Annotated in this window: 107 protein-coding genes and 4 pseudogenes (2 of these 111 only partly in view); 51 read left to right on the top strand and 60 right to left on the bottom strand. The window is 64.8% G+C overall.

Translation table 11 applies throughout. The features are described 5' to 3' along the window. Positions 1 to 211: the 3' portion of a GreA/GreB family elongation factor gene (locus tag OKW30_RS22170; protein ID WP_260336724.1), read on the top strand. 236 nt of this gene lie to the left of the window's left edge; only the last 211 of its 447 coding nucleotides appear in the window; its start codon lies off the left edge, out of view; it ends in the stop codon at positions 209 to 211. A gap of 260 nt (positions 212 to 471) precedes the next feature. After that, entirely contained in the window at positions 472 to 837 is a 366-nt protein-coding gene (locus tag OKW30_RS22165) for a hypothetical protein (protein ID WP_429347568.1), read from the top strand. Here OKW30_RS22165 and sodB read toward each other — a convergent pair. Both sodB and xseA read right to left on the bottom strand, forming a co-directional pair. Beyond that, positions 803 to 1381 (bottom strand): superoxide dismutase [Fe], encoded by a 579-nt coding sequence (sodB, locus tag OKW30_RS22160; RefSeq protein WP_184074462.1) that lies wholly within the window; start codon positions 1379 to 1381, stop codon positions 803 to 805. The two genes, OKW30_RS22165 and sodB, sit on opposite strands and share 35 nt — an antisense overlap. A gap of 215 nt (positions 1382 to 1596) precedes the next feature. Then, positions 1597 to 2976, bottom strand: a complete 1380-nt coding sequence (xseA, locus tag OKW30_RS22155) for an exodeoxyribonuclease VII large subunit (RefSeq protein WP_090801614.1) — start codon at positions 2974 to 2976, stop codon at positions 1597 to 1599. A 549-nt stretch (positions 2977 to 3525) separates the two neighbouring features. Here xseA and lpxK point away from each other — a divergent pair. The 5 genes from lpxK to OKW30_RS22130 all read left to right on the top strand — a co-directional run bounded on the left by lpxK (position 3526) and on the right by OKW30_RS22130 (position 7621). Further along, a complete protein-coding gene (gene lpxK, locus OKW30_RS22150) occupies positions 3526 to 4542 on the top strand; it encodes a tetraacyldisaccharide 4'-kinase (protein WP_429347567.1) in 1017 nt (338 codons plus the stop codon). Then, entirely contained in the window at positions 4523 to 4726 is a 204-nt protein-coding gene (locus OKW30_RS22145; RefSeq protein WP_007180583.1) for a Trm112 family protein, read from the top strand. Before lpxK ends, OKW30_RS22145 begins: the two co-directional genes overlap by 20 nt. A gap of 203 nt (positions 4727 to 4929) precedes the next feature. Continuing rightward, on the top strand, positions 4930 to 5724 hold the full coding sequence (kdsB, locus tag OKW30_RS22140) for a 3-deoxy-manno-octulosonate cytidylyltransferase (RefSeq protein WP_429347566.1): 795 nt from the start codon (positions 4930 to 4932) through the stop codon (positions 5722 to 5724). A 211-nt stretch (positions 5725 to 5935) separates the two neighbouring features. Further along, positions 5936 to 6601 carry an adenylate kinase gene (gene adk, locus OKW30_RS22135; protein ID WP_013090349.1) on the top strand — a complete coding sequence of 222 codons (666 nt, stop codon included), beginning with the start codon at positions 5936 to 5938 and terminating at the stop codon, positions 6599 to 6601. 261 nt (positions 6602 to 6862) lie between these two features. Further along, positions 6863 to 7621 (top strand): 3-hydroxyacyl-CoA dehydrogenase, encoded by a 759-nt coding sequence (locus OKW30_RS22130; protein WP_184074466.1) that lies wholly within the window; start codon positions 6863 to 6865, stop codon positions 7619 to 7621. 127 nt (positions 7622 to 7748) lie between these two features. Here the strand turns inward: OKW30_RS22130 and OKW30_RS22125 are convergent, their stop codons facing one another. Continuing rightward, a complete protein-coding gene (locus OKW30_RS22125; RefSeq protein ID WP_429347776.1) occupies positions 7749 to 8591 on the bottom strand; it encodes a SirB1 family protein in 843 nt (280 codons plus the stop codon). 5 nt (positions 8592 to 8596) lie between these two features. Continuing rightward, positions 8597 to 10147: a murein biosynthesis integral membrane protein MurJ gene (gene murJ, locus OKW30_RS22120; RefSeq protein WP_184074468.1), complete on the bottom strand. Its 1551-nt coding sequence runs from the start codon at positions 10145 to 10147 to the stop codon at positions 8597 to 8599. Between the two features lie 508 nt (positions 10148 to 10655). On the opposite strand from murJ, the gene rpsT reads away from it, so the two are divergent. After that, the gene (gene rpsT, locus OKW30_RS22115) at positions 10656 to 10934 is read left to right on the top strand and encodes a 30S ribosomal protein S20 (protein ID WP_027198671.1); all 279 of its coding nucleotides are present in this window, start codon (positions 10656 to 10658) and stop codon (positions 10932 to 10934) included. 145 nt (positions 10935 to 11079) lie between these two features. After that, positions 11080 to 12105, top strand: a complete 1026-nt coding sequence (locus tag OKW30_RS22110) for an IS110 family transposase (protein ID WP_184074570.1) — start codon at positions 11080 to 11082, stop codon at positions 12103 to 12105. A 354-nt stretch (positions 12106 to 12459) separates the two neighbouring features. On the opposite strand, the gene OKW30_RS22105 is transcribed toward OKW30_RS22110, so the two are convergent. Continuing rightward, the gene (locus OKW30_RS22105; RefSeq protein ID WP_008923011.1) at positions 12460 to 12807 is read right to left on the bottom strand and encodes a DUF3579 domain-containing protein; all 348 of its coding nucleotides are present in this window, start codon (positions 12805 to 12807) and stop codon (positions 12460 to 12462) included. Positions 12808 to 13312: 505 nt separating this feature from the next. Between OKW30_RS22105 and argF the strand changes: the two genes are divergently transcribed. From argF to tnpC, 4 genes are all read left to right on the top strand, one after another. Continuing rightward, positions 13313 to 14242 (top strand): ornithine carbamoyltransferase, encoded by a 930-nt coding sequence (argF, locus tag OKW30_RS22100; protein ID WP_018421631.1) that lies wholly within the window; start codon positions 13313 to 13315, stop codon positions 14240 to 14242. Between the two features lie 182 nt (positions 14243 to 14424). Next, complete coding sequence (gene tnpA, locus OKW30_RS22095; RefSeq protein ID WP_429346559.1) at positions 14425 to 14886, top strand: IS66-like element accessory protein TnpA; 462 nt, start codon at positions 14425 to 14427, stop codon at positions 14884 to 14886. Further along, complete coding sequence (gene tnpB / locus OKW30_RS22090) at positions 14867 to 15217, top strand: IS66 family insertion sequence element accessory protein TnpB (protein ID WP_429346560.1); 351 nt, start codon at positions 14867 to 14869, stop codon at positions 15215 to 15217. Before tnpA ends, tnpB begins: the two co-directional genes overlap by 20 nt. A 100-nt stretch (positions 15218 to 15317) precedes the next feature. Next, positions 15318 to 16931: an IS66 family transposase gene (gene tnpC, locus OKW30_RS22085; protein WP_429347739.1), complete on the top strand. Its 1614-nt coding sequence runs from the start codon at positions 15318 to 15320 to the stop codon at positions 16929 to 16931. Positions 16932 to 17031: 100 nt separating this feature from the next. On the opposite strand, the gene murB is transcribed toward tnpC, so the two are convergent. Further along, positions 17032 to 18114 carry a UDP-N-acetylmuramate dehydrogenase gene (gene murB / locus OKW30_RS22080; RefSeq protein ID WP_429347565.1) on the bottom strand — a complete coding sequence of 361 codons (1083 nt, stop codon included), beginning with the start codon at positions 18112 to 18114 and terminating at the stop codon, positions 17032 to 17034. A 241-nt stretch (positions 18115 to 18355) separates the two neighbouring features. Here murB and OKW30_RS22075 point away from each other — a divergent pair, with 241 nt between their 5' ends. Continuing rightward, positions 18356 to 18841, top strand: a complete 486-nt coding sequence (locus OKW30_RS22075; RefSeq protein WP_018421633.1) for a YajQ family cyclic di-GMP-binding protein — start codon at positions 18356 to 18358, stop codon at positions 18839 to 18841. A gap of 93 nt (positions 18842 to 18934) precedes the next feature. Here the strand turns inward: OKW30_RS22075 and plsY are convergent, their stop codons facing one another. Beyond that, entirely contained in the window at positions 18935 to 19570 is a 636-nt protein-coding gene (gene plsY, locus OKW30_RS22070) for a glycerol-3-phosphate 1-O-acyltransferase PlsY (protein WP_429347564.1), read from the bottom strand. A gap of 142 nt (positions 19571 to 19712) precedes the next feature. Beyond that, entirely contained in the window at positions 19713 to 20204 is a 492-nt protein-coding gene (gene ybaK / locus OKW30_RS22065; RefSeq protein WP_429347563.1) for a Cys-tRNA(Pro) deacylase, read from the bottom strand. 151 nt (positions 20205 to 20355) lie between these two features. On the opposite strand from ybaK, the gene OKW30_RS22060 reads away from it, so the two are divergent. Further along, complete coding sequence (locus tag OKW30_RS22060) at positions 20356 to 21918, top strand: class I adenylate-forming enzyme family protein (protein ID WP_429347562.1); 1563 nt, start codon at positions 20356 to 20358, stop codon at positions 21916 to 21918. A gap of 33 nt (positions 21919 to 21951) precedes the next feature. On the opposite strand, the gene xerD is transcribed toward OKW30_RS22060, so the two are convergent. The 3 genes from xerD to queG form a co-directional block, all read right to left on the bottom strand. After that, on the bottom strand, positions 21952 to 22908 hold the full coding sequence (gene xerD / locus OKW30_RS22055) for a site-specific tyrosine recombinase XerD (RefSeq protein WP_429347561.1): 957 nt from the start codon (positions 22906 to 22908) through the stop codon (positions 21952 to 21954). Continuing rightward, entirely contained in the window at positions 22905 to 23375 is a 471-nt protein-coding gene (locus OKW30_RS22050; RefSeq protein WP_429347560.1) for a methylated-DNA--[protein]-cysteine S-methyltransferase, read from the bottom strand. The genes xerD and OKW30_RS22050 overlap by 4 nt, the downstream gene beginning before the upstream one ends. A 242-nt stretch (positions 23376 to 23617) precedes the next feature. Then, entirely contained in the window at positions 23618 to 24928 is a 1311-nt protein-coding gene (gene queG / locus OKW30_RS22045) for a tRNA epoxyqueuosine(34) reductase QueG (protein WP_429347559.1), read from the bottom strand. 17 nt (positions 24929 to 24945) lie between these two features. On the opposite strand from queG, the gene tsaE reads away from it, so the two are divergent. After that, positions 24946 to 25542, top strand: coding sequence for a tRNA (adenosine(37)-N6)-threonylcarbamoyltransferase complex ATPase subunit type 1 TsaE (tsaE, locus tag OKW30_RS22040; protein ID WP_429347558.1), 597 nt, complete (start codon positions 24946 to 24948; stop codon positions 25540 to 25542). Further along, positions 25524 to 27131 (top strand): N-acetylmuramoyl-L-alanine amidase, encoded by a 1608-nt coding sequence (locus OKW30_RS22035; protein WP_429347557.1) that lies wholly within the window; start codon positions 25524 to 25526, stop codon positions 27129 to 27131. The genes tsaE and OKW30_RS22035 overlap by 19 nt, the downstream gene beginning before the upstream one ends. 88 nt (positions 27132 to 27219) lie before the next feature. Here the strand turns inward: OKW30_RS22035 and OKW30_RS22030 are convergent, their stop codons facing one another. Further along, entirely contained in the window at positions 27220 to 28101 is an 882-nt protein-coding gene (locus OKW30_RS22030; RefSeq protein ID WP_187616365.1) for an EamA family transporter, read from the bottom strand. A gap of 165 nt (positions 28102 to 28266) precedes the next feature. On the opposite strand from OKW30_RS22030, the pseudogene OKW30_RS22025 reads away from it, so the two are divergent. Then, positions 28267 to 29143, top strand: a pseudogene (locus OKW30_RS22025) (pirin family protein). 95 nt (positions 29144 to 29238) lie between these two features. Then, complete coding sequence (gene trxA / locus OKW30_RS22020) at positions 29239 to 30087, top strand: thioredoxin (RefSeq protein ID WP_184051515.1); 849 nt, start codon at positions 29239 to 29241, stop codon at positions 30085 to 30087. Positions 30088 to 30155: 68 nt separating this feature from the next. On the opposite strand, the gene tcdA is transcribed toward trxA, so the two are convergent. Next, complete coding sequence (gene tcdA, locus OKW30_RS22015) at positions 30156 to 31013, bottom strand: tRNA cyclic N6-threonylcarbamoyladenosine(37) synthase TcdA (RefSeq protein ID WP_184066406.1); 858 nt, start codon at positions 31011 to 31013, stop codon at positions 30156 to 30158. A 265-nt stretch (positions 31014 to 31278) separates the two neighbouring features. Here tcdA and pdxH point away from each other — a divergent pair, with 265 nt between their 5' ends. The 3 genes from pdxH to OKW30_RS22000 all read left to right on the top strand — a co-directional run bounded on the left by pdxH (position 31279) and on the right by OKW30_RS22000 (position 34718). Beyond that, positions 31279 to 31920 (top strand): pyridoxamine 5'-phosphate oxidase, encoded by a 642-nt coding sequence (pdxH, locus tag OKW30_RS22010; protein WP_090801646.1) that lies wholly within the window; start codon positions 31279 to 31281, stop codon positions 31918 to 31920. 149 nt (positions 31921 to 32069) lie between these two features. Next, positions 32070 to 33284: an SAM-dependent methyltransferase gene (locus tag OKW30_RS22005; RefSeq protein ID WP_184066409.1), complete on the top strand. Its 1215-nt coding sequence runs from the start codon at positions 32070 to 32072 to the stop codon at positions 33282 to 33284. Positions 33285 to 33380: 96 nt separating this feature from the next. After that, complete coding sequence (locus tag OKW30_RS22000; RefSeq protein WP_429347556.1) at positions 33381 to 34718, top strand: DUF72 domain-containing protein; 1338 nt, start codon at positions 33381 to 33383, stop codon at positions 34716 to 34718. 63 nt (positions 34719 to 34781) lie between these two features. Here OKW30_RS22000 and msrA read toward each other — a convergent pair whose 3' ends face one another. Further along, complete coding sequence (msrA, locus tag OKW30_RS21995; RefSeq protein WP_429347555.1) at positions 34782 to 35321, bottom strand: peptide-methionine (S)-S-oxide reductase MsrA; 540 nt, start codon at positions 35319 to 35321, stop codon at positions 34782 to 34784. Between the two features lie 199 nt (positions 35322 to 35520). On the opposite strand from msrA, the gene OKW30_RS21990 reads away from it, so the two are divergent. Both OKW30_RS21990 and OKW30_RS21985 read left to right on the top strand, forming a co-directional pair. Next, positions 35521 to 35769, top strand: coding sequence for a hypothetical protein (locus OKW30_RS21990; RefSeq protein ID WP_429347554.1), 249 nt, complete (start codon positions 35521 to 35523; stop codon positions 35767 to 35769). A gap of 51 nt (positions 35770 to 35820) precedes the next feature. Further along, positions 35821 to 36330, top strand: coding sequence for a flavin reductase family protein (locus tag OKW30_RS21985; protein WP_429347553.1), 510 nt, complete (start codon positions 35821 to 35823; stop codon positions 36328 to 36330). A gap of 79 nt (positions 36331 to 36409) precedes the next feature. Here the strand turns inward: OKW30_RS21985 and OKW30_RS21980 are convergent, their stop codons facing one another. Next, positions 36410 to 36925, bottom strand: coding sequence for an Lrp/AsnC family transcriptional regulator (locus OKW30_RS21980; RefSeq protein ID WP_013090375.1), 516 nt, complete (start codon positions 36923 to 36925; stop codon positions 36410 to 36412). Positions 36926 to 37055: 130 nt separating this feature from the next. Here OKW30_RS21980 and kynB point away from each other — a divergent pair, with 130 nt between their 5' ends. From kynB to OKW30_RS21960, 4 genes are all read left to right on the top strand, one after another. After that, complete coding sequence (gene kynB, locus OKW30_RS21975; protein WP_429347552.1) at positions 37056 to 37760, top strand: arylformamidase; 705 nt, start codon at positions 37056 to 37058, stop codon at positions 37758 to 37760. Beyond that, positions 37747 to 38997 carry a kynureninase gene (kynU, locus tag OKW30_RS21970; RefSeq protein ID WP_429347551.1) on the top strand — a complete coding sequence of 417 codons (1251 nt, stop codon included), beginning with the start codon at positions 37747 to 37749 and terminating at the stop codon, positions 38995 to 38997. The genes kynB and kynU overlap by 14 nt, the downstream gene beginning before the upstream one ends. 10 nt (positions 38998 to 39007) lie before the next feature. Next, positions 39008 to 39934, top strand: coding sequence for a tryptophan 2,3-dioxygenase (gene kynA, locus OKW30_RS21965; RefSeq protein ID WP_184066424.1), 927 nt, complete (start codon positions 39008 to 39010; stop codon positions 39932 to 39934). Between the two features lie 72 nt (positions 39935 to 40006). Then, entirely contained in the window at positions 40007 to 40465 is a 459-nt protein-coding gene (locus tag OKW30_RS21960) for a contact-dependent growth inhibition system immunity protein (protein WP_429347550.1), read from the top strand. Between the two features lie 91 nt (positions 40466 to 40556). On the opposite strand, the gene OKW30_RS21955 is transcribed toward OKW30_RS21960, so the two are convergent. The 7 genes from OKW30_RS21955 to OKW30_RS21925 all read right to left on the bottom strand — a co-directional run bounded on the left by OKW30_RS21955 (position 40557) and on the right by OKW30_RS21925 (position 48614). Beyond that, a complete protein-coding gene (locus OKW30_RS21955; RefSeq protein ID WP_429347549.1) occupies positions 40557 to 41294 on the bottom strand; it encodes an SDR family oxidoreductase in 738 nt (245 codons plus the stop codon). Continuing rightward, a complete protein-coding gene (locus OKW30_RS21950; protein ID WP_429347548.1) occupies positions 41291 to 42835 on the bottom strand; it encodes an FGGY-family carbohydrate kinase in 1545 nt (514 codons plus the stop codon). The genes OKW30_RS21955 and OKW30_RS21950 overlap by 4 nt, the downstream gene beginning before the upstream one ends. Before the next feature lie 31 nt (positions 42836 to 42866). Then, on the bottom strand, positions 42867 to 43955 hold the full coding sequence (locus tag OKW30_RS21945; protein ID WP_429347547.1) for an alcohol dehydrogenase catalytic domain-containing protein: 1089 nt from the start codon (positions 43953 to 43955) through the stop codon (positions 42867 to 42869). Positions 43956 to 43994: 39 nt separating this feature from the next. Continuing rightward, positions 43995 to 45002 (bottom strand): ABC transporter permease, encoded by a 1008-nt coding sequence (locus OKW30_RS21940; RefSeq protein ID WP_429347546.1) that lies wholly within the window; start codon positions 45000 to 45002, stop codon positions 43995 to 43997. Further along, positions 44989 to 46509, bottom strand: a complete 1521-nt coding sequence (locus OKW30_RS21935) for a sugar ABC transporter ATP-binding protein (protein WP_429347545.1) — start codon at positions 46507 to 46509, stop codon at positions 44989 to 44991. Before OKW30_RS21935 ends, OKW30_RS21940 begins: the two co-directional genes overlap by 14 nt. A 62-nt stretch (positions 46510 to 46571) precedes the next feature. Then, a complete protein-coding gene (locus OKW30_RS21930; protein ID WP_184023041.1) occupies positions 46572 to 47525 on the bottom strand; it encodes a substrate-binding domain-containing protein in 954 nt (317 codons plus the stop codon). Between the two features lie 111 nt (positions 47526 to 47636). Beyond that, positions 47637 to 48614, bottom strand: a complete 978-nt coding sequence (locus OKW30_RS21925) for an AraC family transcriptional regulator (RefSeq protein WP_429293861.1) — start codon at positions 48612 to 48614, stop codon at positions 47637 to 47639. Positions 48615 to 48991: 377 nt separating this feature from the next. Between OKW30_RS21925 and dalD the strand changes: the two genes are divergently transcribed. From dalD to OKW30_RS21910, 3 genes are all read left to right on the top strand, one after another. Further along, a complete protein-coding gene (dalD, locus tag OKW30_RS21920; protein WP_429347544.1) occupies positions 48992 to 50413 on the top strand; it encodes a D-arabinitol 4-dehydrogenase in 1422 nt (473 codons plus the stop codon). Between the two features lie 67 nt (positions 50414 to 50480). Next, the gene (gene xylB, locus OKW30_RS21915) at positions 50481 to 51962 is read left to right on the top strand and encodes a xylulokinase (RefSeq protein WP_429347543.1); all 1482 of its coding nucleotides are present in this window, start codon (positions 50481 to 50483) and stop codon (positions 51960 to 51962) included. A gap of 77 nt (positions 51963 to 52039) precedes the next feature. Next, complete coding sequence (locus tag OKW30_RS21910) at positions 52040 to 52987, top strand: sugar-binding transcriptional regulator (RefSeq protein WP_184066452.1); 948 nt, start codon at positions 52040 to 52042, stop codon at positions 52985 to 52987. Positions 52988 to 53109: 122 nt separating this feature from the next. Here OKW30_RS21910 and OKW30_RS21905 read toward each other — a convergent pair whose 3' ends face one another. From OKW30_RS21905 to OKW30_RS21895, 3 genes and pseudogenes are all read right to left on the bottom strand, one after another. Beyond that, entirely contained in the window at positions 53110 to 53346 is a 237-nt protein-coding gene (locus OKW30_RS21905; protein ID WP_184023036.1) for a contact-dependent growth inhibition system immunity protein, read from the bottom strand. Positions 53347 to 53367: 21 nt separating this feature from the next. Continuing rightward, on the bottom strand, positions 53368 to 53778 hold the full coding sequence (locus OKW30_RS21900) for a hypothetical protein (RefSeq protein ID WP_429347542.1): 411 nt from the start codon (positions 53776 to 53778) through the stop codon (positions 53368 to 53370). A 64-nt stretch (positions 53779 to 53842) separates the two neighbouring features. Further along, a pseudogene (locus tag OKW30_RS21895) lies at positions 53843 to 54474 on the bottom strand (RNase A-like domain-containing protein); the annotation flags it as partial. A 295-nt stretch (positions 54475 to 54769) separates the two neighbouring features. Between OKW30_RS21895 and OKW30_RS21890 the strand changes: the two are divergent. Together OKW30_RS21890 and OKW30_RS21885 are read left to right on the top strand one after the other, a co-directional pair. Further along, positions 54770 to 55603 (top strand): RNase A-like domain-containing protein, encoded by an 834-nt coding sequence (locus OKW30_RS21890; RefSeq protein ID WP_429347541.1) that lies wholly within the window; start codon positions 54770 to 54772, stop codon positions 55601 to 55603. Between the two features lie 17 nt (positions 55604 to 55620). Further along, complete coding sequence (locus OKW30_RS21885) at positions 55621 to 55905, top strand: contact-dependent growth inhibition system immunity protein (RefSeq protein ID WP_184066461.1); 285 nt, start codon at positions 55621 to 55623, stop codon at positions 55903 to 55905. Positions 55906 to 56144: 239 nt separating this feature from the next. Here the strand turns inward: OKW30_RS21885 and OKW30_RS21880 are convergent, their stop codons facing one another. The 6 genes from OKW30_RS21880 to OKW30_RS21855 form a co-directional block, all read right to left on the bottom strand. Further along, positions 56145 to 57254 carry an ABC transporter ATP-binding protein gene (locus OKW30_RS21880; RefSeq protein WP_184023032.1) on the bottom strand — a complete coding sequence of 370 codons (1110 nt, stop codon included), beginning with the start codon at positions 57252 to 57254 and terminating at the stop codon, positions 56145 to 56147. Positions 57255 to 57341: 87 nt separating this feature from the next. Further along, positions 57342 to 58043 carry an HAD family hydrolase gene (locus OKW30_RS21875; protein WP_187609898.1) on the bottom strand — a complete coding sequence of 234 codons (702 nt, stop codon included), beginning with the start codon at positions 58041 to 58043 and terminating at the stop codon, positions 57342 to 57344. Next, positions 58040 to 58915: a carbohydrate ABC transporter permease gene (locus OKW30_RS21870; protein ID WP_184006437.1), complete on the bottom strand. Its 876-nt coding sequence runs from the start codon at positions 58913 to 58915 to the stop codon at positions 58040 to 58042. Before OKW30_RS21870 ends, OKW30_RS21875 begins: the two co-directional genes overlap by 4 nt. Next, the gene (locus OKW30_RS21865) at positions 58912 to 59847 is read right to left on the bottom strand and encodes a carbohydrate ABC transporter permease (protein ID WP_090801682.1); all 936 of its coding nucleotides are present in this window, start codon (positions 59845 to 59847) and stop codon (positions 58912 to 58914) included. Before OKW30_RS21865 ends, OKW30_RS21870 begins: the two co-directional genes overlap by 4 nt. Before the next feature lie 167 nt (positions 59848 to 60014). Next, positions 60015 to 61337 (bottom strand): ABC transporter substrate-binding protein, encoded by a 1323-nt coding sequence (locus OKW30_RS21860; RefSeq protein WP_429347540.1) that lies wholly within the window; start codon positions 61335 to 61337, stop codon positions 60015 to 60017. A gap of 97 nt (positions 61338 to 61434) precedes the next feature. Then, positions 61435 to 62214 (bottom strand): L-iditol 2-dehydrogenase, encoded by a 780-nt coding sequence (locus tag OKW30_RS21855; RefSeq protein WP_184006440.1) that lies wholly within the window; start codon positions 62212 to 62214, stop codon positions 61435 to 61437. Between the two features lie 298 nt (positions 62215 to 62512). Between OKW30_RS21855 and OKW30_RS21850 the strand changes: the two genes are divergently transcribed. From OKW30_RS21850 to OKW30_RS21835, 4 genes are all read left to right on the top strand, one after another. After that, positions 62513 to 63010, top strand: coding sequence for a Fur family transcriptional regulator (locus tag OKW30_RS21850; protein ID WP_184023028.1), 498 nt, complete (start codon positions 62513 to 62515; stop codon positions 63008 to 63010). Between the two features lie 91 nt (positions 63011 to 63101). Continuing rightward, complete coding sequence (locus tag OKW30_RS21845) at positions 63102 to 64091, top strand: metal ABC transporter solute-binding protein (protein WP_429347539.1); 990 nt, start codon at positions 63102 to 63104, stop codon at positions 64089 to 64091. Beyond that, positions 64088 to 65032 carry an ABC transporter ATP-binding protein gene (locus tag OKW30_RS21840; RefSeq protein WP_429347538.1) on the top strand — a complete coding sequence of 315 codons (945 nt, stop codon included), beginning with the start codon at positions 64088 to 64090 and terminating at the stop codon, positions 65030 to 65032. Before OKW30_RS21845 ends, OKW30_RS21840 begins: the two co-directional genes overlap by 4 nt. Further along, a complete protein-coding gene (locus OKW30_RS21835; protein ID WP_090801692.1) occupies positions 65025 to 65807 on the top strand; it encodes a metal ABC transporter permease in 783 nt (260 codons plus the stop codon). Before OKW30_RS21840 ends, OKW30_RS21835 begins: the two co-directional genes overlap by 8 nt. A gap of 84 nt (positions 65808 to 65891) precedes the next feature. Here the strand turns inward: OKW30_RS21835 and fghA are convergent, their stop codons facing one another. The 3 genes from fghA to OKW30_RS21820 form a co-directional block, all read right to left on the bottom strand. Continuing rightward, positions 65892 to 66743 carry an S-formylglutathione hydrolase gene (gene fghA, locus OKW30_RS21830; protein WP_429347537.1) on the bottom strand — a complete coding sequence of 284 codons (852 nt, stop codon included), beginning with the start codon at positions 66741 to 66743 and terminating at the stop codon, positions 65892 to 65894. A 15-nt stretch (positions 66744 to 66758) separates the two neighbouring features. After that, entirely contained in the window at positions 66759 to 67865 is a 1107-nt protein-coding gene (locus OKW30_RS21825) for an S-(hydroxymethyl)glutathione dehydrogenase/class III alcohol dehydrogenase (protein ID WP_429347536.1), read from the bottom strand. A 155-nt stretch (positions 67866 to 68020) separates the two neighbouring features. Continuing rightward, entirely contained in the window at positions 68021 to 69487 is a 1467-nt protein-coding gene (locus OKW30_RS21820; protein WP_429347535.1) for a xylulokinase, read from the bottom strand. A 466-nt stretch (positions 69488 to 69953) separates the two neighbouring features. Here OKW30_RS21820 and OKW30_RS21815 point away from each other — a divergent pair, with 466 nt between their 5' ends. Further along, positions 69954 to 71363, top strand: coding sequence for a nucleobase:cation symporter-2 family protein (locus OKW30_RS21815; RefSeq protein WP_429347534.1), 1410 nt, complete (start codon positions 69954 to 69956; stop codon positions 71361 to 71363). Positions 71364 to 71478: 115 nt separating this feature from the next. On the opposite strand, the gene OKW30_RS21810 is transcribed toward OKW30_RS21815, so the two are convergent. Genes OKW30_RS21810 through OKW30_RS21800 form a run of 3 tightly spaced genes read right to left on the bottom strand, consistent with a single transcriptional unit; the run spans position 71479 to position 77473 of the window. Beyond that, positions 71479 to 72999 (bottom strand): efflux transporter outer membrane subunit, encoded by a 1521-nt coding sequence (locus tag OKW30_RS21810; RefSeq protein WP_429347533.1) that lies wholly within the window; start codon positions 72997 to 72999, stop codon positions 71479 to 71481. Position 73000: 1 nt separating this feature from the next. Continuing rightward, positions 73001 to 76231, bottom strand: coding sequence for an efflux RND transporter permease subunit (locus tag OKW30_RS21805; RefSeq protein WP_429347532.1), 3231 nt, complete (start codon positions 76229 to 76231; stop codon positions 73001 to 73003). Positions 76232 to 76249: 18 nt separating this feature from the next. Then, positions 76250 to 77473 (bottom strand): efflux RND transporter periplasmic adaptor subunit, encoded by a 1224-nt coding sequence (locus tag OKW30_RS21800; protein ID WP_429347531.1) that lies wholly within the window; start codon positions 77471 to 77473, stop codon positions 76250 to 76252. Positions 77474 to 77903: 430 nt separating this feature from the next. On the opposite strand from OKW30_RS21800, the gene OKW30_RS21795 reads away from it, so the two are divergent. Beyond that, complete coding sequence (locus tag OKW30_RS21795; RefSeq protein WP_184023018.1) at positions 77904 to 78545, top strand: TetR family transcriptional regulator; 642 nt, start codon at positions 77904 to 77906, stop codon at positions 78543 to 78545. A gap of 92 nt (positions 78546 to 78637) precedes the next feature. On the opposite strand, the gene OKW30_RS21790 is transcribed toward OKW30_RS21795, so the two are convergent. The 3 genes from OKW30_RS21790 to OKW30_RS21780 all read right to left on the bottom strand — a co-directional run bounded on the left by OKW30_RS21790 (position 78638) and on the right by OKW30_RS21780 (position 81712). Further along, complete coding sequence (locus tag OKW30_RS21790) at positions 78638 to 79276, bottom strand: cysteine hydrolase family protein (protein ID WP_184066501.1); 639 nt, start codon at positions 79274 to 79276, stop codon at positions 78638 to 78640. Positions 79277 to 79643: 367 nt separating this feature from the next. After that, positions 79644 to 80813 (bottom strand): IS91 family transposase, encoded by a 1170-nt coding sequence (locus OKW30_RS21785; RefSeq protein WP_429345668.1) that lies wholly within the window; start codon positions 80811 to 80813, stop codon positions 79644 to 79646. 23 nt (positions 80814 to 80836) lie between these two features. Next, a complete protein-coding gene (locus OKW30_RS21780) occupies positions 80837 to 81712 on the bottom strand; it encodes a tyrosine-type recombinase/integrase (protein WP_184062687.1) in 876 nt (291 codons plus the stop codon). 283 nt (positions 81713 to 81995) lie between these two features. Between OKW30_RS21780 and OKW30_RS21775 the strand changes: the two genes are divergently transcribed. After that, positions 81996 to 82991, top strand: a complete 996-nt coding sequence (locus tag OKW30_RS21775) for a helix-turn-helix domain-containing protein (protein WP_429347530.1) — start codon at positions 81996 to 81998, stop codon at positions 82989 to 82991. 107 nt (positions 82992 to 83098) lie between these two features. Here the strand turns inward: OKW30_RS21775 and OKW30_RS21770 are convergent, their stop codons facing one another. From OKW30_RS21770 to OKW30_RS21745, 6 genes and pseudogenes are all read right to left on the bottom strand, one after another. Continuing rightward, on the bottom strand, positions 83099 to 83821 hold the full coding sequence (locus tag OKW30_RS21770) for a CoxG family protein (RefSeq protein WP_184066506.1): 723 nt from the start codon (positions 83819 to 83821) through the stop codon (positions 83099 to 83101). A 34-nt stretch (positions 83822 to 83855) separates the two neighbouring features. Continuing rightward, a complete protein-coding gene (locus tag OKW30_RS21765; RefSeq protein ID WP_184023015.1) occupies positions 83856 to 84236 on the bottom strand; it encodes a DUF427 domain-containing protein in 381 nt (126 codons plus the stop codon). A 147-nt stretch (positions 84237 to 84383) separates the two neighbouring features. After that, a complete protein-coding gene (locus OKW30_RS21760; RefSeq protein ID WP_429347529.1) occupies positions 84384 to 84878 on the bottom strand; it encodes a carboxypeptidase regulatory-like domain-containing protein in 495 nt (164 codons plus the stop codon). A gap of 278 nt (positions 84879 to 85156) precedes the next feature. Further along, positions 85157 to 86674 carry a DegQ family serine endoprotease gene (locus OKW30_RS21755; RefSeq protein ID WP_184066512.1) on the bottom strand — a complete coding sequence of 506 codons (1518 nt, stop codon included), beginning with the start codon at positions 86672 to 86674 and terminating at the stop codon, positions 85157 to 85159. Positions 86675 to 86842: 168 nt separating this feature from the next. Further along, positions 86843 to 88141 (bottom strand): ATP-binding protein, encoded by a 1299-nt coding sequence (locus OKW30_RS21750; RefSeq protein ID WP_184066515.1) that lies wholly within the window; start codon positions 88139 to 88141, stop codon positions 86843 to 86845. Positions 88142 to 88145: 4 nt separating this feature from the next. Then, positions 88146 to 88809, bottom strand: a pseudogene (locus OKW30_RS21745) (response regulator). A gap of 243 nt (positions 88810 to 89052) precedes the next feature. Here OKW30_RS21745 and dacB point away from each other — a divergent pair. The 3 genes from dacB to OKW30_RS21730 all read left to right on the top strand — a co-directional run bounded on the left by dacB (position 89053) and on the right by OKW30_RS21730 (position 93118). Beyond that, a complete protein-coding gene (gene dacB / locus OKW30_RS21740; protein ID WP_429347775.1) occupies positions 89053 to 90693 on the top strand; it encodes a D-alanyl-D-alanine carboxypeptidase/D-alanyl-D-alanine endopeptidase in 1641 nt (546 codons plus the stop codon). Between the two features lie 188 nt (positions 90694 to 90881). Next, the gene (locus OKW30_RS21735; RefSeq protein ID WP_187629028.1) at positions 90882 to 91799 is read left to right on the top strand and encodes a sterol desaturase family protein; all 918 of its coding nucleotides are present in this window, start codon (positions 90882 to 90884) and stop codon (positions 91797 to 91799) included. Positions 91800 to 91894: 95 nt separating this feature from the next. Continuing rightward, complete coding sequence (locus OKW30_RS21730) at positions 91895 to 93118, top strand: SGNH/GDSL hydrolase family protein (RefSeq protein ID WP_187629029.1); 1224 nt, start codon at positions 91895 to 91897, stop codon at positions 93116 to 93118. Between the two features lie 151 nt (positions 93119 to 93269). Here the strand turns inward: OKW30_RS21730 and OKW30_RS21725 are convergent, their stop codons facing one another. The 9 genes from OKW30_RS21725 to OKW30_RS21685 form a co-directional block, all read right to left on the bottom strand. Next, a complete protein-coding gene (locus tag OKW30_RS21725) occupies positions 93270 to 94319 on the bottom strand; it encodes an L-threonylcarbamoyladenylate synthase (protein ID WP_184066525.1) in 1050 nt (349 codons plus the stop codon). 10 nt (positions 94320 to 94329) lie between these two features. Continuing rightward, positions 94330 to 95526, bottom strand: coding sequence for a 5-(carboxyamino)imidazole ribonucleotide synthase (locus tag OKW30_RS21720; RefSeq protein WP_184066527.1), 1197 nt, complete (start codon positions 95524 to 95526; stop codon positions 94330 to 94332). Positions 95527 to 95630: 104 nt separating this feature from the next. Then, complete coding sequence (gene purE / locus OKW30_RS21715; protein WP_018421699.1) at positions 95631 to 96149, bottom strand: 5-(carboxyamino)imidazole ribonucleotide mutase; 519 nt, start codon at positions 96147 to 96149, stop codon at positions 95631 to 95633. Positions 96150 to 96205: 56 nt separating this feature from the next. Then, positions 96206 to 97096 (bottom strand): phosphoribosylaminoimidazolesuccinocarboxamide synthase, encoded by an 891-nt coding sequence (locus OKW30_RS21710; RefSeq protein WP_184006461.1) that lies wholly within the window; start codon positions 97094 to 97096, stop codon positions 96206 to 96208. A 133-nt stretch (positions 97097 to 97229) separates the two neighbouring features. After that, the gene (gene fba, locus OKW30_RS21705; protein WP_184023005.1) at positions 97230 to 98294 is read right to left on the bottom strand and encodes a class II fructose-bisphosphate aldolase; all 1065 of its coding nucleotides are present in this window, start codon (positions 98292 to 98294) and stop codon (positions 97230 to 97232) included. A gap of 187 nt (positions 98295 to 98481) precedes the next feature. Next, on the bottom strand, positions 98482 to 99918 hold the full coding sequence (gene pyk, locus OKW30_RS21700) for a pyruvate kinase (protein WP_429347528.1): 1437 nt from the start codon (positions 99916 to 99918) through the stop codon (positions 98482 to 98484). Between the two features lie 451 nt (positions 99919 to 100369). Continuing rightward, a complete protein-coding gene (locus OKW30_RS21695; RefSeq protein WP_187629031.1) occupies positions 100370 to 101563 on the bottom strand; it encodes a phosphoglycerate kinase in 1194 nt (397 codons plus the stop codon). A gap of 278 nt (positions 101564 to 101841) precedes the next feature. Then, entirely contained in the window at positions 101842 to 102165 is a 324-nt protein-coding gene (locus OKW30_RS21690; RefSeq protein WP_429347527.1) for an AzlD domain-containing protein, read from the bottom strand. Next, positions 102162 to 102917 carry an AzlC family ABC transporter permease gene (locus OKW30_RS21685; RefSeq protein ID WP_184066531.1) on the bottom strand — a complete coding sequence of 252 codons (756 nt, stop codon included), beginning with the start codon at positions 102915 to 102917 and terminating at the stop codon, positions 102162 to 102164. Before OKW30_RS21685 ends, OKW30_RS21690 begins: the two co-directional genes overlap by 4 nt. Before the next feature lie 226 nt (positions 102918 to 103143). Here OKW30_RS21685 and OKW30_RS21680 point away from each other — a divergent pair, with 226 nt between their 5' ends. From OKW30_RS21680 to OKW30_RS21655, 6 genes are all read left to right on the top strand, one after another. Beyond that, positions 103144 to 104067 carry a branched-chain amino acid transaminase gene (locus OKW30_RS21680; protein WP_184066533.1) on the top strand — a complete coding sequence of 308 codons (924 nt, stop codon included), beginning with the start codon at positions 103144 to 103146 and terminating at the stop codon, positions 104065 to 104067. A 74-nt stretch (positions 104068 to 104141) separates the two neighbouring features. Further along, positions 104142 to 104336 carry a zinc-finger domain-containing protein gene (locus tag OKW30_RS21675; protein ID WP_008920434.1) on the top strand — a complete coding sequence of 65 codons (195 nt, stop codon included), beginning with the start codon at positions 104142 to 104144 and terminating at the stop codon, positions 104334 to 104336. 209 nt (positions 104337 to 104545) lie between these two features. Further along, positions 104546 to 105571, top strand: a complete 1026-nt coding sequence (gene waaF / locus OKW30_RS21670; RefSeq protein WP_018421708.1) for a lipopolysaccharide heptosyltransferase II — start codon at positions 104546 to 104548, stop codon at positions 105569 to 105571. Between the two features lie 165 nt (positions 105572 to 105736). Continuing rightward, positions 105737 to 106183 carry a nuclear transport factor 2 family protein gene (locus OKW30_RS21665; RefSeq protein ID WP_184066535.1) on the top strand — a complete coding sequence of 149 codons (447 nt, stop codon included), beginning with the start codon at positions 105737 to 105739 and terminating at the stop codon, positions 106181 to 106183. A gap of 52 nt (positions 106184 to 106235) precedes the next feature. Beyond that, positions 106236 to 107288 (top strand): hydrolase, encoded by a 1053-nt coding sequence (locus tag OKW30_RS21660; RefSeq protein ID WP_429347526.1) that lies wholly within the window; start codon positions 106236 to 106238, stop codon positions 107286 to 107288. Beyond that, complete coding sequence (locus OKW30_RS21655) at positions 107281 to 107856, top strand: DUF2946 family protein (protein WP_184066540.1); 576 nt, start codon at positions 107281 to 107283, stop codon at positions 107854 to 107856. Before OKW30_RS21660 ends, OKW30_RS21655 begins: the two co-directional genes overlap by 8 nt. A 31-nt stretch (positions 107857 to 107887) precedes the next feature. Here OKW30_RS21655 and OKW30_RS21650 read toward each other — a convergent pair. Continuing rightward, positions 107888 to 108316 (bottom strand): annotated as a pseudogene (locus OKW30_RS21650) (M48 family peptidase); the annotation flags it as partial. Between the two features lie 235 nt (positions 108317 to 108551). Here OKW30_RS21650 and moaC point away from each other — a divergent pair. Beyond that, positions 108552 to 109031 (top strand): cyclic pyranopterin monophosphate synthase MoaC, encoded by a 480-nt coding sequence (gene moaC, locus OKW30_RS21645; RefSeq protein ID WP_018421713.1) that lies wholly within the window; start codon positions 108552 to 108554, stop codon positions 109029 to 109031. A gap of 31 nt (positions 109032 to 109062) precedes the next feature. Then, on the top strand, positions 109063 to 109413 hold the full coding sequence (locus tag OKW30_RS21640) for a nucleotide pyrophosphohydrolase (RefSeq protein ID WP_090805453.1): 351 nt from the start codon (positions 109063 to 109065) through the stop codon (positions 109411 to 109413). Between the two features lie 53 nt (positions 109414 to 109466). On the opposite strand, the gene OKW30_RS21635 is transcribed toward OKW30_RS21640, so the two are convergent. The 4 genes from OKW30_RS21635 to sucD all read right to left on the bottom strand — a co-directional run. Beyond that, on the bottom strand, positions 109467 to 111251 hold the full coding sequence (locus OKW30_RS21635; RefSeq protein WP_429347525.1) for a PglL family O-oligosaccharyltransferase: 1785 nt from the start codon (positions 111249 to 111251) through the stop codon (positions 109467 to 109469). Positions 111252 to 111413: 162 nt separating this feature from the next. After that, positions 111414 to 112037, bottom strand: coding sequence for a pilin (locus tag OKW30_RS21630; protein WP_090801738.1), 624 nt, complete (start codon positions 112035 to 112037; stop codon positions 111414 to 111416). Between the two features lie 157 nt (positions 112038 to 112194). After that, the gene (locus OKW30_RS21625; RefSeq protein WP_184006616.1) at positions 112195 to 112899 is read right to left on the bottom strand and encodes a TerC family protein; all 705 of its coding nucleotides are present in this window, start codon (positions 112897 to 112899) and stop codon (positions 112195 to 112197) included. Between the two features lie 165 nt (positions 112900 to 113064). Further along, positions 113065 to 113119, bottom strand: the 3' end of a protein-coding gene (sucD, locus tag OKW30_RS21620; protein WP_013090441.1) for a succinate--CoA ligase subunit alpha. It continues 827 nt past the right edge of the window; 55 of the gene's 882 nt are visible here — the last part of the coding sequence; the start codon falls outside the window, past its right edge; it ends in the stop codon at positions 113065 to 113067.

Here is a 113119-nt window from a genome sequence, read left to right as displayed (position 1 = left end):
CGGCACTGATACGCATGAATGGACGCTGGTTTACCCGCGCGAGGCCGACTATCAGCGTGGGCGACTGTCCGTTCTCTCGCCGACGGGCATCGCACTGTTGGGTGCGCGTTGCGGACAAGTCATCATGTGCCTTCCGCCGAGCGGCGTGCCGGTTCATTACGTCATCAGGAAGATCCTCCTGCAACCGGAGAGTCGTCGCTTATCAGGCTGATGATATCGGGAGGAGGCACCGAAGAAACTGCATAGCCTCGCTAGCGAGCGCCCCTCAGTTGGCCCCGCGTCGCCCGTTCACTTCCGTTTGATTCGGTTGGTCAAGGGTCAAGGGGGCGCTAGCATGACTGTCCTCGAGCTGCTGTCATTTTTCTCGCTGACGTTAGCGGTGATGTGGATGCTGGGTGGTGGCATCACCGTCTTTACGGCGGTCAATCACAAGATTGTCTACTCAAAACGCCGAGATGCACCGAAGAATGAGTGTCCGGCATCACTCCTGTTGCCATCACGGCCCTGTGGCCGAAAGGATTCACTTATCCGCAGTTCCGCGTCGCTTTCATACGCCAAGGCGAACCGCCGCAGGAGGCCACGGGGAAGGCCGAGATGCTCGCGTTGAGCATCGCGGACCAGCCGTTCGAGTGTGCGCTATATGGTGCGGGCGAGCGGCAGAAGCTGGCCGAACTCTGCCCGACGAAAGACGGTCACAAAAAAGCCCTCCAACGGAGGGCTTACATATCACCTACAGTTTCCAAAGTCTATTGCGCGGCACCTTGCCCGTTTTCCAAACTTTATTGTCACGGAACAGGCAATCTCAAGCGAAGTTTTTCGCTGCGAAGTCCCAGTTGACGATGTTCCAGTACGCCTCGACGAACTTCGGACGCGCATTGCGATAGTCGATGTAGTAAGCGTGCTCCCACACGTCGATCGTCAGCAGAGCCTTCGCCTCGGTGGTGAGCGGCGTGGCGGCGTTGCTCGTCGACACGAGGTCGAGCGAACCATCAGCCTTCTTCACGAGCCATGCCCAGCCCGAGCCGAACGTGCCGACCGCGGTCTTCGCAAACTCTTCCTTGAACTTGTCGAACGAACCCCACTTCGCGTTGATGGCGTCAGCCAGCGCGCCGGTCGGTGCGCCGCCACCTTGCGGCGACAGGCTGTTCCAGAAGAACGTGTGATTCCACACCTGAGCCGAATTGTTGAAGATACCGCCCGACGACTTCTTGACGATCTCTTCCAGCGACAGGTTCTCGAACTCGGTGCCCTTGATCAGATTGTTCAGGTTGGTCACATAGGTCTGGTGATGCTTGCCATAGTGAAACTCGAGCGTCTCTTCCGACATGTGCGGAGCGAGCGCGTTTTTCGCAAATGGCAGCGGCGGGAGCGTATGTTCCATGGTGCTTTCCTTCTCTGTATCTGTTGTGGGGAGTCTGCGGATGACGCTATCGAGCACTCGATTGTAGGCGAGTTGGAATAACCCCGCAAACCAACGGCCTTTATGTCCGGCATGTCGAACACGCCGTGCGCAAGGCCCTTGAGAAGGGCGCGCATGGCGCGTGCCCGGCTCGTCGGAAGACAGTAAACAGGCGTCACGCGCCCACCGGCGAAACGTCAGAAACCGTCGGTCAGACGCGCCTGCACGTCGGCGAGCGCGACATCGGCCGAGCCTTCGGCGAGATGCATCGTCAGACGACGTCCAGGTTTCAGCGACGACGGCGTGCGAATCGCCCGACCGCTTTGCGCATCGAGCACGGCCGCATAACCGCGCTCGAGCGTGCGCTGTGGACTCAGCACTTCGAGTCGCGCGCTGAGCATGTCGATGCGCGCGACCTGTCGTTCATGCCGGCGCGATAGCGCCGCATTCAGACGCTGCGCCAACACGTTGACGCGCGTGCGCTCGGCCGCGAGATCCGGACGCCAGCGTTGCCAGCGCATCTGCAGCAGCGAAAATCGCGCACGAGCGTCGCGCACCGGCCGCGCGCCCGCCGACGCGAGCCGAACGCGCAACTGCTGCAGATGCGTGCGCTGCCGAGCGAGCCGCTCGGCGGGCGACACGAGCCGCCGCGCCAGCCAGTCGAGCTGCTGCGCGCGCCGCTCCATCATGCGGCCGAACGCGCGCGCGAGCGTCGCGTGCCGATGATCGAGTTCGCGCAGCAGCATGACGCGCTGTGGACTGACGAGTTCGGCGGCACCGGTCGGCGTCGGTGCACGTACGTCGGCGGCGAAATCGGCAATCGTGAAATCGGTCTCGTGACCGACGCCGCTCACCACGGGTATGACGCTTTCCGCAATCGCGCGCGCGAGCACTTCTTCGTTGAACGCCCACAGATCTTCGATCGAGCCGCCGCCGCGACACACGATCAGCACGTCGACCTCGCGGCGCGCGCCAGCCGCCTCGACCATCGCCGCGAGCTTCGCGCTGACGCCCGCGCCCTGCACCGGCGCCGGATAAACGATCACCGGAATATGCGGCGCGCGACGCGACAGCGTCGTCAGCACATCGCGCAATGCGGCCGCCTGCAACGACGTGACGATACCGATCGCGCGCGGATGCGTCGGCAGCGCGCGCTTGCGCTCGGCGGCGAACAGCCCCTCGGCCTCGAGTTGCGCCTTCAACCGCAGAAACGCTTCGTACAGACGCCCCTGGCCGGTGCGGCGCACCGCTTCGACATTTAGCTGCAGTTCGCCGCGCGGCTCGTACATCGTGACGAGGGCGCGCACTTCGATGCGATCGCCTTCGCGCGGCATGAATTCGGCGTACTGAGCTCGACCGCGGAACATCACGCAGCGCATCTGCGCCTGTGCGTCCTTGATCGAGAAGTACCAATGGCCGCTCGCGGCGCGCGTGAAGTTCGACACTTCACCCGCGACCCAAACGAGTGGAAACGAGCGTTCGAGCATCGTGCCGATCGCGCGATTGAGCGCGGAGACGGGAACGACGACCTCACCGCCAGGTGTGGCCGCAGAAGCAAAAGGATTTTCGGGGTTCATGCAAGGAATAAATAGCGCTGGCCGGACAGACGATAGACCGAGCGAAGAGCGGCGTCCAGCCGGAATCGCAGGATTGTTAAAAGTGTCCACATGGCGGGAACCGCCTGACGAATTCCGCCAGAACGCCCGCCAACGTCAATAAATTCCTAGCAGAGCCTTGATTTATATGGCGTTTGCATCTCGATAGCAAGCGACCACTACGATCCAAAGCGCACGGAATGACCCTTCGGGACGATCGGACAGCAGGTTCTCCACAAAGTTATCCACAGACTGTGAGCAACCGCACATAGCGTGGAGCGGCGTGCGTTGGACCTTACGCGACTTGCCGGGCGGGACGCCCGCGCGCTACAGTGCCGGGTTCGACGGTATGTCGATCGCGCAGCGCGGCGGAGAGCTTGCCCGGCCCGAGGCCACTGGGCGCGGGCCCTTTCGCCGCGCCGCTCGCACCTCATTTTTCGACCCGTATTCGCATTCGATTGCCCGGAGAACCGCGTTGATGTTGACCCCGCGTAGTGCGCACGGCGCGCAGTCCGTGCTCGCAACCCGCCCATGAGCGAACTCAGCGACCGTCTCGGAGCGCGCCTCTCGCGCGAATGGCAGCAACGTGGACCGCTCGCCTGGGCGCTGACGCCGCTCGCCTGCGTGTTCGGCGCAGTCGCGGCCGCGCGCCGCGCCGCGTTTTCGCTTAGCTGGCTCAAATCGGTGCGCGTCGGCGTGCCTGTGGTGGTGGTCGGCAACGTGACGGTCGGGGGCACTGGCAAGACGCCGACCGTCATCGCGCTCGTCGAAGCGTTACGCGCCGCGGGCTTAACGCCCGGCATCGTGTCGCGCGGCTACGGCGCGCGCGTGAGCACCCCGACCCAGGTCACGCCCGGTTCGTCGGCACGGGTCGGCGGAGACGAGCCGTTGCTGATCGCGCGCCGCACCGGCGCACCCGTGTGGGTCTGTCCGGACCGCGTCGCCGCCGCGCAGGCGCTGTGCGCCGCGCATCGCGACGTCGACGTGATCGTCAGCGACGACGGCTTGCAGCACTATCGCCTCGCGCGCGATGTCGAACTCGTCGTGTTCGATCACCGGCTCGGCGGCAACGGTTTCCTGCTACCGGCCGGACCGCTGCGCGAGCCGCTGTCGCGCCGCCGCGACGCGACGCTGATCAACGATCCGTACGCGCGCACGCTGCCCGCGTGGCCGAACACGTTCGCACTGCAGCTCGCCCCTGCCGACGCGTGGCATCTCGACAATCCCGCACTGCGCCGCCCGCTTGCGCAATTCGCCGGTCAACGCGTGCTGGCCGCGGCCGGCATCGGCGCGCCGGAACGCTTTTTCGCGACAGTGCGCGCGGCCGGCCTCGCGCCCACGACGCGCGCGCTGCCCGACCACTACGCGTTCGAGCGCAATCCGTTCACCGACGTCGACGCCGACGCGATCCTGATTACGGAAAAGGATGCGGTAAAATTGGGGGCCTGGCACGACGCGCGCATCTGGGTAGTCCCGGTCGAAGCCGCGCTTGATCACCGCCTCATTGCATTAGTTGTGGAGAAAGTCCGTGGACGCTCGCCTGCTTGAAATCCTCGTCTGCCCGATCTGCAAGGGCCCGCTCAGCTACGACCGCGCCGCGCAGGAACTGATCTGCAACGCGGACAAGCTCGCCTATCCGATCCGCGACGGCATTCCCGTGATGCTCGTCGACGAAGCGAGGCAGACCGTCGAAGGCACGCCGGTCGATCTGAATCCAGGCTCGGTCGCCTGACCCGCCGGGTCGCGGCACCGAGGCGCCGCGACGTCTCGCGCGCGCGGTCAAGGCAGGCCTCATCGATGCCGCCGCCCCCTCCCCGCATGCGCTCCAATATCGATCCGCAGCCGTTTTCGCCGCTCCGGCTCATGTCCGACCCTGCGTGAGCGTCGCGCGCGCAGCCTCTTCCTCCGGCCTGATCGCCGTCCGTTCCTGATCCGATGATCCACACCACCCCTCATCCGTTTATCGCCGTCGTGCCGGCCCGCCTCGCGTCGACGCGTCTGCCCAACAAGCCGCTCGCGGACATCGGCGGCAAACCCATGGTCGTGCGCGTCGCGGAGCGCGCGCGCGAATCGGGCGCGCAACAGGTGCTGGTCGCGTCGGACGCGCAGGAAGTGCTCGACGCGGCGCGAGACCACGGCTTCGACGCGGTACTCACGCGCGCCGACCATCCGTCGGGCACCGACCGTCTCGCGGAAGTGGCGACGCGTTTCGGCTGGAGCGACGACACGATCGTCGTCAACGTGCAGGGCGACGAGCCGCTGATCGACCCGGCGCTCGTGCGCGGCGTCGCCGGGCATCTGGCAACGACGAGCGACTGCGCGATCGCGACGGCCGCGCATCCGATCACCGATCCCGCCGAAATTTTCAATCCGAATGTCGTCAAGGTCGTGCCCGATGCGCGCGGCGTCGCGCTGTATTTCTCGCGCGCGCCGATCCCGTGGGCGCGCGACGCATGGCAACCGCACTGGCCCAACGTCGCGTCGATGCCGACGCCGGCCGCGCCCGCCGTCGTATACCGGCACATCGGCCTGTACGCGTATCGCGCGAAATTTCTGCGCACGTACCCAAGCCTCGCGATCTCGCCGATCGAGCAGGTCGAAGCGCTCGAACAACTGCGCGCGATGTGGCATGGCGAGCGCATCGCGGTCCTCGTCACGCAAGACGTACCGTTGGCGGGGGTCGATACCCCCGCCGATCTCGCGCGCGTACGGGCCTTATTCGGGTCTTGAGCGCGGGAAGCCGTGGCATAATCGAACGGTTATGCGCGCCTCCCAGCGCAGGCGACACTCGGGTTATCCCGGCCGCGCCGTGCGGATCTTGCAGCGCCGTCGTATTCGACGTGCAGCGCGAGGTAGCCAACGGTAGCCGATGCGGAACCTGCGAGAATCGCCGGGAAGCATGCCGCGTCAACAAAGAATTCACATAGATCTGGAGATATCCATGCGTTTGATCCTGTTGGGTGCACCGGGTGCCGGCAAAGGCACTCAGGCCAACTTCATCAAGGAAAAGTTCGGCATCCCGCAAATTTCGACCGGCGACATGCTGCGCGCGGCCGTCAAGGCCGGCACGCCGCTCGGCCTCGAAGCAAAGCGCTTCATGGACGCCGGCGAGCTCGTCACGGATGAGCTGATCATCAACCTCGTGAAGGAACGTCTGCAGCAGCCGGACTGCGCGAACGGCTATCTGTTCGACGGCTTCCCGCGCACGATTCCGCAAGCCGAAGCAATGAAGCAGGCCGGTGTCGCGATCGACTACGTGCTCGAAATCGACGTGCCGTTCGACGAGATCATCGTGCGCATGAGCGGCCGTCGCTCGCACCCCGCGTCGGGCCGCACCTATCACGTGACGTTCAATCCGCCGAAGGTCGAGGGCATCGACGACGTGACCGGCGAGCCGCTGATCCAGCGCGACGACGACAAGGAAGAAACGGTCAAGAAGCGTCTGGAAGTGTACGAATCGCAAACCAAGCCGCTGATCGAGTACTACAACAGCTGGGCGAAGAACGGCGATACGTCGAGCTCGGTGAAGGCGCCCCAATATCGCCGCATTTCGGGCCTCGGCAGCGTCGATGAAATTCGCGCCCGCGCGTTCGACGCGCTGAAGTAAGCCGGCTTGGTCCAAACATTAGCGCTGTTTTCGTTTGACCAAAACCCGCCCACGTTGGGCGGGTTTTTTTATCTGGCTCGGTGCGCAAACCAAAAGCGGCAAGCGGTGGGGAACGCCCAGCGGAACCAGTTAGGTTTCCATAGCGCTTGCATGCCGCCGCCCGCTTCGCTTTCCGCAGCGCAGCACAGCCGCTACAATCGATCGTCGTCGAAAAATGCTTCGCTCGAGACCGCACTGAACAACCGTAGCAAAGGAGAAGACATGGAAATTCGTGACAACGTGTTCCTGATCACCGGCGGCGCATCAGGGCTCGGCGCTGCCACCGCGCGCCTGCTCGTCGAGAACGGCGGCAAAGTCGTCCTCGCCGACCTGAATCTGGACGCGGGCGAGGCGCTCGCAAAGGAACTCGGCGGCGCTTTCGTCAAATGCGACGTGAGCCGGGAAGAGGACGCGCAACAGGCCGTCGAAGCCGCGACGAAGCTCGGTACGCTGCGCGGTCTCGTCAACTGCGCGGGCGTCGCGCCGGCCGCGAAGACCGTCGGCAAGGATGGCCCCCATTCGCTCGATCTGTTCACGCGCGCGATCTCGATCAATCTGATCGGCACGTTCAACATGATCCGGCTCGCCGCGGTGCAAATGTCGAAGAACGAGCCGAACGCCGACGGCGAGCGCGGCGTGATCATCAACACCGCATCGGTCGCCGCGTTCGACGGCCAGATCGGTCAGGCGGCCTACTCCGCGTCGAAGGCTGGCGTGGTCGGTATGACGCTGCCGATCGCGCGAGACCTGTCGCGCAACGCGATCCGCGTGATGACGATCGCCCCCGGCCTCTTCGAAACGCCGATGCTGCTCGGCATGCCGCAGGAAGTGCAGGACGCGCTCGGTGCGATGGTGCCGTTCCCGCCGCGCCTCGGCAAACCGGCCGAATACGCGATGCTCGCCAAGCAGATCTTCGACAATCCGATGCTGAACGGCGAGGTGATCCGGCTGGACGGCGCGATCCGCATGCAGCCGAAGTGAGGATCGCTTAGCGATCGATCTGGTCGCCGATGCTTGGCCAAGGCCTGCATACGGCGATAGAAAAACGCCTGTGCATGTGCGACATGTGCAGGCGTTTGTGTTTTATGCAGCGTGAAAACGCGCGTCGCTATTCGCCGCCATCATGCCGCGTGCGCTGCCGCAATTCATGCAACTGCGACTCGACCACGGTGGCATCTTCCGCATCGGGGCGATCGCCGAGATAGCTTTCGAGGTCCTCGAGCGCGGGCCGCAGATAATCGAGCCGCGCATACGCGAAACCGCGATCCCGCACTTCCTCGATATTGTCCGGCAGCAGAATGACGAGCCGTTGCTGCACCGCGAGCAGACGTTGCCAACGCTCGGTCTGCAGATAGATCGCCTTCAGGTTGCGCAACATCCGCGCGACGATCTCGCGATGCGTGGCCGGTTGCAGCAGCAGGCGTAGCGCGCGCCCGACCGAATCGCCAGCCGACGCGACGTACGGCTCGAGCATCTCGACCATCTGCGCTTCGGACAGCGAATGACCGGTGGTCGGATCGAGCATCACGTCGCCGTCGGGCATCGTCACGCGCAGCAGGAAGTGGCCTGGAAACGACACCCCACGCACCGGAACGCCGAATTGCTCGGCCATCTCCAGATAGAGCACCGCGAGCGAAATCGGAATGCCGCGGCGACGTTTGAGTACGACGTTCAGATGGCTGTTGTCGGGGTCGTAGTAATCGTTCAGGTTGCTCGCGAAACCGAGTTCGCGGAAAAAGAAACGGTTGAGAATGCCAACCTTCTGACGGATGTCGGCATCGTCGGGCATGCGGCGCCGCAGCCGCAGCACCAGCTCGTCGATCTCGGCGAGCACCGACTGCAGATCGAGGTCGGGATAGGCATCCTGCGCGATCGAGAGCGCCGTCTCGGTCAGCGGCAGGCTCTCGTCTTCGGCGACGAGCGTACTGAAATAATCGAGAACCCGCGACATGGTGATCACTTCACTCGCCTTCTGAAATACGCGTACTTGAAGCCCATCAGCCAAAGCATACCGAAATACAGCGCGGCGAACAGCACGAGACACGCACCGAGCAACACCATGCGGCTGACCGGCTGGCTATGCATGCCGATCCAGTCGAAGCTGATCGCGAGCCAGCGCATCACGCCGGCGAGCACGAGGCACGCCCCGAGCAACTGCACGAAAAACTTGAGCCAGCCGCTCGACGGCATATAAATGCCACGTTTGCGCAGACCAATGAATAGCAGCAACGCATTGACGCAAGCGCCGAGCCCGACGCTCAGCGTGAGACCCGCATGCGCGAACACCGGCACGAACACGTAGTTGCTCAACTGCGTGACGACCAGCACGCCGATGCCGATCTTCACTGGCGTCTTGATGTCCTGCTTCGCGTAAAAGCCCGGCGCGAGGATCTTGATCAGGATCAGGCCGATCAGGCCGACTCCGTAGGCGGCGAGCGCGCGGCTCACCATCACGACCGCATTGCCGTCGAACTTGCCGTAGTTGAACAGCACCGCTGTCAGCGGCTGGGCGAAAAAGAACAGCGCGATCGCGCTCGGCGCGGCGAGCAGGAACGTGACGCGCAGTCCCCAGTCGAGCAGCGACGAATACTCATGCGAGTCGGCATCGACGTGCGCCTTCGACAGGCTCGGCAGCAGGATCGTGCCCAGCGCGACGCCGAGCAGCGCGGTCGGAAACTCCATCAGCCGGTCGGCGTAGTTGATCCACGACACCGCGCCGGGGCCGATGTGCGACGCGATGTTGGTGTTGATGATCAGGCTGATCTGCGCGACCGACACCGCGAACATCGCCGGCACCATCTTCGCGAGCACCCGCTTTACGCCGCGATGCGCGAGCGCGCGCAGCGGGTTCAGGCCGATGAGCGGCACCATGTCGATCTTCTTGAGGCCCGGCAGCTGCACGACGAATTGCAGCACGCCGCCGACGATCACTGCCCAGGCAAGCGCATAGACCGGCGTTTGCAGGCGCGGCGCGAGGAATACGGCGGAGACGATGAACGCGACGTTCAACAGCACGGGCGCGAACGCGGGCAACGAAAAGTTCTTGTACGTATTCAGCACGCCCGACGCCAGCGACGTCAGCGAGATGAAAATGATGTATGGGAACATGATGCGCGTCATCGCGACCGCAAGCTGGTACGCGTGGCCCTCGTGCGCGAGGCCCGACGCGACGACGAACACGACGCCCGACGCGCCGACCACGCCGATCACTGACAGCACGGCGAGCGCCCACGCGAGCACGGTCGAGGTGGCGTCGACGAGCGCCTTGGTGGCGTCGTGGCCTTGCTGGTTCTTGAACTCCGCGAGGATCGGCACGAAAGCCTGCGAGAACGCGCCTTCGGCGGAAATGCGACGCAGCAGGTTCGGAATGCGAAAGGCGACGTAGAAAGCGTCAGTGTATTGACTGGCGCCGAACGCACGGGCGATCAACGTTTCACGGGCCAGTCCGGTCACGCGCGACAGCAGCGTGAAGCCGCTGACCGTCAGCAGGGCTCGTAATAGATTCATGGGGCGCTTATTATACGGGTCCCGCCAATGCGGGCGACGAGCCAGAACGCGATTCGGACCGATTTGCCACGCGGACGTTCGCCGCGATCGACCGGAAAGCGCGATTTTTTCTGTTTTCTGCGGTCTTCCCGGCAGCGCCCCCGCCTTCCATCGGTGCCCTCGCAGGAGGGCCAGCACATACGCGCCGACATGACGCCGCTCCGGTCATCGTGGCGCCGGCGCGTGTTTTCCGTTGTCACGTGCCTGATTTTGTTGCTATAATCGTCGGTTTCGAAGCTTGCTCAGTTTTCGAATGGTCTTCGGACGCGGTTCTCAGGTTGGCGCAGCGCCGTCTGTCAATACATCCGGATGCCTTGAAACACGGGCCCGCCTTCGCGTAGTTCGATCGATTTTTTCGACACTTTTGCGCCCTTGGGCAATCGCTTCCAAGGGTTCGGATCGAGAAGCAGCACCTCGCCTCATCATTGAAGGCCGGGTACTGGAAACAGGAACAGGATAAGGAACCGTCATGGCTAACTCCGCACAAGCACGCAAGCGCGCCCGCCAGGCCGCGAAGGCAAACTCGCACAACTCGGCACTGCGCTCGAAGTTCCGCACGGCTATCAAGGCTGTCCGCAAGGCAATCGACGCAGGCGATCACGCTAAGGCCGCCGAAATCTTCAAGGCATCGTCGAAGACCATCGACATCATCGCCGACAAGAACATCGTTCACAAGAACAAGGCAGCTCGCAACAAGAGCCGCCTCGCTGCAGCCGTCAAGGGTCTGCAAGCGCCCGCAGCGCAGTAATTCCGGTCGGCCCGCTTCGGCGGGCTACCTCCTGTTTCCGCTGCACAAGAAGCCCGCTTTGGCGGGCTTTAATGAGATGGTCAGCCTGACCGAAACAGCCCGATCGGCTTACGCTGATCGGGCTGTTTCCTTATGGGAGATCGTCATGGACACCATCTCGTTGATTGGAATCGATCTTGGCAAGCATTGCTTTCACCTGCACGCACAGTCCGCATCGGGCCACATGGTGTTGCGCAAGAAGCTGACGCGCAACCAGATGTTCACACTGCTTGCCCGTGTTCCGAGCTGCACGGTGGTCATGGAAGCCTGTGCCGGCGCTCACTGGGTCGCCCGTCGCCTCCAGGAACTTGGGCACCACCCGAAGCTGATATCCCCGCAGTTCGTCAAACCTTTCGTGCAAGGCAACAAGAATGACTTCGCCGACGCGCAAGCGATCTGCGAGGCCGCGTCACGTCCCAGCATGCGGTTCGTCAGTCCGCGCAACGAGGTGCAGCAGACGATCTCAGCGCTGCATCGGGTACGCGAAGCGCTGGTGCGCGACCGTACCGGCACGGTCAACCAGATTCATGCCTTTCTACTCGAGTTCGGCGTGAGCCTGCCCAAGGGGATGGGCGTCATCCGCCGACTTCCTGCCGTGCTGGCCTCGCATGATCTGCCGCCGCGACTAGTCGCGCTGCTCGAGCGTCTGCAGGCACATTTCAAGTACCTCGACGAACAAGTCGCGCAACTCGAAAGCGAATTGATCCGGCAACTGCGGGAGGACGAACGCAGCCAGCGCCTGTTGGAGATTCCCGGCATCGGCCCAATCACGGCCAGCGTGCTGGCAACCGAATTGGGCGACGCCCACCAGTTCGCTTGCGCTCGCCAGTTCGCCGCATCCATCGGGCTGGTTCCACGCCAATACAGTACCGGCGGCAAGCCCACGCTGCTGGGAATCAGCAAGCGCGGCGATAAGAATTTGAGGCGACTGTTAGTCCAGTGCGCGAGAGCGCTCATGCTGCACATCGAGCGGCACGCCGATCGCCTGGGGGCCTGGGTCCGCGACCTGCTGGCCCGACGGCATTCCAACGTGGTCGCTTGTGCGTTGGCCAACAAATTGGCGAGGATCGCCTGGGCCATCCTCGCCCGCGGAACACACTACCAAAGTGCTCAGGCTGTGGCCGCAGCCTGACTGTGCGCCGCCTACGTTACTCCCTCTGACCCAAGTCACTTCCTGGTTTTGCGACGCGAGATACGTGAAGACATAAACGGCTCAACGGCCGAGCAAGCAACCTGGCAAAGCAAATAGTATTCCGATACTGCGGCTTTTTTAAGGTTTGCCCGGCGCGGCTCTCATCATGGGGCGGGAACCTGTTCCCACAACGACCCCGGATAGATTTGCGCAAGCCCAATTTACGTCAACACCACCTCGCTTGCAAAAGTCAGGCTGACCATAGATTTTGTTTTGGTTGAATTGCCAGCCACAAAAAAACCCGCTGCTTGCGGGTTTTTGTTTTTTTGCTTTTGCCGATCCGGTCGACTTACATCAGATGACGTGCCGTTTGGCTTGCGGCGCAGGCGCATGCTCGAGTTCCAGTTCACACGCCTCGGTGACCAGCAGGTCGTTGTCTTTCGCGAAGTTCATAACGAAATCGAAGGCCATTGGTTCGATGTCGCGCAGCCGCGAATCGAGAATCACGCATTTGAGGTCGCCGATCATGGTCGGCCGCACGTACAGCGAGTACTGCATATAGGCGTTCGGCCCCTTCCTCACGCCGGGCCCGAACGACGACATGACGCCCGCGAGCCGCTCCGACCAGTCGCTCGGCCGAAATTTTTTTCCGGTCGACGTAATGCCCTGAATGAAATATTCGATTGGAGCTGCTTCGGCCATGTAGAAATACCTGTGTGACTGCCCAGCGGAATGACGACCAACCGGCGACGCCAGTTGTACGCTCGAACTCACCGCAAGCGGCATGTACGGCAAGCGCTTGCAGCCACCTGCGACGTGCGTGGGATCTGGCGCTAACGCAACAATGACGAACCGCACCACGAGAACCGCTGCGGCGAACCGGCTGAACCGCTCTGGCGTCTGTCATGACCGCCACGCCGTGACAGGCTTTCCGCGCCGCGCGAGCCGCGTTTCTTCATGCGAAACGCCGGCCTGCTGGGCTTTGGGATAACCCGCAGATTATAGCGCAGCGGGCCCTTTTCCGCAGCGCACACAAGCGCCTTCCGATGACCCCGCGAAGCCCGATACGACGCTTTCGAATCGCTTGCGGCGCCCTCCCGCCGACTCGTCAAACGAGGCGAAATCCTTTATGCTGCATGGAGTTACCACCATACCGACGGCGGCGCAGTCCGGCAACCCTGCCGGGTGAGACCGCCGTATTTGTTTCATGACCGCCAAGAAAATTCGCCACTACCTGCAGTTCAAGGACTTCTCGCTGGAAGACTACGAGTACGTGCTGGAGCGCGCGCGCATCCTGAAACGCAAATTCAAGAACTACGAGACCTATCACCCGCTGCATGACCGCACGCTGGCGATGATCTTCGAAAAGAATTCGACACGCACGCGCCTGTCGTTCGAAGCCGGCATCTTCCAGCTGGGCGGCCACGCCGTGTTCATGAGCACGCGCGACACGCAGCTCGGCCGCGGCGAGCCGATCGAAGACGCCGCGCAGGTCATCTCGCGCATGGTCGACATCATCATGATCCGCACGTTCGGCCAGGACATCATCCAGCGCTTCGCCGAGAATTCGCGCGTGCCGGTGATCAACGGGCTCACGAACGAATACCACCCGTGTCAGGTGCTCGCAGACATCTTCACGTACTTCGAGCATCGCGGTCCAATTCGCGACAAGACGGTCGCGTGGGTCGGCGACGCGAATAACATGCTGTACACGTGGATCGAAGCCGCGCAGATTCTCGGCTTCAGGCTGCGCCTGTCCACGCCGCCCGGCTACAAGCTCGACCGCGCGCTCGTCGCGGCGGAAAGCGCGTCGTTCTACGAGGAATTCGACGACCCGAACGAAGCCTGCACGGGCGCCGATCTCGTCACCACCGACGTGTGGACCAGCATGGGCTTCGAGGCCGAGAACGAAGCGCGCAAGAAGGCCTTCGCAGACTGGTGCGTCGACGCCGACATGATGGCGCGCGCGAATCCCGACGCGCTCTTCATGCACTGCCTGCCCGCGCATCGCGGCGAAGAAGTCAGCGCGGAAGTGATCGACGGACCGCAGAGCGTCGTGTGGGATGAGGCGGAAAACCGTCTGCACGTGCAGAAGGCGTTGATGGAATACCTGCTGCTCGGCAAGCTCAATCACTGAGCGAACCGCTGGTCCATACACGCGCCGGAACCGCGGGCACAAAAAAGGCGCCGGGAGAAAACTCCCGGCGCCTTTTGCATTCGTCGGCGGCGACGCTCCGTAAGCGCTCAATGAACCACGTACTTTCGTCGCGATGAATGCCAGGGCAAGCTGGTGTCCACTTCAACGAATAGGTGGACACCATGCCAGAGGACAGCAAACTGAAGGAACGCCTGGTAACGGGGTTTGAGCGCGAGGGGCGTCGTCGTCGCTTCGATCCTCAAGCCAAGGATGAACTCGTGCGGGCCTGCTTGCGGCCGGGCGTTTCCGTGGCCCGCATTGCTCTCGAGCACGGGCTGAATGCAAATCTGCTGCGCAAGTGGATTAGCAAGTACGAGCAGCAGCAACCCGGCGGCGTAGCCACGGACCAGGTTGTCGAGAACTCGCCCGCCTTTGTTCCCGTGGTTGCGGTCAGCCGGGCTCATGCGGTGGCCTGCGAGCCGCGCGAGATGTCGATACCCGCACAGGCGGCTCAGGGTTCATGGCTGGTCGCCGAACTGCCCAACGGCGTTGTCTTGCGGCTGGAGTGCGCCAGTCATGATGCGGCGCTGGTGACAGCGATGGTGGAGACACTGGGGAGCCGCCATGTTCCGCTTCGACGCTGATGTGAAAGTTTACGTCCATCGCGACGCTGTAGATTTCCGCAAGGGCATTGCCGGCTTGTCGACGATCGTGGAGCACGCGCTGGGGCTGGACCCATTCGCGCGAGCGGTTTACGTATTTCGTAACCGACGTACCGACCGTCTAAAACTGCTGCTGTGGGAGCGCAACGGATTCTGGCTAATGCTGCGCCGCCTGGAAGCTGACAGGTTCGCGTGGCCACGTGGCGGCGAAACGGTGCTTGAGCTGAACGCCGAGCAGTTGCACTGGTTGCTCGAAGGTATCGATCTGCAGGCAATGCACAGGCATCCCGTACGACGCTACGAGCGAGTTTGATCGCTCGTAGCGTTTGCTGCTGAGGCGAGCTTCGAGTGAGTTCGGGCTGCTACAAAAATACGTATACCCATTAGGCCCAGCGATTCGCTATGGTTGCGGCATGACCCGCGAACGCCTCTCGATTACCGTCGAAGAATTCAACGCGCTCATCGCCGCGCGCGATGCGCTTGAGGCGTTGCGCGTCGAACACGATGAACTGCGCGGCGAGTTGCGGGTAGCGAAGGTAGAACGCGATCTCGCAAAAGAGCAGCTGCAGGTCATGTTGCGCAGGTTGTTCGGTGCGAAGAGCGAGAAGCGCGATCCCCGGCAAGAAGATCTGTTCCTGAACGAAGCCGAGATGCTGGCGCCGACAGCGGCGACGCTGCCGGCACTGGAAGACGGTCCGGACACCGAGGTGGCGGCGCACAAACGCAAGAAGCGCGGTCGTAAGCCGCTGGATCCGGCGTTGCCGCGCGTAGTGGTTCGCTACGAGATACCGGAGGCCGAGCGGTTCTGTGCGCAGGATGGCACCGAACTGTTCGAGATCGGCGTCGAGGTCAGCGAGCAGCTCGACATCATCCCGCAAAAGATCCAGGTGATCCGTCACGAGCGGGTCAAGTATGCGTGCAGGAAATGCGATCATGGTCTGAAGGTCGCCCCGGCACCACTTCGCATTATTCCCCGAGGGTTGTTCACTGAAGCGGCACTGGCATGGATCGTACTGTCGAAGTTCATGGACGGGCTGCCGCTATACCGGATCGCGGCGCTGCTGCGTCGCTTTGGTGGGAACATCTCGCGTAATACGTTGGCCGCGAGTGTGATCCGGCTCGGCCAGTCGATCCAGCCGGTTATCAATCTGATGCGCGATGTGCTGCTCGACGACGAGGTCGCGCAAGGCGATGAAACCAACGTACAGGTTCTCAAGGAATCGGGCAAGGCCGCGCAGACGAAAAGTGCGATGTGGGTGCAGATGAATGTCGTCGGGCCACCCGTGCGGCTGTTCAGCTACGCGTCAGGCCATGATGCAAAATATGGTGTCGCCCTGTGGGCCGGCATGCGTAAGCACGCAGCGCTGATGAGCGACGGCGGTGATGTCTACGACATCATCGCGAAAGCCAATGACCTGGTCCATCTGGGTTGCTGGAGTCATTGCCGTCGTTATTTCTTCGAGGCTGAAGCACTGCTGCCCAAGGAATCGCGCGGTCCCCATCAGCCCGCCACGCAGTTTCTTCTTCTGATCGGCCGGCTCTATGCCGCGGAGGCGCGCGCGAAGGAAGCGGAAATGACGCCGCAACGCCGTACGGTACTTCGCCGGCGATATAGCAGCAAGGTGCTGAACAGGATCCACACGTTGCTGGATCAGTATCTTGAAACGACATTGCCTTCGGGCAAGCTGGGACAGGCGCTGGGCTATCTCAGCGGACAGTGGCCGAAGCTATGCCGTTATGTTGAAAACGGTCTCTGGCCAATATGCAACAACGCCTGTGAAAATTCGATTCGTCCATATGTAATTGGAAGAAAAAACTGGCTCTTCAGCGACACGGTGGCTGGCGCGAAGGCAAGTGCGAATTTGTATTCGCTTGTTGAAACGTGTCGCGCCAACAACGTCGATATCTATCAATACCTGATTGATCTGTTCAAGGCATTGCCGTATGCGAATAGTGCCGACGACTACGAGGCCCTCTTGCCGTGGAAACTGGGCAAGCCTGCGCCCGGCACCGATGTCACTGCTTAGCTGATTCGATATCAGAGCGCAAGGGGCTGACAGACGCGGGTTGAATGAGCGCTTACGACGCTCCGCGGGGCAACTCAGCGCGAAAAGAGAGAACTGCCGCTCACAGGCAAACTGGCTCCGCCTCCAGTTCCACGCCAAATCGCTCGAACACGTCGTGCTGGATCGCCCGTGCCAGCGCCAACACTTCCGTGCCGCTAGCGCCACCGCGATTCACCAGCACCAGCGCCTGTCGCTCATGCACGGCCGCCGCGCCCATCGCGCGGCCCTTCCAGCCGCATCGGTCGATCAGCCAGCCGGCCGCCAGCTTCACCCGCCCATCCGCTTGCACATACGACACGACTTCCGGCTCGCGACGCTTCAGCGCCTCGAACTGGGCGGCATCGATTACCGGATTCTTGAAGAAGCTCCCCGCGTTGCCCAGTTCGAGCGGATCGGGCAGCTTCGCACGCCGCACGGCGACGACCGCATCGAAAATGGCTTGCGCGGTCGGCTGCGTGGCCGCACCCTCGGCTTGGCCAGCGCTCGCCGCATGACCGCGCGCCGCCAGCTCGCGCGCGAGATCCGCGTAGCCCGCGCGCGGCTGCCACGCCTTCGGCAAACGGAACGTCACCGACGCAATCACGAAGCGCTCGCGCCCTTCCCGCTTGAAAAGGCTGTCGCGATAGCCGAACCGGCACGCATCGCCGTCGAGTTCGACGGCCTCGCCGGTCGCGAGTTCGATCGCCCGCAGCGACGCGAAGCGTTCGCACATTTCGAGCCCGTACGCGCCGATGTTCTGGATTGGCGCCGCGCCGACCGTGCCAGGTATCAGCGCGAGATTCTCGAGGCCGGGCATGCCCTGCGCCAACGTCCACGCGACGAACTCGTGCCACGGCTCGCCGCCAGCCGCCTCGACATACCACGCAGCCTGATCCTCGCGCACCACGCGGCGCCCGCGCAGCGCCACCAGCAGCACGAGCCCGGCGAAGTCGCCGGTCAGCATGACGTTGCTGCCACCGCCCAGCACGAGGCGCGGCAGGCCCTCGACGCGCGGATCGCGCACCGCGGCGAGCAACTGTTCCTCACGCTCGATCAGGCACGCGAACTGCGCGCGCACGTCGAAGCCGAACGTGTTGTGGGCCTTCAGCGGATAGCCGGCCATGAGGGACGCGACGGCGGGAGCGGCAAGAGCGGATTGGGACATCGGAATGGCAACAGGGCAACGACGGGAAGCAACAGGAAACGACAAAAACAACCAATGACGCGCCTGACGACACGAGCGGCGCCGCCCGACGCGGGATCGCCCGCCGTCGCGACGCCGCGCGGCGGCCTTGGGCAAAAGAGAGCGGCGTCGGTAAAATGACGTCCGGTCCGTGATTATAGCGAGTGCCTCGCGCTCAGCCGACCGGCTGTGTCGCGCACTGCCGCACTATTGGGAGAAAGCAATGCCATCGTTTGACGTCGTCTGCGAAGCGAACATGATCGAAGTCAAGAACGCGATCGAGCAGTCCAACAAGGAAATTTCGACGCGTTTCGACTTCAAGGGGTCCGACGCGCGCGTCGAACACAAGGAAAACGAAATCACCGCGTACGCCGACGACGACTTCAAGCTCGGCCAGGTGAAGGACGTGCTGCTGTCGAAAATGGCCAAGCGCAACGTCGACGTGCGCTTCCTCGACTACGGCAAGATCGAGAAGATCGGCGGCGACAAGGTCAAGCAGGTCATCAAGATCAAGAAGGGCGTCTCGGGCGATCTGTCGAAGAAAATCGTGCGTCTGGTGAAGGACAGCAAGATCAAGGTGCAGGCGAGCATTCAGGGCGATGCGGTGCGCATCACCGGTGCGAAGCGCGATGATCTGCAAAGCGTGATCGCGATGCTGCGCAAGGACGTGACCGACACGCCGCTCGACTTCAACAACTTCCGCGACTAAGCGGCACGACGCGCCTGGCTTGCAACGAGCCTCACGCGGACCCGGAAGCGCTTCGCATCGGGCCATCGGGCCGGGCGAAGCGCTCAGCCCACTTCAAAGATCGTTGCCCGCCGCCGGACCGGCTGCCTTCTTTTTGTCGCCGATACGGCTCTCCTGCCCCCGCATCAGCTTCGCAATATTGCCGCGATGCCGCCACACGAGCAGCAGGCTCATCACCAGAACCGCGAGCGCGACGATGCGCGGCCCGAACAGAAACACGTAGAACAGCGGCGCGAACAGCGCCGAGTACAGCGCCGCGAGCGACGAGTAGCGCGTAAAGAACGCGACGATCAGCCAGGTTAGCAAGGTCGCGACGCCGAGCGTCGGGTTGATCGCGAGCAGCACGCCCGCGGCGGTCGCGACGCCTTTGCCGCCCTTGAAGCGGAAGAAAATCGGATACAGGTGACCGAGAAACACCGCAAGCGACGCAATCGCGATCGCGCGCTCGTCGAGCCCGTAACGCGCGCCGAAATGCACGACCAGCCATACGGGCAGCCAGCCCTTGAAGGCGTCGCCGATCAGCGTCAGAATCGCGGCCTTCTTGCTGCCGCTGCGCAGCACGTTGGTGGCGCCCGGGTTGCCCGAGCCGTACGAGCGCGGGTCGTCGAGACCCATCGCGGCGCTCACGATCACGGCAAACGACAACGAACCGATCAGATAGGCAACGACAGCGACGATCAGGTTTTGCATCTGGGACTCTTATAAGGATCGCGGTCTGACATTCGATACCCCAACCGCAACAGGGCATGCCCGTCGAATCAGGGCGGCGCACATTTTACCGAACGCGTCCGCGCGAAAAACATTCAGGCAAACGTCAACCCGCTCATCGGCGTCAGTCCACGCTCGCGCATTGCACCGGCTTTGCCGCTAGCAGATCGGTGAGCACCTTCGGCTCGATGCTGACGAGAAAGCCGCGCCGCCCGCCGTTCAACCAGATTTTGTCCATCTCGAGAATGGTCGACTCGACATACACCGGCATCTGCTTGCGCGTGCCGAACGGCGACGTGCCGCCGATCAGATAACCCGAATACCGGTTCGCGACCTCGGGCTTGCACGGCTCGACGCGCTTCGCGCCGATCTGCCGCGCGAGGTTCTTGGTGCTGACGGTGCGATCGCCGTGCATCAGCACGATCAGCGGCTTCGCGTGCTCGTCTTCCATCACCAGCGTCTTCACGACGTGATGCTCGTCGACGCCGAGCTGGCACGACGATTCCGCGGTGCCGCCATGCTCGACGTAGTCGTAAGGATGCTCGCCGAACGTGACGCCGTGACGGCGCAGCAGCTGCGTGGCGGGTGTTTCCGACACATGTCTGGATTTGCTCATCGGCGCATTGTAATGGCGAGTTTGCACAACGGCTATTTGCCGGATGGCCAATTGTGCGGGTTCGACACTTGTGGCACGATCGTTCGAAAATATGCCGGCGCGGTGCGAGATACTGCGCGCAGGGCCACGAATTGGTAAAGAGGAGACAGTGTTGAAGCAGGCTTCATCCATCCGTTCCACGATCGATATCCCCGCGCTGCTCGCCGCCCTGCCCGCGCGCATCGGCGACATTCCGGCGCTCGCCGCCGCACGCGATCCGCGGCATGTCGCGCTGATCGAAGATGCGCGCCGCCTGACCAACGCGCAACTGCGCGAGGCCGTCGATGCGGCCGCCGCGCTGCTGCGCGACTGGGGCGTGCGCGGCGGCGATCGCGTGATGATCGTCGCGGAGAACAGCATCGCGCAAATCGTACTGCTGTTCGCGACCGCGAAGCTCGATGCGTGGGCGCTCGTGTCGAACGCCCGACTGTCGGCCGCCGAACTCGATTCGATCCGCGCGCATGCGCAACCGCGCGTCGTCGCGTATGCGCTCGAAAGCTCGCCTGACGCGCGCCAGCATGCTGAGCGGCATCGAGCGACGCACGCACCCACGCTGTCGCCGGACATCGGCGCATGGTCGTATGCGGTGGACAGCAGCGTGCAAGCCGAAGCCGTCGAAGCCGCCAGCGACCGCCAATGCGCGGCGCTGATCTACACGACCGGCACCACCGGCACGCCGAAAGGCGTGATGCTGTCGCATCGCAATCTGCTGTACATCGCGGCCGTGTCGAGCCGGCTGCGCCAGGTCGGGCCCGACGACGTCGTCTATGCGGTGCTGCCGATCTCGCATGTGTACGGCTTCGCGTCGGTGTGCCTCGGCAGCCTGCATGCGGGCGCGACGTTGCGGCTCGCGCCGCGCTTCGTGCCGGAAGCGGTGCGCCTCGCCCTCGCCACCGAGCACGTCTCGATCTTCCAGGGCGTGCCGGCGATGCACGCGAAGCTGCTCGAACATCTGCACACGCACGGCCACGCATGGTCCGCGCCGCGACTGCGCTTCGCGTACTCGGGCGGCTCGCCGCTCGACGCCGCGCTGAAGGCGCAGGTCGAAGCCGTGTACGGTCTGCCGCTGCACAACGGCTACGGCATGACCGAAAGCAGCCCGACCGTGTCGCAGACGATGGTCGACGCACCGCGCGCCGATTGCTCGGTCGGCGAAGTCATTCCGGGCGTCGAAGTGAAGTTCGTCGGGCTCGACGGCGCCGACGCCGCGCCGGGCGAGATCGGCGAGCTATGGGTGCGCGGGCCGAACGTGATGCTCGGCTATTACCGCAACCCCGAGCAGACCCGCGCGACCGTCACCGAGGATGGCTGGCTGAAGACCGGCGACCTCGCGCGGCAGGCCGCGGACGGCGCGTTGCATATCGTCGGGCGCAGCAAGGAGCTGATCATCCGCTCGGGCTTCAACGTGTATCCGGCCGAGGTCGAGCACGTGCTGAACGCGCATCCGCAGGTCGTGCAGTCGGCGGTGATCGGACGCGCGGTCGAGGGCAACGAGGAGGTGATCGCGTTCGTCGAACTGGTTTCCGGCGCGACGCTCACGCCCGCGGAGTTGATCGCGTGGTGCGGCGAGCGGCTCGCGCCGTATAAGCGGCCAGCCGAGCTGAAGGTGCTCGCGGCGCTGCCGGCCGCATCGACCGGCAAGATTCTCAAGCACCGGTTACGCGAGGTCGTGTGAAGCGCGCGGGCACCCGCGCGCTTCACGTCGTGCTCACCCGCGCGGATGATGCTGCGCATGCAGCGATTTCAGCCGCTCTCGCGCGACGTGCGTGTAGATCTGCGTCGTCGAAATATCGGTGTGACCGAGCAGCAATTGCACGACGCGCAGATCCGCGCCGTGATTGAGCAGATGAGTCGCGAACGCGTGCCGCAGCGTGTGCGGCGACAACGGCGCATGGACGCCCGCGGCCTGCGCGTGTCGCTTGATGATGTTCCAGAACTGCTGGCGCGTCATGCCGTCCGCGCGTGTCGTCACGAATAGCGCATCGGCCGCGCGCGGGCCGAGGAGCGCCGGGCGCGCCTCGCGCAGATAGCGCTCGATCCACGCGTGCGCCTCTTCGCCGAACGGAACCAGCCGCTCCTTCGAGCCCTTGCCAGTGACGCGCACGACGCCTTCGTTGAGTCCCACCTCGACGGTTTTCAGTGTGACCAGTTCGGTCACGCGCAAGCCGCTCGCGTACATCAACTCGAGCATCGTGCGATCGCGCAAGCCGAGCGGCGTGTCGATGTCGGGTGCGCCGAGCAACGCTTCGACCTGGACCTCGCTCAACGTCGACGGAAATCGCGGCGGCTGCTTCGCCGAGCGGATGCGCAAGGTCGGATCGGCGGCCGCGCGATGCTCGCGCACCGCCCACGCGTAATAGCGGCGAAACACCGACAGCCGACGGTTCGCCGAGGTCGCCTTGTCCTTTTGCCGCGCCGCGCTGTAGGCGCTCAGGTCGGCTTCGCTCGCGGTGTCGAGCGAAGCATTGCGCGTGTGCGCGAGCCATTCGCAGAAGAGCCGCAAGTCGCGGCGATACGCGTCGAGCGTGTTGCGCGACAGGCCATGCTCGAGCCACAGCGCGTCGCAGAAGGCGTCGATCGATGCGGAGCTGGTCAGCAGCAGCGGTGATGCGGCGGCTGTGTCTTCGACGTGTACAGCGGTATTGGTGGTGGTGCTCGTGCTCATACGTACGGCACACCTTCATGCGCGAGCAACCAGCGCTTCACGTTGCGGAAGAAACCGTCGCCGCCATCGTGCGCGAAGCCGCCGATGCCGCTCGAACTCACCACGCGGTGACACGGAATCACGATCGGAAAGAAATTGGCGCCGCACGCCTGGCCGACCGCGCGCGGCACGCTGCCGAGCTGCTTCGCGAGTTGTCCGTAAGTCAGCACGACGCCGGGCGGGATGTCGCTGATCGCCTGCCACACGCGCCGCTGGAACGCGGTGCCGCACTCGGCGAGCGGCAGCTCGAATTTCGCTGACGCGTGCTCGAAATAACGCTCGATCTGTTCGGCCACCTCGCGTGCGAGCGGCGTGTCGGGCGCGACATTGGGCGTCGACTCGGGCAGATAGACGATCTCGCGCACGGCTTCGCCTTCGAGCCGGATGCCGATCTTGCCGAACGGCGCATCGATCACTGCGTTGAACATGATTGCCTGCTCCTCTAGGGTCTGTTTACATATGGAACGCACGTGCGTTGCCGCGCGAGAAGGGCCGCTCGCAAGGATTGCGACGCCGCGAATACTCGACGTATTCGCAAGGAGCATGACGCAGCGAGCGGCCCTTCTCGCGGCAACCCCAGTTCTGAATTTCATTCCAGGGGAATGCACGTGCGTTCCATATGTAAACAGACCCTAGCGTGCCAGATTGCCGGCACCGAATTGCCACGACTTTACGCCGCTTCGAGCGCCCACTCCACATGCTCGCGCACGACCGCCGACGGATCGTCGGCTCGCTGCCTCAAAGCCAGCACGATCGCGCCACGGGCATCGAGGTCGAGACTTCCTGGCGCGGCGCGCAACGCGTTACCCATGCCGACCGCGAGATTGCGCAGCCAGCTCTCGTAGCCGATGCGGCGAATCGCGCTGCCCTGCATGCGCGTATCGAACTCCTCGGCGCTCCACGCGAACAGTTCGACCAGCGACGCGCGATCGAGCCCGTGCCGCACGTCGAAATCGGCGACCGGTGCGGCCTGCGCGAACTTGTTCCAGGGACACACGAGCTGGCAATCGTCACAGCCGTACACCCGATTGCCGATCAGCGGCCGCAGCTCGAGCGGAATACTGCCCTTCAGCTCGATCGTCAGATACGAGATGCAACGCCGCGCGTCGACCTTGTACGGCGCGACGATCGCGCCGGTCGGACAGGCGCCGATGCAGCGCGCGCAGCTGCCGCAATGCGAGCCCGGCGTTTCGGGCGCGGCCTCGGGTGAGGTTTCGGCGTCGGTCGGCAGCGGGACGTCGACATAGATCTCGCCGAGGAAAAACAGCGAGCCGGCGTCGCGCTGCAGCAGCAACGTGTGCTTGCCGCGCCAGCCGATGCCGGCCTTCTGCGCGAGCTCGACTTCGAGCACCGGCGCCGAGTCGGTGAACACGCGATAGCCGAACGGCCCGATCGCCGCTTCGATCCGGTCGGCCAGTTGTTGCAGGCGCTGACGCATCACCTTGTGATAGTCGCGGCCGCGCGCGTAGATCGACACGACCGCCGTCGACGGGTCCGCGAGCCGCGCGTGCTCGGCCGCGCGCCAGTCGCGCGCGCGGAGTGTCGCGCGTGAGGCGGGTTGCGTTACGTCTTGCGGCATGCTTTCAGGCGCGCTTTCATGTCCCCCTTCATGCGCCCCTTCAGCCGCCTCTGCTTCCAGCGTCTGCGCAGGCAAATAGGCGATGCGCGCGGTGATCACGCGTCGCGTGCCGGCCACAAGCTCGGCCGGCCGCGCGCGTTTCATGCCGTGTTTGGCCATATAATCCATCTCGCCGTGGCAACCCGCTTCGAGCCACGCTGCAAGCGGCGCTTCGGCGGCCGACAGATCGGTATCGCTAATGCCGATCGCCCCGAAACCGAGTTCACGGCCCCACGTCTTGATGTCGAGCGCGAGCGCACGAAGCGCCGCCTCGTCGAAACGGGACGTTGCGCCAGAAGCTCGCACGGCATCATCGGCCGATGCGGGCGTGCAGGAAACAGGGGACTTCGGACTTCGGTTCATCACGCCATTTTACGAGAATGCCTGTCAATCCCGATCACGCGCCCCTACCGTCCGCTCCCGTGCTGCTCGAACGCTCTTTCGCGCTCGCGGACGAAGCCGCCACGCAGGCGTTCGGCGCGCGCTTCGCACAGGCGATCGAAAGCGTGCGCGCGGCCTCGCATCAGGCACAGCCAGCCCAGCCTGGCGCCGCAAGCGGCCCCGCGTTCCACGGCCTGCAAGTCCAACTGGTCGGCGACCTCGGCGCCGGCAAAACCACGCTCGTGCGCGCGACCTTGCGCGGCCTCGGCCACACCGGCCGCGTGCGCAGTCCGACCTACACGCTCGTCGAACCGTATGTGCTCGAGCGGCCCGCCGGGGAACTCGCGCTCTATCACTTCGATCTGTACAGATTCACCGATCCGGCCGAATGGGCCGACGCGGGCTTTCGCGAATATTTCGACAGCGGCGCGGTCTGCCTCGTCGAATGGCCGCAACGCGCGGGACCGCTGCTCGGCGTGCCGGATCTCGTCTTCTCGCTCGGGCTCGTCGGCAACACAGACGCAAACGCGGACCCACGCGTACTCGTCGCACGCGCTTATAGCGAATCAGGAAAGGCATGTCTCGAAAGATGTTAATCAAACCATTCCATTCGATCGAATCGGCGGCGGGCGCAACGCATAACTGGCGGCGCCGGCAGATCCTGCGCGCGGGTGCGTCGACGCTGGTGCTCGGCCTCGTCGCTCCGCGTCTCGCGTTTGCGAGCTCGGTGCTCGGCGTGCGCGTGTGGCCCGCGCGCGACTACACGCGCGTGACGATCGAATCCGATCAGCCGCTGCAGAACACGCAGCAACTGCTGCAGGGACCGGACCGGCTCGTCGTCGATCTGAACGGCCTCGACCTCGATCAGGCGCTGAAGGAGCTGGTCTCGAAGATCACACCAAACGATCCGCAGATTTCGTCGGTGCGGGTCGGGCAGTATCAGCCGCACGTGGTGCGCATGGTGTTCGACCTGAAGGGCTCGGTGAAGCCGCAGGTGTTCGCGCTGCCGCCGGTCGGCGCGTACAAGTACCGGCTCGTGTTCGACCTGTATCCGGCTGTCGCGCCCGATCCGTTGATGGACCTGCTCGCGCAGACCGAGCGCAAGCAGCAGGCGCTCAACGAAGAAAACAGCGCGCCGCCCGCGACGCTTGCCGGCCCCGGCACGGCGCCGCCCGTCGACAACAGCGAAGCGTTCTTCGAGCACTACGCGCAGAACGGTGGCGCCGGCAATGGCGCCGCGGGCGTACCGCATCCGCCCACGCATGGCACGACGGCGCCGTCCGCGCCGGTCATTGCCGGCAGGCAGGCGGCGCCGTCCGCGCCCTCCGCGCCGCCTGCCGCACTGGCGCGCAACAAGGGTGGCAACGCCAACAGCAACAACACTGCACGCGGTCTCGACAGCAACAACGACAACCTCGGCGACAGCGGCGACACCTACGCATTCACCACACCGAAGTCGAGCCGCAGCAACACCGTGCGACTGCTCACCGTCGCAATCGATCCGGGTCATGGCGGCGAGGACCCGGGCGCGATCGGCGGCGCAGGCACCTACGAGAAGCACGTCGCGCTCGACATCGCGAAGAAGCTGCGCGCGAAGATCGACGCGCAGCCGAACATGCGCGCGATGATGACGCGCGACGCCGACTTCTTCGTGCCGCTGAACGTGCGCGTGCAGAAAGCGCGCCGCGTCGGCGCGGACCTGTTCGTGTCGATCCACGCGGACGCGTTCACGACGCCCGAGGCGAAGGGCTCCTCGGTGTTCGCGCTGTCGGAGCACGGCGCGTCGAGCGCGGCCGCGCGCTGGATGGCGAACAAGGAGAACTCGTCGGATCTGATCGGCGGCATCAACATCAAGTCCGACGACGCCACCGTGAACCGCGCACTGTTCGACATGTCGACCACCGCGCAGATTCGCGACTCGATGCGCTACGGCAACTTCGTGCTCAAAGAGATCGGCGACATCAACAAGCTGCACAAGGGCTCGGTCGAGCAGGCCGGCTTCGCGGTGCTGAAGGCGCCGGACATTCCGTCGATCCTCGTCGAGACCGCGTTCATCAGCAATCCGGACGAAGAGCGCCGCCTCAACGACGACGCGTATCGCGACAAGATGGCCAGCGCGATCCTGACCGGCATCAAGCGCTATTTCGCGGCGAATCCGCCGCTCGCAAAGAGCCGCATGACGTGATGTCGGCACACGCGAGCCAATAACAAAAACAAAACGGCCCTCCGGCCGTTTTGTTATTCACGCTCGCAACCCGTGGCGCAACGGTTGCTCAGCGTGCCGGTATCAAGCGCTGCACGACCCAGCCGCCGAACACGTTGACCGCGAGCCCCGCCATCACGAGCAACGCGCCCGCCACCTGCATCGCGGACAGTTGCTCGCCGAGCAGCAGCGACGCCGACGCGAGTCCGACGATTGGCACCAGCAGCGAGAACGGCGCGACCTGGCTCGCCGGATAGCGCGACAGCAGACGGCTCCACAAGCCATAGCCGAGCAGCGTCGCGATAAACGCCAGATAGACGATCGCGAAGATCGACAGCGCGCTGATACCGGTCAGCGCGGCGGCGATTTCGCGCGGCCCTTCGAACACGAACGACGCCGCGAAAAACGGCAGCGGCGGAATCAGGCTTCCCCACACGACGAGTCCGACCAGATCGACCTTGCCGACCTTCTTCGTAACGATGTTGCCGAGTGCCCACATGCACGCGGCGCACAGCGTCAGCAGGAAACCAGCGACGGACATCGTGTGGCCGCCTTGCAGGCCGATCACCGCAAGCCCCGCCGCGGCGATCAGCAGACCCGCGACGTTCGGCAAACGGAAGCGCTCGTGCAGAAACAGCGCCGCGAAGATCAGCGTGAAAAACGCCTGCGCCTGAAGCACCAGCGATGCAAGCCCCGCCGGCATGCCGACGTACATCGCCGAGAACAGGAACGCGAATTGCCCGAACGAGATCGTCGCGCCGTAGGCGAACAGCCACCGCCACGGCATCTGCGGCCGCTTGACGAAAAACACCGCCGGGACCGCAGCGAGCGTAAAGCGCAGCGCGCCGAGCAGCATCGGCGGCACGCCGTGCAGGCCGACCTTGATCACGACGAAATTGACGCCCCACGCGAGCACGACGATCAGTGCGAGCAGCAAGTCCCTGGGCGACATCCGGGTCTCCAAAGAAATGGTTCGATCTGGCAGTGTAACGGAGGCCGCAAATTCGCTTCGGTGCGCCCGCTCATGGCGAGCGTGCGCCGTTGCCTCGGCCGCGCGCGACGCGCAGTAGAATCGACCATTCGAGCCTTCTCCTTCACTTTCCCGTCGAGCCTGCCCATGACTTCCTCGATCAAAGCCGTCCTCAAACCGCACTTACGCGACATCGGCAATCTGACCGTGCGGCGCGTGCTGCCCGCGATGGCGGCGCGCCTCGTCGGCCCGTTCATTTTCTTCGACCACATGGGCCCCGCGACCCTCGAACCCGGCAGCGGCCTCGACGTGCGCCCGCATCCGCATATCGGCCTCGCGACCGTCACCTATCTGTTCGACGGCGCGATCATGCATCGCGACAGCCTCGGCTCCGAGCAGAAGATCGTCCCCGGCGACGTCAACTGGATGACGGCCGGGCGCGGCATCGTCCATTCGGAGCGAACGCCGCCGGAAGACCGCGCGCGCGGCCAGACGATTCACGGCATCCAGACCTGGGTCGCGCTGCCGCTCGCCGATGAAGACGCCGAGCCGTCGTTCGCGCATCACGCGGCCGCGACCTTGCCGGTCGTCGAGCGCAACGGCGTGACGCTGCGCGTGATCGCGGGCACCGCGTTCGACGCGGTGTCGCCGGTCGCGACGTTTTCGGGCACGCTGTACGTCGCCGCCGACTTCACGCCGGGCAGCGCGTTCGCGCTCGAACCGGAGCACGAGGAGCGCGGTGTATATCTGGTGGAAGGCGATCTGGAGATCGACGGCACGCCGCTCGAAGCGGGCCAGATGGCCGTGCTCGCGCTCGACGAAACCGTCACGCTCGCGAGCACGCACGGCGCGCGCGCGATGCTGCTCGGCGGCGAGAAGCTCGACGGCGAGCGCTTCATCGAATGGAATTTCGTCGCGAGCTCGCGCGAGAAAATCGAAGCCGCGAAGCTCGCCGTGGACCAATCAGGAAATGGGCCACGTGCCCGGCGAAACCGAATGGATTCCGCTGCCGCAGCGCAAGTGACGGCGCCGGGCCGCGCGCGAATCACCGCATTGAATTCGCGCGATTCGGCCCCACCTAGCGCCTGTTCACAAACCGTTTCTATCGACGAGGACGCAATGGACACCACTCTGGCCACTTTCGAACAGGACGTCATCAAGGCGTCGATGCTGGCCCCCGTGCTGGTCGATTTCTGGGCGCCGTGGTGCGGCCCCTGCAAGAGTCTCGGCCCGATGCTCGAAAAGCTCGAAGCCGAAGCCGCCGGCAAATGGAAGCTCGTGAAGGTCAACGTGGACGAGAACCACGAGCTGGCCGCGCACTTCCAGGTGCGCAGCATTCCGCACGTGATCGCGTTCGCCGACGGCCAGGCCGTCGATCAGTTCGTCGGCGTGCTGACGGAAGGGCAGCTGCGCGAGTTCCTCGACCGGCTCGTGCCGCAAGGGGCGCCGGCCGCGCGCATCGAAGCGCAGACCGCGCTCGCCGAAGGCCGCCGCGACGACGCCTACGACCTGCTGCAAGCGGCGCTCGCTTACGACCCGGGCTTCGACGACGCGCGCATGGACCGCATCGAGTTACTGCTCGAAGACAACCGCATCGATGAGGCGCGCAACGAAGTCGATCTGCTGTCGCCGAAAACCACGCAAGGCATCGACGCGCGTTTCAACGCGATCAAGACGCGGCTCGACGCGGTGGACGCCGCCGCGGACCTGCCGCCCACCGATGCGCTCGAAGCGCGTGTCGCCGGCAACCCCGACGATCTCGAAGCACGCTTCGATCTTGCGAATGCGTTTATCGCGCGACGCAAATACGCGCAGGCGCTCGAACATCTGCTCGCGATCGTGCAACGCGACCGCGCGTTCCGCGACGATATCGGCCGCAAGACGATGTTGTCGGTGTTCGATCTGGCCGCGCATCAGCCGGAGCTGGTGTCGCAGTGGCGGCGCAGGCTGAGCGCGTCGTTGTATTGATCGATTGTGATGTTTTGCCCGATGGCAGCCCGGGTCAGCGCGGTTGAAACCGCCGCCCGGGCTGCCACCTAAACCGTCGCCTTCTTCGCCAGCTCCCGCAACACGTACGCCGCGGCCGCAAAACCAAAGCTCGCGGTCACGCACACGCTGGAGCCAAACCCCGCGCAGTTCAAGCCGACCGGCCCCGTATGCCCCGGCGACGTGCTCACGTGCTCGGCTTCTTCATCGATATCGCAGACGGCCGCTTCCGGATAGATCAGCGGCTCGTCGGAATACACGGCGTTCACCTTGAACTTCGCCTTCGGCCCGCGCGGAAAGCCATGCTGCTTGCGCAACTGCCCGCGCACCTTCGACAGCAGCGGGTCCTGGATCGTCAGCGCGAGATCGTCGATGCGGATCCGCGTCGGGTCGAGCTGACCGCCCGCGCCGCCGACCGTGATCAGCGGCTGCTTGCGCTCGACGCACCATGCGATCAGCGCGGTCTTCGTGCGCACGCTGTCGATCGCGTCGATCACATAGTCGAAGCCGCCGCCGAGCGTGGCCGCGAAATTGTCCGGCTCGACGAAGTCCTCGATCAGCCGCACCTCGCAGTACGGATTGATTGCCGCGATGCGTTCGGCCATCGCTTCGACCTTCGGTTTTCCGTAGTTGCCGTCGAGCGCGTGAATCTGCCGGTTCGTGTTGCTTTCCGCGACGTTGTCGAGATCGATCAGCGTCAGCGTGCCGAGCGCGCTGCGCGCAAGCGCCTCCGCGACCCACGACCCCACCCCGCCGATGCCGATCACCGCGACGTGCGCACCCTCGAATGCGGCGAGCGCGGGCGCGCCATACAGACGGGCGATGCCGCCGAAACGGCGCGCGCGGTCGGCGGTTTCGTTCGCGTCGAGGCTGGTAGTAAGATCGGATTGCGCGGTGGTGCTGGACATGATGGCAGGGCTCGAAAACACAGGCGGAACAAAGCAAGCGGCGGCGCTTTGGCAAATCGCCTGGGCAAATTGCTTTGGCAAATGGGGCGCGCAGCCCGTATTTTGCCTGAACACGTGAAACAGCCGCGCAGGACCACGAGCAGCGACGCGATGTTGCAGGCTTGCGCTGGCGCAACATGCGCCGCGCCATACGTTGCTCCGCTCGCGCGCACAAACCTGACGCCTTAGCTATACTTGGCCCACACTGTAGCGTTCGCATAAGAACATGATCTCACTCGCCGAGCTTCGAAAAAACTACTCGCTGGGCTCACTGGACGTTGCCGACGTCAACCACGATCCGTTCCGTCAATTCGACACGTGGTTCCAGCAGGCCATCGACGCCAAGCTGCCCGAGCCGAATGCAATGACGCTGGCCACGGTCGACGCGCGCGGCCGGCCTTCGGCACGCATCGTGCTCATCAAGGGCGTCGACGAGCGCGGTTTCGTATTCTTCACCAACTATGAAAGCCGCAAGGGCCGCGAACTGAACGTGAACCCCTACGCGAGCCTGCTGTTTCACTGGATCGAACTCGAACGCCAGGTGCGCATCGAGGGCCGCGTCGTCAAAACGAGCGAGGCAGACAGTGACGCGTATTTCGCGTCTCGTCCGCTCGGCTCGCGGATCGGCGCATGGGCATCGAATCAGAGTCAGGTGATTGAAAGCCGTTCGCAGCTCGAAGTACGCGAACGCGAAATCAGCCTGCAATACGGCGAAAATCCTCCGCGTCCGCCGCACTGGGGTGGCTACCGTCTGGTGCCCGACGCGATCGAATTCTGGCAGGGGCGGCCGTCTCGGCTGCACGATCGTCTGCTTTACACGCGCGCGGAAGAAAGCGCCAACTGGCTGATCGCACGCCTGTCGCCCTGACCGGTCGATAACCGGACGAATGAGGCCGGCGGCGGCGCCAACGTAGCGGCGCGCGTCGGCGGGATTGCGTTGCGCGGCCCGCGGAATGCGCCGCGCCGTGTCGCGATCCACATAGCTTTGCTTTAAATCAACGAACACGGAGAGATCACATGTTCTGGGAGAAAAAGCTGGCGCAGTGGGTTGAAGATGTCAAAACCACAGCTAACCTGCCCGCACGCCTCGTGCTGTGGGACGGTCAGCAACACGACTTCGGGCAGTTCGCCGCGCCCCGGGTCACGCTACACGTGAAGAGCGCAACCGCGCTGCCCTATCTGCTCGAACCGAGCCTCGACAATCTTGGCGAAGCCTATGTCAAAGGCAAGATCGACATCGAGGGCAAGCTGTCGGACATCATCAATATCGGCTATCAGCTCGCGCGCAGCACCGTGACGAGCGCCGGCAAGCTCGCGCGCGTGCGGCGCTACTTCAATCACTCGAAGACGTCGGATAAGAAAGCGATCCAGTATCACTACGACGTGTCGAACGAGTTCTACAAGTTGTGGCTCGACGAGAACATGGTCTACTCGTGCGCGTACTTCGAGACCGGCACCGAAGACCTCGCGACCGCGCAGCTGAAGAAAATCGATCACATTCTGACCAAAATCCAGCTGCAGCCCGGGCAGCGTCTGCTCGACATCGGCTGCGGCTGGGGCGCGCTCGTGCTGCGCGCCGCGCAGAAGTTCGGCGCGAAGTGCGTCGGCGTCACGCTGTCGCAGAACCAGTTCGATCTCGCCACCGCGCGCGTGAAAGCGGCGGGCCTCGAAAACCAGATCGATATCCGCCTGCAGGACTATCGCGACATCAAGGGGCAGTTCGACCGCATCACGAGCGTCGGCATGTTCGAGCACGTCGGCCGCAAGAACCTGCCCGGCTATTTCCAGAAGATGCACGATCTGCTCGCCGACGACGGCATCGCGATGAACCACGGCATCACGTCGAGCGACGCCGATAGCGGCGAAACCGCGCTCGGCGGCGGTGAGTTCATCGACCGCTTCGTGTTCCCGGACGGCGAGCTGCCGCACATCGGCCTCGCGCTCGAAGCGATGCAGCGCGGCGGGCTCGAACCGGTTGACGTCGAAAGCCTGCGCCGTCACTATGCGCACACGCTCGACATCTGGGCGGAAAATTTCGAGGCCCACGCAGACCAGGCGCGCAAGCTCGTCGACGACGAAAAATTCCGCATCTGGCGCGTGTATCTGGCCGGCTGCGCGTATGCGTTCGAAAACGACGACGTGTCGATTTTCCAGGTGGTGTGCCGCAAAGCCGGCCGCAGCGCGAAAACCCTGCCGTGGTCGCGCCGCTACATGTACGAAAAACCGCTGTGACCCGGCTGTGACCCGGTTTGTGACCGGTCGCGCCGCGGCGGCGTGCATGAAGCGCGCGCCGCGGCGCAATTCTGATGAACAGCAGGCCGGACATTGATGGACCAGAGCAGGACGAGTGACGTTGAAGAGCCGTTGAACGGCAAGGACGGCCGCGCGGACGATGCGGCGCATCAGGCCACGCAGCAGTTCGATCTGTTCGGGATGCCGGTGGAGGCCGCGGCAGAAGCGCCGGCCATGTCCGCACGTGAAGCCGATTCGGCCGCAAGCGCTGCCGCGCAGCCAGAGCACAAGCGCACGCCGAAGACCGCAATATCCAACGCCCCCGCGTCGCTGTTCGAAGCCGACACCCCGCCCGACAGCCCCGCTCCTGAACCAGACTCCGCCCCGGCCTCCGCCGACGCCCCGAAAAAGCGCCGCAGCCGCGCCGTGCTCGCTGCACCGCCGTCGCCGGAGCTGCTCGCGCTCGCGGCGCAATTGCCGCCGCAGATCCACCTCGGCACGTCGACATGGTCGTTCCCGGGTTGGACAGGCATCGTCTACGGCGATGACTACAGCAACAGCAAACTGTCGCGCGAGGGCTTGAGTGCGTACGGCGCACATCCGCTGCTGAAGACGGTCAGCATCGACCGCTCGTTCTACCAGGCGTTGACGGTCACCGAATACCTGCGCTACGCGCAGCAGGTGCCCGAGCACTTCCGCTTCATCGTCAAGGCGCCGATGACGATCACCGACGCCACCGTGCGCGCCGAGCGCGGCGAGCCGGTATCGCTGAACCCGTGCTTCCTGAACGCGCGGATGGCGATCGACGATTTCGTCACGCCCTGCCTCGAAGGCCTCGGCGCAAAGGCCGGCGCGCTGGTGTTCCAGTTCTCGCCGCTGCCGGATCAGATGCTCGCGCAGCCGGCGGTATTCATCGAACGACTGGGAGAGTTTTTCGACGCGCTGCCCGGGCTGCCCGACGGCAGTTGCTACGCGGTCGAGATTCGCGACGCGAGCCTGCTCACGCCGCGCTTCATCCGCATGCTGAAGACGGCTGGCGTGCGCTACTGCGTCGGCATTCATGCGCGGATGCCCGATCCGCTGCGCCAGGCCGCGGCGCTCGCGCTGCTCGATGGCGAGCCGGCCGGTCCGCTGATCGTGCGCTGGAGCCTGCACGGCGGTTTCAAGTACGAACAGGCGAAGGCGAAGTACGAGCCGTTCAACCGGCTCGTCGACGAAGATCCGGCGACGCGCGCGTCGCTCGCCGAACTGGCCGCGCGTTACGCGCTCGCTGGTCAGCCGGTTGTGATCGCGGTCAACAACAAGGCGGAGGGATCGGCGCCGCTCAGCTGCGTGAAACTGGCCGAAGAAATCGTCGAAGCCTGCGTGCGTGTCACGCAGGGACGCGGCGATAACGGCGACGAGGTGCCATCGCGAGCACAGGAACCGCAGTGACGAACAGCAGCGGGCGGTCTTACGCATCCGCCCGTTGCCGACTCCAATCCCCGCGCTGCGCCGCTAACCCGCCTTGATCCGATGCGCGAACTTCTGGCGGAATTTCGCGACTTTCGGCGCTACCACGAACGAGCAGTAGCCCTGATTCGGATGCTGCGCGAAATAGTTCTGGTGATAAGCCTCGGCGGGCCAGTAGTTGTCGCCGAGCGGCAGCACCTCGGTCACGAGCTTGCCGTCGTAGATGCGCTGTTCGCCGATCTCGCGAATCGCCTGCAGCGCGGTTTCGTGTTGCGCGTCGGAATGCGTGAAGATCACCGAGCGATATTGCGTGCCGACGTCGTTGCCCTGCCGGTTCAGCTGGGTCGGATCGTGGATCGCGAAAAAGATGTCGAGAATCTCGCGATAGCTGATCTTGGCCGGATCGAAGTCGACCTTGACCACTTCCGCGTGACCGGTGTCGCCGTCGCAGACCTGCTCGTAGCTCGGATGGCGCGTGTGACCGCCCGCATAACCCGACTCCACCGCATTGACGCCCTCGACGCCCAGATACACCGCTTCGAGGCACCAGAAACATCCACCGCCGAGCGTTGCTGTCTCGTTCATAAGCTTCACCCCAGGATCAGATTCACACCATGATCGGCAGCCGGCCTGCGTAGCGCCGCCGTATCTGCCACCGCATCCGAATATATGGCCGAAAACGCGTTCCGAAAGGCGCAGTCAGGCACGAGTCAGGCACCCGTCGCGCAATGACCGCAAATCCGGCCGTGCAGATATCGAGTATAGAAACGCCGGCACGCGACGGGTGAATAACCGTGCCTCACACACGCAAGCGCCGCGCCCGCGCCTCGATCCAGCACGATCGGCAAATTTTCGGGTGCAGCCTTTCGAGGAGATCGTCGATGCAACCGCCCGGCTGCCACGCGCCGCACGCATCGTGCTGCGGCGCGCGCGGCGATTGCAGTTAAAATTGGCGGAAATCAACGATTTTCATCATGACTTTCGAAACATCCGCTTCCCGCCGCGCGGGTATACGCTTCAATTCGCGCCTTGATTCGCGCTGCAGTCGTTCTTTCACACGGCGCGCGACGGGGGCCTCGCCCCGATGAAGCGCGCGAGCCCACCCAACTTCGACCCGTCCTCGTTCAAACAGGCGCTCAGCCAGTTCGCGACCGGCGTCACCGTGATTACGACGCGCGCCGCGTCCGGCCAACTGATCGGCATCACGGCCAGTTCGTTCAACTCGGTGTCGCTTTCTCCGCCGCTCGTGCTGTGGAGTCTCGCGACGCGCTCCGCGTCGATGCCGGTGTTCCGCGCCAACAGTCACTACGTGATCAATGTGTTGGCCTCGACGCAGCTCGATCTGTGCAAGCGCTTCGCGACCGTGAAGGGCGACCGCTTCGAGGGCGTGTCGCACGCGGCGGGCGACAGCGGCATGCCGGTGCTCGACGGCGCACTCGCGTGGTTCGAATGCCATAACCGCAGCCGCTACGAGGAAGGCGACCACGTGATTTTCGTCGGCGAAGTGGAGCGCTGCGGTGTGCATGAAAATGCCGCGGACATGCTGCCGCTCGTGTTCCAGAGCGCGCAGTTCCACGGCCTGAAGCCGCTTTGAGCGGCGCGGCGCTTCCCTGGCGTATGTATCGCCGGTCGGTCGGACGCGTCGAAAACGGCGCGCCCCGCCCTCATCATCCTCAACGGTCGCTATGCGTGGCTCCGTGCCCGCTGTTCTTCTTCACGAGCGACACCGGCACGCCCGAATCTTCCTTCAGCGTTTCGAGCACGATGTTCGAGCGGATGTCCATCACCCCCGGCGCCTTGTACAGGCGATTGAGCACGAAGTCCGAATAGTGCTTGAGGTTGTGCGCGAGCACGCGCAGCAGATAGTGGGTTTCGCCGGTCACGACGAAAGCGCCGACCACTTCTGGCCAGTCGCGCAGCGCTTCGGCAAAGCGCTCGTGCCAGTTCTGCTGGTCGTTGCGCATCGATACCTGCACGAACGCTTCCAGCTCGAACCCCAAAACTTCGCGGTTCAGGCACGCTCGGTAGTGTTCGATGACGCCCTGCTCTTCCAGCAGACGCAGGCGTCGCAGACAGGCCGATGGCGAGAGCGAGATGCGCTCCGCCAGGTCGAGATTGCTGATCCGTCCTTCCTGCTGAAGCACCGTCAAGATACGGCAATCGGTGGCGTCGAGCGAGATCGCGTTCATATTCGGTCTCCCTTTCCCGTTTGACTCAAATTATGTTCCAAGACACGGCTGCTAAGGAGATTATTTCGCAATCACATTTCACAGCTTGACCTCTATGATTTAGAGATAGTCACCAACCGTCGACACCGTCATGCGAGCACTCTGGGACATCACCCCCGCCGTCGATACCGCCACGCCCGTCTGGCCGGGCGACACGCCGGTCGGCATCGAGCGCGTCTGGCGCATGGAGGCTGGCTCGCCGGTCAATGTCGCGCGTCTGACGATCTCGCCGCACACCGGCGCGCATACCGATGCGCCGCTGCACTACGACGCCGACGGCGCCGCGATCGGCAATGTGCCGCTCGATGCATATCTCGGTTTATGCAGAGTGATTGACTGTATCGGCGCGTCGCCTGTTGTGACGCCACAACATCTGGCCGGCTCGCTCGACGATTTGCCGCCGCGAGTCTTACTGCGCACTTACAGAAAAGCGCCGACGCGCGAGTGGGATAGTGCGTTCTGCGCGGTCGCGCCCGAGACCGTCGACCTGCTCGCCGCGCGCGGCGTGACGCTGCTCGGCATCGATACGCCGTCGCTCGATCCGCAGGAATCGAAGACGATGGATGCGCATCACCGCATTCGCGCGCACCGGATGGCGATTCTCGAGGGCATCGTGCTCGACGCGGTCGAACCCGGCGACTACGAGCTGATCGCGCTGCCGCTGAAGCTGACCACGCTCGACGCGAGCCCGGTGCGCGCGGTGCTGCGTGCACTGCCCGGCTCGCGCTCAGCCATGCTCCCCGGCGAGCGATCAACCCGACAACCCAACCCATCGAACCACCATGAACCATCGTGATGAAGCCGTGGCGCTCGACAGCGCCGAACCGCTCGCAGCGCTGCGTGACCAGTTCGCGCTGTCGCCGACGACCATCTATCTCGACGGCAACTCGCTCGGCGTGCCGCCGGCCGCCGCCGCGCAGCGCGCGCAGACCGTGATCGCCGCCGAATGGGGCGAAGGACTGATCCGCAGCTGGAACAATGCCGGCTGGTTCGCGCTGCCGCGCCGACTCGGCAACAAGCTCGCGCCGCTGATCGGCGCGGCCGAAGACGAAGTCGTGATTACCGACACGATCTCGATCAACCTGTTCAAGCTGCTGTCGGCCGCCGTGCGGCTCGCCAATGCGCGCGATCCGAAGCGTCGCGTGATCGTGTCCGAGCGCTCGAACTTCCCGAGCGATCTGTATATCGCGCAGGGCCTGATCGAGCAGCTCGATCGCGGCTACGAGCTGCGCCTCGTCGACGATCCGTCCGAACTGCCCGACGCGATCGGCGAGGACACCGCGATCGCGATGATCACGCACGTGAACTACCGCACCGGCTACATGCACGACATGGCCGCGCTGACGAAGCTGATTCACGACAGGGGCGCGCTCGCGCTGTGGGATCTCGCGCATTCGGCGGGCGCGGTGCCGGTCGATCTGAACGGCGTCGGTGCCGACTACGCGGTCGGCTGCACGTACAAGTATCTGAACGGCGGTCCCGGTTCGCCCGCGTTCGTGTGGGTGCCCAGACGTCACCAGAACGAGTTTGCGCAGCCGCTGTCGGGCTGGTGGGGGCATCGCGCGCCGTTCGAGATGAACCCGACGTATCAGCCCGACAACGGCGTGGGCCGCTACCTGTGCGGCACGCAGCCGATGGTGTCGATGGCGCTCGTCGAATGCGGGCTCGACGTGTTCCTGCAAACGTCTATGCAGGCGGTCCGCCAGAAGTCGCTCGCGCTGACCGATCTGTTCATCGAACTCGTCGAGACACGTTGCAGCGAATTTCCACTGAAGCTCGTGACGCCGCGTGAGCATGCGAAGCGCGGCTCGCACGCGAGCTTCGAACATCCGCACGGCTACGAGGTGATGCAGGCGCTGATCTCGCACGGCGTGATCGGCGACTATCGCGAGCCGCACGTGCTGCGCTTCGGCTTCACGCCGCTGTACACGCGCTTCGTTGACGTATGGGACGCCGTCGAAATCTTGCGCGACGTGCTCACCCGCGAGGCCTGGCGGGCCCCTGAATTCGCCCAGCGCGGCGCCGTTACCTGAGGACGACAGAATGACCGATCACATGCACACGCCGGGCTTGCCAGAAGAACCGGCGGCACAAGGCTGCCCGTTCGGGCACGGACGGACGGCGTCGGCGCCGTCCGCGAGCGCGGCCGACAGCGGCTGGCACGACGCGCAGCTCGACTTCTCGGAGTCGATGAGCTACGGCGATTATCTGTCGCTCGGCACGGTGCTGGACGCGCAGCATCCGTTGTCGCCGGATCACAACGAGATGCTGTTCATCATCCAGCATCAGACGAGCGAGCTATGGATGAAGCTCGCGCTGTACGAACTGCGCGCGGCGCTCGCGGCCGTGCATCGCGACGACCTGCCGCCCGCGTTCAAGATGCTTGCGCGCGTGTCGCGAATCATGGAGCAGCTGGTGCAGGCGTGGAGCGTGCTCGCGACGATGACGCCGTCCGAATACACGGCGATGCGGCCGTACCTCGGCAGTTCGTCGGGCTTTCAGTCGTATCAGTACCGGCAGATCGAATTCCTGCTCGGTAACAAGAACGAGCAGATGCTGAAGCCGCACGAGCATCGCGCCGACGTGTACGCGCAAGTGAAGGCATCACTCGAAGCGCCGTCGTTCTACGACGAAGTGGTGAGGCTGCTCGCGCGCCGCGGCTTCAGGATTTCGCCCGCGCGGCTCGAACGCGACTGGACGAAGCCGACCGAACATGACGCATCGGTCGAAGCGGCGTGGCTCGAGGTGTATCGCAATCCGTCCGAGCATTGGGATCTGTACGAGATGGCCGAGGAACTCGTCGATCTGGAGGATGCGTTCCGCCAGTGGCGCTTCCGCCACGTGACGACGGTCGAGCGCATCATCGGCTTCAAGCAGGGCACCGGCGGCACGAGCGGCGCGCAGTATCTGCGCAAGATGCTCGACGTGGTGCTGTTTCCCGAGCTGTGGCACGTGCGGACGATGCTGTAGCGGTTAGCGCGTGTAAGGCACTTCCCGGGCAAACCTGGCATCCTGGCGGAGAACAAAGAGCAAGCCAACACTATGACGCAAGTTCGGAGTTATCCGAATCTTGAGAGATGGTCAGCATGGCAGCATCGGAACCCCATAAAAACATCAGAGGGTTTCGATATACCCGGTGCCGATGACGACGAAGGACTGAAGGTTGTACTGAGTGCTCAGCAACTCGCGGCTGTGCTATCCGGCCAGTCGATCAATCTGAGATACGAAAATTTGTATCAATTGCTTGGTGGCCGCTTCCATGAAGATTTCGACTTGTTCGGAAACCCAATTGAGGAATTGGTTTTGTCTTTTACATGCGAATGCACACCGGAAGAGATTAACGCGACGGTGGCCGAGATAGACCGATTCAAGAGCGATCATGCGGGGAACCTTGACGCAGCATTTGAGGAAAATTTTGGCTACCAGTGCGATCCGACCGTGTGGGAGCAGACCACTGAGGCTTTTCTCGACAAACTTAAGCGTCTTCTTCTGAGTGAGTAGCCCGCACTTCCTCCCACAGGACGGCCCCACACCGTCCGGTAGGCTTGCGTGTACTTCCATTTACCGGGCAACCGACAGTGCCTGACACCCGCTAGCGCGCGGTATAACCACCATCGATCGGCAAACATACCCCGCTAATCATCGACGCCGCGTCGCTCAACAGAAACAGAATCGGCGCGGCGACTTCCGCCGATTCGGCAAAGCGCCTGAGCGGAATCGCCTGCAAAGCGGGATCGCGTTTGACAGGATCGCTCCACGCCAGCACCGCCATCGGCGTCAGCGTGACCGTCGGGTTCACGCTGTTCACGCGAATTCCGTGCGGCCCCAGCTCGATGCACAACGCGCGCGTGACTGCATCGAGCGCGGCCTTCGACGCCGAATAGCTCAGATGATCGTCGAGGGCGACGAGCGCGGCCTGGCTCGACACGTTGACGATGCTGCCCGCGCGCCCCGCGTCGAGCATGCCACGCGCGACGTGCTTCGCGACCAGCACCGCCCCGCGCGCATTCACCGCCATCACGCGATCGAAGCTTGCGGCCGTCGTTTCCACCGCGCGTTCGAGCAACGCGATGCCCGCGCAATTCACCAGACCGTCGAACGGTTCGAGCGAGGCCATTGCTTCGTCGATCGCGGCTTCGTCGCTGATGTCGAGCCTCAACGGCTCGCAGCCGGTTCCCTCGGCGAGCCGCGCGAGCTCGTTCACGTTGCGCGCGGCCGCGACGACCGACGCGCCGCTCGCGCACAGCGCCTCGACCGTCGCGCGGCCGATGCCGCTGGACGCGCCCGTCACCAGAATCGAGCGGCCGGAAAAATCGAAAGTAGCGTTCATGATGATTGCAAGCGATGCATGACCGGCTTCAACGCCGGATAGAGGTCCGTGTACACGCCGAAGCGCTCTTTGTATAGCGCCATGCGCCGTGCGTCGGGCTGCGCGCGCTCGATCAGCGTGACCCAGCCGCCTTGCGCCGCTTCGCGCGACACGAGGCCGACGCCGAGCGCGGCGAGCAGCGCGGCGCCCATCGCGGCTTCGACGTCCTGCTCGATCGTGTAGACCGGATAGCCGGTGACGTCGGCGATGATCTGCATCCACAGGTCCGAATGCGCGGCGCCGCCGACCACGATCAGCTTGTCGTCGAGCGATTGCGCGCCTTTGCGCCCCGCCTCGATGTTGTGCTTCAGCGCGAACGACACGCCTTCGAGCACCGCGCGATACAGATGCGCGCGCGTATGAAACAGCGACAGCCCGACGAACGCGCCGCTCGCTTTCGCATCCCACACCGGGCTGCGCTCGCCCATCAGATACGGCAGGAACAGCACGCCGTCGGCGCCGGCCGGCACTTGCGCGGCGCTCTCTTCGAGCAGCCGATGCGGATCGCCATGCGGTGTCGCGCGCGCGGCCTCGATCTCCGCATGACAGAACTGCTCGCGATACCAGGTGACCGACGCGCCCGCGGTAATCGCGCCGCCGAACACGTAGATGTCGTGCTGCCCGTTGAAAACGTGCGGCATGCTGATCAAACCGTGCCGTGCGTCGACACGCTGATTGAGGTAACCCCAGCACATGCTGGTGCCGATCATCGCGACGTGCTGCCCCGCGCGCGTGACGCCGGCCGCGAACGTCGCCGTCGCGGCATCGACGCCACCCGCGACGATCGCCGTGCCCGCGTCGAGCCCGAGCTGCGCGGTCCATTGCGACAACAGCCCGCCCACCACCTCCGACGATTCGACCAGCCGCTCCGGCATCATCGTCGCGGGAATGCCGAGCATGTCGAGCGCTTCGTCCGACCAGTCGCGCCGCGCGATATCGTAGACGCCGCCGATATTGCCGGCCGAGCTGTGATCGACGGCGACCTCGCCGGTCAGCATGTAGATCACGTATGCGTTCGGCGGCAAAAAATAGCGCGTATGCGCCCACACGTCCGGCTCGTTCTCGCGCAGCCACAGCATCTTCGTATAACCGTAGTAGCTGTCCACCCCGTTGCCGGTGATCGTATAGAGCCGTTCGAGATCGACGTTCTCGCGCACCCAGTCGACCTGCGCGGTCGCGCGCCGGTCCATCCAGATCAGGCAGGGCGCGAGCGGCCGCATGTCGTTGTCGACCGCAATGCCCGAGCCGCCGTACAGGCTACTCACGCACAGCGCCTTGATCGCGCCCGGCGCGATGCCGGCCGCCTTCGCCTCGCCGACGCACGCGGCCACGCATTCGACCACGGCCTTCAGCCACACCGCGGGCCACTGCTCGGCCCACAATGGCTTCGGCGTATCGGGCTGATAGCTCGACGCATGCTGCGCGACGATCGCGCCGTGCTCGTCGACCAGCAGCGCCTTCGTGCTCTGCGTGCCGATATCGACGCCGATGACGTAGTTCATAGAGTCTCCGTTGAAACGCCGCGCCCCAGATTCACGCGCGCGGCTTCATCAGCACTTTGATCGAATCGAGCGAGTTCGCGATCCTGATCGCTTCGTCCCATTCTTCCAACGAAAAGCCGTGCGTGACGATGCCCTTCGACGTAACGAGTCCGCGCGCGAGCAGATCGATTGCGATCGGATAGCAATAGGGCCCAAGATGCGCGCCGCGCACGTCGAGTTCCTTGCGATCGCCGATCACCGACCAGTCGAGCGTCGTATCCGCGCCGAACACCGAGAATTCGACGAAGCGCCCGAGCTTGCGGATCAGGTCCATCCCCTGATTCACCCCAATCGGCACACCCGTCGTTTCGATATAGACGTCGCAGCCGTAGCCGTCCGTCAGTGAATGGATGATCGCGAGCGCGTCGTCCTTCCGAGGATTGATCGTCACGTCCGCGCCATATTCGCGCGCGAGTGCGAGCCGTTCTTCGACCAGATCGATCACGACGAGCTGCTTCGGCGTCTTCAGATGCGCGACCTGCGTCATCATCAGACCGAGCGGCCCCGCGCCCGCGATCACGACCACGTCGTCGAGTTGCAGATCGCCGCGATTGACCGTGTGAATCGCACACGCGAGCGGCTCGATGATCGCGGCGTCTTCGAGCGAGATGCCGTCGGGAATCTTGTGGACGATCGCGGTCGGCGGAATGCGCATGTACTCGGCCATGCCGCCGTCCGCCACCTCGCGCTGAAAGCCGAAGATGTTGTGCACTTCGCACATCCAGTACTGACCGGACTTGCAGTAGCGGCACTTGCCGCACGGTACGATCTGCTCGGCGATCACGCGCTCGCCCTTCTGCACGCCGAAATGCTCGGCCGCGCCTTCGCCCAGTTCCTCGACATAGCCGAAGAACTCGTGGCCCGGAATCACCGGCGCCTTGACCCACGGGCTCGGGCCGCCCCAGAACATCTTCGCGCCCGAATGGCATTTGCAGTCGCTCGCGCAGATACCGCACGCGGCGATGCGGATCACGAGTTCTTGCGCGCGCGCGCGTGGTTTCTGAACCTGCTCGACGCGATAGTCTTTCGGTGCATGACAGACGATGGCGGTCATGTTCTGCTGGTCGGATTGAGTCGTCATTGCATGGTCCTGCGAAAAGAGGATGTGGGGAAGACAGCGTTACTTTCTGCGGTCGCGGCTGATATAGATTGCGAGCAGAATGATTCCGCCCTTGATCACGTTCTGCACGTACGGATTCACGCCGACCATGTTCAGGCCGTTATTCAGGACGCCGAGTAACAGCGCGCCGATCAGCGTGCCGATGATCGAGCCGCGTCCACCGGAGATCGACGTGCCGCCCATCACGACGGCGGCGATCGCGTCGAGTTCGAAACCGACGCCCGCGTTCGGCTGGCCGCTCATCAGGCGCGCGGTCAGCACGATCGCGGCGAACGCGGACGTCAAACCCGCGATCGTGTAGACGATCAGCTTCACGCGCGCCACACGCACGCCGGACAATCGCGTCGCCTGCTCGTTACCGCCGATCGCATACACATAGCGGCCAAACGGCATCCGTTCGAGCAGCACCCACGCGATCAGATAGATCACCGCCATGATCACGACCGGTGCCTGGACGCCGAGAATCTTGCCGCTGCCGAAGAAGCTGACCCAGTCGGGCAGACCGTCGATCGGGTAGCCGCCCGTGTAGATCAGCGCGAGGCCGCGCGCGATACCCATCGTCGCGAGTGTGACGATGATCGGCGGCATCCCGGCGAACGCGACGAAAAAGCCGTTGACCGCGCCGAAGCCGAGACCGACCGCAAGGCCGACCGCAAGCGCGGCCACCCCATTCATGCCGGCGACCATCAGCCCGGCCGACAGCGTGCCCGAAAGCGCCATCACCGAGCCGACCGACAGATCGATGCCGCCCGTCAGGATCACGCAGGTCATGCCGACCGCGATGATCGCGTTGATCGACACCTGGCGCAGGACGTTCTCGATGTTCGCGGCCGACAGAAAGCTGTCGCTCGCGAACACCATCACGATGCAGACGACCAGCAGGCCGATGAACGGATAGAACAGTGTCGAGCGTTTCAGCGCGGCCCACGTGAAGCGCACCGGCGCGCCCGGCGTGTCGCTGTTGACACTCGATGTTTTCGGCGAAGAGAAAGGATTAGGCATGTTCATGAGAGGCTCCGAGCGAACCGGCGGTCGCATAGGTCATCACGGCGTTCGATTCGATCGCGTCGCCTTCGAGCAGCGCTTCGATGCGGCCCTGCCGGAATACGGCGACGCGGTCGCACATGCCGACGATCTCCGGCAACTCGGACGAGATCATGATGATCGAGTAGCCGCGCGCGGTCAGTTCGCGCATCAGCAGATAGATTTCGGCCTTCGCGCCGACGTCGATGCCGCGTGTCGGTTCGTCGAAGATCAGGATGTTGGTGTGGTGATTGAGCCAGCGCGCGATCACGACCTTCTGCTGATTGCCGCCCGACAGCGTCGCGACTTCGGTGTGCATCGTTGGGGCCTTCACGCCGACGCGCTTCATGATGTCGGCGGTCGCGCGCGCTTCGCTACGTTGGTCGATGAAGAAACGTAGCGACCGGTACTTGCCGAGGTTGTTGATCGAGATGTTCTGCTTGATCGAGAACTCGGTAATGAGCCCTTCGGTCTTGCGGCTCTCGGGCAGAATGCCGACCCCCGCGCGCAGCGCATCGGCCGGGTCGGCGAGCTTCGCGGCCGCGCCGTTGACGCGAATTTCCTTCGCGTACGCACGGTCCGCGCCGATCACCGCGAGCGCGGTCTCGGTGCGCCCCGAACCGACGAGTCCCGCGAAGCCGAGAATCTCGCCCTCGCGCAGCGTGAAGCTCAGCTCGGGGCTGTCTTTGAACAGCTGCAAGCGCGCGACGTCGAGCACGACCTTCGCGCCGGCGCGCGGCGTCGGCTTCGGCGGAAAACTGCTTTCGATGCGGCGTCCCACCATCATCTGCACGAGCCGGCTCACGTCGGATTGCGCGACCTCGGTCGTGCCGACGTACTGGCCGTCGCGCAGCACCGTAATGCGGTCGCACACCTCGAAAATCTCTTCGAGGTGGTGCGAGATGAAGATCATCGCGACGCCCTGCTGCTTCAGCTCGCGCATGATCGTGAACAGATGCGCGGCCTCGGCGGGCGTCAGCGTCGCGGTCGGTTCGTCGAGAATCAGCACGCGCGCATCGAGCGACAACGCCTTGCCGATTTCAACGAACTGCTGCTGCGCTACTGACAGTTCCCGGATCGCCACCGACAGATCGATCGCTACGCCAAGCCGCTCAAAAATCCGCGCCGCCGCGCGCCGCATGCTGCCGCGTTCGAGCAGACCGAAGCGATTGCGCAATTCACGGCCGAGAAACATGTTCTCCACCGCGTTCAGATACGGAATCAGGCTGAACTCCTGAAACACGATAGCGACGCCCGCGGCCACCGCGTCGTGATAGTTCGCGAAGTGGCGTTGCTCGCCGTCGAGCGTGATCGTGCCTTCGTCCGGCTGGTAGATACCGCACAGAATCTTCATCAGCGTCGACTTGCCCGCGCCGTTCTCGCCGAGCAGCGCGTGAATCTCGCCGCGCGCGATCTCGAGGTGAATGCCTTGCAGCGCCTTCACGCCGGGAAAGCTCTTGCTGATGTTGTCGAGCTTCAGAATCGTGTCCATCGCATGTTCCTGTGCCGCGCGCCGCCGCGCATGATCCGCACGCGCGGCAGCCTGCGCCTGCGTTACCAGCTGAAGCCCTTGGCGTTGCTCTTGTCGATCATCTTCACGTCGACCGGAATCGCTTTCGGCACATTGGCGCCCCACTTCTTCGCGAGCGCGATGCCGAGCGCGATGCGCACCTGGTCGGCCGGGAATTGCGCGGACGTCTCGACGAATTTCGAATTCGGCTTCTGGATCGCGGCGATTGCTTCCGGTGCGCCGTCGACGCTCGTCAGCTTGATGTCCTTGCCCGACGATTCGATCGCCGACAGCGCGCCCATCGAGCCGCCGTCGTTCACGCTGAACACGCCCTTCAGATTCGGATGCGCCTGGATCATGTTCTCGGTGACGGACAGCGCGGTCGCGCGTTCCTGCTTGCCGTTCTGCGTATCGACGAGCTTCACGCCCGGCGACTTCGCGAGCGCCGCCTTGCAGCCGCGCACGCGTTCGAGAATCGGCACGACCGGAATGCCGTCGAGAATCGCCACTTCGCCGCTGCCGCCGATCGACTTCGCGAGGTAGTCGCACGCCATCACGCCCGCGTCGTAGTTCTTCGAGCCGACGAACGAATCGACCGGACCGTTCGCGTTCGCATCGACCGCGACCACGACGACGCCCGCCTTCTTCGCCGACGTGACCGCCGACTGGATGCCGGTCGAGTCGGTCGGATTGACGAGCAGGATGTCGATCTTCTTTTGCAGCATGTCTTCGACGTCGCTGACCTGCTTGCTGACGTCGTGATGCGCGTCGGTGACGACGACCGTCGCGCCGGTCGACGCGGCCGCGTCGTTCAGCGCTTTCTGCATCGTCACGAAGTACGGGTTGTTCAGTTCCTGAAACGTCATGCCGATCTTCAGCGGCGCGGCCTGCGCGGTCTGCGCGGCCGACACAGCGACTAGCGACAAACCGAACGCGAGCGCGGCGACACGGCGCGCGAACATCATCGAAGGGTTGAGCGAAAGAGTCGACGGCTTCATGGTTGTCTCCATTTTTTGAAGTGAGCACGCCCCCTCGCGCTGTGGGCGCACAGCGCGATCGATGCGTGTTGAAACGCGAGTGGAATAAAGCTGTGTACTACCGGATGGGCACTACGTGACCGGGTACGCGACGCCGCTACGCGGCAAGCCCGGCGCGAGCACGATCGCCGGCGCGTTGTCGATGCCCCTGCCATGCGCGGCCGCTTGCTCGGAAGCATCGCGGCTCGCATCGTTCAGTTGCTGATAACGGCGAAACGTCGACGGCGCCATGCCCTTCATCGCAAGAAACTGCCGGTTGAAATTCGACAGGTTGTTGAAGCCCGCCTTGAAGCAGATGTCGGTCACGCTCAGTTCGTCATCGGTCAGCAACTGGCACGCGAGATTGATGCGCATGCGGTTCACGTACTGCACGAACGGCAGCCCGGTATGGCGGCGGAAATATCGCGAAAACGCGCTGACGCTCTGGCCGGCGAGTTGCGCAAGCTCCGACTCGCGCAACTCGTTCGCGAGGTTCTTGCCGATATACGCGAGCACGTGATTGATGCGGGTCGCCGCGAAGCTGGTCGGATCGGCCTGATAAGCGGGACTTGCGAGGGTGTCGCGATCCGGCGCGTTGATCAGGATCTCGAGCATCGACATGAACAGCACGAGCCGGCGCAGCCCGCGCGCCGCGAGCAGTTCGAGAAAGAGCGGCTTGATCTGCGCGGATGTCTCCAGACCGAACGACAGGCCGCGACGCGCATCGGCGAGCAGCGCCTCGACCTGACGCCACTCCGGAAAACTCTCGAGACAGTTCGCTACGAACTCCTGGCCGAATTGCACGACCAGATTGCGCTGCGCGACGCTCTCGCCTTCGGGCACGTCGCTGACCCAGTTGTGCGGCAGGTTCGGCCCCATCAGCACGAGGTTGCCGGGCGCGAAGCTGCCGATGTGATCGCCGACGAACATCTTGCCGGTCGTCGCGACGATCAGATGGATTTCGTACTCGGGATGAAAGTGCCAGCGCACCGTGCGATACGGATAGCCATGCGACCACACTTTGAACGATTCGTCGTGGCGTACGGCCACGATTTCGAGATCAGGTTGCACTGTCTGCCTCCATGAAGCGGCGCGCGGGAGGCGCCGCCGATCTTGATCTTGTAAAGCGAAAAGTAACCGCCAAACGCGTTGGCGACCACTTTAAAAGAAACCGCGGACCGATACTTTTTTGTATTCGGGTTAGCCCCGACGCGCGCACGGTCAAATTTGATGCAATGCAATATGAGAGGCGCGACTCGTTTTCTCGCCTCGGGCGCTCGTCGCTGCCGCCGGCGCATCGCCCATGCCGCGCTGCGCCATCAAAAGCCCGCCCCTTGCCTTGACTTTCGTTTCTCCGGGTACGATCATTCGCTCACATACAGAGCAAATGCTCTGCACGTACAGAACGCGCGCCGCGAGCGCCGCGGACAAGTTTTTGGAGACACAACATGAACAGCGGGCAAGGCAGCGGCGCGGCCGCACACGTGATCCTGCACATCGGCGCGGGATCGTTTCATCGCGCGCATCAGGCGTGGTATCTGCACCGGCTGAACGAAGCGAGCACGGCCGGCGAGCCGCGCTGGTCGCTGAGCGTGGGCAATATCCGCGGCGACATGAACCCGGTGCTCGAAGCGCTCGCCGCGCAGAACGGCGTCTACACGCTCGAAACCGTCACGCCGCAAGGCGAGCGCGCCTACGAGACGATCCGCTCGATCGAGCGCGTGCTGCCGTGGAGCGAAAGCCTCGACGGGCTGATCGAAGCGGGCGCCGATCCGGCTTGCAAGATCATCGCGTTCACCGTGACCGAAGGCGGCTATTACCTCGACGAACACGACCGGCTCGACACCGCGAATGCCGATCTCGCCGCCGACCTCGCCGGCGGCCACACGACGATCTACGGCGCGCTCGCGGCGATTCTCGACGCGCGCGTGAAGCGCGGCGCGGGACCCGTCACGCTGCAGACCTGCGACAACCTGCGCAGCAACGGCGAGCGCTTTCATGCGGGCATGAGCGAGTTTCTCGAACGACGCGGCGCGAACGAACTCGCGCAATGGTTCGACGACAACACGTCATGCCCGTGTTCGATGGTCGATCGCATCACGCCGCGTCCGACGCCCGACGTGCGCGAGCGCGTGAAGGCCGCGACCGGCGTCGACGACGCGAGTCCGGTGATGGGCGAGGCGTTCATCCAGTGGGTGATCGAAGACCGCTTCATCGCGGGACGGCCGGCCTGGGAGAAGGTCGGCGCGGAACTCGTCGATTCGGTGCTGCCGTACGAGGAAGCGAAGATCCGCATTCTCAACGCGACGCATAGCTGCATCGCGTGGGCGGGCACGCTGGTCGGCCTGAACTACATCCACGAAGGCACGCTCGATGCCGACATCCGCCAGTTCGCGTACGACTACGTGACCGAGGACGTGATCCCGTGTCTGACACCGAGTCCGCTCGATCTCAAACGCTATCGCGACGTCGTGCTCGAGCGCTTCAGCAACCCGCATATCCTCGACACGAACCAGCGCGTCGCCGCCGATGGCTTCTCGAAGTTGCCCGGCTTCATCGCGCCGACACTCGCCGAATGCTTCGAGCGCGGCGTCACGCCGGCGGCGACCGCGATGCTGCCCGCGTTGTTCTTCCGCTTTCTGGAACGCTGGCACACGGGCAAGCTGCCCTACGCGTATCAGGACGGCGTGATGGAAGAGCGCGTCGCGCACGCCTTTTTCACGGCGCCCGATCCGCTGCGCGCGTTCGCGGCCGACCGGCTGCTGTGGGGCGGCATGGCGCAGACGCCCGAGCTCGAAGCGGCGCTCGCGGGCGCGCTCGCGCGGGTCGACGCATGGCTCGCCGAACGCGGCGCGACTAGCCAGGCTTAATGCGCATGACAGCGCGCGCGATGAACCGCTAAAGTAGCGCATCCCCAACGACGAAGGTTTCGCTCCCATGTACCTAGGCATCGACCTCGGCACGTCCGAAGTGAAAGTTCTGCTGCTCGCCTCCGACGGCCGCGTGATCGGCACCGCAGGCTCGCCGTTCACCGTTTCGCGTCCGCACCAGCGCTGGGCCGAGCAGAATCCCGAAGACTGGTGGGCCGGCACGCGCACGGCGCTCGCCGCGTTGCGCGCGCGTCATCCCGACGAATTCGCGCAGATTCGCGGCATCGGCCTGTCGGGGCAGATGCACGGCGCGGTGCTGCTCGACACGGAAAACCGCGTGCTGCGGCCCGCGATCCTGTGGAACGACATGCGCAGTGACAAGGAGTGCGCGGAGCTGACCGAGCGCGCGCCGGATCTGCACAGCGTCGCCGGCAATCTGGCGATGCCCGGTTTCACGGCGCCGAAGCTGCTGTGGGTCGCACGTCACGAGCCGGAGATTTTCGCGAGGACTGCCTGCGTGCTGCTGCCGAAAGACTATCTGCGCCTGCAACTGACGGGCGGCAAGGTGTCCGATCCATCGGACGCGGCCGGCACATTGTGGCTCGACGTCGCGAAGCGCGATTGGTCCGATTCGCTGCTCGCTGCCTGCAACATGACGCGCGCGCAGATGCCGGCGCTGCGCGAAGGCAGCGCGCCGGCCGGCACGCTGCTGCCGGAACTCGCGCGCGAATTCGGCCTGCGCGACGGCGTGATCGTCGCGGCCGGCGGCGGCGACAACGCAACCAGCGCGATCGGCATCGGCGCGACGCAACCGGGCGACGGCTTCGTGTCGTTGGGCACCTCGGGCGTGCTGTGCGTGGTCGGCGACAGCTTCCGCCCGAACCCGGCCTCCGCCGTGCACGCGTTCTGTCATGCGATCCCGGACCGCTGGCATCAGATGAGCGTGGTGCTGTCGGCGGCGAGCTGTTTGCGCTGGGTCTGCAAGCTGACGTCGACCGACGAGCCAACGCTGCTCGCCGAAATCGAGGCGCTGCCCGCCGAGGCCTTGACCACCGCGCCGCTCTTTTTGCCGTATCTGTCGGGCGAGCGCACGCCGCACAACGACCCCTATGCGCAAGGCGTATTCTTCGGCATGACTCACGCAACCGACCGCGCGCTGCTCGGCTACGCGGTGCTCGAAGGCGTGACGCTCGCGCTGACCGACGGCCTCGACGCGCTGCGCGCGGCCGGCACCGAGGCGAAGGTGTTGTCGCTGCTCGGCGGCGGCGCACGCAGCGACTACTGGGCCCAGTTGCTCGCCGATGCGCTCGACACCGTCACCGTCAAGCACGGCGGCGGCGAAACCGGCGCGGCGCTCGGCGCGGCGCGTCTCGGCTGGCTCGCCGCCGGTGGCGAGCCGGCCACCGTGCTGACCAAGCCGCCTGTCGAAAAGGAGTTCACACCGAATCCGCGTCGCCACGCGCAATTGCGCACGCGACTCGAAGCGTATCGCGCGCTGTATCGCCACGTACGGCCGCTGTTCGATCCCGCGCGCGCACCGCTCGCCTGAGCGTCAACCGCGGCCGGCCCGCGCGACAGACGCGCCGCCGGCCGCTATCATCGGCGCACTTCAACCGAAACCTCATCGTGCCCAGGTCCACAGAAAAACTCGATCTCGCCACACGCGCCGCGTGGCTTTATTACGTCGCGGGCAATACCCAGAACGAAATTGCCGAGAAGCTGCAGGTATCGCGGCCGGTCGCGCAGCGGCTCGTCGCGTTCGCGGTCGAAAAGAACCTGATCCGCGTGCGGGTCGATCACAAGCTCGCTGATTGCCTGTCGCTCGCCGATCAGCTGTCGAAGCGCTATGGCCTCAGCATGTGCGAGATCGTGCCGATCGACGGCGATACCTCCGAGGAAGTCGACCGTAAGCTCGCTGTGGCCGGCGCGCAGGTAATGGAGCGCTATCTGAGCGAGGAAAAGCCGATGGTCGTCGCGGTCAGCAGCGGCCGCACGCTGAAGGCCGCGGTCGATCAGATCGCGCAGCTAGACCGTCCGCAGCATCGGCTGGTATCGATGGTCGGCGCGATCGCGCAGGACGGCTCCTCGAACCGCTACGACGTCGCGCTGCACATTTCCGAAAAGACCGGGGGCAAGCATTTTCTGCTGCCCGCGCCGCTGCTCGCCGACAGCGAGGCCGAGCGCGCGCAGTGGTGCAATCACCGTCTGTACCGGATCGTCGAATCGCTGTCGGCGCAGGCCGATGTCGCGTTCGTCGGCATCGGCAACATCGGCATGACCTGTCCGTTGCACGAGGACGGCTTCATCACGGAAGGCGAGGTGAACGAGCTGATGCACAACGGCGCGGTCGCCGAAATGCTCGGCCTGCCAATCGATGCGGCCGGCGCACACGTCGAATCGCCGACCGGCCGGCGCGTGACGAGCATCGCGCTCGACACGCCGCCGCGCCGGCCGACCATCGGCTTCGCGGGCGGGCAGCGCAAGCGCGAGGCGCTGATCGCGGTGCTCAAGGGGGGATGGTTGTCGGGGCTCGTGACCGACGAGGTGTGCGCGCGGGCGGCGTTGGAGGCGTGAAACGGTGCCCGCAGAAGAAGCGGGCGCGATCGGTGTAGACGCGCCGTAAGTTGGCGTAGCCGAGAGTCTTACTCGCTCGGGATCTGCTTCAACTCCATAAGAAGCGAGGCGGTCGTGTGACCTCACAGGTCTGGCGAACAATCTTGGCCGTAAGCCTCCTCAAATGCCTCGTCCAGGTCTGGATGTTCGCCCTTGAATCGCTCTATCTCGGACAGCATCCTTTCATGCGCGTCCACAGGCGTCCCCTGTTTGTAGCATTCAACGACCTCCGCGAGTGTGTCTCCTGAAAGGTCGTAATCCTGATTGAGGTAGGCTCCGAAAAAATGACCAAGCTCTGGATAAGTTGACTGATTTTTCATGACTTAACTGAAGACGTCAAATTAATCTTCATCTTCAAGCCAGATACAGAAATATCGCCCATCCCCACTACTTATCACAATACCTGAGTCAAAGGTCGAGCCCGTAAGACCATTCCACGAATCCGATGACGGTGACTCCTTGTTTGAAAAATACCTACTTTCTTTTGATTCATTTTCAGAAATTATTTTTTCAGCAAGCTCTTCCGCTTTACTCCTGCCCATGCATTCACAATCATAAGCCTGCCCTTTCCATAGCAGGTTCGTGAGAATAGCAATGGCCCCGGCTCTATCATGGCGCACCAGCACCGCCTCATCTTGAGTCAGGCCGAATTTGGACAGTACCAGGGACAGGTCATTTGAATAGTCCAGTACATTGGAAATTCTAACCATCGTTGGGCCTCTCGCCGCGAGGATATCCGCGATTAAACTCATTTTCACTTCCCTAAATTAGGCATCCAGATAAGCGGTGAGAATATAGTATGGCATTCCATTGTATGTTCGCCTGCATCGTCTCCGAGATGGCCCATTCCGCCGCACCAATATTCGCAAATGACGAGACCCGATCTCGCCACGGTTCCTTCAACAATCTCTCTGACAATGGTGCCTCAGTGCGCCCCACATGTTTCAGCAGCGTGTGCCCGCCAATCCCGCTACCCGCCTTCGCTTCGCGCATCATCAAGTTGATCCGGCCCAATGTGATCTCGGACGCCCGCACTGCCTCGATCGATCCCGCCACGCCTGCCGACACTGCGATATCGAGCGACAAGCCGATATTGTTGGCCATGTCGGGGCTGGCCTTCATGGTTTCGGCCAGCTTCGCCGCACCGCGTTGGATCAGCGTGGAGGAATCTCGCCCGGTCCAAACCTGTCGCAGACCTGCTGCTGCGGTATCCGAGCCATGCACGCCAAACACAATGCACCCGGCCTTGCTTGCCATCGTCGGCTCTGGCAGCACGCATAACGCACCCGCGCCGACCATTTCCAATCTCCGCCGACAACCTGCAAACCGCCCCATAACCGGTTCGAAAGCATCTCAGTCTGGCTAATCGACTGACGAACCAGAACGGCCGCCATTTGCGGGGCGCTCAGTACGACGCGGACGCCGTCTGACTCATTCACCTGTGACATGCAAAAAGTCGTCTTCTTTTTTTTCGGACTTTCACATTAACCGGTGGATTCACTGTCCGGCTATGGGCGAAGGATGATTCGGAGAGAAGGGGAAAGTCTGGTGTAGCGGCCCGCTGTAGTGATGCAGGACAGGATATGACCGGAAAATCGCGGCGTGCGTGATGTTGCGCCTAGTCCCGCCCGATGCAGAACAGGTCCGTGCATCGAGCTACGGAAAATTCGGAGTCGTCCGAATCTTGAGAGATGGTCAGCAAGGCAGCATCGAAGCCCCATAAAAACATAAGAGGGTTTCTATATGCCCGGTGCCGATAACACCGAAGGAGTGAAGGTTGTACTGAGTGCTCCGCAACTCGCGGCCGTGCTATCCCGCCAGTCGATCAGCCAGACGGAAATGCTTTCCAACCGGATTTGGGGCGGTCTGCAGGTTGTCGGCGGCGTGCTGGAAATGGTCGGTGCGGGTGCCCTCTGCGTTTTGCCGGAACCGACGATGGCGAGCAAAGCCGGCTGTATCGTGTTCGGAGTACATGGCTCCGACTCGGCGGCGGCTGGCTTGCGGCAGGTCTGGACTGGTCAGGACACGGCCACGCTGACCCACCAGGGCACGACGAAACTCGCTGAAGCGATGAAGGCGAGCCCTGACATGGCGAACAATATCGGCCTGTCGCTCGATATCGCCGTGCCATTCGGCTTCGCTGGCTCGATCAGGGCCGCACGCGCAGCGCGTGTCACGATGGGCCGGATTAACCTGCAAATGCACGAGGCAAAAGCGGGCAGCCGGATCGGTGGACATACGCTTTTGAAACATGTCGGGAGGACTGAAGCGCAGTTGCGGGAGAGGCTCAGGCTGGAGTCGGAAAAGAAAGTAGTTTCGTCTTTCGTAAATCTCGAGGAAGCGGAGTGGGCTATATCGGAAACGATGCGCGCAAATGCCTTGCAGATTCACGCATGGACAAAAGCAGCACCAAACCGGGTTTTGACGCTGAGAAAGGACGTTGGAAGAAAAGTAGGATACGCATTGGTCAGGAAGACCGACAGGTTGGTAGATAGCAGTAAAGTGGAGGTTGTCTTGAAGTACGGGGCGTATAACGGGATGCCGTACTACATCCTCACTGCTATGCTCGATAAGTGATTGGTGGGTATTGATGTATGAAATATTATGATCTGGGGCAATTGATCCTTGGCTACTTCAATGAAGATTTCGACTACTGGGGAAACACAATTGAAGAGTTGGTCCGGGCTTGTGCAAGCGGATGCACGCCAGACATGATCAACGCGACGGTGGCCGACATAGACCGGTTCAAGAGCGATCATGCTGGAAATCTTGACGCGGCCTTCGAGGAGGAATTTGGCTACCAGTGCGATCCGACGGCGTGGGAGCAGACCACTGAGGCTTTTCTCGACAAGCTTAAGCGTCTTCTTCTGAGTGAGTAGCCTGCGCTTCCTCGCACCGGAGGGCTCCCCGCCGTCCGGTAGGTTTTCCGCGCTTTCATTTCAGCTGGCAACCCAAAACGCGTAACGCCCTCTAGCGACAGCGCTTTGCGTGCGCCTCACGCACCGCCAAGGCGCGCCAACGCGCGTGCGGGCTTGCCGGCCGCCATCCTGAAAGCGCAAACCTTGCCCGCAACAGACGGCGCGTGCGCCGCCTGCTCCTGCAATGCGTCATCGCGCGATCAAGCCGCCAGCACCTCGACGATCTTGCGCTGGAACGCCTTGCCTTCGCTATCAAACAGATGGCAATGCTCGGGCGTCGCGCCCAGCTTCTGCGTATTGCCCTTCGCATGCCGTTCGAGCGGCGGAATCCGCGCGATCAAACCATCGGGCGCGACGCTCGACTCCGCGTACAGATACGCGGCATCGCCGAGCGATTCGACCGTCATCGTGCGTGCCTCGATACCATCCTCGGTCGTGCTGACGTGCAGATGCTCGGGGCGGATGCCGACCGTCACCTTGTCGCCCTGCTTGGCCGCGCCCGGCTCGACCAACACGCGCTGCGTCTCGCCGGTCTCGTAACGCACCGAGACGCCGTCATGCGACACCGACTGCACCACGCCTTCCATGAAGTTCATCTTCGGCGAGCCGATGAAGCCGGCGACGAAGCGGTTCGCCGGCGCGTGATACAGCATCGTCGGACTGCCGACCTGCTCCAGATTGCCCGCCGACAACACGACGATCTTGTCGGCCAAAGTCATCGCCTCGACCTGGTCGTGCGTCACGTAGATCATCGTCGTCTTCAGCTCGTCGTGCAGGCGTGCGAACTCGAGGCGCATCTTCACGCGCAGCGCGGCGTCGAGATTCGACAGCGGCTCGTCGAACAGGAACACCTTCGGCTTGCGCGTGATCGCGCGGCCGATCGCGACGCGCTGACGCTGCCCGCCCGACAGCTGCTTCGGCTTGCGATCGAGCAGATGGTCGATGTGCAGGATCTTCGCCGCGTTGCGCACGGCTGAGTCGATCTCCGGCTTCTTCGCGCCGGCAAGCTTCAGGCCGAACGCCATGTTGTCGTACAGCGTCATGTGCGGATACAGCGCGTACGACTGGAACACCATCGCGATGCCGCGCTTGGCCGGCGGCACGTCGTTCATGCGCACGGCGTCGATGTTCAGATCGCCGCCCGTGATGTCCTCGAGGCCCGCGATCATCCGCATCAGGGTCGATTTGCCGCAACCGCTCGGCCCGACGAACACGACGAACTCGCCATCGGCGATGTCGAGATTGATGTCGCGCATCACTTCGTTTTCGTCGTAGGCCTTTCTGATGTTGCGCAAGGTTACGCTTGCCATGATGTGTCTCCGTGTAATGCCGTTCGATGCTGCCCGTTACTTCATGCTGCTACCTGATGCCGTGTCGTGTCGCGTGCATTCGTGCGCTCATGGCGCCGCGGCCGTCGCGGAGAGCGTCCATTGCGCGACGAGGTCGGGCAACTGCCGCATGTCCTCGAACACATGACGCGCGCCCGCCGCGTGCAATCGATCGATCTGCGCATCGCTCGCATGACCGCCGCCGATAAACCCCAGCACCGCCATGCCCGCCGTGGCCGCCGCCGTGACGCCGGTCACGCTGTCCTCGACGACGAGGCACGCACCCGGCGCGAGCCCGAAGCCTTGCGCCGCCGCCAGATACACGTCCGGCGCGGGCTTCGGATTCGGCACCGCATCGGCGCAGAACAGCCGCTCGCCGAAGAAACGCTTCAGGCCCGTGCGCGCCAGCACCGTCTCGACGTAGGGCCGGAAGCTATTGCTCGCGCAGCCTTTGACGAGCGGCACCTGGGTCAGCGCCATTTCGATGCCGTCGACGGCGGGCGCCTCGATCGCCGCCGCTTCGACCGCGCGGCGGATCGCATCGATATCGTCGGCGCCGAGCTGTTTGCCGAGCTGAGTCGCGGTGTCCTGCAACACGCGCTCGATGCGCAGCCCGAGCAGCGGCAGCACGACCGGCGCGGCGTCGATGCCGGGCCAGCGCGCCTCGAGTTCGCGCACCAGCATGCGCGCGGCCACCGCTTCGCTGTCGATCAGCACGCCGTCGCAATCGCAGATCAACGCATAGCGCACGATGCCCGGGCCAGCCGTCATTTGACGGCCCCGAACGTGAGCCCGCGCACCAACTGCTTCTGCGACAGCCAGCCGACGATCAGGATCGGCGCGACCGCCAGCAACGAAGCGGCCGACAACTTGGCCCAGAACAAACCTTCAGGACTCGAATACGACGCGATGAACACGGTCAGCGGCGCCGCGTTCGAGCTCGACAGGTTGATGCTCCAGAACGCCTCGTTCCACGACAGGATCACGAGCAACAGCGCGGTCGACGCGAGCCCGGGCAGCGCCATCGGCATCAGCAGATAGACGATCTCCTGCCACGTCGCCGCGCCGTCGATGCGCCCGGCTTCGAGAATGTCGCGCGGAATCTCGGCGAAGTACGTGAACGCCATCCAGACCGCGATCGGCAGATTGATCAGCGTGTAGACGATGATCAGGCCCGACACGGTATCCAGAAGGCCGCTGTTTTTCCACAGCAGATAGATCGGCACCAGCACGCCGACCGACGGCATCATCTTCGTCGACAGCATCCACAGCAGCACTTTCTGCGTGCGGCGCGTCGGGAAAAACGCCATCGCGTACGCGCACGGCACCGCGAGGATCAGGCACAGCAGTGTGACGCCGACCGAGATCAGTATCGAGTTCCACGCGAACGCGAAGTAGTTGCTACGCGCGAACACCTCGCGGAAGCTGTCGAGCGTCGGCACGAAAAACAGCGACGACGCATAGGCCTGCTGCTCGGTCTTGAACGCGGTGATCGTCATCCAGAAGATCGGGAAGAACAGCAGCAGCGCGACGAGCCACGCGATCACGCCGGGAATGCCGCGACGAATCGTGTCGAACGGCGATTTGGTCGGCACCGCGACCGGCTGCGTCGTCGATGCCGTAGTGGAGGCAACGTGGCTCATTTTTCGTACTCCCCTTTCAGGTTCTTCGCGAGCATCCGCACGAGGAAGATCGACACGATGTTGGCCAGCACGACCGCGAGAATACCGCCCGCCGAGGCGAGACCGACGTCGAACTGTTGCAGGCCCAGCGCGAAGATCAGGTACGACAGGGTGGTGGTCGCGTTGCCCGGACCGCCGCCCGTGGTCGTATAGATCTCGGCGAAGATCGACAGCAGGAAAATCGTCTCCATCATCACGACGACCGCGATCGCACGTCGCAGGTGCGGCAGCGTGATGTAGAAGAACATCGAGAACGGACCGGCGCCGTCGATCTTCGCGGCTTCCTTCTGCTCCTGGTCGAGCGACTGGATCGACGTGAACAGGATCAGGAACGCGAACGGCAGCCACTGCCACGCGACGATCATGATCACCGCGGTCAGCGGATAGTCGGCGAACCAGTCGATCGGCTGCATGCCGAGTGCCCGCATGCCCTGCGCGACGAGGCCGTACACCGGGTGCAGGATCATGTTCTTCCAGATCAGCGCGCTGACCGTCGGCATCACGAAGAACGGGCCGATCGCGAGCAGGCGTGCCACGCCCTGCCCGTAGAACTTGCGGTCGAACAGGATCGCCATCAGCACGCCGCCGCCCACGGTGATCACGAGCACCCACACGATCAGCTCGATCGTATGCGCGATCGACGGACCGAACGACGGATCGGTCGCGAGATAGCGGTAGTTGTCGAGACCTGCGAAGCCGCGCAGATCGGGATTGAGCAGGTTGTAGTGCGAGAACGAGAACCAGATCGTCATCGCGAGCGGAATGACCATCCACAGCACGAGCACGCCGACCGACGGCGCCACGAGCCAGCGGGCCGAATTGGCCTTACGCTCCTCGCGTTCTTTTTCTGTCTGGGGATGGGTTTGCATCAGAGGTAGGCGCAAAGGACGCATGATGGACCACCTGTTCGGTAATGCGCGGAGCGTTCGCCGGAGCCGCGTATGTGCGACGCGGCGTGCCGTGCCTGAATGGCGCACGACACGCGCCGCATCGCATCGGGCGCAGACGAACGGCCGCCCTGCTGCATGAGCCGCATCGGTCGATGCGGCGGCCTGCCGGGTTACTTCTGATAACCCGCCTGCTTGACCGCGCGATTCGCGGCCGCGTTGCCGGCCTCGAGTGCCTGGTCGACCGTCATCTGACCGGCGATCGCGCCGGAGATGCTCTGCCCGACCACCGTGCCGAACGACTGGAATTCGGGAATTCCGACGAACTGCACACCCGTGTACGGGACCGGCTTCAAGGTCGGATGATCCGGGTCGGCGGTCTGGATCGCCTTTAGCACGAAGTCGCCGAACGGCGCGGCCTGCTTGTACTCGGGGCGCGCGTAGGTGGACTCGCGCGTGCCCGGCGGCACCGAGGCCCAGCCCTCATCCTTCGCGACCATTTCAATGTACTCCTTCGAGGTCGCCCACTCGATGAACTTCTTCGCCGCATCTTGCTGCTTCGACGACTTCGGAATCGCGAGCGCCCAGGCCCACAGCCAATGCGAGCCCTTCGGCGTGACCTCGATCGGCGCGGCCGCGAAGCCGACCTTGTCGGCGATCTGCGACTGCTGCTTGTTGTACAGCATGCCGGCCGCGACCGTCGCGTCGATCCACATCGCGCACTTGCCCGACGACATCAGCGTCAGGTTTTCGTTGAAGCCGTTCGAGCTCGCTCCCGGAGGACCGTCCTTCCTCAGCAGATCGACGTAGAACGTTATCGCCTTCTTCCATTCCGGCGACGTCAGCTGCGCGTTCCACTTCTCGTCGAACCAGCGGCCGCCGAAGGTGTTCACGACCGTCGTGGCGTACGCCATATTCTCGCCCCAGCCCGCCTTGCCGCGCAGGCAGATGCCGTATTGCTCCCTGGACTTGTCGGTGAGCTTGTCGGCGAATTGGCCGATCTGGTCGTAGGTCGGCTGGTCGGGCATCTTCAGACCGGCCTTGTCGAACAGATCCTTGCGGTAATAGGTCATCGAGCTTTCGACGTAGAACGGCAGCGCGTACAGCTGGCCGTTCGCGGACAGACCGTCGCGGGCCGTCTTCACGACGTCGTTGAGGTCATAGCTCGCCGGCAGGTTGGTGATCGGCGCGAGCCAGCCGCGCTTGCCCCATTGCGGGGTTTCATACGCGCCGATCGTCATTACGTCGAACTGGCCGCTGCCGGTCGTGATGTCGGTCGTCGCGCGCTGACGCAGCACGTTTTCCTCGAGGATCACCCAGTTCAGCTTGATGTCCGGATTCGCTTTTTCGAACGCGGGCGACAGCTTCTTCAACTCGATCATGTCCGGATTGTTCAGCGTCGCGATCGTCACCGTCGCCGCCGATGCGCTCAGCGCGAAGCAGGTGGCCGCGCCGGCACCGGCCGCCTTCAGCGCGAATTTGAAAGCTGGTTTCATCGTTGTCTCCTTTCTCGTACGTTATGTGATGCTGCGTTCGTTTGACGGAATGACGCGCCGCTCGGAGCAGTCAACGTGCCCGCTCCCTGCTCTTTATTCAGCTCATCCAGTTACCGCCGTCGACGTTCAGCGTCTGCGCGGTGATGTAGTCGGCATCGGCCGACGCGAGGAACAGCGCGGCGCCGGTCAGGTCGTCGGGCACGCCCATGCGGCCGAGCGGCACGGCCTCGCCGACGAGGCGCTTCTTCTCGCCGAGCGGCCGGTTCTCGTAGCGCGCGAACAGCGCGTCGACCTCGTTCCACATCGGCGTGTCGACGACGCCCGGCGCGATGCCGTTCACATTGATCTTATGCGGCGCGAGCGCGAGCGCCGCGGACTGCGTATAGCTCAACACCGCCGCCTTGGTCGCGCAGTAGTGCGACACGAGCGCCTCGCCGCGCCGCCCGGCCTGCGACGACATGTTGATGATCTTGCCGCCGCGGCCCTGCTCGACCATCTGCCGCGCGACCGCCTGCATCAGGAAGAACATGCCCTTCACGTTGACCGCGAACAGGCGGTCGAACACGTCCCAGGATTCGTCGAGGAGCGGGCGCATGTCGAACAGCGCCGCATTGTTGAACAGGATGTCGATCTGGCCGAAGCAGCCGAGCGTGCTCGTGACGATGCGCTCGATGTCCTCGCGGCGCCGGACGTCGGCGCTGACGCTCAACACGCGCTCGCCGTAGATGCCGCGCAGCGCGCCGCCGAGGCTGTCGGTCGGCTTCACGTCGACCAGCACGCAGCGCGCGCCCTCGTCGAGATAGCGCAGGGCTACCGCTTCACCGATACCGCTGGCCGCGCCCGTCAGAATGGCGACTTTGTCCTGCAATCGTGCCACTGCCTGTCTCCGCTTCGTTTTTACATTTTGGCGCGCGGTGAGCGAACGCGCATCACGCGAACAATTGCTCGGCTAGTGATCGAATGATCGGATACGGACCGGATCATGTCAAGGCACGCGGACGAATTTCGATGGTGCAGCGCGGCAGGAGCGAGCCCATTGCGCCACGGGTCGCCACGACGCGTTCGCTGCGTGCCGCCGTGCGAAGATTCGCGCCACTGACAAAAAATCGCGCTACGTTATATCATTTCGACCTTGCAGCCCGCTCGGGGGCCGCCATGTCAGGAGATTCACGCCGATGACTACCTCGCTCGCCGAACAGCACGCCATGCGGCTCGCGCATGCGGACGCGCACGCTGCGGCGCAGGGGCTCGCGCTGACGCCGCTGCGCCGCCAGGTGTACGCGGCGATCGTCGCGAGCGAGCGGCCGGTCGGCGCGTACGAGTTGCTCGACGCGCTCGCCCCCGAGCGCGGTCGCATGCCGCCGACCACCGTCTATCGCGCGCTCGACTTCCTCGTCGCGCACGGCTTCGTGCACCGGATCGAATCGAAGAACGCGTTCGTCGCCTGCTGCGAAATCGGCGTGCCGCATCGCAGCCAGTTCCTGATGTGCGACGGTTGCGGCGCGACCGTCGAGATTCCCGGCGACGAGCTCGCCGACCGCCTGTCGCACAGCGCACCCGCGCATGGCTTCGAGGTGCATCGTCAGGTGATCGAGCTAAGTGGACTGTGCGGGCCATGTGCGCGAGCGGCGAAGCCTGGCGGCGCCGGCGGCGCAGCAGGCACTTCGTCGTGATCAGGCGCGCGGCGCCGCGCTAAGCGCCACCCCGTATTTGGCCTTGCCACCGCGAGTGGCTGATTCAACTCTCACCCAGCAGGAAACAACGATGAAAACAATCGGCTTGATGTTGTCCAGAGCGCACCGCGCGCTGAAGCGTTCGACGTCTGTGCGCACCCATCTATGCACCTGTCTGCTCGCGATCGCGGCGCTCGGCTTCGGCCACAACGCGTTCGCCGCCGACGCGAAAATTCCGGTCGTCGCCGCGGAGAACTTTTATGGCGACGTGGTCCGGCAACTCGGCGGCGATCGCGTCGACGTGACCAGCATCCTCAGCAACCCGGACCAGGACCCGCATCTGTTCGAAGCGAGCCCGGCCACCGCGCGCGCGTTGCAGCACGCGAGCCTCGTCGTCTACAACGGCGCCGACTACGATCCGTGGATGGCGAAGCTGCTGGCCGCGTCGAAAGGCGCGCATAGCACGGTGATCATTGCGGCCGACCTCGTCGGCAAAAAAGGCGGCGACAATCCGCACCTGTGGTACGACCCGGCGACGATGCCGAAAGTCGCGCGCGCGGTCTGCGACGCACTCAGCGCTGCTGACCCGGCGCACAAGCCGGCGTACGATGCGAACCTCGCGAAGTTTCTCGATTCGCTGAAGCCGATCGACGCGAAGGTCGCCGAGCTGCACGGCCGCTATGCGGGCTTGCCGGTCACGGCGACGGAGCCGGTGTTCGGCTATATGTCTGACGCGATTGGCCTCGCCATGCGCAACCAGCGCTTCCAGCTCGCCACGATGAACGACACCGAAGCGAGCGCGGCCGATATCGCCGCGTTCGAACGCGATCTGCGCGAGCGGCGCGTGCGCGTGCTGATCTATAACAGCCAGGCCACCGAGGCGCTGACCAAACGCATGCTGAAGCTCGCGCAACAATCGAAGGTACCGACGATGAGCGTCACCGAAACCCTGCCGCCCGGCAAGACCTATCAGACGTGGATGCTGACGCAGCTCGATGCGTTGCAGAAAGCGCTCGCGGCGGGTGACACGAACGGCGCGATTGGCGCGACCAGCGCGAACGCGCAAGGAAAGGCTCCATGATTCCGACTGGCCATCAAACGCCAGCAGGTGCGCAATCAGGCGCACCCACCGCGCGCGGCGACCGGCCCGTGCTCGAACTCGACAACGCGACGCTCGATCTGGGCGGCCGCACGATCCTGCGCGATACGAGCTTCGTCGTGAACCAGGGCGAGTTCATCGGCGTGCTCGGGCCCAACGGCGCGGGCAAGACGACGCTGATGCGCGCGGTGCTCGGCCTCGTGCCGGCCGTGGGCGGCGCGATCCGCGTGCTCGGGCAGACGGTCGAGCGCGGCAACGCGTCGATCGGCTATATGCCGCAGACGCGCAGCGCGCTCGCCGGCCGTCGCGTGCGCGGCCGCGATCTGGTCGCGATGGCAGCCGATGGTCATCGCTGGGGCTTGCCGCATGCGGATGCAAAAACGCGCGCGGACGTCGATCGGGTGCTCGAGCTCGTCGGCGGGACGAATCTGTCGAAGCGGCCACTGTCGGAGTTGTCGGGCGGCGAACGGCAGCGGCTCCTGCTCGCGCAATGCCTGCTCGGCAATCCGAAACTGCTGCTGCTCGACGAACCGTTGATCAGTCTCGATCCGCATCACCAGAAGAGCGTCGTCGAACTGGTGCGGCGCGTGCAGCAGGAGCTCGGCATCGCGGTGCTGTTCTCCGCGCACGAACTCAATCCGCTGCTGAACTCGATCGATCGCGTGCTGTATCTCGGCAGCGGCGTCGCGGCGCTCGGCACCGTCGACGAAGTGATCACGCGGCCGGTGCTGTCGCGTCTGTACGGCTCGCCGATCGACGTGATGCGCGTGAACGGCCGCATCTTCGTGATGTCGGGCGGCGTCGAAGTCGAGAAGCACGAGCACGAACACGACGAGGACGGCGGACATACGCATTCGCACGGCCACTCACACAGTCGCCCAAACCCGCACGACTTACGCGACGGACACACGCACGATGTTTGAATACGATTTCATGGTGAACGCATTCGCGGCCTCGGGGATCGTCGCGGTGCTGGCAGGCGTGGTCGGCTATTTTCTCGTGATGCGCGGACAGACTTTCGCGGGCCACGCGCTGTCGCACGTCGGCTTCACCGGCGCGACCGGCGCGGTGCTGATCGGCATCTCGCCTATCTGGGGGATGATTGGGTTCACGCTCGCGGCCGGTGTCGGCATGGGCGCGCTCGGCGAGCGGCTCGCCGGCCGCGACGTCGCGATCGGCGTAATCCTTTCCTTGTCGCTCGGCTTTGGGCTGCTGTTTCTGCATTTCTTCACCGCCTACGCGACGCAGGTGACGGCGCTGCTGTTTGGCAACGTGCTCGGCGTCAATGCAGCGACGCTCGGTGTGCTCGCGGCGTTGGGCGTCGTCAGTCTGGCCGCGCTCGCGGCCATCATGCGGCCGCTGCTGTTCGCGTCGCTGCAACCGGAGCTGGCCGAAGCGAAGGGCGTGTCGCTGCGCCGCGTGTCGGTGCTGTTTCTCGCGATCGCCGCGCTGGCCGTCGCCGCTTGCACGCAGATCGTCGGCGTGCTGCTCGTGTTCACGCTGATGGTGGGGCCGGCCGCCGCCGCGCAGAACCTGAGCACGCGGCTGTCGACGGGTCTCGTGCTCGCGGCCGTGTTCGCGCTCGCGCAGGCGTGGCTCGGGCTGACGCTCGCGTTCTATACCGATTGCCCGACGAGCTTCTGGATCACCGCGCTGTCGGCGGTGGTGTATGGCGGGAGTCTGTTGAAGCGGCATTGAGCGGCGCTTACGCCGATCACACGAAAAAACGGCGGCACGTGACGTGCCGCCGTTTTTTATTTCATGCCGCGCTACCCGACGTTTTCAGCCGAGCAACACCTTCGCATGATGCGCGAGATGATCCTCGACGAACGTCGAGATGAAGTAGTAGCCGTGGTCGTAACCCGCATGCCGGCGCAACGTCAGTGGCTGCCCCGCGGCCTTGCACGCCGCTTCGAACACGTCGGGATTGAGCTGCGTGGGCAGGAACTGATCCGCGAGCCCCTGATCGACGAGAATCCCTTCCGCGAACTTGTGCGTCGCGTGCGAAACCAGCTCACTCGCGTCGTACTGCTTCCACGCTTCACGGTTCTCGCCGAGATAACCGCTAAACGCCTTCTCGCCCCAGGGACAACGCATCGGCGCCGCGATCGGCGCGAACGCCGACACCGACCGATAAATGTCCGGATTGCGCAGCGCGAGCATCAGCGCGCCGTGCCCGCCCATCGAATGACCGAAGATGCCGAGACGCGCGCCATCGATCGGCAGGTTCGGAAGCGCCGTTTCGCGCAGCTCGTCGCGCACATACGAGTACATGCGGTAGTTCCGCGCCCACGGCTGCTCGGTCGCGTCGACATAAAAGCCCGCGCCGACGCCGAAGTCCCACGCATCGCTCTCGCCTGGCACGCCCGCGCCGCGAGGGCTCGTATCCGGCGCGATCAGCGCGAGGCCGTGCCGGGCCGCGAAGCGCTGCGCGCCGGCCTTGATCGCGAACGTCTCTTCGGTGCAGGTCAGCCCCGCGAGGTAGAACAGCGCGGGCACCTTCGCATTGCCCCGCAACGCCTGCGGCGGCAGATAGACCGAGAAGCGCATCGGCAGACCGATGGTGCGCGACTCGTGCCGGTAAAAGCGCTGCTCGCCGCCGTGGCAGCCGTGCGACGATAGTAGTTCGAGCATCGCGACGCTCCTCGCTTAGTAGAGCACGACCGAGCGGATCGACTCGCCCTTCTTCATCAGCTCGAAGCCCTCGTTGATGCGCTCGAGCGGCAAACGGTGCGTAATCAGATCGTCGATATTGATCTTGCCTTCCATGTACCAGTCGACGATCTTCGGCACGTCGGTGCGGCCTCGCGCGCCGCCGAACGCCGAGCCCTTCCACTCGCGGCCCGTGACCAACTGGAACGGCCGCGTGCTGATCTCCTCGCCCGCCGCCGCGACGCCGATGATGAGCGACTGCCCCCAACCCTTGTGCGTGCATTCGAGCGCCTGGCGCATCACCTTCACGTTGCCGATGCATTCGAACGAGTAGTCGGCGCCGCCGTCGGTCAACTGCACGATGTGATCGACGACGTTCTCGACTTCGTTCGGGTTGATGAAGTGCGTCATGCCGAACTTCTTCGCGAGTTCGACGCGGCCCGGGTTGAGATCGACACCGATGATCTTGTCCGCGCCGACCATCTTCGCGCCTTGAATCACGTTCAGCCCGATACCGCCGAGCCCGAACACCACCACGTTCGCACCCGCCTCGACCTTCGCCGAATACACGACCGCGCCGACGCCGGTCGTCACGCCGCAGCCGATGTAGCAGATCTTGTCGAACGGCGCGTCTTCACGCACCTTCGCGACCGCGATCTCCGGCACGACGATGTAGTTCGAGAACGTCGACGTCCCCATGTAGTGGAACAGGGGCTTGCCATCGAGCGAGAAGCGCGAGGTCGCGTCGGGCATCAGGCCTTTGCCCTGCGTCGCGCGGATCGCCTGGCAGAGATTCGTTTTGCGCGACAGGCAGAACTTGCACTGACGGCATTCGGGCGTGTAGAGCGGAATCACGTGATCGCCCTTCTTCAGCGTGCCGACGCCCGGCCCGACATCGACGATCACGCCCGCGCCTTCGTGGCCGAGAATCGCCGGGAAGATGCCTTCGGGATCGGCGCCCGACAGCGTGTAGTAGTCGGTGTGGCAGATGCCCGTCGCCTTCACTTCGATCAGGACTTCACCGGCGCGCGGACCTTCGAGATCGACTTCCTCGATCGTCAACGGGGCGCCGGCTTTCCATGCGATTGCTGCTTTGGTCTTCATCGTCAATGCTCCTGTGAGTCCGTGAGTGCGTGAATGCGAAATGGCATCGCGTGCCGGCGACTACGTGGCGCGCGAAAAGCGTCATGGTATTGCATAGTGCGTGAAGGCTGCGTCGCCGATGGCTGCGCTCGGCACCGTGTTCAACGCCCTCGCTGTCACTGCGCTTCGCACGGCGCGCTACCACCGAACCACGGCTCGACGCGGACATACAGATCGACGAAGCGCGCATAGCGTTCAGCAAGCGCCGCATCGCCGCGTGGACCCGCGACGCGCGTCGCGCCCGGCGCGAGCGCGGCGAGATCGCGCGTCTGCCAGTGGCCGCACGCGAGACCGCCGAGGATCGCCGCGCCGCGCGGCGCCGCGTTCGGGCAATCGACCGCATGCAGGTCGACGTCGAGCGCATCGGCGAGCAGTTGTCGCCAGCGCGCGTCGACGGAGCCGCCGCCCGCGAGCTTGAGCGCCGTCACCGGCGCGCCGCTCGCGCGAATCGCGTCGAGCCCCGCGCGCAACGAGAACGCGACGCCCTCGAACGCGGCACGCATCATCGCGCCGCGCGTATGCTCGAGCGACAAACCGAGCCAGCCGCCGCGCGCCTGCGGGTTCAGCCACGGCGTGCGCTCGCCGGTCAGGTACGGCAGGAAGCTCAGCGTCGACGCCACTTCAGCGGCGGCATGAGCGCTTGCATCAGCCGCATCGTCAAATGCCTCTCGGTAAGCCTCCGCCCACCCAAACGACAGCCACCCGCGCACCCGCTCCAGCGCGATGCCGACGTTCTGCATCGCCGCCATCCGATACCAGTGATCGCTCGCCGCGCGATAGCGATGCAAGCCCTTCAGCGGCGCAGGCTCGTCGTTCGCGAGCACGACGATCTGTCCGCCGGTGCCGGTCGTCAGCAGCGCGTCGCCGTCACGCACGAGTCCGCTGCCGAGCGCCGCGCACGGCGTATCCGCGGCGCCGGTTGCGAGCACGATACCGGCCCGTAAGCCAAGTGCCTGCGCGGCCTGCGGCGACAGCACGCCCGCCGCCGCATACGACGGCGCCACAGGCGCGAACCATTCGGGCGGAATCTCGAGGCGTTGCAGCAGCGCCGTCTCCCACGCGCCGGCGGGATCGGCGAGCGCGGTCGCGCACGCGTCGGACGCATCGGTCACGCACGCGCCGCCGAGCGCGACGCGCAGCCAGTCCTTCGGCTGCAGCGCCCAGCGCGTGCGGCGCGCAGCTTCCGGCTCTTGCAGCACGAGCCAGCGCAGCAGCGGTCCGGCCATGCCGGGCGCGACCGGATTCGGTTGCGGCTCGGGCCACGCGTCGAGCATGGCGAGCGCGCGCGAGTCCGGCCACAGCATGGCGCGCCGCACCGCTGCGCCGTTTGCATCGAGCAGCACGACGCCGTGCATCTGGCCAGAGAAGCCAATCGCGCGCACGCCGTCACGCAGCTCGCGCGGCAGGGCCGCCATCGCATGGACGAGCGCGTTCCACCAGGTCTCGACGTCGATTTCGGCCCAACCCGCGTGCGGCGTAACGAGCGCATAAGCGACGCTCGATACCGCCTGCTCGCGTCCATGTTCGTCGACGATTGCCGCTTTCAGGGAGCCGGTGCCGAGATCGATGCCGAGAAAACTCATGAGCGCAGGGACGTTGAAACGAGGTGAAGAAGGAGCCAGCGAGACTGGCGACGAAGTGTGAAAGCGAAGCTCAAAGGCGAAGCTGCACAGACGCCGCGAACGTTGAACAAACGGCTCGGAAAACACGCGAAAAAAAACCATTCGCGGGTTAACCCCGCCGTGCTGCGAGCGTCATCAAAACAGGACTATGCGTGAAACGTGATACACGTCATTGATTCTCACACATATCCCCTCGCGCGACGAACCCGCGCCGCGCACGCCATGTACCGCCCGCGGCCCCCACTGCATAGGGTTCTCTGGCGTCCGACGGCCGATCCGTCCCATTCGTGGCTTTAATTTGCCTTTCAAAACAGGTCTCTGCATATCGTCGCCGGGAATGCCGGAATAGCCACGTATGGTCTTGTTGCGACTTTTCGTCCCCGATACCTTGGAGTCATCCCAAAACGAGATGGTGGAGACAGACGATATGCAAGCGAACACGGTTCACCCGTGCGACGAGCGCCTACCGGCGGGCCAGTTGCTCACTCTCGGCATCCAGCACGTGCTGGTCATGTACGCTGGCGCGGTCGCGGTGCCGCTGATCATCGGCGCGGCGCTGAAGCTGCCTAAAGACCAGGTCGCCTTCCTGATCAGCGCCGATCTGTTTTCCTGCGGCATCGCCACGCTGATCCAGACGCTCGGACTGTGGATCTTCGGCATCCGCCTGCCCGTCATCATGGGCTGCACGTTCGCGGCCGTCGGCCCGATGGTCGCGATCGGCACCAATCCTTCGCTCGGCATCCTCGACATCTTCGGCTCGACGATCGCGGCCGGCGTGATCGGCATTCTGCTCGCGCCCGCGGTCGGCAAGCTGTTGCGCTTCTTCCCGCCGGTCGTGATCGGCGTCGTGATTTCGGTGATCGGCCTGTCGCTGATGGAGGTCGGTATCAACTGGGCGGCCGGCGGTGTCGGCAATCCCGACTACGGCAATCCGGTATATCTCGGCCTGGCGCTGCTCGTGCTGACGCTGATCCTGCTGATCAACAGGTTTGCCAGGGGGTTCGTCGCCAATATCTCGGTGCTGCTCGGCATCGTCGCGGGCTTCGCGATCGCGCTGATGCTCGGCCGCGTCAACCTGGACGGCGTCATGCACGCGCCGTGGGTCGGCTTCGTGATGCCGTTCCACTTCGGTCTGCCGCACTTCGATGCGCTGTCGATCGCGACGATGGTCACCGTGATGTTCGTCACGTTCATCGAATCGACCGGCATGTTTCTCGCGGTCGGCGACATGGTCGATCGTCCGGTCGATCAGAAAACGCTGGTGCGTGGCTTGCGCGTCGACGGTCTCGGCACGCTGATCGGCGGCATCTTCAACTCGTTCCCGCATACGTCGTTCTCGCAGAACGTCGGGTTGATCGGCGTGACCGGCGTGAAGAGCCGCTTCGTCTGCGCGATGGGCGGCGTGATCCTCGTGCTGCTCGGCCTCTTCCCGAAGATGGCGCAGGTGGTCGCGTCGGTGCCGGCGTTCGTGCTCGGCGGCGCGGGCATCGTGATGTTCGGCATGGTCGCGGCGAACGGCATCAAGGTGCTGTCGCGCGTCGACTTCGTGAGGAATCAGCACAACCTCTTCATCATCGCGGTCAGCATCGGGCTCGGCCTCGTGCCGGTCGTCTCGCCGCACTTCTTCTCGCAACTGCCGCCGGCGTTGTCGCCGCTGCTACACAGCGGGATTCTGCTCGCGTCGGTGTCGGCGGTCGCGCTGAACCTCATCTTCAACGGCGTGAAGGGCGAGAAGATGGCGAAGAGCGAGCTTCGCCGCGCCGGGCACGATCTCGACGCCAGCGCGGGCGGCGCACCGCAGAGCAACGAGATGCTGCGGGCGGCGGATCTGCATTGAGCTTTTGATGCAGCGATGATGCGGCGAGCGGCACCGAACGCCGCGAAGCAACAAAAACGCCACGGCATGCCGTGGCGTTTTTGCTTTACTTCAGCGGTTCGTCGAGCCGCAGCGCTTACCCTGCCGTCGCCGCCGAAGCCGCGACCGGTGCGCTCGCCGCACCGTAGTCGACCGGCGCGTCGGCGGGACGCGGCTGGTCGCCGTTGTGCTCGATCCAGCCGCCGCCGAGCGCCTGGTACAGCGTGACCAGGTTCTGCAGACGTTCCATGCGCGCGGTGACCAGCGCCTGCTGAGCCTCGTACAACGAGGTCTGCGCGGTCAGCACCGAAAGATAGCTGTCGACACCGCTCGTATAACGGAGGGTCGACAGATCCAGCCGGCGCTGCTCGGCCGCGACATCCCGCTCGAGCGCCGCGATCTGCTCGTCGTACGTGCCGCGCGCGGCCAGTCCGTCCGCCACTTCGCGGAAGGCCGTCTGGATCGCCTTTTCATACGTGGCGATCTGCACGTTCTTCTCGATGTTGGCGAGATCGAGGTTGGCCATGTTCTGACCGCCCTCGAAGATCGGCAGCGTGATCGACGGCGCGAAGCTCCACGCCGCCGAACCCGGCTTGAACAGCCCGCCGAGCGTCGGGCTCAGCGTGCCGGCGCTGCCGGTCAGCGTGACCTTCGGGAAGAACGCGGCGCGCGCCGCGCCGATGTTCGCGTTGGCCGCGAGCAGATTTTCCTCGGCCTCCATGATGTCGGGACGGCGCGTCAGCAGATCGGACGGCAGGCCCGCCGGAATATCCGTGAGCAGGCTCTGGTCGCTCAGCGGCAGGCCTGGCGCAAGATCAGCCGGCAACGGCTCGCCGATCAGCAGCACCAGCGCGTTGTCAGCCTGAGCCCGCAAACGCATCTGCGCCTGCAGGTCCGCACTCGCGGTTTCGACAACCGTTTGCGACTGGCGCAGATCGAGTTCCGAACCGGTGCCGTTGTCGAACTGCAGCCTGGTGATCCGAAACGACTCCTGCGCCGTCTTCAGCGTGTTCTGCGTGACCTTCAGCAGATCGTCCAGTTCGAGCACCGTCATGTACTGGTTCGCCACCTGCGACACCAGCGCGATTTCCGCGGACTTGCGCGCCTGCGCGGTGCCGAGGTACGTGGCCAACGCCTGATCCTTCAGGCTCTGCACGCGCCCGAAGAAGTCGATTTCCCACGACGCGTTCAAGCCCACCGAATACGTGTTGGTAATCGTCGGGCCGTTGGGCAACGCCAGCAGATCGCGCGGCGTGCGCTGCCGGCTTTGCGAAGCCGCGGCGTCGAGCGTCGGGAACAGGCCCGCGCGCACGATACGGTACTGCGCCGCCGACGCCTGCATGTTCAGCACCGACACACGCAGATCACGGTTGTTCTTCAGCGCGATTTCGATCAGCTGCTGCAGACGCGGATCGACGAAGAAGTCGCGCCAGCCGATGTCGGCGGCAGCCAGGCCGTTCGCGCCGCGCGCGCCCTGCGCGCCCGGCTGCTGGTCGTACACGCCGCCCGTCGGGAAAGTCGCCGTCACGGGCGCGGCGGGCCGCTGGTAGTGCGGCGCCAGCGTGCAACCCGCGGCGAGCAGCGCGACCGCCACTGCAATCAAAGAGTGTTTTTGCATCTCAATGCCCATCCTTGCCCGAGCCATTGCCATCCGACCCGTCGGTCGTGCCACCCGGCGCGCCGCCTTGCGGATCGTGCGGATGGTGCTGTTCATAGTGGCGCAGCGCCTCATCCGGGTCTTCCTTCTCACCGCCGAACTTCGCGCGAATCACGACGAAGAACATCGGGATCATGAAGATCGCGAGGAAGGTCGCCGTCAACATGCCGCCGATCACGCCGGTACCGATCGCGTGCTGGCTGGCCGACCCCGCGCCGTTACTGATCGCGAGCGGCAGCACGCCGAGAATGAACGCGAGCGAGGTCATCAGGATCGGACGCAACCGCAGACGCGCCGCTTCGAGCGCGGCTTCGATCGGTCCCATGCCTCCACTCTGCTGCAGTTCTCGCGCGAATTCCACGATCAGAATCGCGTTCTTCGCCGACAGACCCACGGTGGTCAGCAGACCCACCTGGAAGAACACGTCGTTCTCGAGCCCGCGCAGCGTCGCGGCCAGCAGTGCGCCGATCACACCGAGCGGCACCACCATGATCACCGAGAACGGGATCGACCAGCTTTCATACAGCGCCGCGAGACACAGGAACACGACGAGAATCGAGATGCCGTACAGGATTGGCGCCTGCGAACCCGACTGACGCTCTTGCAGCGACAGACCCGTCCACTCGTAGCCGACTCCCGCCGGCAGCTTGGTGACGATCCGTTCCATCGCCGCCATCGCCTGACCGGTCGACTTGCCCGGCGCGGCCGCACCCTGGATTTCCACCGACGAAATACCGTTGTAGCGCTCGAGCTTCGGCGAACCGAAGGTCCACCCGGTGCTCGCGAAGGCCGAGAACGGCACCATCGCGCCCGCGCCGTTGCGCACGAACCAGGCATTCACGTCTTCCGGTTTCATCCGGAACGGCGCGTCGCCCTGCAGGTAGACCTTCTTGATCCGGCCGTCAGTGTCGAGGAAGTTGTTCACATACGCCGAGGCCCATGCGATCGAGAACGTCTGGTCGATCGAGGCGAGCGAAACACCCTGCGCCGAAGCCTTCTCGTGGTCGATGCTCACCTTGAACTGCGGCGTATCGTTCAGGCCGTTCGGACGCACCTGCGCGAGCGTCGGATCTTTCGCCGCCAGACCGAGCAGCATGTTGCGCGCTTCCATCAGCTTCGCGTGACCAATACCCGCGCGATCCTGCAACTGGAAGTCGAAGCCCGCAGCCGTGCCGAGTTCAGGAATCGACGGCGGATTGACCGGGAACACCGTCGCGTTCTTGTAGGTGCTGAAGTGCATGTAGAGACGGCCCACCAGCGCTTGCACCTTCTGGTCCGCGTGCTGGCGCTGCGCGTAGTCCTTCATCCGCACGAACACGAGACCCGCGTTCTGGCCACGACCCGCGAAGCTGAAGCCGTTCACCGTGAAGGTCGATTCGACGATCGCCTTCTCCTCGTTCAGCAGGTAGTCCGACACGTCCTTCAGCGCGCGCGCGGTAGTTTCCTGCGTGGAACCCGACGGCGTTTGCACCAGCACGAACATCGTGCCCTGGTCTTCGTCAGGCAGGAACGACTTCGGCAGACGCACGAACAGCAGCCCCACCGCGAAGATCACCACCATGTAGATGATGAGCCAGCGGCCCGAGCGCTTGATCACGTGGTGCACGCCCGAGTGGTACTTGTCGCGGCTCGTGTTGAAGGTACGGTTGAACCAGCCGAAGAAGCCGGTCGCTTTTTCGTGATGACCCTTCGGAATCGGCTTCAGGATCGTCGCGCACAGCGCCGGCGTCAGAATCAACGCGACGAGCACGGACAGCACCATCGCCGCGACGATCGTCAGCGAGAACTGCCGGTAGATCGCGCCGACCGAGCCGCCCGAGAACGCCACCGGCACGAACACCGCCGACAGCACGAGGGCCACGCCGACGAGCGCCCCGGTGATCTGGTCCATCGCCTTGCGGGTTGCATCGCGAGGCGATAAGCCCTCCTCCTGCATCACCCGCTCGACGTTTTCCACCACCACGATCGCGTCGTCCACCAGCAGGCCGATCGCGAGCACGAGACCGAACATCGACAGCGTGTTGATCGAGAAACCGACCACGTTCATGATCGCGAACGTACCGAGCAGCACCACCGGCACCGCGATCGTCGGGATCAGCGTGGCGCGCAGGTTCTGCAGGAACAGGTACATGACGAGGAACACCAGCACGATACCTTCGAGCAGCGTCTTGACCACTTCCTCGATCGACAGGCGCACGAACGGCGTCGTGTCGTACGGGTACTGCACCACCAGGCCGTGCGGGAAGTACTTCGACAGTTCGGCGATCTTCGTGCGCACCGCCTTCGCGGTGGCGAGCGCGTTCGCGCCCGTGGCGAGCTGGATACCGAAGCCCGCCGTCGGCTGACCGTTGTACTTGGTGTCGAAGTTATAGTTTTCGCCGCCGAGCTCGACGCGCGACACGTCGCGCAGACGCACCTGCGAGCCGTCCTGATTCACCTTCAGCAGGATGTCGCCGAACTGCTCGGGGGTATTGAGCAGTGTGGCCTGCGTGATCGTGGCCTGCAACACCTGACCCGGCACCGACGGCGTGCCGCCGAGCGAGCCGCCCGCGACCTGCACGTTCTGCGCCTGCAGCGCGGTTTCGACATCGAGCGGCGTCAGACCGAAGTTATTCAGCTTGTTCGCGTCGAGCCAGATGCGCATCGCGTACTGCGAGCCGAACAGCGTCACCGTGCCCACGCCGTCGATACGGCTGACCGGATCCTGAATGTTCGACGCGACGTAGTTCGCGAGGTCGTACTTGTTCATGCTGCCGTCGGTCGACACGAACGCCATCACCAGCAGGAAGCTGCTGCTCGACTTCGTGACCTTGGTGCCGAGCTGCTGCACCGCTTGCGGCAGCAGCGGCGTGGCGAGCTGCAGCTTGTTTTGCACCTGCACCTGCGCGATGTCAGGGTTGGTGCCGGCCGCGAACGTCAGCGTGATGGTGGCCGTGCCCGTGTCGTCCGAGGTCGACGCGAGGTACAGCAGGTGGTCCAGACCACTCATCTGCTGCTCGATCACCTGCGTAACGGTGTTTTCCACCGTCTTCGCCGAAGCACCCGGATAGGTTGCGCTGATCTGGATGGACGGCGGCGCGATGGTCGGGTATTGCGCGATCGGCAGCGTGAACACCGACGCGAGACCCGCGAGCATCAGGATGATGGCGATCACCCATGCAAAAATCGGGCGATCAATAAAGAACTTTGCCATGAGGCGGGCTCCCTGTTATTACGCGCCCGAAGCGGCGGAGGCAGGCTGAGCCGCGGGTTGACCTGTCTGGGCGCCGTTTGCGGCGGCGTCGGAAGCCGGGTTGCCGGGCAGTTGCGCCGGCACGGGCTTGACCAGCTGGCCGGGATGCGCCTTGTCGGTGCCCTGGACGATCACGCGCTCACCCGCCTTCAGGCCGTCCGAGACCACCCAGTACGAGCCGAAGGTGCCTGAAGTGACGAGCTGACGCAGCTCGACCTTGTTGTCGTTGCCGACGACGAGCGCGGTGGGCTGACCCTTCTGGTCGTGCGTGACGCCGACTTGCGGCACGATCAGCGCGTTCTGGTTGACGCCCTCGTCGATCTTCGCGCGCACGAACATGCCCGGCAGCAGCACGTGGTTCGGGTTCTTGAAGATCGCGCGCACCGTGACCGAGCCGGTGCCCTGGTCGACGGTCACGTCGGTGAACTGCAGCTTGCCCTTCTCGGAATAGATGCGGCCGTCTTCCAGCACCAGCGTGACCTGCGCGGCGCCCGGGCCGGTCGTCTTGAGACGCCCTTCCTGGACCTCGCGGCGCAGCTTCAGACCCTCGAGGCTCGATTGCGTGAGGTCGGCGTAGACCGGATCGAGCTGCTGGACCGTGGCCATCAGCGTGGCCGCGCTCTGCTGCACGAAGGCGCCCGGCGTGACCTGCGACACGCCGATCCGGCCGGTCACGGGCGAGGTCACGTCGGTATAGCCGAGGTTGATCTGCGCGGTATCGACCGCGGCCTTGCCCGCGGCGACGTCGGCGGCGGCCTGGCCTTCGGCGGCGACCGCGTTGTCGTAGTCCTGCTTGCTGACCGCGTTCGCCGCGACCAGCACCTTGTAGCGATTGGCCTGCGCGGTGGTCGTCACCAGGTTCGCCTGCGCCTTCGCGAGCGATGCCTTCGCGTTGTTCAACGACGCGATGTACGGCGCCGGATCGATCTTGTACAGACGCTGGCCGGCCTTGACCTCACTACCCTCGGTGAACTCGCGGCGCAGCACGATGCCGTCGACCCGCGCGCGCACCTGCGCGACGAGGAAGGCACTGGTACGGCCGGGCAGTTCGGTGACGACGGGCACGGTCGTCGGCTGGAGGGTGACGACGCCGACTTCGGGCGTCTGTGGCGGCGGGGCAGATTGTTTTGGTCCGCACGCCGCCAGCAAGATGGCAGCCGTCGCGGCACTGATTAAGCGGAATGGAACCCGTTCGACGCGCATGGAGCGACCTCTGTCAAAGACTGAGTAATGAAAAAGTGCGCGCATCCCTACCCCGGGGACGACAGCGCACACAAGCGTCTCGCGACGCTCGACCGGAAGCCCATGGATGCAAACCTGCGCCTGCAGGGCACCCTGCTACGAATGCGCCATACCGGGGAATGCCGCGCAGCACCGCCGTTTGGCGGCCGCGAAAGCGCTTTCGAAAGGCAACAGTGACGGATATTAACCGCTCGTCACGGCTTGGGCTATCCGATCGTGGGGTGCTATTATATATATACATTCATGAATGCATGTAAAAGTGCATTCATATCTTCCGAGGCTGGGGTACCGCAGATTCGCGTCGCAATTCGCTTCAGAAGCAGTCAAAGTGTCACCAGACCGACTTCAAACTGTCCGCATAAACCCCAAGATCAGCGCAGGCTACACCAATATGGTCAGAAGGACCAAAGAAGAGGCGCTGGAGACGCGCAACCGGATTCTCGACGCGGCCGAACAGGTCTTCTTCGAGAAGGGTGTATCGCGCACGTCGCTGGCCGATATCGCGCAGGCCGCGGGCGTCACGCGCGGCGCCATTTATTGGCATTTCGCACATAAGAGCGAGCTGTTCACCGAAATGTTCGACCGCGTGCTGCTGCCGCTCGACGAACTGAAGGCGGCGTCGCTCGATCCCAACGAAGCTGATCCGCTCGGGCGCCTGATTGAAGTCTGCGTGGTCTGCCTGCGCGACACTGCCAACGATCCGCGCCGCCGCCGCGTGTTCGACATTCTGTTTCTGAAGTGCGAGCTGGTCGAAGATATGGGGCCGGTGATGGAACGGTATCAGACCAATATGCGCGAGGGGCTCGCGAAGATCGAGGGCGGTCTGCGCAATGCGATCTCCAAAGGCCAGATGCCCGCCGACCTCGACACGAAGCTTGCCGCGGCGATGGTCCACGCGTTCGTCGGCGGTTCTTTGCGCGACATGCTGTTTTTGCCCGACGCGACCGACTTCGGCGCGCAAGCGCAGCAGATGGTGGAAGCGATGTTCGACGCCTTGCGCCTGAGTCCGGCGTTGCGCAGGAAGGCGGCGTAGAAGGCGCGCCAGGGTGACGGATTGGAACAGCGGGCGGTTCGGTGAACCGCCCGTTTCTGTTTTTGGACCGGACCGCCGCCCCTGCGCCCGGTTCAGGCAACCGCCCGGCGCGCTCGCGCCGCCTGATTCGACGCATAGATGTTGCCGCGCTCGAGCGGCGCGCCGCTCTTTAGCGCCGCGATCCATTGATCGGTGCTCGCGACCGCCGCGAAGCGCGACTGCAGCACCACGCTGAACACGCGATGAATCTCCTCCGCGCTCGCGAAGCCCGCGCTGTTTTCATACGGCACCGAGCCGGTTGCGTCGTGCAGGAACTCGACGGCGAGGCCAGCATGCACCGCGTGGTTGATCGTCGAGGCATCGCAATTGTGGGTCATGTAGCCGGTAACGCTCAGCGTATCGATCTGCCGGGCGGCGAGCCAGTCGGCCAGATCGGTCCCAGCGAATGCGCTCGGCAGCGACTTCTCGACGAAATGATCATGAGCGCGCGAGCTCACGACCGTGTGCAGTTCCGCGCCCGTGCTGCCGCGCGCGAACAGCGGCGAGGTGGCGGGCGCGACGTTCTGCACGATCACGACCGGCACGCTGGCGGCGCGCGCTGCATCGATCGCGCGACCGATGTTGGCGAGCGACGTGCGCACGTCCGGAAATTCGATCGGCAGGTCGCCACTCACGTATTCGTTCTGCACGTCGATGACGATCAGCGCACGGCGCGGCGCGGGTGTGCTCATGGCAAGGCTCCTAGTCTTGAGGTTTGTTCGATGCCTGCCCATGTCCGTGGACTCGGGGTGCGCGCCGGCGCGTGCGGGCAGGCGTTGAATAAACCTGAAGGGAGGAAACCGCGGAGTGCTCTGATGCAATGGAGTCTTCGGGGCTATGGCGATTGATTGCCCGGGATGGCGAGCGGTGTTGCGGGATGCGTGGTCAGGCGGGAGGCCGGTTGAGGGCTGAGGTTGTGCCGAAGCGGTGCAGTGGCGCCATCGTGATGGCGGAACGGACGTGCAAGGGCCTGTGCGAAGCGACAGACGCAAAGGTCTGCTCGTGGGCCGCGTTGCCGCAAAGCCGAGGGTCGGGTTGTTCGTCCTGGAACAGTGGCGCTCATATCTCGCCCCGGCGCGTGGGTGGTGCGCGGATCGGTGCAATGCGCGCAAGGATATCGATGACGATCATCGGCGCGCCGCAGTGCCGGCAGATGAAGGCGGGGCGCGTTTCGATGACGGTTTCGTGAGCTGATGTGTTGACGTCGGTCGCGACGTGCAGCAGTTCGCGGACCTTCGCGAGACTGGCGCGGCGCACCGGGTTGGCGAGCAGTCCGTAGTGACGGATACGATGGAAGCCACCGGGCAGCACATGGAGCAGGAAGCGGCGCATGAACTCGCCGGCTTCGAGGGTCATGGTCTTGTAGCGGGTGTGCCCCTTCGCACGGTAGTCCTTCCAGCGGAAGGTCACGCCGCGTTCATCGAATGCAAGCAGGCGCTGGCTGGAGATCGCGACGCGGTGCGTATAGCGCGACAGGTACGCGAGCACTGCTTCGGGTCCTGCAAAGGGACGCTTTGCGTAGACGACCCATTCGCAGGCACGCAGCGGCGCAAGCCACACGTCAAAGACAGCTGGGTCGGCAAGTTCAGCGTACTGGCCGAAGAACTGCAGGTGGCCGTGCCGGTGCGCGTCCGTGAGCGCTTCGAGCAAGCGCCTGCGGAACAGGCGCGATAGCACACGTACCGGCAGGAAGAAGCCGGGCCGGCATCCGATCCACCGCTGACCATCGGGCGACAGCCCACCACCGGGGACGATACCGTGTACGTGCGGATGATGCGTGAGTGCCGAGCCCCAGGTGTGCAGCACGAGCGTCGCGCCGATCTGGGCGCCGAGGTGCTTCGGATCAGCGGCAATGGTGCGTAGCGTTTCGGCGGCGATATCGAACAGCAGCCCGTAGATGACGGCCTTGTTGTACCAGGCGATGGCACTGATGGGCGCGGGCAGCGTGAAGACGACATGGTAGTACCCGACCGGAAGCAGATCGGCCTGGCGTGCCTGGAGCCAGCGATGCGCAGCACTGCCCTGGCACTTCGGGCAATGACGGTTGCGGCAGGAGTTGTAGGCAACCTCGATGCGGTCGCAGCCGGCGCAGCGCAGCACATGCCCCCCGAGTGCCGCACTGCGGCACTGTTCGATGGCCGACATGACCTTCAGCTGCCCCAGGCTCAGCGCTACCGTGCGCCGCCACGCCGGCCCGCAGGCGCGGAAGATATCCGCGACCTCCAGCACGGGGTGCTCCGCGTGCGGCCGGGCTAGCCGGCGGGCAGGCGGTCCAGCGGACTGACCACCTTGCGCAGGAGGTCAGTGGCAACCTGGGTATAGAGCGTGGTGGTCTCGATCTGCCTGTGTCCAAGGAGCACCTGGATCACGCGGATATCCTCCTTCTGTTCCAGCAGGTGCGTGGCAAAGGAATGCCTCAGCGTGTGCATGGATACGCGCTTGTCGATGTTTGCGGTCTCGGCGGCCGCATGGATGGCGCGGGTCAGTTGCCGCGTGCTGAGCGGGTCGATCGGATCGAGGCCCGGAAAGAGCCACCCGCCATCGAGCATGCAGCCCTGGGCACGGGCAACGCGCCACCAGACGCGCAGACGTTCGAGCAGGACCGGCGAGAGCATCGCGTAGCGGTCACGGCGGCCCTTGCCCTGCTCGATGCGCAGGGTCATGCGCTGGCTGTCGATGTCGCTGACCCTGAGGGCGACCACTTCGCTCGCACGCAGCCCGGCGCCATAGGCGACCGACAGCGCGGTCTGATGCTTGAGGTTTCCGGCTGCCGCGATGAGCCGGCGCACCTCCTCGGGGCTGAGCACAACCGGGAGCGTGCGAGGCACGCGTACCGGCTGCATCCGCGCCATCAGCTCAGGCCGGCCGAGCGTGACTTCGAAGAAGAACTTCAGACCGCTGATCGCGGCGTTCAGCGACACCGGCGACGCGCCGTGATCGACCAGATGCAGCTGGTAGTCCCGGAGGTCCTCGACAGTGGCGGTATCGGGTAAACGCCCGAGGTATCGGGCGAACTGACGTACGGCACGTAGGTAGGCGGCCTGGGTCTTGGGTGCGAACTTGCGCATGCGCAAGTCCTCAAGCATACGGCGGCGCAGCGGGCTGATGCCCGGATCGGAGGAGGTCATGATGGGGCTCCTGCTGGAGGACGAGGCGGATTGCCTCAACCACCAACATAAGCGCCGGCGCCACTGGCCTCCCATTCGCCGCCAGAGACGGGCCGCAGCCCCCTACCGCGCGAGCGGTTTAGTCCCTTCAGAAAAAGCGGTCGATGGCGCGCGCCCAGCGCGGTGGCCGCGGCGCAACGGCAATGACGGCATTGTTGCTCCGCTGCCCGCCCGTCGACAGCGGCCCGAATGACAACCTTCGCTAGAATCGGGCCATACTGATGGCTTTCATGAGGCGCCCGGCATGACCAGCTTCGCATCTTCCGACGACGTCTCCGATCAGGCGCCGCGCCACGTCGTCGCCGTCGTCGCGTTCGACCACATCAGCCCGTTCCATCTGTCGGTGCCGTGCGTCGTGTTCGGCGAGGACCGTCGCGGCGGCGGTGTTCCCGACTTCGACTTTCGCGTCTGCGCCGCGGAGACGGGCGCGCTGGCGACGACCGCGGGCTTCTCGATCGCGGTCATACACGGACTCGAAGCGCTTGCCGACGCGCAGACGATCATCGTGCCGAGCTGGCGCGATCCCGCCGAAACCCCGCCCGCCGCGCTGCTCGACGCGCTGAGGGCCGCGCATGCGCGCGGCGCGCTGCTCGTCGGCCTGTGCCTCGGCGCTTTCGTGCTGGCCGCCGCGGGCATCCTCGATGGACGGCCCGCTTCGACGCACTGGGCCTGGGCCGACGACTTCGCGCGCCGCTACCCGCGCGTGCGGCTCGACGCCGACGTGCTGTACGTCGACGACGGCAACGTGCTGACCTCGGCCGGCACCGCCGCCGGCCTCGACTGCTGCCTGCACGTGCTGCGCAAGATCTGCGGCGCGCGGGTGGCGAACCACGTCGCGCGCCGGCTCGTCGTGTCGCCGCATCGCCAGGGCGGCCAGGCGCAATACGTGCAGCAGCCGATGCCGCCGAAGCCGCGCGGCGATCGCCTGTCCGGCCTGCTCGACTGGGTGAGCGGCAACCTGGCCACGCCGCATACGCTCGACACGCTCGCCGCGCGCGCGTTGATGAGCCGCCGCACCTTCACGCGGCGCTTCCGGCTCGCGACCGGCACCACCGTCGGCGCGTGGCTGCTCGCGCAGCGGCTCGCGCGTGCGCAACAGCTGCTGGAAAGCACCGACGAGTCGGTCGAAGCGATCGCGGCGAGCGCCGGATTCGGCTCGGCCGCATCGCTGCGGCAGCATTTCGCGGACGCGTTTCGCACGTCGCCGAGCGCGTGGCGGCGGGAGTTTCGCGGGGATTAGATGAAGGCGGCGGGAGCACCGCTATTTCGTAGTGCGTCACCGGGATTTCGTAGTCGCGCGGGATGTTTGTCGCGCGTTCCATCAGGGGCTGCGCGCGGCTCGCGGCCTCAATGCTCGCTGAACCAGCGCGCGACATACAACAATAGTGCGACCAGAAAGATCATCCCGGCCCACGCCCAGTACGGCACGACATGCTGACCGGGCTCGTGATGCGACCAGCTATGCGACGCGCTCGCCGCGCGCCCCGACAGCGCATGGCTGTGCTCGATGCGCGCTCGCCGCGCGATGCCGCCGAGCGTGATCGGCCGCAAAAACACGTGCTGGCGACGCGGCGCCGTGCCACGCGCGCGGTTCGGCCCTTTGCCGTGCTTGGCGCGCACGACGGCGTCGAACTCGGCGAAAAAATCGTCGGCGATCTGACGCAAGGCGTTCTCGAGCTGGCGCGTCGGCAACTCGGCGAGCGGTCCCGACGACGTCGCCCACAGTGTGTAGTCGATGCGCGTGCCGCGCTCCCGCCCCTCGTCCGCGCGCAAACGCACTTCGATCTGACCGCGCAACGCGCCGATGCCCTCGGCCAGGGCCTTGAAGTTGATGGTGCGGCGCTGCGCGTCCGCCGGGCCGGAATCCTGGCCGGCGACGTGCGCGCGCGCCTGATAATGCGCGCGCAACGGGCCGAGCGGCACGGTCATCGTCAGCGCGTATTCGCCGTGGGCGAGACGCACGAACGACTCGCAGTTGTCGAGGCTGGCACGCAACAGCGCGAGGTCCTGCAACGCGTCCCAGACCTCGGACGGCGCCAGCGGAATCCGTAACGCGTCGTTCAGTTCCATGACAACCTCCCCGATGAACGCGCCGACTGCGGGATCAGGACGTCTGATCGATGCGGTCGACGCGCGATGCGTAAAAAGCGAGATAGCCCTTGATGCGACTGACCTGCTCGAACGGCGCCTCGTAGCACCACACCGCGTTCTCGATCACGCCATCTTCGGTGCGCAGATGGAAGTACGACGCGTCGCCCTTGAACGGGCAATGCGACGTGTGCGTCGAGCGTTCGAGCCGGGCCATGTTCACGTGCTCGCGCGGGAAATAGAACACGTCGGCGAGGCCGGTCTCCGATAGCGTCAGCGCGGCCTGGGTGTCGGCCATCGTCACGCCGCCGTGAATCACGCGCACGCGGTGACCGTTGTCGCGGATCACGATGGTATGGCCGTCCAGCCGTCCCGCAGATGTCGACGCATCGCTCATGTCCAGGCTCCGTGATGGGGTGGGTGCTGCACCACCGGCTGTTGCCGCCGGAACGGCAAAGCCACGGGAGCTGCCCGTGGCTTCATTATCGGCCAAACTTCGGCCGATTGCGCAAGCTTGCTGCGCGGCGGCGGACCGATCGACCCGTTACTTCGCGTTCCAGATGAACGCGGATTTGACGTTGCCGTGCGCCGGCACGCTAACCGGGCGGGTTTGCTCGCTGTCGTTGTATTTCGCGTGCACCGTATAGCGGCCGGGGCTCAAGCGCACCAGCATGAACGGTCCGCGCGACGTCGTGTTCAGCACTTCGCCGTTATGGGCATCGACGATACGCACGTGCACATCCGCGAGAAACTCGGCGTTGGGTCCGGTGAAGCGCAGCGTCAGTGGCCACTGGCTTTGCGCTTGTCGCAACGCCCGCGATTCGTCGAGGCCGACGCCGCCCGACACGTACGACACGTCGCCCTGCTGCTGGACTTGCGGCAGACCGCCGCCGTTGGCGTTGCCCGCGCTGGTGTTGTCGGTCGTCGAGCCACCGGTCACGCCCGCCTGCTGCGCGTACGCACCGCCCGCCAGTCCGAACGCGAGCGCCGCGCACAGCGCGACGGCTACGATCCTTTGCTGATTGCGTTGGGTTTTCATCGGTTCGCTCTCCTTGTTGCAGTCCTTGCCCAATCCCCGAACAGGCCCAAATCAAGGTCGAAGCAACCTGCGTGCCAACCATCCGGTTGCGTCGACTGGACATGCGCGACCGTGACAACAAGCCGCGTGGCGCGTTTCGCCCTGCCCGCGCTGCTCGCCGTAGCACGGTGCGGACAGGCGAAAAAAAACCGGTCCTTGCAGTAAATGCAAAGGACCGGCAATCGCTACTACAGCTCAAACTGGGGTGGGCGATCCGTTCGAACCGCCCGGATACTGGATCAGCCGAGATCTACGGGCACGAAAATCTGCGCGTTATCCCGCTGGATCAGCAGCGCAATGCTGTTGCCTGCGCCCGAAATCATCTGCTTCAGCTGATCGATGTTCGTGACCGGACGGCCATTGACCGCGAGAATCACGTCGCCCGCCTGGATGCCGGCGCTCGCCGCCGCGCCGCCTGCCTGCTGTACGAGCAGACCGTGCGACACCGACGCGCTGCTCTTCTCTTCCGGCGTCAACGGCCGCACAGCGACGCCGAGACGGCCTTGCAACTGGGTCTGCTGATCGGTCTTGTTCGCCGACGCAACCTTTGCGTCCGAGAACGAGCCGATCGTCACCTTCACGTCCTTGCTGGCCTTATCGCGCCACACTTTCAGCGTCGCCGAGCTGCCCGGCGCGAGACCTGCGATCTTCGCCGGCAGATCCGTCGAATCGCTCACTTCGTCGCCATTCACCGACAGGATCACGTCGCCCGGCTGCAAGCCAGCCTTGGCCGCCGGCCCGTTGGCGTCGACCGAGCTGACCAGCGCGCCTTGCGGCTTCTGCATGCCGAACGACTCGGCGAGCGTCTGGTTCAAGCCCTGTACTGCGACGCCGAGGCGGCCGCGGCTCACGTGACCGGTCTTGACGAGATCGTCTTTGACCTTGATCGCCTCGTTGATCGGGATCGCGAACGACAGGCCCTGGAAGCCGCCCGTCTGCGAGTAGATCATCGAGTTGATGCCGATCACTTCGCCTTGCAGATTAAAGAGTGGACCGCCCGAGTTGCCAGGGTTCACCGGCACATCGGTCTGGATGAACGGCGTGTAGTTCTCATTGGGCAGCGAACGCGACTTCGCGCTGATGATGCCCGAGGTCACGGTGTTGTCGAAGCCGTACGGTGAGCCGATCGCGACGACCCACTGACCAACCTTGCTTTGGCGCGGATCGCCAATCTTCACCGTCGGCAGATCGCTCGCGTTGATCTTCAGCACGGCGACGTCGGACTGCTTGTCGGCGCCGACCACCTTCGCCTTGAATTCGCGCTTGTCGGTGAGCTTCACGGTGACGACGTTCGCGCCATCGACCACGTGCGCGTTCGTCAGAATGTAGCCGTCACTGCTGATGATGAAGCCCGAGCCGAGGCTCGTGCTCGGCTGGTCGGGCGCGTCTCCGCCATCGCCGCCCTGCATGCCGGGCACGCCGCCGAAGAACCGCTTGTAGAACTGATAGAACGGATCGTTCGGATCGATCGGCAGCTGGTTGCCGTTGAGGTTGCCGCCATTACCACGCATCGCGGTTTGCTTGACCACGTGCTTCGCGCTGATGTTGACGACGGCCGGACCGTAAGTCTCGACGAGACCGGAGAAATCGGGGATACCGGTTTTGGCGGCTGCTTCGGCTGGCATCATCGCGGCGGCTTGCGCCGGCGAGATGATCTGCGGTGCTGGCACGTCGCGATGGCCCGCCACATAGCCGGCTGAAAGCGCAGCGGCCACAGCTACCGCAACGGCGCCGCGGGACAAGGTTTTCGCGTTCATCATGAGCTCCTGACTGGACAAAGTGACTTTGGATGTCGAGGAGCGTAAGGGGCATCACTTAAAAGAGTCTTAAGCAGCGCCAGATCATGGGAACCTTATCGGACCGGCCGCTACGGACCGCCGCGCCAGCATCAACGCCGGCGTTGGCCGAACAGTAAATCACCATGATCAGAAGCGTACGATGACCTGCAAACCACCGGCCGGCGAGTCGTCGAGCGACACTTGCGCATGATGTTGGGTGGCGATCCGACGCACGATCGCGAGACCGAGGCCGCTGCCCGCCACGTCGGTGCGCGCGCGATTCGCGCCCGCTCCCGCGCGATAGAACCGGTCGAACACGCGCTCGCGATCGGCGGGATCGATACCGGGGCCGCTATCGGCGATCCGCACGACCGGATGGCCGTCCTCGACACGCAGGCTGACGTCGACGCGGCCGCCACGCGGCGTGTACTTGGTCGCGTTGTCGACGAGGTTGTTGAACATCACGCGCAGCGCTTCGGCGTCGCCGGTCACGCTGGCGGCCTCGCTCGCCTCGATGCCGAGGTCGACGCCGCGATTCATTGCGAGCGGCGCGTAGGTCGCGACGCACTCCTGCAGCAGCTCGCGCAGATCGAGCATCACTGCGCCGGCGGCGCCGTCCGGCTCGGCGCGCGCGAGCGCGAGCAGTTGCTCGGCGAGGCGCGTCGCGCGCGTGACACCCGCCTGCAGATCGACGAGCGCCTCGCTGCGGGCTGTGTCGTCCTTCGCGCGCGCGACCAGTTGCGCCTGAATCTGTACCGCGGCAAGCGGCGTGCGCAATTCGTGCGCGGCATCGGCGACGAACGCCTTCTGGATATCGAGCGCGGTCGCGAGCCGCTGCAGCAGCCCGTTCAGCGCACGCACGAGCGGCCGCACTTCGAGCGGCAGGCGCTGATCAGGCAATGGATCCAGCGCTTCGGGATGACGGGTGTCGAGCGCGCTCGTCACGCGCCGCAGCGGCCGCAGCCCACGACCGACGATCACCCATACCGCGAGTCCGAGCAGCGGCAGCAGCACGATCAGCGGCCACAGCGTGCGCAGCGCGACATCGGCGGCGAGCCGGTTGCGCACCGACAGCGGCTGCGCGAGCTGCACGACGTTGTCGCCGACGATCGCGCCATATACGCGCCATTCGCCGCGGTCGGTGCGCTCGGTCGAAAAACCGAGTTCGGCGCGCGGCGCGAGCGGCGCACGCGGCCGCGAGTAATACATCAGCATGCCGTTGCGGTTCCAGATCTGCAGCACGATGCCCTCGTCGCCGGTATCGCGGCCGAGCACCTGCGAGAACGGTTCTGCCGGCAGCGCCGCGGCGATCTGCTCGAGCTGGTAGTCGAACAGCTCGTTCGCTTCGGCGAGTGCCTGCCGGTAGATCAGCCAGCCCGCGATGCCGACGCCGAGCAGCACGAGCGCGAGCAGCCAGAACAACAGTTGTCGGCGAATCGAGCGCATCGGCTCAGGCGTCCTTCGCGATCATGTAGCCAAGCCCGCGGACGTTGCGGATCAGATCGGCGCCGAGCTTCTTGCGCAGCGCGTGGATATAGACCTCGACGGTATTGCTGCCGATCTCCTCGCCCCAGCCATACATCTTTTCCTCTAGCTGGCTCTTGGACAGCACCGCGCCGGGTCGCGCGAGCAGCGCCTCGAGCAGCGCGAATTCGCGCGCGGATAGCGCGACCAGGGCGCCATCGAGCGTCACCTGGTGCGACGCGGGATCGAGGGTCAAATTGCCGTGGCGAATCGTCGAATCGCTGCGGCCGGACTGGCGTCGGATCAACGCGCGCATCCGCGCACCGAGCTCGTCGAGATCGAAAGGTTTGACAAGGTAATCGTCAGCGCCGGCGTCGAGGCCCTTGACACGATCGGCGACCGCGTCGCGCGCGGGTGACGATCAGCACCGGCAGCGCATGGCCGCGCGCACGCAGTGCGCGCAGCACCTCGAGACCGTCGCGCTTGGGCAGACCGAGGTCGAGCAACGCGAGGTCGTAAGGCTGGGACGCCGCCGCGCGCAGCGCCGCTTCGCCGTCCTCGACCCAATCGACGGCGAAGCCTTCGCCGCGCAGCGCCTTGCGCACGCCTTCGGCGATCATCCGGTCATCTTCGACTAGCAGGATGCGCATGGTTGTCCGTTCCAAAACATTCGATGATGCCGCATTCTAGCGCCCGCTTCCGACCCGTGCGGCGTGTGGCGCTTTTTTCACCGCAGCCTCGCGGGATGTCACTACAATGGGCGCTTTGCGTCGCGCGACGGCCGGTAGACCGCGGCGCGCTACCGCGCCGTCAAGGCGCCCAGCTTGCCGTTCCATCGTCCCTCGCACGCCGACCTTGAAATCCTGCTCGTCCGTTTGCCCGTTCACCCGTTCATGACGCACGCTTTTCTGTCTTCCGTCGCACGCCGTATGGCGCTGCACTCGCGCCGTATGTTCGATCGCGCAGCCTTCATGCCTAACCGCGTCGTGCCGCGCGCAGCCGTCTGGCTCTGCGCCGCCGCGCTCGGCGCAGGCACGCTGCTGCCGCTGACCGCGGAGGCACGCGTCAAGGCCACGCATCCGAGCGTCAACGTCACGACGGTACTGCCGCAGCCGGTGATGGTCGGTCTGCAGCGCGCGCACGTGCCGTTGTCGTCGATCAGCGTGGTCGTCGAAAAGGTCGGCGATCGCACGCCGATCCTCGCGCTGAACGCCGGCAAGCCGATGATGCCCGCCTCGACCATGAAGCTCGTCACCACCTACTCAGGCCTGTCGATCCTCGGTCCCGGTTACCGCTGGCGCACCAGCGCGTACGCGGACGGCCCGCTCGACGCGAGCGGCGTGCTGCACGGCAATCTGTACATCCAGGGCACCGGCGACCCGAAGCTCGTGCCCGAAGAACTGATCGACCTCGTGCAGAAGATTCACAAGGCGGGCATCAACGGTATCGACGGCGCGCTGGTGCTCGACAAGCGCTACTTCGATCCGTCGACTCGCGACCTGCCCGCGTTCGACGACGACGTGAACGCGCCGTACAACGTCGGCCCCGATCCGCTGCTGTACGCGTTCAAATCGCTGTCGTTCACGCTGACGCCGTCGCCCGACGGCACGGTGGCGATCGACGTGCTGCCCGCGCTCGCGCAACTGCGCATCGACAACCAGCTGCGTGCGACGAGCGGCCCATGCCGGGGCGAGTTGCCGACGCCGACCGTCACGCCGGAGCCTGACGGCACGCTCGTCGCGTCGTTCATCGGCGACTTTCCGGTGCGCTGCGACGCGCGCACGATCAACGTCGCCGTGCTCGATCACTCGACGTTCTTCGCGCGCGGCTTTCTCGCGCTGTGGCAGCAAACCGGCGGCACATTCACGGGCGCGACCCGCGAAGGCGCAGTGCCCGGCGGCGCGAAGCTCGTCGCCAGGCACGAGGGGCCGATGCTGTCGGACATCGTTCGCGACATCAACAAGTTCAGCAACAACACGATGGCGCGCAACCTGTTCCTGACAATCGGCGCCGCCGAGGAAAGGCCGCCCGCCACGCCCGCGAAAGCCGCGCACGCGGTCGAAGCTTTCCTGACGCGCGACAGCCTGAACACCGAATACCTGTCGCTCGATAACGGCTCGGGCCTGTCGCGCGACGAACACATCACCGCGCTCGCGCTCGCCGATGTTCTGCAACGCGCGAACGCGAGCCCAGTCGCGCAGGTGTTCGTCGACTCGCTGCCGATCGCCGGTGTCGACGGCACGATGCGCAACCGCCTGACCAGCCAGGGCGCGGGCGGCAACGCGCACATCAAGACCGGCACGCTGCGCGACGTACGCGCGATCGCCGGCTACGTCGCGTCGGCCGACGGCAACAGCTATGTCGTCGTCAGCCTGATCAACGATCCGCATTCGGAAGCGGCGCGCGCCGCGCACGACGCGCTGCTCGAATGGGTGTACGAAGGCCCGTCGCAGGGCTTCACGAAGGTTTCCGCGCCCATCGAGGAAGCGCGCGAGAAGCCCAGGAAAAACCCGCGCAAGCGCGGCAGCCACTGAGTATTCCTTCTAGCGATGCCGCGCGCGGCAAGCTCCTAACCGTGTACGCTGTCGGGCAGCATGCGGCGCGCGACATCACGGGCTTGCCGCGCAGGGCGCCGGTCGTGCAGACCGCGCGACCTCACGAACGATAACGACACCACCCGCCGCGTACCGCGCGGCGGTCAGGGACCAGGAAGGGAGACAAGATGCAATTCGATGCCGAATTGCTGCTGCTCGCCATGGCGCCCGTCTTTCTTGCCTGCATCGGCTGGGAGGCGTGGCACGTGAGCCGCACGCGCCCGGCCGAGCGGCTCTACAGCTGGCGCGACACGCTGTGCAACGCCGCGCTCGCGCTGCTGCAGCAGGCCGCCGACAAGCTCGCGTGGCTCGCGATCATCCCTGTCTACGCGTTTTTCTACGAGCATTACCGCTTTCATACATGGCCGGCGACATGGCTGTCGTTCGTCGTGCTGTTCGTCGCGCAGGACCTGCTCTATTACGTCTTTCATCGCTGCAGTCATCGCGTGCGCTGGCTGTGGGCCGCGCACGTCGTGCATCACTCGTCGGAGCGGATGAATTTTTCGACCGCGTTCCGCCAGAGCCTGATGTACCCGATCGCCGGCATGTGGGTGTTCTGGATTCCGCTCGCCATTCCTGGCTTTGCTCCGAAGCAGATCGTCGCGATCGTGCTGGTCAATCTCGGCTTCCAGTTCTTCGTGCACACGCAGGCGATCGGCAAGCTCGGCTGGCTCGAATACGTGTTCAATACGCCGTCGATCCATCGCGTGCATCATGCGTGCAACGATCGCTACATCGATCGCAATTACGCAGGTGTACTGGTGATCTGGGATCGCCTGCTCGGCAGCTACGTCGAAGAAGATCCGCACGAGGCGCCGCGGTACGGCATCGTCGAGCCACTGCACACGTACAACCCGCTGAAGGCGACGTTTCACGAATGGGCATCGATGGCCGCAGACTTCGCGAGCGTGCGTGGCTGGCGCAACAAATGGCGTGCGCTGTTCGCGCCGCCCGCCTGGGCCGCCGCTTATCATGCGCAGCGCGCGAAGGGAGCCGGCTTGAACTCAAACCATACGGTCGCGCTTCGGACATCGCGCAGGCCGTAGAAGATTCTGTAAGCTGTCGTCACGCCGCCAACGCGGTGGACGCCGCCTGCAACACATGGCATCAAGGGCCACACATACGAGGAGATGCAGTCAACATGAATCGAACCGCTTCGAAGAAACAGCAATGGTTGCGCGTCACGCAGATCGCAGTGGCGAGCGCAGCGTTCGCCGCGCTCGCGGCATGCGGCGGTGGCAGCGACAACAATAGTTCGAGCAGCAGCAACACGCCGCCGGGGGGCGTCACGCTGCAGGTCGTGTCATTCGGCGACAGCCTGTCGGATGTCGGCACATACATGCCGACGGTCCAGGCGAACGTAGGCACGGGCGGCGGCCGCTTCACGACGAATCCGGGTGAGGTCTGGACGCAGAAGGTCGCCGAGTACTACGGCGGCACGCTCACCGCCGCGTACGTCGGCGGCTTCGGCATGCCGCTCACCGCGACGGGCGGCCTCGGTTACGCGCAGGGCGGCTCGCGTGTCGATCTGCAGCCGGGCGAAGGCTACGCGCCGAACAACATGGCCGCGACGACGGTGCCGGTCACGACGCAGGTCGCCGAGTATCTGGCCGGGCACAATAACAGCTTCAATTCGAACCAGCTCGTGCTGATGAACGGCGGCGCGAACGACATCTTCGTCGCGGTGCAAGCGGTCTCGGCTGCCGGTACGGCAGCGGCGACACAGGCGCTCCTGAACGGCGGCACCCCGGCCGACGCGCAGACGGCGGCAGCCGCCGCGTCGCAGACGGCCACGCTGGCCGCGCTGCAGGACATCACCACCGCAGCGACCACGTTCGTCGGCACGGTGCAGAAGGTCGTCGCGTCGGGCGCGACGCACGTGGTGGTGTCGGACGTGCCGGACATCGCGCAGACGCCGCAAGGTCTCGCCGCGGGCGCGCAAGGCCAGGCGCTCATCAACGCGCTCGTCAAGACCTACAACGGCGTGCTGCAGCAAGGCCTCGCGTCGACCAAGCAGGTCATCTACGTGAGCGCATTCGCGTGGATCGACCAGACGTTGCAGAACTATCAGTCGCTCGGTTTCACCGTGTCGAATGCGGGCACCGCGTGTAATCTGGCGTCGATGGCCCAAAGCGCGACCACGTACGCGACGAACAATCCGAGCGTGCTCGCATCCGGCCAGACGGCGGCGGACTTCGGCAGCGCGCTTGCGTCGTCGCTGTTCTGCTCGCCGCAAACCTACACGGTGGCCGGCGCGGACCAGACCTACATGTTCGCCGACCTCGTGCATCCGACCACGCATCTGCAGGCGCTGTTCGCACAGCAGGTCGAGACGCAGATCGCTGCTAGCGGGCTTGGCAAGTAACGCGGCGGTGGCCGTGGGGTTAGCGGTATTGACATGACAGCTAACCGGCGTCGCTAAGGCTGGCTAGATGGCAAAAGGCCCGGCTCGTTGAACGAGCCGGGCCTTTGCCTTTTCCGGTGGCCACGCCATGCAGCCCAGCGATCCGATTGCGTCAGTGCTGCGCTTCGAATGCCGCCGCCGCGCGCCCGAGCCGATCGTTGAGCGCGATCCATTCGATCGTATCGGGCAGCTTCTCGATCAGAATCCGCGTGACGTTCGCGCGATCGAGCGCGCGCAGCAAGCCGTAGAGTTCGCGTGCATAGACGTGCGGATCTTCCGGCGCGGCGACGAAATGCACGCCGTCGACATCGGCCCACTGTCCCGCACGCGACGCGCGCGCGACCAGCGCGACGCGCTCGCCCGGCTCACGCACCGCGAGAAGCGGCTCGAGCTCGCCGAATGGCAGCAGCACGAGCGGCGTGCGCGGCGCGTAATGCGCTTTCAACGTGCCCGACGCGCGCGGCGCGGTCGCGTCCGACCCGTCGGGCAGACGCGGCGCCTCGCCGAGCACGTCGGCGATATCCTGCGGCGTCACGCGACCGGGCCTCAGCAGCGCCGGAAAGCCGCGCGACAGATCGAGAATCGTCGACTCGATACCGACATCCGACGCGCCGCCATCGAGCACATGAATCGCGCTGCCGAACTCGTCGCGCACATGCTGCGCCGTGGTCGGGCTCACATGCCCGAAGCGGTTCGCCGACGGCGCGGCGACGCCGCCATGCCCGCCGCGCAACGCGCTGAATGCATCGAGCAACGCCTGCGCAACCGGATGCGACGGGCAGCGCAGTCCCACCGAGTCCTGCCCGCCGCTGACCGCTGCCGGAATGCGCGCAGCGCGCTTGAGGATCAGCGTGAGCGGTCCCGGCCAGAACGCGTCGATCAGGCGCTGCGCATCCGCCGGCAAATGCTCGACCCAGTAGTTCGGATCGCCATGCGGCGCGAGATGCACGATCACCGGATGATTGGCCGGCCGCCCCTTCGCCGCGTAAATGCGCGCGACCGCGTCCGGGTTCTCGGCATCGCCGCCGAGGCCGTACACGGTTTCCGTCGGAAACGCGACCAGCCCCCCCGCGTCGAGCAAGGCCGCCGCGTGCTCGATCTGCGCGGCGCTGACCGGCAACGCGTTGGTAGCGTCCTCGGCGGGTTTCTGTTGATCCGGCATGGCGTGCGCGTCAGCTGGTGGCGATGTGCAGCAGCCGCGCGCAATCGCGCGCCGCGGTGCGGGCTTCTTCGAGCGTCGGCGCGGTGAAGTTCACGTGGCCCATCTTGCGGCCGCAACGCGCCTCTTCCTTGCCGTACAGATGCAGGCGCGCTGACGGCATCGCGGCGACTTCCTGCCACGGCGGCGTGACCGCCGCGCGCTTCGGACCGTCCGGAAACCACACGTCGCCGAGGATGTTCAGCATCACCGCCGGCGAATGCTGGCGCGTGTCGCCGAGCGGCATGCCGGTCATCGCGCGCACCTGCTGCTCGAACTGGCTCGTCGCGCACGCGTCGACCGTGTAGTGGCCGGAGTTATGCGGGCGCGGCGCCATTTCGTTGGCGACCAGCGAGCCGTCTTCGAGAATGAAGAATTCGACGCACAGCACGCCGACGTAGCCGAGCTTCTCGGCGATCTGCAGCGCGGCCTGTTGAGCCTGCTGCACGAGCGCCGGCGACGCGTCCGGCGCGGGGACGATGGTGTGCGACAGCACGCCGTCGCGATGGGTGTTCTGCGCAAGCGGATAGACCACCGACGCCCCGCTCGCCGCGCGCGCGATCAGCGCCGACACCTCGAACTTCAGCGGCAGGCGCTTCTCGAGCACACACGGCACGCCGCCGAGCGACGCATGCGCCTCGCGCACTTCCTCGGCGTTGCGCACGCGAATCTGGCCTTTGCCGTCGTAACCCATGCGCGCCGTTTTCAGGATCCCGGGCAGCACCGCTTCGAGCTCGCCATCGCCCAGCGCCGCAAGCGCATCCGACGACTCGATCACGACGTGCGGCGCAACCGTCACACCCGACGACGCGATAAAGCGCTTCTCGGCGATCCGGTCCTGCGCGACGGCGACGCAACGCCCCGCCGGGCTCACGAAGGTGGACTTGCCGAGAAAGTCGAGGCTCGCGGACGGCACGTTCTCGAATTCGGTCGACACCGCCGCGCACAACCGCGCGAGTTCGGTCAGCGCCGCTTCGTCGCCGTAGGCCGCGCGCAGGTGGCGGTCGGCGACCGCGCCGGCCGGGCTGGTTTCGTCCGGATCGAGCACGGCGACGCGATAGCCCATCGCCTGGGCGGCAAAACAGAACATGCGGCCGAGCTGGCCGCCACCGACCATGCCAAGCCATGCGCCGGGCAGAATCGGTGAAACCGGTGTGTTGTCAGGGTTCATCTTGGTGGTCGGTCGCGGCCGGATACGCGTCGCGCTCGCACAGCGAGCGGCGAGCATCCGGCCGGGGGTCGGACAGGAGACGTCTTATAAAACAACCAGCGCGCTTACAGCGCCGGCAATACCATCGCGTGAGCCGCTTCGTTCTGGCGCACACGGAATGCAGCGAGCTTGTCCGCGTATTCGGCGCTGGTGCCGGAGAGCAGGGACACCGCAAACAGCGCCGCGTTCGCGGCACCCGCCTCGCCGATCGCAAACGTCGCGACCGGCACACCCTTGGGCATCTGCACGATCGAATGCAGCGAATCGACGCCCTTCAGATACTTGCTCGCGACCGGCACGCCGAGCACCGGCACCGTGGTCTTCGCGGCCAGCATGCCCGGCAGATGCGCGGCGCCGCCCGCACCCGCGATGATCGCGCGAATGCCGCGCTCGCGTGCGCTTTCAGCATAGGCGAACATTTCGTCGGGCATGCGGTGCGCGGACACGACCTTCGCTTCGTACGGCACGCCGAATTCCTGCAGAATCGCGACGGCGTTTTTCATCACTTCCCAGTCGGAACTGGAGCCCATCAATACGCCGACGACCGGCGCATCATGCGTATGGGCGGTTTGTGCTTCACTCATCTTACGGCTTCCTTGTTTCCCGGCGATGCGCGCCTGACACGGCGCGCGCGATCAGATCAGTCGAGCTTGTGGCCGGTCAGGCGCTCGAGCGCTTCCTGGTACTTCTCGCCCGTTTTCGCGACCACGTCGTCCGGCAGCTTCGGCGCCGGCGGCTCTTTCTTCCACGGCTGGGTTTCGAGCCAGTCGCGCACGAACTGCTTGTCGAACGACGGCGGGTTCGTGCCGACCTGGTACTGGTCCGCCGGCCAGAAGCGCGACGAATCGGCGGTCAGCGCCTCGTCCATCAGGTACAGCTTGCCGTGGTTGTCCAGACCGAATTCGAACTTCGTGTCCGCAATGATGATGCCGCGCGTGGCCGCGTAATCAGCGGCTTCCTTATACAGACGGATCGAAATGTCGCGGATCGTGGCCGACAGTTCGGTGCCGATGCGGCGCTCCATCTCGTCGTAGGTGATGTTTTCGTCGTGGTGGCCCATCTCGGCCTTGGCGGCCGGCGTGAAGATCGGCTCGGGCAGCTTCTGCGCGTTCTGCAGACCCGGCGGCAGTTGCACGCCGCAGACCGAACCGGTGGCCTGGTAATCTTTCCAGCCACTGCCGGCCAGATAGCCGCGCACCACCGCTTCGACGAGGATCGGCTCGAGACGCTTGACGACCACCGCGCGCCCCTTGACCTGCTCGACTTCGTCCGGCGCGACCACCGACTCCGGCGCGACGCCCGTCAGGTGGTTCGGCACCACGTGCTTCAGTTTCTCGAACCAGAAGTTCGCCATCGCGTTGAGCACGCGACCCTTGTTCGGAATCGGCTCGCCCATGATCACGTCGAACGCCGACAGACGGTCGGTCGTGACGATCAGCAACTGGTCGTTGCCCACCGCATAGTTGTCGCGGACTTTGCCGCGGCCGAGCAGCGGCAGCGAGCGGAGCGTGGATTCGTAGAGGGTAGACATCGTCGTGGTTCGCTAAAAGTGGTGCAAAAAATGTGACCGGAACAAAAGGGAAACGCCGTTCCCCCGATGATGCGGGAACGGCGATCGGACGACAACCTGGCCAAACGGCCAGGCGCGGAGCCAAAACTACAGCTTAACGGACGACTTGCGCGAGCTCGCCCGACTTGTACTTCTGCGCAATTTTATCAAGCGAAACCGGCTTGATCTTGCCAGCCTGGCCTTCGCAGCCGAATTGTGTGTAACGGTCGATACAGATCTTCATCGCCGCTTCGCGCGCCGGCTTCAGGTAATCGCGCGGATCGAACTTGCCCGGGTTGGTCGCCATGTAGCGACGGATCGCGCCCGTGATCGCCAGACGCAGGTCGGTATCGATGTTGACCTTGCGCACGCCGTGACGGATGCCTTCCTGGATTTCTTCGACCGGCACGCCGTAGGTTTCCTTCATGTCGCCGCCGAATTCGCGGATTTCCGCGAGCAGCTCCTGCGGCACCGACGACGAGCCGTGCATCACGAGGTGCGTGTTCGGAATGCGCTGATGGATTTCCTTGATGCGCTGGATCGAGAGAATATCGCCCGTCGGCTTCTTGCTGAACTTGTAGGCGCCGTGCGAGGTGCCGATCGCGATGGCCAGCGCGTCGCACTGGGTCAGCTTGACGAAGTCGGCGGCCTGCTCCGGATCGGTCAGCAGTTGTTCACGCGTCATCGTGCCTTCGGCGCCGTGGCCGTCTTCCTTGTCGCCCTTCATCGTTTCGAGCGAACCGAGCACGCCCAGCTCCGCTTCCACGGTGACGCCGATCGAGTGCGCCGCCTCAACGACCTTGCGCGACACTTCGACGTTGTACTCGTACGATGCGACCGTCTTGCCGTCGGCTTCGAGCGAACCGTCCATCATCACGCTGGTGAAGCCGCTGCGAATCGCCGCCATGCACACCGCCGGCGACTGACCGTGGTCCTGGTGCATCACGACCGGAATGTGCGGATACGACTCGACCGCCGCTTCGATCAGATGACGCAGGAACGGCTCGCCCGCGTACTTACGCGCACCGGCCGACGCCTGCATGATGACTGGGGCGTTGACCTTGTCGGCCGCGGCCATGATCGCCTGCACCTGCTCCAGATTGTTCACGTTGAATGCCGGAAGGCCATAGCCGTTTTCCGCAGCATGGTCCAGCAGTTGACGCATTGATACGAGAGGCATGCTGAAACTCCTTAGATTGAAACGAATTCTTTTGCCGTCGGCATCTTTTGCGGCGATTTTATCGCGACGCAGGGGGCGTTCCCGCGATGACACCGGCACTTTGGTGCGCCGTCGCACATGGACCGTGCGGGTTTCGCCGCCCTGCTTCGCTCAATCGAGCCTGTGCCGATCGAGCAGTCCTGCCTGATCAGTACGGTTCACCGACCCGCACGATCTTCAACGTATTGGTGCCGCCCGCCTGACCCATCGGCTCGCCGACCGTCAGCACGACCATGTCGCCGTGCGACGCGTAGCCCTTGCCGACCACCGTTTCGAGCGCCTGCTGCAGCGCCGTGTCGCGGTCGGTGTTGGTGTCCAGATGCAGCGACGTCACGTTGCGGTACAGCGCCATCGCCCGTTCGCTGCCGACGCGCGGCGTCAGCGCGAAGATCGGCACGTGGGTCCAGTGACGCGACATCCACAGCGCGGTCGAGCCCGATTCGGTCAGCGCGACGATGGCCTTGGCGCCAAGGTGATAGGCGGTGAACAGCGCGCCCATCGCGATCGACTGGTCGATCCGCGTGAACGTGCGGTCGAGGAAGTCCTTGTCGAGCTCCGACTGCTCGGACTTTTCCGCTTCGACGCAAATCGCGGCCATCGTCTCGATGGTCTGCACCGGGTACTTGCCCGCCGCCGATTCCGCCGACAGCATCACCGCGTCCGTGCCGTCGAGCACCGCGTTGGCGACGTCCGACACTTCCGCGCGGGTCGGCACCGGCGCGTGGATCATCGACTCCATCATCTGCGTCGCGGTGATCACGAACTTGTTCGATTCGCGCGCCATCCGGATCATGCGCTTTTGCAGCGCCGGCACCGCGGCATTGCCCACTTCCACGGCCAGATCGCCACGCGCGACCATGATGCCGTCCGACGCGTCGAGGATGCCTTGCAGCGCCGGAATCGCTTCCGCGCGCTCGATCTTCGCGATCATTTTCGGCTTGATGCCGTACGGCGCGCCGGCGATGTTCGCGAGCTGGCGGGCCATTTCCATGTCGGTCGCGTTTTTCGGGAACGACACCGCGACGAAATCGACGCCGAGCGACATCGCCGTGCGGATGTCCTCCATGTCTTTGGCGGTCAGCGCGGGCGCCGACAGACCGCCGCCCTGGCGGTTGATGCCCTTGTTGTTCGACAGCTCGCCGCCGATCTTCACGACCGTGTGGATCTCGTTGCCGTTCAGGCGCTGCACGTTCAGCACGATCAGGCCGTCGTTGAGCAGCAGTACGTCGCCCGGCTTCAGGTCGCGCGGCAGATCCTTGTAGTCGAGGCCGACACGCTCGTCGTTGCCGAGCTCGCAGTCGGCATCGAGGACGAACGGATTGCCGGTGACGAGAGTCGTGCGGCCGTTCTCGAATTTGCCGACGCGGATCTTCGGGCCTTGCAGGTCAGCCATGATGGCGACTTCGCGGCCGGCCTGACGGGCCGCCTCGCGCACGAATTCGGCGCGCTGGCGATGGTCGTCCGCGGTGCCGTGTGAGAAATTGAGCCGCACCACGTCCAATCCCGCCTGAATCATTTGCAGCAGGATTTCCGGCGTGCTGGAAGCCGGACCGATAGTAGCGACAATCTTGGTGGCGCGATGCATGAGTCTCCTCGTCTGGATAGGATCGCTGGTAAGAGCGCTGCGGGGCTGCTGCGGAGTTCGCGCATCGAAAGATGCTGGCTGGGGTCGCGCGCCGGTTGTGGCCGGTGTCGCTTTGTGGAGTGATGCGGGTGATGCGATATTCGAGAGCGGCGCCTCGCGCGCCGGAGATTTGCTGCCCTGCTTGCCGGAAGGCTGTTCCGGCCGGGCCGAATCGTGTTGAGCAGCTTCGACCTGTGCCGTTGGGGGCTGCTCCGCGTCGCCGGTCGGAGCATGCGCTGCAACCGGTCCCGCGGGCGCTATCGGCGCTTCGGCAGCCTCGTCCTGTCCGGCCGCTGCCGACGCAGCGGCCGCGCGTGTCGCGCGCTCCCCTGCCGGCGTTGCCGCGTTACCGCGCGGCGCTTTCACGCCACGCGCCTTGGTCGACTTCGCCGCTGGGGAGCGCGTCGCCACGTTAAGCCCGCGATTCCAGAACTTCTACCGCCGGCAGCTTCTTGCCCTCGAGGAACTCGAGGAATGCGCCGCCACCCGTCGAAATGTAGCTCACCTGGTCGTGGATGCCGTACTTGGCGATTGCCGCGAGCGTATCGCCGCCGCCTGCGATCGAGAACGCCGCCGAGCGCGCGATCGCGTCCGCGAGCGTCTTCGTGCCGTTGCCGAACTGGTCGAACTCGAACACGCCGACCGGGCCGTTCCACACGATCGTGCCGGCCTTCTCGAGTTGCGCGGCGAGCACCTTGGCCGTTTCCGGGCCGATGTCGAGGATCATGTCGTCGTCCTGCACATCGGCGACGGCCTTTACTTCTGCCTTCGCGGTCGGCGAGAACTCCTTGGCCGTGACGACGTCGGTCGGGATCGGCACCGAGGCGCCGCGGGCCTTGGCCGCGTCGATGATCGCCTTCGCTTCGTCGACCAGATCGGCTTCGGCGAGCGACTTGCCGATCTTCAGGCCGGCCGCGAGCATGAACGTATTGGCGATGCCGCCGCCGACGATCAGCTGGTCGACCTTCTCCGCGAGCGACTTCAGGATGGTCAGCTTGGTCGACACCTTGGAGCCCGCGACGATCGCCACGAGCGGACGCTTCGGTGCGCCGAGCGCCTTGCCGAGCGCTTCGAGCTCAGCGGCGAGCAGCGGACCCGCGCAGGCAACCGGCGCGTACTTCGCGATGCCGTGCGTAGTCGCTTCGGCGCGGTGGGCGGTGCCGAACGCGTCGTTCACGTAGATATCGCAGAGCTTGGCCATTTTCTGCGCGAGCTCGTCGGAATCTTTCTTTTCGCCCTTGTTGACGCGGCAGTTTTCGAGCAGCACGACCGAGCCCGGCGCGACGTTCACGCCCTTTTCGACCCAATTCGCGACGAGCGGCACGTCGCGGCCGAGCAGCTCCGCGAGACGCTTCGCCACTGGTGCGAGCGAATCTTCCGGCTTGAAGTCGCCTTCGGTCGGACGGCCAAGGTGCGAGGTGACCATCACCGCGGCGCCGGCGTCGAGCGCGGCCTTGATGGCCGGCACGGAAGCGCGGATGCGGGTGTCTTCGGTGATGTTGCCTTGATCGTCCTGCGGCACGTTCAGATCGGCGCGGATGAACACGCGTTTGCCGGACAGCTTGCCTTCGGCGATCAGGTCGGAGAGACGCAATACCTTGTTCATGGGCTTGAGTATGCGAGTTGATGAGAAGGCGGTGACGGACAGCGCGCGGGGCCGAGGCGCAGCGAACTCCAGCGCTTCGGCCCAACGGCTCCGCGGGATCGGGCGCCGGCGGCCGGCCGCGGCACCAGGCGCCTTGCCGCGGCGCGCTCAACCCGGAAAAGGCATTTTAACTGATCCCAACGGCCTTCTGATCCGCGACACGGCGAATGTCGCGCATTTGATCGCAAGGCCGCGGATGCCGCGGCGTAGCATTCATCGCCGCACCCCGGGCCCGGCCCTCACAGGAAGACGCGCATCAGCGTGAACACGACCATTCCGGTCACGATCGTGCCGAGCATGGTGCGCCGCCACAAAAACCAGCCGAGGCCGGCGAGCGTCGCGTAAAGCTCATGGTTGGAAGGCGCGAACGACAGCCCATCGGACGTCGTCAGCACGTCGGGCACCAGCACCGCGGCGAGCGCGGCGGCCGGCGCGTAGCGCAGCATCTTCTGCACGCGCGCCGGCAGTACCGTGCGCTCGCCGCCGATCAGGAACATCGCGCGGGTGAGCGCGGTGACGAAGGTCATGCCGAAAATGGCGAGCCAGATTTGCGTGGAGGTCATCGGGAGTCTCCGGCGCGATCGTTCACGCCACGAATGCGGCGCAGGTCGGCGCGCTCGATCATCAGGTCGGCCGCGCTGCCGGCCGCGATCGCCGCGATCACCGCGAGCGGCAACGCCAGCCGGTACGGCAGATCGAGCGCGAGCAGCGACACGATGCCGGCCACGCTGACCGCGACCAGCGTCGAGCGGGTGGCGATCGCCGACACCATCACCGGCAGCAGCGCGAGCGTGCCGGCCAGCGCGAGCCCCCAGTTGTCCGGAATCAGGCTCGCGAGCAGGATGCCGATGATCGACGACACCTGCCACGACAGCCAGCTCGATACCGCCATGCCCCAGAAGTACGCCTCCTTGCCCGGCACGTAGCCGGTCGGAAAGCTCTTCTTGACGAATAGCAGATAGATCACGTCGCCGTTGAAATAGCCCAGCACGATGCGCCGCCACATCGACAGATACGGGAAGTGCGGCGCGAGGCCGGCGCTGAAGATCACGAAGCGGGTGTTGACCATCGCCGCGGTCAGCAACACGGTCCACACCGGCAGCTTCGCCGCGAGGAGCGGCAACACCGCCAGCTGCGACGATCCGGCGTAGCACAGCAGCGACATCGTGAGCGCCTGCGGCAGCGTCAGCACGGACTTGCTCATCGCGATGCCGGTCACGAGGCCCCAGGAAAAAATCGCCATCAGCGTGGGAGCGTAGGCGCGCGCGCCTTCACGAAAAGCGCGGCGATCAGTGTCGGACAGTCGAGCGAGCATCGGGCGAAGGGTGCGGGCGCAGGAAACGCCGTCAAGAAGGCCAGGTCGGCGCCAGCTTGCGAGACCACCCGCTGGCGCATCCGGATTTGATTTATGCGTGCGCTGGATTATAGCGTCCGGGGTGCGCCCAAATGCCCGTGGTGTGTGCAAATGACGCTAAAATAGCGCTCCCGGCCATGTCCTGCGCTCATGGCCGCACCTCATAACGCACCTGCTGGAGAACCGTATGTCAATGGCCGACCGCGACGGCAAGATCTGGATGGATGGCAAGCTCATCGAGTGGCGCGATGCCAAAATCCACGTGCTCACCCACACGCTGCACTACGGCATGGGCGTGTTCGAGGGCGTGCGCGCTTACAAGACGGCCGACGGCGCCACCGCGATTTTCCGCCTGCAGGAGCACACCAAGCGCCTTCTGAACTCGGCGAAGATCTTCCAGATGAACGTGCCGTTCGACCATGAAACGCTCGCCGCCGCGCAGCGCGAAGTGGTTCGCGAGAACAAGCTCGATTCGTGCTATCTGCGCCCGATCATCTGGGTCGGCTCGGAAAAGCTCGGCGTGTCGGCCAAGGGCAACACGATTCACGTCGCGATCGCCGCGTGGCCGTGGGGCGCATACCTTGGCGAAGACGGCATCACCAAGGGCATCCGCGTAAAGACGTCGTCGTTCACGCGCCATCACGTGAACGTGTCGATGGTGCGCGCGAAGGCGTCGGGCTGGTACGTGAACTCGATCCTCGCGAACCAGGAAGCGATCGCCGACGGCTACGACGAAGCGCTGTTGCTCGACGTCGACGGCTACGTGTCGGAAGGCTCGGGCGAGAACTTCTTCCTCGTCAACAACGGCAAGCTGTACACGCCTGATCTGTCGTCGTGCCTCGACGGCATCACGCGCGACACCGTCATCACGCTCGCGCGCGACATGGACCTGCAGGTGATCGAAAAGCGCATCACGCGCGACGAAGTCTATACCTGCGACGAAGCGTTCTTCACCGGCACGGCGGCCGAAGTCACGCCGATCCGCGAGCTCGACAACCGCACGATCGGCGCTGGCGCGCGCGGCCCGATCACCGAAAAGCTGCAGTCGGCTTTCTTCGACGTCGTGAACGGCAGGAGCGCGAAATACGCGCACTGGCTCACGAAGATCTGAGCGACGTTTCGAGATGCCCCGCGCAGCCCGACGGCGGCGCACTGCAAGCACCCCGCATACAACGAGAAAGTCTCATGAGCGAAATCAAGGAAATGCCGCTGGTCGAACTGTCGGCAAAAGATCTGCCGGCGTATTGTCCGAACCCGGCCATGCCGCGCTGGAGCGCGCATCCGCGCGTCTTCATCGACGTGTCGCACGGCGAAGCGCGTTGCCCGTATTGCAGCACGCGTTACAAGCTGCGCGACGGCGAAGTGATCAAGGGCCATTGATCCAACGCATCGAGCGGTTCTGAGCCAGCTTGCACGGCACGAGGCGCGCGTTTTGAATCACGCGCTCGCCGCGCCGCAGGCTCGACCGCACGACCCGTGCGGCCGAACGGCATCGCGCCGTGCGGCTTTCCGCTTTCCCCATTTACCTATCCGAGTGCCGCGCGCATCGCGCGCGCGGCGCTTGTTATCGACACCGGACACTCACTCTGATGCGTCGCGCGTTGGTTATCGCACCGAACTGGATCGGTGACGCATTGATGGCGCAGCCGCTGTTTGCGCGCCTCGTGAAATTGCATCCGCGCATCGTCATCGACGCGGTCGCGCCCAGCTGGGTCGCACCCGTGCTCGAACGCATGCCGGAAATCCGCGACGTCTACGCGACCGATCTCGCCCACGGCAAGCTGCAGATGCTGCGCCGCTGGCAGCTGTCGAGCGATCTGCGCGACGTCGGCTACGACGCGGCCTACGTGCTGCCGAATTCGTTCAAGTCGGCGCTGATTCCGTGGCTGGCGGGCATTCCGCTGCGCATCGGCTACACCGGCGAGAGTCGCTACGGCGTGCTGAACGTGCGTCACGCGAATCCGCGCAAGGACGCCCGCCCGCCGATGGTCGGCCACTACGCCGCCCTCGCCTATGCGCCAGGCGCCAAGGTCCCCGAAGATCTGCCGATGCCGCGCCTCGACACGGACCTGAACGAGGCCTCGCGCGTGTCGGCGCGCTTCAATCTCGATACGCGCGTGCCGCTGCTGGTGTTCTGCCCCGGCGCCGAATACGGTCCCGCGAAGCGCTGGCCGCCCGAGCACTTCGCGTCGCTCGCGCAGATGGTCGGCCAGTCGTTCCCGTACACGCAAATCGTCGCGCTCGGCTCGCCGAAAGACGCGCCGCTCGCGCAGGCGATCGCCGAGAAAGCGCCGAACGTGCGCAACCTGTGCGGCCAGACCGCACTCGGCGAGGCTTGCGCGCTGATCTCGCGGGCCAACGCGGTCGTCACCAACGACTCCGGACTGATGCACGTCGCCGCCGCGCTGCGCCGCCCGCTCGTGGCCGTCTACGGTTCGACCGATCCGCGCCACACCCCGCCCTTGTCCGAGCTCGCGAAGGTACAATGGCTTCATCTCGAATGCAGCCCCTGTTTTGAGCGCGAGTGCCCGCTCGGTCATCTGAACTGTCTGAAGCAGCTGAGCGCCGAGCAGGTTTTCGGCGATTTGCGCGGCATGCTGCTCGCGCAGCGCTGAGCTGACTGGTACTCGCACGCAACACCGCACGCCCCGAGCGCGTCGCGTCATGTTCGCGCCTTGCGGCACGGGCAAGCTGACGCCGGGGGCGATGGTCCGGCGCTCTGGACCGTCCCGCTACCGCTGACCCGCAACCGCGCGCCGCGCACAAGAGACTGACGAGCCATGCCACGTTTTGCCCATATCTTCGAAGCCGCCGCCGATACCCTGAACGCCTACTATCAGGCCGTCGCCGAGGTCAATATCGACAGCTTGATGGGCTTGTGGATCGACGAGGAGTTCGTCAGCTGCATCTGCGCGGACGGCTCGCATCTGCACGGCCTCGAGAGCATCCGCAATGGCTTGCAGGTCCAGCTCGAAGCGCTGCCGGTGTCGATCGAGCCGCTCGACATCCGCGTCTACGACAGCCTCGGCACCGTCGTCTATGCGATTGCCGAAGCACATCGTCCGGCCAACCCGACCGCCACGCCCGCGATGGTCTTCACCACCTACGTGCTGGTCCATGAACGCGGCGAATGGCGCATTGCGCATATTCACGCAAGCCCGATGCCGAACGAGACCGCCAGCCAGTTCGCGACGAAGATGCGGCATGGCCAGGGTCCGCTGCACTGACGCGCGGCACCACGACAGATTCGGAATCACGTTTTCTCGCCTTTCCGCCGGTATGAGTTCGACGCCACATAAACCCGCTTCCTCCGGTACGGCCCCCGTCAAGGTGGCGGCCGCCGTCGAGGCGACCGTCGAGCTGCTGTACCGCGCGCCGCTGTGGCTGCCGAACCGGCATGTGCAGACGATCGTCCCGTCGCTGTTCGCGCGCCGCCCCGCGGTATCGTTTCGCCGTGAGCGCTGGGACACCCCGGACGGCGATTTCATCGATCTCGACTGGGTCGCGCACGATACTCCGCCCACCGACACCGCGCCGCTCTTCGTGCTGTTTCACGGCCTGGAAGGCAGTTCGTCGTCGCACTACGCGGTCGCGCTGATGGCCGCCGCGCGCGAATACGGCTGGCACGGCGTGGTGCCGCACTTTCGCAGTTGCAGCGGCCCGCTGAACCGGCTGCCGCGCTTCTATCATCTCGCCGACAGCAACGAGGTCGACTGGATCCTGCGCCGCCTGCGCGCCGCGCATCGCGGGTCGGTGGTCGCGGCGGGCGTGTCGCTCGGCGGCAACGTGCTGCTGCGCTGGCTCGGTGAGCGGCAGGCCGATGCGGCGCGGGTGGTAGCCGCCGCTGCCGCGATTTCGACACCGATCGACGTCCATGCGGGCGGCCGTGCGCTGTCGCAGGGCTTCGGCCTCGTCTACACGCGCAGCTTCCTGAAGACGCTGAAGCACAAGGCCAACCAGAAGCTCGAGCAGTTCCCGGGCCTGTTCGATCGCGACGCGATGCTCGCGAGCCGCACGATGTACGAGTTCGACAACGTCGTGACCGCGCCGCTGCACGGCTTTCGCGATACCGACGACTACTGGAGCACCGCAACCACCCGCCCGCTGCTGCCGCACATTCAGGTGCCGACGCTCGTGCTCAACGCGCGCAACGACCCGTTCCTGCCGGCCGAATCGCTGCCGTCGCGGCACGAGGTGTCGGCGGCGGTCGAGCTTTATCAGCCTGAGCACGGCGGCCACGCGGGCTTCATGACCGGGCCGTTCCCGGGCCGCATCGACTGGCTGTCGCGGCGCGTGTTCGGCTATCTGGAGCGACACGTCGATCATGGATGACATCGTCAAACAGGCGCTCGCCAAATGGCCGAACGTGCCGAGTTGCACCGGCTGGCTGATGCTCGACCGGCGCGGCAACTGGCGCATGCGCGACGAAGCGGCCCAGACGAGCGGCGCGCCCGGCGTGCCGATCCGGCATGAGGCGCTGCTTGGCTTCATCAACCGGAACTACGAGGCCGATGAGCGCGGGCAGTGGTTTTTTCAGAACGGACCACAGCGCGTGTATGTCGAGCTGGCTTATACGCCGTGGGTGGTCAGATTGTCCGCGCACGCGGATGGAACGCTCGCGCTGCACGACCAGGGCGGCGGCGCGTTCGAGCCGGCGGCGGTGTTCGTGGATGAAGACGGCGGCATTCTGTTTGCCGATCGCTCGCAGCCGGCACGTATCGCGGTGCTGCACGATCACGACCTCGAGATCTTCTCCGATCACGCGACGCTCGCCGACGATGGCTCATTGAGCGGTGCGTTCCACTGGAGTGTTCAGCGCACCTTGCCGCTGCAAAGCGTGCGACGCGATCAGGTGGCCGCGCGCTTTGGCTTCGTTGCGAGCCCGGCGGCGCAGGTCTGACGCGCGCAGCGGCGCGCGTTCACGTCCCACCCTACCCTTTCTCGTCGAGCCGCTCCTCCTTGTAGCGGCTCTCCATCTCGTGCAGGCGCGCGTCGACGGTCGCGAGGTCGTAATAGCCGATCGTCTTCAGGTCGCGCGCGTCCTTCAGCTGCCGGATCGCCGATGGCCACGCGCCCTCCAGCGCGAACTTCTCCGCCATCGCGCGATGCTGCGTCAATGCATCGCCACTGCCCGCGCTCGCCTGCGCGAGATAGAGCCACCACGCGGGTTGATCGGGATGCGCCCGGGTCTCCTGCTTCGCGAGCGCCTGCGCGTCGGTGAAGCGATGCAGCGTGAACAGCGTGCGGATATGCATGTCGATCGCCGCGTTCGATTGCGGCCAGCGCTTCTGCGCGAGCTCGGCGAGACGCGCGGCTTCGTCGGCGTGACCGGCACTCCGTGCGATGTCGGTCGCGAGCACGACGGATAGCAACGCAGCGAGGAATCGTTTTGGATGCGTCGCGAAGCCGGCCTGACGAAGTCGAAAAACGCCGCGCGTGGCCCGGACTAAGATAACGGGCAAGGGCGTCGCAGGACGCGTACGAGGCAAAACTCAGAGCACGACACAGCGCAAATGTAATCAAATCAATCAGTCGCCGCGACGATTCGAGGCCGCGCCGCACTGCTATGATAGGCGCCCTCTGAAGGAGTCAACCATGCCTGAACTCACTCATTTCGATGCGGCCGGTGACGCGCATATGGTGGACGTCGGCGGCAAGCAGGAGACCAGGCGCATCGCGATCGCGCGTGGCTCGATCCGCATGCTGCCCGACACGTTCGCGCTGATCCGCGACGGCAACGCCAAAAAGGGCGACGTGATCGGCATCGCGCGGATCGCGGCGATCCAGGCCTCGAAGCGCACCGCCGATCTGATTCCGCTCTGTCATCCGCTCGCGCTGACACGCGTGAAGGCCGATTTCGAACTCGACGAGCAGATGCCCGGCGTGCATTGCACGGTCCAGGTCGAGACGTTTGGACGCACGGGCGTCGAAATGGAGGCGCTTACCGCCGTGCAGATCGGGCTGCTGACCGTGTACGACATGTGCAAGGCGGTGGATCGCGGCATGACCATCACCGATGTGAAGGTGATGGAAAAGCATGGCGGGAAATCGGGGGATTGGGTCGCGCAAGCTTGACGTGCGGTTCGACAACTATCCGGATAGCAACATGACCATCGACGAACTGCTCGAGCAGCTACTGGCGTTTCGCGACGCGCGCGACTGGCGGCAGTTTCACACGCTGCGCAACCTGATCGTCTCCACCGGCATCGAAGCCGGTGAGCTGTTGGAGACGATTCAGTGGAAGACCGATGCGCAGATCGACGCGCTGCTCGGCGATCCTGCGCAATCGACGAACCTCAGGCACGAGTGCGCCGACGTGTTCATGTACCTGCTGCTGGTCGCCCATACCGCCGGCTTCGATCTCGTCGACGCGGCAGCGGAAAAACTGAAGCTGAACGAAGCGCGCTACCCCATCGACAAGGCGAAAGGCACGGCCGCGAAGTATTCCGAGCTTTGAACTATGAAGCGAGGAAGCCGCGGCGCCAGCACGCCTGAGCTTCCGCGGTCCGATCAATCTTCGTCGCTGTCGTCATCCGGCGTCGCATCGTGCGCCGGTGTGCCGTAGCGCTTCACCAACTGCTGCTTGAAGCCCGCGAGCGACTTCTGCTCGTCGACGAGCTGGTAGAGATAGCCGAGCTGCGCCGGCCAGTCTTTCAATTCCTCGGCGAAGATCCGCAAGCGTTCGACCGTATCGAGCGCCGCCGCGGTATCGCCGGTCAGCGCCTGCAGCACCGCGTAGCGACGCAGCACCGTCTCGCCCGGCAACAGGGCGATCGCCTGCTTGTGCATCGCGAGCTTGCGCTGCAGGTTCAGCGGATTCATCGGCTGCAGCGTCGCGAGACCGTATTCGCCCCACGCGCCGAACATGAACGACGGATCGGCGCCGTACTGCTCGGCCGGACGCGCGCCGTAGTAGAGCACCTCGGCACGCGCATAGTCGCGATACACCGGATACAGCGCGGCGAGCCCGCCGAACACCACCACCGCGAACGCGCCGAGCGACAGATTCGCCGGCACCGCGCGCAACGGCCGCGTTTCGAGCAGGCCGAACACGAACATCGCGGGCAACAGGAAGAACATGTACTGCTGCGGATACTCGACGAGCGCATGCATCGTCAGCACGCCGATCAGCGCGATGCCGAACACGCGCGCGGCGCTTTGCGGCGCACGCACGACGCGCACGAGCCACGCGACGAGACCCACGAGCACGATCGCGAGACCGATCAGACCGGTTTTCGCGAGCAGGTCGACGAAAATGTCGTGCGAGTTGTTGGCGATTTCGACGCCGCCCAGCTGCTTGACGAGCTCGAACTGATGGCTCGGAAATTCGCCCCAGCCGACGCCGAGCAGCGGATGCTGATTGAACATCGTCCAGCCGTATTTCCACAGCGCGAGGCGCGGCGCGATCTGGCCGGCATCCTGGAAGCGTTCGGCCGCCGACTGCGCGAGTTCGAGGTGAAAGCGCACGTTGGCCCAGCGGATCAGCGCATTGACCACGAAAAACAGCACTGCGAGCGCGATCGGCACCAGCCATTCACGGTTGCTACGGCGCAATTGCGGTTCGTTGCGAGTCTGCGCGAAGGCCATCCAGAAGCCGGCGACGACGATCACGCCCATCTGCAGCCATGGACCCCGCGACACGGTCAGCGCGAGGCCGAGCGAGAAAATCGTCGACACGAGCAGCCAGATGGGCACCGCGATGCGGCGCGTCTGCACGAGGTACAGCGCGCCCGCCATCGCGAACGCGATATACGTCGCGAGGTGGTTCGCCTGCGCCATGTTGCCGAACGGCCGGCGCTCGACGGTTATGTTGTACGCGACGACGAGCGGAGCCACGCGCGCCTCGAGGTGAAACAGCTGGATCACCTGACTGAACACCGCGAACAGACCGCCGACGATCAACGCCCCCGCCGCCCAGCGCAACGCGGTCTCGTCGAGCTTCACGCGCGTGAAGCCGTAGCCCACATGCACGGCCATCCACGCAGCGAGCAGGAAGCCCGCGCCGAGCCAGTTCATCGATGGCTCCGCGACCGGCAGCACCAGCGTCTGCACGACCAGCACGAGGCCGAACAGCAGGGGTACGAGCGCGACCGCGGGCGACGCGAAGCTCACACGCGGCCGGGTGGTCGCGACCAGCAGCACGACGGCCGCCCCGGTCAGCAGAAACAGCGCGAGCGAGGTGAATTCGGCGTAGAAGGTTGGGATCGGATACGTATGGTTGGCAACCGCGTAGGGCAGGATCAACGCAAGAGCCAGCAGTACGAGAGACAGGTAGCGCGCGAAAGGGGTGGGCATCGAATCAACGGTGGGCGTCAGCAACCGGCGCACTATACAAAAATTTCGTTGCACTGTGCGCCGGTCCGGCCGAAATAGGCTGAAAATCAGCCTTTTACGTTGTGGCTTCGACTCATCCAGTCAGCGCTCGGCTGCTGTCTCGTTCACTCACTCATTTGCCCCTTATGAACGGCATTCGGGCGGCGCCAGATTCGCGGCGAGCGTCGGCGCCTCGCTTGGCATCGGCCCCGAACCCGGCGCCGGCAACGACGACGCGCTCTTGCCGCTCGCAAAGCATTCCCACGTCAGCGCGCCGGTCTGCACCGCGTCCTTGCTCAACGCGACGCGCGCGCTCGGCGCATCGACGTTGTCCGGGACCGACGGCACCAGCGTCATGGTGTTTGCGCCGGCCTGCGCGACACGCGTCGAGTACGTGATCGTGATCTGACCAGTGTCGTCGTCGATCTGGATGGACTCGACGTTGCGCGTGGCGGGCGGCGACGCATAACCGCCGCTGAACGCGTTGCCGCTCGCGGCGTTTTCGGCCACCGCGAGCCGCGCCGACGCCGCGAGCGACAAGCCCTCGCCGACCCGGCTGCGCGCCAGATAGTCCTGATACGCGGGAATCGCGTAGGCCGCGATCACGCCGACGATCGCGAGCACGATCATCAACTCGATCAGCGTGAAGCCGACGCCGCAGCGGCGGCAGATGCGCGCGAACCAGCTCGCGCGCCAGCGTGCGCGGCGCGACCTACGCGAGGATTGCGTCGATTGAGAGTATGGGGAATATGGCAGGGTAACGATCATCGGCAGACTCCTGATACGAGAAACGCCTGGCCCGTGGATCGGGAACAGGCGTTTCAATCGTAGCGAGCGAAGCTCGCGCGTCACAGTCAGCCGGATGGCCAGGCTTGCATTCGGACGACATCACGAATCAGGCAGCGATGCACCGTCAGCACCATGCTCACACCGCCGCACGTTTCGCGTTACGGCGCTTCAACAGATAACCGACGATCACGACGAACAGCGCGCCCGCGATGCTCATCCCGTATTCGGCGACTGGCGTGTCGAGGATCGGCCAGCGGTCGCCGGCCGGGTCGTTGACCATCAGACCACCCGCGATCCAGCCGAGCAGGCCCGCGCCGAACAGTACGATGCCCGGAAAGCGATCGAGCAGCTTCAGAATCAGCTGGCTGCCCCACACGATCAGCGGAATGCTCACGACGAGGCCAAAGATCACCAAAGCCAACCGGTGCTCGTGCTCCGCGGCTTCGGCCACGCCCGCGATCGCGATCACGTTGTCGACGCTCATCACCGCATCCGCGATGATGATCGTCTTCACCGCCGAGATCAGCTTGTCGGCCGGCTTCACGTTGTCGTGAGCGTCGTGCGCCGGCGCGAGCAGGCGCACGCCGATCCACAGCAGCAGCAAGCCGCCCGCGAACTTCAGGAACGGCACGTCGAGCAGCACGACCGCGAACGCGATCAGCACGACGCGCAGCGCGATCGCGCCGGCGGTCCCCCACACGATCCCACGCATGCGCTGCGACTGCGGCAGGTTGCGGCAGGCGAGCGCGATCACGACCGCGTTGTCGCCGCCGAGCAGAACGTCGATGACGATGATCTGAAAGACCGAGCCCCAATGGAGGGTCGTGAAGAATTCGAGCATGGAAAAAAGCATAAGAAAAAATCGACCGCGCGGACAGAACCGCGGCGCAAGCTCGGACAAAAAAAAGCGGGGGAGTCTGCACTCCCCCGCTTTTTGGGACCGCCCGCTCACGAAAGGAGGTCGTAAGCGTATCAAAATCGCGCGCCAACGGCACGCGAATTCGATTTACAGCATCGCCTTCAGAAGACGCGCCATTTCCGACGGGTTCTTCGTGACCTTG

This window comes from Paraburkholderia sp. Clong3 (assembly GCF_050436485.1).
GTDB classification, from domain to species: Bacteria; Pseudomonadota; Gammaproteobacteria; order Burkholderiales; family Burkholderiaceae; genus Paraburkholderia; species Paraburkholderia tuberum.
The sequence above is the reverse complement of the archived record's forward strand: the minus strand, read 5'-3'. Positions and strand labels throughout refer to the sequence as shown.

Bases quoted from the DNA above. Each gene is read 5' to 3' on its own strand.
- OKW30_RS22130 (WP_184074466.1), top strand. From the start codon at position 6,863: ATGGAAATTCGTGACAACGTGTTCCTGATCACCGGCGGCGCATCAGGG.
- OKW30_RS21845 (WP_429347539.1), top strand. From the start codon at position 63,102: ATGAAAACAATCGGCTTGATGTTGTCCAGAGCGCACCGCGCGCTGAAG.
- OKW30_RS21635 (WP_429347525.1), bottom strand. From the start codon at position 111,251: ATGCCCACCCCTTTCGCGCGCTACCTGTCTCTCGTACTGCTGGCTCTT.
- kdsB (WP_429347566.1), top strand. From the start codon at position 4,930: ATGATCCACACCACCCCTCATCCGTTTATCGCCGTCGTGCCGGCCCGC.
- tnpA (WP_429346559.1), top strand. From the start codon at position 14,425: ATGCCAGAGGACAGCAAACTGAAGGAACGCCTGGTAACGGGGTTTGAG.
- OKW30_RS21875 (WP_187609898.1), bottom strand. From the start codon at position 58,043: ATGACGGCTGGCCCGGGCATCGTGCGCTATGCGTTGATCTGCGATTGC.
- OKW30_RS21840 (WP_429347538.1), top strand. From the start codon at position 64,088: ATGATTCCGACTGGCCATCAAACGCCAGCAGGTGCGCAATCAGGCGCA.
- OKW30_RS21750 (WP_184066515.1), bottom strand. From the start codon at position 88,141: ATGCGCTCGATTCGCCGACAACTGTTGTTCTGGCTGCTCGCGCTCGTG.
- fghA (WP_429347537.1), bottom strand. From the start codon at position 66,743: ATGCTCGAACTACTATCGTCGCACGGCTGCCACGGCGGCGAGCAGCGC.
- OKW30_RS21760 (WP_429347529.1), bottom strand. From the start codon at position 84,878: ATGAAAACCCAACGCAATCAGCAAAGGATCGTAGCCGTCGCGCTGTGC.
- waaF (WP_018421708.1), top strand. From the start codon at position 104,546: ATGCGTCGCGCGTTGGTTATCGCACCGAACTGGATCGGTGACGCATTG.
- OKW30_RS21985 (WP_429347553.1), top strand. From the start codon at position 35,821: ATGAAGCGCGCGAGCCCACCCAACTTCGACCCGTCCTCGTTCAAACAG.
- pdxH (WP_090801646.1), top strand. From the start codon at position 31,279: ATGATCTCACTCGCCGAGCTTCGAAAAAACTACTCGCTGGGCTCACTG.
- OKW30_RS22035 (WP_429347557.1), top strand. From the start codon at position 25,524: ATGTCTCGAAAGATGTTAATCAAACCATTCCATTCGATCGAATCGGCG.
- OKW30_RS21960 (WP_429347550.1), top strand. From the start codon at position 40,007: ATGACGCAAGTTCGGAGTTATCCGAATCTTGAGAGATGGTCAGCATGG.
- adk (WP_013090349.1), top strand. From the start codon at position 5,936: ATGCGTTTGATCCTGTTGGGTGCACCGGGTGCCGGCAAAGGCACTCAG.
- murB (WP_429347565.1), bottom strand. From the start codon at position 18,114: ATGTCCCAATCCGCTCTTGCCGCTCCCGCCGTCGCGTCCCTCATGGCC.
- OKW30_RS21795 (WP_184023018.1), top strand. From the start codon at position 77,904: ATGGTCAGAAGGACCAAAGAAGAGGCGCTGGAGACGCGCAACCGGATT.
- OKW30_RS21815 (WP_429347534.1), top strand. From the start codon at position 69,954: ATGCAAGCGAACACGGTTCACCCGTGCGACGAGCGCCTACCGGCGGGC.
- plsY (WP_429347564.1), bottom strand. From the start codon at position 19,570: ATGCAAAACCTGATCGTCGCTGTCGTTGCCTATCTGATCGGTTCGTTG.
- OKW30_RS21630 (WP_090801738.1), bottom strand. From the start codon at position 112,037: ATGATCGTTACCCTGCCATATTCCCCATACTCTCAATCGACGCAATCC.
- OKW30_RS22005 (WP_184066409.1), top strand. From the start codon at position 32,070: ATGTTCTGGGAGAAAAAGCTGGCGCAGTGGGTTGAAGATGTCAAAACC.
- sodB (WP_184074462.1), bottom strand. From the start codon at position 1,381: ATGGAACATACGCTCCCGCCGCTGCCATTTGCGAAAAACGCGCTCGCT.
- tsaE (WP_429347558.1), top strand. From the start codon at position 24,946: ATGCCTGTCAATCCCGATCACGCGCCCCTACCGTCCGCTCCCGTGCTG.
- OKW30_RS21850 (WP_184023028.1), top strand. From the start codon at position 62,513: ATGACTACCTCGCTCGCCGAACAGCACGCCATGCGGCTCGCGCATGCG.
- OKW30_RS21950 (WP_429347548.1), bottom strand. From the start codon at position 42,835: ATGAACTACGTCATCGGCGTCGATATCGGCACGCAGAGCACGAAGGCG.
- OKW30_RS22075 (WP_018421633.1), top strand. From the start codon at position 18,356: ATGCCATCGTTTGACGTCGTCTGCGAAGCGAACATGATCGAAGTCAAG.
- OKW30_RS21665 (WP_184066535.1), top strand. From the start codon at position 105,737: ATGCCACGTTTTGCCCATATCTTCGAAGCCGCCGCCGATACCCTGAAC.
- OKW30_RS22030 (WP_187616365.1), bottom strand. From the start codon at position 28,101: ATGTCGCCCAGGGACTTGCTGCTCGCACTGATCGTCGTGCTCGCGTGG.
- OKW30_RS21900 (WP_429347542.1), bottom strand. From the start codon at position 53,778: ATGAGTTTAATCGCGGATATCCTCGCGGCGAGAGGCCCAACGATGGTT.
- fba (WP_184023005.1), bottom strand. From the start codon at position 98,294: ATGCCTCTCGTATCAATGCGTCAACTGCTGGACCATGCTGCGGAAAAC.
- xseA (WP_090801614.1), bottom strand. From the start codon at position 2,976: ATGAACCCCGAAAATCCTTTTGCTTCTGCGGCCACACCTGGCGGTGAG.
- pyk (WP_429347528.1), bottom strand. From the start codon at position 99,918: ATGCATCGCGCCACCAAGATTGTCGCTACTATCGGTCCGGCTTCCAGC.
- lpxK (WP_429347567.1), top strand. From the start codon at position 3,526: ATGAGCGAACTCAGCGACCGTCTCGGAGCGCGCCTCTCGCGCGAATGG.
- OKW30_RS21930 (WP_184023041.1), bottom strand. From the start codon at position 47,525: ATGAAGCCGTCGACTCTTTCGCTCAACCCTTCGATGATGTTCGCGCGC.
- murJ (WP_184074468.1), bottom strand. From the start codon at position 10,147: ATGAATCTATTACGAGCCCTGCTGACGGTCAGCGGCTTCACGCTGCTG.
- OKW30_RS21955 (WP_429347549.1), bottom strand. From the start codon at position 41,294: ATGAACGCTACTTTCGATTTTTCCGGCCGCTCGATTCTGGTGACGGGC.
- OKW30_RS22110 (WP_184074570.1), top strand. From the start codon at position 11,080: ATGGACACCATCTCGTTGATTGGAATCGATCTTGGCAAGCATTGCTTT.
- dalD (WP_429347544.1), top strand. From the start codon at position 48,992: ATGAACAGCGGGCAAGGCAGCGGCGCGGCCGCACACGTGATCCTGCAC.
- kynB (WP_429347552.1), top strand. From the start codon at position 37,056: ATGCGAGCACTCTGGGACATCACCCCCGCCGTCGATACCGCCACGCCC.
- OKW30_RS21680 (WP_184066533.1), top strand. From the start codon at position 103,144: ATGTCAATGGCCGACCGCGACGGCAAGATCTGGATGGATGGCAAGCTC.
- OKW30_RS21835 (WP_090801692.1), top strand. From the start codon at position 65,025: ATGTTTGAATACGATTTCATGGTGAACGCATTCGCGGCCTCGGGGATC.
- xerD (WP_429347561.1), bottom strand. From the start codon at position 22,908: ATGAGCACGAGCACCACCACCAATACCGCTGTACACGTCGAAGACACA.
- dacB (WP_429347775.1), top strand. From the start codon at position 89,053: ATGACGCACGCTTTTCTGTCTTCCGTCGCACGCCGTATGGCGCTGCAC.
- OKW30_RS21880 (WP_184023032.1), bottom strand. From the start codon at position 57,254: ATGGCAAGCGTAACCTTGCGCAACATCAGAAAGGCCTACGACGAAAAC.
- OKW30_RS21805 (WP_429347532.1), bottom strand. From the start codon at position 76,231: ATGGCAAAGTTCTTTATTGATCGCCCGATTTTTGCATGGGTGATCGCC.
- OKW30_RS21730 (WP_187629029.1), top strand. From the start codon at position 91,895: ATGAATCGAACCGCTTCGAAGAAACAGCAATGGTTGCGCGTCACGCAG.
- ybaK (WP_429347563.1), bottom strand. From the start codon at position 20,204: ATGAGCAAATCCAGACATGTGTCGGAAACACCCGCCACGCAGCTGCTG.
- OKW30_RS21675 (WP_008920434.1), top strand. From the start codon at position 104,142: ATGAGCGAAATCAAGGAAATGCCGCTGGTCGAACTGTCGGCAAAAGAT.
- OKW30_RS21765 (WP_184023015.1), bottom strand. From the start codon at position 84,236: ATGAGCGATGCGTCGACATCTGCGGGACGGCTGGACGGCCATACCATC.
- OKW30_RS21935 (WP_429347545.1), bottom strand. From the start codon at position 46,509: ATGGACACGATTCTGAAGCTCGACAACATCAGCAAGAGCTTTCCCGGC.
- OKW30_RS21770 (WP_184066506.1), bottom strand. From the start codon at position 83,821: ATGGAACTGAACGACGCGTTACGGATTCCGCTGGCGCCGTCCGAGGTC.
- OKW30_RS21640 (WP_090805453.1), top strand. From the start codon at position 109,063: ATGACCATCGACGAACTGCTCGAGCAGCTACTGGCGTTTCGCGACGCG.
- kynU (WP_429347551.1), top strand. From the start codon at position 37,747: ATGAACCATCGTGATGAAGCCGTGGCGCTCGACAGCGCCGAACCGCTC.
- OKW30_RS21890 (WP_429347541.1), top strand. From the start codon at position 54,770: ATGCCCGGTGCCGATAACACCGAAGGAGTGAAGGTTGTACTGAGTGCT.
- queG (WP_429347559.1), bottom strand. From the start codon at position 24,928: ATGAACCGAAGTCCGAAGTCCCCTGTTTCCTGCACGCCCGCATCGGCC.
- OKW30_RS21725 (WP_184066525.1), bottom strand. From the start codon at position 94,319: ATGCCGGATCAACAGAAACCCGCCGAGGACGCTACCAACGCGTTGCCG.
- OKW30_RS21660 (WP_429347526.1), top strand. From the start codon at position 106,236: ATGAGTTCGACGCCACATAAACCCGCTTCCTCCGGTACGGCCCCCGTC.
- OKW30_RS21905 (WP_184023036.1), bottom strand. From the start codon at position 53,346: ATGAAAAATCAGTCAACTTATCCAGAGCTTGGTCATTTTTTCGGAGCC.
- kynA (WP_184066424.1), top strand. From the start codon at position 39,008: ATGACCGATCACATGCACACGCCGGGCTTGCCAGAAGAACCGGCGGCA.
- OKW30_RS22050 (WP_429347560.1), bottom strand. From the start codon at position 23,375: ATGTTCAACGCAGTGATCGATGCGCCGTTCGGCAAGATCGGCATCCGG.
- OKW30_RS21625 (WP_184006616.1), bottom strand. From the start codon at position 112,899: ATGCTCGAATTCTTCACGACCCTCCATTGGGGCTCGGTCTTTCAGATC.
- OKW30_RS21945 (WP_429347547.1), bottom strand. From the start codon at position 43,955: ATGACGACTCAATCCGACCAGCAGAACATGACCGCCATCGTCTGTCAT.
- tnpC (WP_429347739.1), top strand. From the start codon at position 15,318: ATGACCCGCGAACGCCTCTCGATTACCGTCGAAGAATTCAACGCGCTC.
- purE (WP_018421699.1), bottom strand. From the start codon at position 96,149: ATGAGTGAAGCACAAACCGCCCATACGCATGATGCGCCGGTCGTCGGC.
- rpsT (WP_027198671.1), top strand. From the start codon at position 10,656: ATGGCTAACTCCGCACAAGCACGCAAGCGCGCCCGCCAGGCCGCGAAG.
- OKW30_RS21780 (WP_184062687.1), bottom strand. From the start codon at position 81,712: ATGACCTCCTCCGATCCGGGCATCAGCCCGCTGCGCCGCCGTATGCTT.
- OKW30_RS21860 (WP_429347540.1), bottom strand. From the start codon at position 61,337: ATGAAACCAGCTTTCAAATTCGCGCTGAAGGCGGCCGGTGCCGGCGCG.
- OKW30_RS21755 (WP_184066512.1), bottom strand. From the start codon at position 86,674: ATGAACGCGAAAACCTTGTCCCGCGGCGCCGTTGCGGTAGCTGTGGCC.
- OKW30_RS21695 (WP_187629031.1), bottom strand. From the start codon at position 101,563: ATGAACAAGGTATTGCGTCTCTCCGACCTGATCGCCGAAGGCAAGCTG.
- OKW30_RS21775 (WP_429347530.1), top strand. From the start codon at position 81,996: ATGACCAGCTTCGCATCTTCCGACGACGTCTCCGATCAGGCGCCGCGC.
- xylB (WP_429347543.1), top strand. From the start codon at position 50,481: ATGTACCTAGGCATCGACCTCGGCACGTCCGAAGTGAAAGTTCTGCTG.
- OKW30_RS22125 (WP_429347776.1), bottom strand. From the start codon at position 8,591: ATGTCGCGGGTTCTCGATTATTTCAGTACGCTCGTCGCCGAAGACGAG.
- msrA (WP_429347555.1), bottom strand. From the start codon at position 35,321: ATGAACGAGACAGCAACGCTCGGCGGTGGATGTTTCTGGTGCCTCGAA.
- OKW30_RS21720 (WP_184066527.1), bottom strand. From the start codon at position 95,526: ATGAACCCTGACAACACACCGGTTTCACCGATTCTGCCCGGCGCATGG.
- OKW30_RS21710 (WP_184006461.1), bottom strand. From the start codon at position 97,096: ATGTCTACCCTCTACGAATCCACGCTCCGCTCGCTGCCGCTGCTCGGC.
- OKW30_RS21820 (WP_429347535.1), bottom strand. From the start codon at position 69,487: ATGAGTTTTCTCGGCATCGATCTCGGCACCGGCTCCCTGAAAGCGGCA.
- OKW30_RS21810 (WP_429347533.1), bottom strand. From the start codon at position 72,999: ATGCAAAAACACTCTTTGATTGCAGTGGCGGTCGCGCTGCTCGCCGCG.
- OKW30_RS21655 (WP_184066540.1), top strand. From the start codon at position 107,281: ATGGATGACATCGTCAAACAGGCGCTCGCCAAATGGCCGAACGTGCCG.
- OKW30_RS21870 (WP_184006437.1), bottom strand. From the start codon at position 58,915: ATGAGCCACGTTGCCTCCACTACGGCATCGACGACGCAGCCGGTCGCG.
- OKW30_RS21735 (WP_187629028.1), top strand. From the start codon at position 90,882: ATGCAATTCGATGCCGAATTGCTGCTGCTCGCCATGGCGCCCGTCTTT.
- moaC (WP_018421713.1), top strand. From the start codon at position 108,552: ATGCCTGAACTCACTCATTTCGATGCGGCCGGTGACGCGCATATGGTG.
- OKW30_RS21690 (WP_429347527.1), bottom strand. From the start codon at position 102,165: ATGACCTCCACGCAAATCTGGCTCGCCATTTTCGGCATGACCTTCGTC.
- tcdA (WP_184066406.1), bottom strand. From the start codon at position 31,013: ATGTCCAGCACCACCGCGCAATCCGATCTTACTACCAGCCTCGACGCG.
- tnpB (WP_429346560.1), top strand. From the start codon at position 14,867: ATGTTCCGCTTCGACGCTGATGTGAAAGTTTACGTCCATCGCGACGCT.
- argF (WP_018421631.1), top strand. From the start codon at position 13,313: ATGACCGCCAAGAAAATTCGCCACTACCTGCAGTTCAAGGACTTCTCG.
- OKW30_RS22000 (WP_429347556.1), top strand. From the start codon at position 33,381: ATGGACCAGAGCAGGACGAGTGACGTTGAAGAGCCGTTGAACGGCAAG.
- OKW30_RS21980 (WP_013090375.1), bottom strand. From the start codon at position 36,925: ATGAACGCGATCTCGCTCGACGCCACCGATTGCCGTATCTTGACGGTG.
- OKW30_RS21825 (WP_429347536.1), bottom strand. From the start codon at position 67,865: ATGAAGACCAAAGCAGCAATCGCATGGAAAGCCGGCGCCCCGTTGACG.
- OKW30_RS21885 (WP_184066461.1), top strand. From the start codon at position 55,621: ATGAAATATTATGATCTGGGGCAATTGATCCTTGGCTACTTCAATGAA.
- trxA (WP_184051515.1), top strand. From the start codon at position 29,239: ATGGACACCACTCTGGCCACTTTCGAACAGGACGTCATCAAGGCGTCG.
- OKW30_RS21685 (WP_184066531.1), bottom strand. From the start codon at position 102,917: ATGCTCGCTCGACTGTCCGACACTGATCGCCGCGCTTTTCGTGAAGGC.
- OKW30_RS21800 (WP_429347531.1), bottom strand. From the start codon at position 77,473: ATGCGCGTCGAACGGGTTCCATTCCGCTTAATCAGTGCCGCGACGGCT.
- OKW30_RS22105 (WP_008923011.1), bottom strand. From the start codon at position 12,807: ATGGCCGAAGCAGCTCCAATCGAATATTTCATTCAGGGCATTACGTCG.
- OKW30_RS21865 (WP_090801682.1), bottom strand. From the start codon at position 59,847: ATGCGTCCTTTGCGCCTACCTCTGATGCAAACCCATCCCCAGACAGAA.
- OKW30_RS21940 (WP_429347546.1), bottom strand. From the start codon at position 45,002: ATGAACATGCCTAATCCTTTCTCTTCGCCGAAAACATCGAGTGTCAAC.
- OKW30_RS21790 (WP_184066501.1), bottom strand. From the start codon at position 79,276: ATGAGCACACCCGCGCCGCGCCGTGCGCTGATCGTCATCGACGTGCAG.